Source organism: Microbacterium sp. RURRCA19A, from assembly GCF_900156455.1.
In the GTDB taxonomy this organism is placed as follows: Bacteria; Actinomycetota; Actinomycetes; order Actinomycetales; family Microbacteriaceae; genus Microbacterium.
The window spans coordinates 57,672-173,014 of sequence record NZ_FTNQ01000005.1; the positions used below are offsets into that span (position 1 = coordinate 57,672).

General features: G+C 72.6%; 93 protein-coding genes (1 of these 93 only partly in view). 45 read left to right on the forward strand and 48 right to left on the reverse strand.

Annotated features, from left to right (window positions below; translation table 11 throughout):
• The 4 genes in view from BW982_RS15715 to BW982_RS15730 are tightly spaced (at most 30 nt apart) and all read left to right on the forward strand, a layout consistent with a single transcriptional unit that may run on beyond the window.
• Positions 1-711: the 3' portion of a carbohydrate ABC transporter permease gene (locus BW982_RS15715; RefSeq protein ID WP_254845625.1), read on the forward strand. The gene continues 261 nt to the left of window position 1, outside the view; the window shows 711 of its 972 coding nt (coding positions 262-972); its start codon lies beyond the left edge, outside the window; its stop codon occupies positions 709-711.
• Positions 708-1,532 carry a carbohydrate ABC transporter permease gene (locus BW982_RS15720; protein WP_076494915.1) on the forward strand — a complete coding sequence of 275 codons (825 nt, stop codon included), beginning with the start codon at positions 708-710 and terminating at the stop codon, positions 1,530-1,532. Before BW982_RS15715 ends, BW982_RS15720 begins: the two co-directional genes overlap by 4 nt.
• A gap of 30 nt (positions 1,533-1,562) precedes the next feature.
• The gene (locus BW982_RS15725) at positions 1,563-2,519 is read left to right on the forward strand and encodes a glycoside hydrolase family protein (protein WP_076494917.1); all 957 of its coding nucleotides are present in this window, start codon (positions 1,563-1,565) and stop codon (positions 2,517-2,519) included.
• Complete coding sequence (locus BW982_RS15730) at positions 2,516-3,676, forward strand: serine hydrolase domain-containing protein (RefSeq protein WP_076494919.1); 1,161 nt, start codon at positions 2,516-2,518, stop codon at positions 3,674-3,676. The genes BW982_RS15725 and BW982_RS15730 overlap by 4 nt, the downstream gene beginning before the upstream one ends.
• Before the next feature lie 129 nt (positions 3,677-3,805).
• Here BW982_RS15730 and BW982_RS15735 read toward each other — a convergent pair whose 3' ends face one another.
• The 4 genes from BW982_RS15735 to BW982_RS15750 are packed head-to-tail and all read right to left on the reverse strand — an operon-like array spanning position 3,806 to position 7,759.
• The gene (locus BW982_RS15735; RefSeq protein WP_076494921.1) at positions 3,806-4,612 is read right to left on the reverse strand and encodes a glycosyltransferase family 2 protein; all 807 of its coding nucleotides are present in this window, start codon (positions 4,610-4,612) and stop codon (positions 3,806-3,808) included.
• Positions 4,609-5,610 (reverse strand): glycosyltransferase, encoded by a 1,002-nt coding sequence (locus BW982_RS15740; protein WP_083696754.1) that lies wholly within the window; start codon positions 5,608-5,610, stop codon positions 4,609-4,611. The genes BW982_RS15735 and BW982_RS15740 overlap by 4 nt, the downstream gene beginning before the upstream one ends.
• Positions 5,604-6,740 (reverse strand): glycosyltransferase, encoded by a 1,137-nt coding sequence (locus BW982_RS15745; RefSeq protein WP_076494922.1) that lies wholly within the window; start codon positions 6,738-6,740, stop codon positions 5,604-5,606. The genes BW982_RS15740 and BW982_RS15745 overlap by 7 nt, the downstream gene beginning before the upstream one ends.
• Positions 6,737-7,759 (reverse strand): glycosyltransferase, encoded by a 1,023-nt coding sequence (locus BW982_RS15750; RefSeq protein ID WP_175611128.1) that lies wholly within the window; start codon positions 7,757-7,759, stop codon positions 6,737-6,739. The genes BW982_RS15745 and BW982_RS15750 overlap by 4 nt, the downstream gene beginning before the upstream one ends.
• 180 nt (positions 7,760-7,939) lie before the next feature.
• Here BW982_RS15750 and BW982_RS15755 point away from each other — a divergent pair, with 180 nt between their 5' ends.
• The 3 genes from BW982_RS15755 (at position 7,940) to BW982_RS15765 (ending at position 13,125) form a co-directional block, all read left to right on the forward strand.
• On the forward strand, positions 7,940-8,878 hold the full coding sequence (locus BW982_RS15755) for a WcbI family polysaccharide biosynthesis putative acetyltransferase (protein ID WP_076494923.1): 939 nt from the start codon (positions 7,940-7,942) through the stop codon (positions 8,876-8,878).
• On the forward strand, positions 8,875-11,292 hold the full coding sequence (locus BW982_RS18545) for a glycosyltransferase (RefSeq protein ID WP_254845626.1): 2,418 nt from the start codon (positions 8,875-8,877) through the stop codon (positions 11,290-11,292). The genes BW982_RS15755 and BW982_RS18545 overlap by 4 nt, the downstream gene beginning before the upstream one ends.
• Before the next feature lie 192 nt (positions 11,293-11,484).
• On the forward strand, positions 11,485-13,125 hold the full coding sequence (locus tag BW982_RS15765; RefSeq protein ID WP_076494924.1) for an ABC-F family ATP-binding cassette domain-containing protein: 1,641 nt from the start codon (positions 11,485-11,487) through the stop codon (positions 13,123-13,125).
• A 209-nt stretch (positions 13,126-13,334) separates the two neighbouring features.
• Here the strand turns inward: BW982_RS15765 and BW982_RS15770 are convergent, their stop codons facing one another.
• From BW982_RS15770 to BW982_RS15785, 4 genes are all read right to left on the reverse strand, one after another.
• Positions 13,335-13,679 (reverse strand): LysR family transcriptional regulator, encoded by a 345-nt coding sequence (locus BW982_RS15770; RefSeq protein WP_076494926.1) that lies wholly within the window; start codon positions 13,677-13,679, stop codon positions 13,335-13,337.
• Positions 13,680-13,893: 214 nt separating this feature from the next.
• Positions 13,894-15,438: a GMC family oxidoreductase gene (locus BW982_RS15775; protein ID WP_076494927.1), complete on the reverse strand. Its 1,545-nt coding sequence runs from the start codon at positions 15,436-15,438 to the stop codon at positions 13,894-13,896.
• Complete coding sequence (locus BW982_RS15780) at positions 15,435-16,814, reverse strand: alpha/beta fold hydrolase (RefSeq protein ID WP_076494929.1); 1,380 nt, start codon at positions 16,812-16,814, stop codon at positions 15,435-15,437. The genes BW982_RS15775 and BW982_RS15780 overlap by 4 nt, the downstream gene beginning before the upstream one ends.
• Positions 16,815-17,042: 228 nt before the next feature.
• Positions 17,043-17,945 carry an SDR family oxidoreductase gene (locus BW982_RS15785; protein ID WP_076494931.1) on the reverse strand — a complete coding sequence of 301 codons (903 nt, stop codon included), beginning with the start codon at positions 17,943-17,945 and terminating at the stop codon, positions 17,043-17,045.
• Between the two features lie 143 nt (positions 17,946-18,088).
• On the opposite strand from BW982_RS15785, the gene BW982_RS15790 reads away from it, so the two are divergent.
• Positions 18,089-19,165, forward strand: a complete 1,077-nt coding sequence (locus tag BW982_RS15790; protein ID WP_175611129.1) for a glycosyltransferase family 4 protein — start codon at positions 18,089-18,091, stop codon at positions 19,163-19,165.
• An 18-nt stretch (positions 19,166-19,183) separates the two neighbouring features.
• Here BW982_RS15790 and BW982_RS15795 read toward each other — a convergent pair whose 3' ends face one another.
• Positions 19,184-20,257 carry a glycosyltransferase family 4 protein gene (locus tag BW982_RS15795; protein ID WP_076494934.1) on the reverse strand — a complete coding sequence of 358 codons (1,074 nt, stop codon included), beginning with the start codon at positions 20,255-20,257 and terminating at the stop codon, positions 19,184-19,186.
• A 235-nt stretch (positions 20,258-20,492) separates the two neighbouring features.
• On the opposite strand from BW982_RS15795, the gene BW982_RS15800 reads away from it, so the two are divergent.
• A complete protein-coding gene (locus BW982_RS15800) occupies positions 20,493-21,635 on the forward strand; it encodes a glycosyltransferase family 4 protein (RefSeq protein ID WP_076494936.1) in 1,143 nt (380 codons plus the stop codon).
• On the opposite strand, the gene BW982_RS15805 is transcribed toward BW982_RS15800, so the two are convergent.
• Positions 21,557-22,669, reverse strand: coding sequence for a glycosyltransferase family 2 protein (locus BW982_RS15805; protein ID WP_076494937.1), 1,113 nt, complete (start codon positions 22,667-22,669; stop codon positions 21,557-21,559). The two genes, BW982_RS15800 and BW982_RS15805, sit on opposite strands and share 79 nt — an antisense overlap.
• Before the next feature lie 260 nt (positions 22,670-22,929).
• On the opposite strand from BW982_RS15805, the gene BW982_RS15810 reads away from it, so the two are divergent.
• Positions 22,930-24,144, forward strand: a complete 1,215-nt coding sequence (locus BW982_RS15810) for a hypothetical protein (RefSeq protein ID WP_076494939.1) — start codon at positions 22,930-22,932, stop codon at positions 24,142-24,144.
• On the opposite strand, the gene BW982_RS15815 is transcribed toward BW982_RS15810, so the two are convergent.
• The 4 genes from BW982_RS15815 to BW982_RS15830 all read right to left on the reverse strand — a co-directional run bounded on the left by BW982_RS15815 (position 24,096) and on the right by BW982_RS15830 (position 29,239).
• Positions 24,096-25,424: an O-antigen ligase family protein gene (locus BW982_RS15815; protein ID WP_076494940.1), complete on the reverse strand. Its 1,329-nt coding sequence runs from the start codon at positions 25,422-25,424 to the stop codon at positions 24,096-24,098. The two genes, BW982_RS15810 and BW982_RS15815, sit on opposite strands and share 49 nt — an antisense overlap.
• Positions 25,421-26,620: a nucleotidyltransferase family protein gene (locus tag BW982_RS15820; RefSeq protein ID WP_076494942.1), complete on the reverse strand. Its 1,200-nt coding sequence runs from the start codon at positions 26,618-26,620 to the stop codon at positions 25,421-25,423. Before BW982_RS15820 ends, BW982_RS15815 begins: the two co-directional genes overlap by 4 nt.
• A 163-nt stretch (positions 26,621-26,783) precedes the next feature.
• A complete protein-coding gene (locus tag BW982_RS15825; RefSeq protein ID WP_076494943.1) occupies positions 26,784-28,037 on the reverse strand; it encodes a D-arabinono-1,4-lactone oxidase in 1,254 nt (417 codons plus the stop codon).
• Positions 28,038-28,081: 44 nt separating this feature from the next.
• A complete protein-coding gene (locus BW982_RS15830) occupies positions 28,082-29,239 on the reverse strand; it encodes an ROK family transcriptional regulator (protein WP_076494944.1) in 1,158 nt (385 codons plus the stop codon).
• A 183-nt stretch (positions 29,240-29,422) separates the two neighbouring features.
• On the opposite strand from BW982_RS15830, the gene BW982_RS15835 reads away from it, so the two are divergent.
• The 8 genes from BW982_RS15835 to BW982_RS15870 all read left to right on the forward strand — a co-directional run bounded on the left by BW982_RS15835 (position 29,423) and on the right by BW982_RS15870 (position 39,312).
• Positions 29,423-29,908, forward strand: coding sequence for a glutathione peroxidase (locus BW982_RS15835; RefSeq protein ID WP_076494946.1), 486 nt, complete (start codon positions 29,423-29,425; stop codon positions 29,906-29,908).
• Between the two features lie 134 nt (positions 29,909-30,042).
• Positions 30,043-30,939 (forward strand): esterase/lipase family protein, encoded by an 897-nt coding sequence (locus tag BW982_RS15840; protein WP_076494947.1) that lies wholly within the window; start codon positions 30,043-30,045, stop codon positions 30,937-30,939.
• Positions 30,940-31,040: 101 nt separating this feature from the next.
• A complete protein-coding gene (xylA, locus tag BW982_RS15845) occupies positions 31,041-32,228 on the forward strand; it encodes a xylose isomerase (RefSeq protein ID WP_076494949.1) in 1,188 nt (395 codons plus the stop codon).
• 147 nt (positions 32,229-32,375) lie between these two features.
• Positions 32,376-33,767: a xylulokinase gene (gene xylB, locus BW982_RS15850; RefSeq protein WP_076494951.1), complete on the forward strand. Its 1,392-nt coding sequence runs from the start codon at positions 32,376-32,378 to the stop codon at positions 33,765-33,767.
• A gap of 325 nt (positions 33,768-34,092) precedes the next feature.
• On the forward strand, positions 34,093-34,929 hold the full coding sequence (locus tag BW982_RS15855; RefSeq protein WP_076494953.1) for a class II fructose-bisphosphate aldolase: 837 nt from the start codon (positions 34,093-34,095) through the stop codon (positions 34,927-34,929).
• 6 nt (positions 34,930-34,935) lie between these two features.
• Positions 34,936-36,378 (forward strand): FGGY-family carbohydrate kinase, encoded by a 1,443-nt coding sequence (locus BW982_RS15860; protein ID WP_076494955.1) that lies wholly within the window; start codon positions 34,936-34,938, stop codon positions 36,376-36,378.
• A gap of 49 nt (positions 36,379-36,427) precedes the next feature.
• Positions 36,428-37,900: an FGGY family carbohydrate kinase gene (locus BW982_RS15865; protein ID WP_076494957.1), complete on the forward strand. Its 1,473-nt coding sequence runs from the start codon at positions 36,428-36,430 to the stop codon at positions 37,898-37,900.
• A gap of 68 nt (positions 37,901-37,968) precedes the next feature.
• Positions 37,969-39,312, forward strand: a complete 1,344-nt coding sequence (locus tag BW982_RS15870; protein ID WP_175611130.1) for an FGGY-family carbohydrate kinase — start codon at positions 37,969-37,971, stop codon at positions 39,310-39,312.
• A 6-nt stretch (positions 39,313-39,318) separates the two neighbouring features.
• On the opposite strand, the gene BW982_RS17965 is transcribed toward BW982_RS15870, so the two are convergent.
• On the reverse strand, positions 39,319-40,065 hold the full coding sequence (locus BW982_RS17965) for a GntR family transcriptional regulator (RefSeq protein WP_076495093.1): 747 nt from the start codon (positions 40,063-40,065) through the stop codon (positions 39,319-39,321).
• Between the two features lie 238 nt (positions 40,066-40,303).
• On the opposite strand from BW982_RS17965, the gene BW982_RS15880 reads away from it, so the two are divergent.
• From BW982_RS15880 to araA, 8 genes are all read left to right on the forward strand, one after another.
• On the forward strand, positions 40,304-41,380 hold the full coding sequence (locus BW982_RS15880) for a sugar ABC transporter substrate-binding protein (protein WP_076494961.1): 1,077 nt from the start codon (positions 40,304-40,306) through the stop codon (positions 41,378-41,380).
• 38 nt (positions 41,381-41,418) lie between these two features.
• Entirely contained in the window at positions 41,419-42,924 is a 1,506-nt protein-coding gene (locus tag BW982_RS15885) for a sugar ABC transporter ATP-binding protein (protein ID WP_076494963.1), read from the forward strand.
• Positions 42,925-42,929: 5 nt separating this feature from the next.
• Positions 42,930-43,943 carry an ABC transporter permease gene (locus tag BW982_RS15890; RefSeq protein ID WP_217693693.1) on the forward strand — a complete coding sequence of 338 codons (1,014 nt, stop codon included), beginning with the start codon at positions 42,930-42,932 and terminating at the stop codon, positions 43,941-43,943.
• Positions 43,944-43,971: 28 nt separating this feature from the next.
• Positions 43,972-44,538 carry an SIS domain-containing protein gene (locus BW982_RS15895; RefSeq protein WP_076494967.1) on the forward strand — a complete coding sequence of 189 codons (567 nt, stop codon included), beginning with the start codon at positions 43,972-43,974 and terminating at the stop codon, positions 44,536-44,538.
• 210 nt (positions 44,539-44,748) lie between these two features.
• Positions 44,749-45,717 carry a LacI family DNA-binding transcriptional regulator gene (locus tag BW982_RS15900; RefSeq protein ID WP_076494969.1) on the forward strand — a complete coding sequence of 323 codons (969 nt, stop codon included), beginning with the start codon at positions 44,749-44,751 and terminating at the stop codon, positions 45,715-45,717.
• 221 nt (positions 45,718-45,938) lie between these two features.
• Positions 45,939-46,655 (forward strand): L-ribulose-5-phosphate 4-epimerase, encoded by a 717-nt coding sequence (locus BW982_RS15905; RefSeq protein ID WP_076494971.1) that lies wholly within the window; start codon positions 45,939-45,941, stop codon positions 46,653-46,655.
• Entirely contained in the window at positions 46,652-48,223 is a 1,572-nt protein-coding gene (locus BW982_RS15910) for a xylulokinase (RefSeq protein ID WP_076494973.1), read from the forward strand. The genes BW982_RS15905 and BW982_RS15910 overlap by 4 nt, the downstream gene beginning before the upstream one ends.
• Positions 48,224-48,243: 20 nt before the next feature.
• The gene (gene araA, locus BW982_RS15915) at positions 48,244-49,755 is read left to right on the forward strand and encodes an L-arabinose isomerase (protein ID WP_076494975.1); all 1,512 of its coding nucleotides are present in this window, start codon (positions 48,244-48,246) and stop codon (positions 49,753-49,755) included.
• An 892-nt stretch (positions 49,756-50,647) separates the two neighbouring features.
• On the opposite strand, the gene BW982_RS15920 is transcribed toward araA, so the two are convergent.
• From BW982_RS15920 to BW982_RS15940, 5 genes are all read right to left on the reverse strand, one after another.
• Positions 50,648-52,123, reverse strand: coding sequence for a deoxyguanosinetriphosphate triphosphohydrolase family protein (locus tag BW982_RS15920; RefSeq protein ID WP_076494977.1), 1,476 nt, complete (start codon positions 52,121-52,123; stop codon positions 50,648-50,650).
• 177 nt (positions 52,124-52,300) lie between these two features.
• Positions 52,301-54,601, reverse strand: coding sequence for a beta-xylosidase/alpha-l-arabinosidase (locus tag BW982_RS15925; RefSeq protein WP_076494979.1), 2,301 nt, complete (start codon positions 54,599-54,601; stop codon positions 52,301-52,303).
• 5 nt (positions 54,602-54,606) lie between these two features.
• Positions 54,607-55,488, reverse strand: coding sequence for a carbohydrate ABC transporter permease (locus BW982_RS15930; RefSeq protein WP_076494981.1), 882 nt, complete (start codon positions 55,486-55,488; stop codon positions 54,607-54,609).
• Positions 55,485-56,507, reverse strand: a complete 1,023-nt coding sequence (locus BW982_RS15935; RefSeq protein WP_076494983.1) for a carbohydrate ABC transporter permease — start codon at positions 56,505-56,507, stop codon at positions 55,485-55,487. The genes BW982_RS15930 and BW982_RS15935 overlap by 4 nt, the downstream gene beginning before the upstream one ends.
• Before the next feature lie 11 nt (positions 56,508-56,518).
• Positions 56,519-57,805, reverse strand: a complete 1,287-nt coding sequence (locus BW982_RS15940) for an extracellular solute-binding protein (RefSeq protein WP_076494985.1) — start codon at positions 57,803-57,805, stop codon at positions 56,519-56,521.
• A 172-nt stretch (positions 57,806-57,977) separates the two neighbouring features.
• Here BW982_RS15940 and BW982_RS15945 point away from each other — a divergent pair, with 172 nt between their 5' ends.
• The 4 genes from BW982_RS15945 to mmuM all read left to right on the forward strand — a co-directional run bounded on the left by BW982_RS15945 (position 57,978) and on the right by mmuM (position 61,987).
• Positions 57,978-58,979: a LacI family DNA-binding transcriptional regulator gene (locus BW982_RS15945; RefSeq protein ID WP_076494987.1), complete on the forward strand. Its 1,002-nt coding sequence runs from the start codon at positions 57,978-57,980 to the stop codon at positions 58,977-58,979.
• A 480-nt stretch (positions 58,980-59,459) separates the two neighbouring features.
• Positions 59,460-60,572: a glycerate kinase gene (locus tag BW982_RS15950; RefSeq protein ID WP_076494989.1), complete on the forward strand. Its 1,113-nt coding sequence runs from the start codon at positions 59,460-59,462 to the stop codon at positions 60,570-60,572.
• A 66-nt stretch (positions 60,573-60,638) separates the two neighbouring features.
• Positions 60,639-61,148 carry a MarR family winged helix-turn-helix transcriptional regulator gene (locus BW982_RS15955; RefSeq protein ID WP_076494991.1) on the forward strand — a complete coding sequence of 170 codons (510 nt, stop codon included), beginning with the start codon at positions 60,639-60,641 and terminating at the stop codon, positions 61,146-61,148.
• Positions 61,145-61,987, forward strand: coding sequence for a homocysteine S-methyltransferase (gene mmuM / locus BW982_RS15960; RefSeq protein WP_076494993.1), 843 nt, complete (start codon positions 61,145-61,147; stop codon positions 61,985-61,987). The genes BW982_RS15955 and mmuM overlap by 4 nt, the downstream gene beginning before the upstream one ends.
• Positions 61,988-62,007: 20 nt before the next feature.
• On the opposite strand, the gene BW982_RS15965 is transcribed toward mmuM, so the two are convergent.
• A complete protein-coding gene (locus BW982_RS15965) occupies positions 62,008-62,931 on the reverse strand; it encodes a hypothetical protein (protein ID WP_076494995.1) in 924 nt (307 codons plus the stop codon).
• Positions 62,932-62,996: 65 nt separating this feature from the next.
• On the reverse strand, positions 62,997-63,470 hold the full coding sequence (locus BW982_RS15970; RefSeq protein WP_076494997.1) for an Lrp/AsnC family transcriptional regulator: 474 nt from the start codon (positions 63,468-63,470) through the stop codon (positions 62,997-62,999).
• Positions 63,471-63,622: 152 nt separating this feature from the next.
• On the opposite strand from BW982_RS15970, the gene ald reads away from it, so the two are divergent.
• On the forward strand, positions 63,623-64,708 hold the full coding sequence (ald, locus tag BW982_RS15975; protein ID WP_076494999.1) for an alanine dehydrogenase: 1,086 nt from the start codon (positions 63,623-63,625) through the stop codon (positions 64,706-64,708).
• A gap of 160 nt (positions 64,709-64,868) precedes the next feature.
• Here ald and BW982_RS15980 read toward each other — a convergent pair whose 3' ends face one another.
• Both BW982_RS15980 and BW982_RS15985 read right to left on the reverse strand, forming a co-directional pair.
• A complete protein-coding gene (locus tag BW982_RS15980; protein WP_076495001.1) occupies positions 64,869-65,552 on the reverse strand; it encodes a response regulator in 684 nt (227 codons plus the stop codon).
• On the reverse strand, positions 65,549-67,153 hold the full coding sequence (locus BW982_RS15985; RefSeq protein WP_076495003.1) for a sensor histidine kinase: 1,605 nt from the start codon (positions 67,151-67,153) through the stop codon (positions 65,549-65,551). Before BW982_RS15985 ends, BW982_RS15980 begins: the two co-directional genes overlap by 4 nt.
• A 143-nt stretch (positions 67,154-67,296) precedes the next feature.
• On the opposite strand from BW982_RS15985, the gene BW982_RS15990 reads away from it, so the two are divergent.
• Both BW982_RS15990 and BW982_RS15995 read left to right on the forward strand, forming a co-directional pair.
• Positions 67,297-68,724 (forward strand): cation:dicarboxylate symporter family transporter, encoded by a 1,428-nt coding sequence (locus tag BW982_RS15990; RefSeq protein WP_076495004.1) that lies wholly within the window; start codon positions 67,297-67,299, stop codon positions 68,722-68,724.
• Positions 68,721-69,551, forward strand: coding sequence for an aldolase/citrate lyase family protein (locus tag BW982_RS15995; protein WP_083696760.1), 831 nt, complete (start codon positions 68,721-68,723; stop codon positions 69,549-69,551). The genes BW982_RS15990 and BW982_RS15995 overlap by 4 nt, the downstream gene beginning before the upstream one ends.
• 102 nt (positions 69,552-69,653) lie before the next feature.
• Here BW982_RS15995 and BW982_RS16000 read toward each other — a convergent pair whose 3' ends face one another.
• The 11 genes from BW982_RS16000 to BW982_RS16050 all read right to left on the reverse strand — a co-directional run bounded on the left by BW982_RS16000 (position 69,654) and on the right by BW982_RS16050 (position 79,544).
• The gene (locus tag BW982_RS16000) at positions 69,654-70,202 is read right to left on the reverse strand and encodes a DnaJ family domain-containing protein (protein ID WP_076495006.1); all 549 of its coding nucleotides are present in this window, start codon (positions 70,200-70,202) and stop codon (positions 69,654-69,656) included.
• Between the two features lie 194 nt (positions 70,203-70,396).
• A complete protein-coding gene (locus BW982_RS16005) occupies positions 70,397-71,305 on the reverse strand; it encodes an oxygenase MpaB family protein (protein ID WP_076495007.1) in 909 nt (302 codons plus the stop codon).
• Positions 71,306-71,345: 40 nt separating this feature from the next.
• A complete protein-coding gene (locus BW982_RS16010) occupies positions 71,346-71,867 on the reverse strand; it encodes a hypothetical protein (RefSeq protein WP_083696761.1) in 522 nt (173 codons plus the stop codon).
• A 2-nt stretch (positions 71,868-71,869) separates the two neighbouring features.
• Positions 71,870-72,277, reverse strand: a complete 408-nt coding sequence (locus tag BW982_RS16015; protein ID WP_076495009.1) for a DUF4383 domain-containing protein — start codon at positions 72,275-72,277, stop codon at positions 71,870-71,872.
• Between the two features lie 120 nt (positions 72,278-72,397).
• A complete protein-coding gene (locus BW982_RS16020) occupies positions 72,398-74,128 on the reverse strand; it encodes a D-apionate lactonase family protein (protein WP_076495010.1) in 1,731 nt (576 codons plus the stop codon).
• Position 74,129: 1 nt separating this feature from the next.
• Positions 74,130-74,885 (reverse strand): SDR family NAD(P)-dependent oxidoreductase, encoded by a 756-nt coding sequence (locus tag BW982_RS16025; protein ID WP_076495012.1) that lies wholly within the window; start codon positions 74,883-74,885, stop codon positions 74,130-74,132.
• Positions 74,886-74,895: 10 nt separating this feature from the next.
• Positions 74,896-75,765 (reverse strand): phosphogluconate dehydrogenase C-terminal domain-containing protein, encoded by an 870-nt coding sequence (locus tag BW982_RS16030; protein WP_076495013.1) that lies wholly within the window; start codon positions 75,763-75,765, stop codon positions 74,896-74,898.
• Positions 75,762-76,556 carry a sugar phosphate isomerase/epimerase family protein gene (locus tag BW982_RS16035; protein WP_076495015.1) on the reverse strand — a complete coding sequence of 265 codons (795 nt, stop codon included), beginning with the start codon at positions 76,554-76,556 and terminating at the stop codon, positions 75,762-75,764. The genes BW982_RS16030 and BW982_RS16035 overlap by 4 nt, the downstream gene beginning before the upstream one ends.
• Positions 76,553-77,320: a triose-phosphate isomerase family protein gene (locus BW982_RS16040; RefSeq protein ID WP_076495016.1), complete on the reverse strand. Its 768-nt coding sequence runs from the start codon at positions 77,318-77,320 to the stop codon at positions 76,553-76,555. Before BW982_RS16040 ends, BW982_RS16035 begins: the two co-directional genes overlap by 4 nt.
• Positions 77,317-77,790 (reverse strand): ribose-5-phosphate isomerase, encoded by a 474-nt coding sequence (locus tag BW982_RS16045; protein ID WP_076495018.1) that lies wholly within the window; start codon positions 77,788-77,790, stop codon positions 77,317-77,319. Before BW982_RS16045 ends, BW982_RS16040 begins: the two co-directional genes overlap by 4 nt.
• Complete coding sequence (locus tag BW982_RS16050) at positions 77,787-79,544, reverse strand: dihydroxyacetone kinase family protein (protein ID WP_076495019.1); 1,758 nt, start codon at positions 79,542-79,544, stop codon at positions 77,787-77,789. Before BW982_RS16050 ends, BW982_RS16045 begins: the two co-directional genes overlap by 4 nt.
• Before the next feature lie 98 nt (positions 79,545-79,642).
• Here BW982_RS16050 and BW982_RS16055 point away from each other — a divergent pair, with 98 nt between their 5' ends.
• Positions 79,643-80,371, forward strand: a complete 729-nt coding sequence (locus tag BW982_RS16055) for a FadR/GntR family transcriptional regulator (protein ID WP_076495021.1) — start codon at positions 79,643-79,645, stop codon at positions 80,369-80,371.
• A 184-nt stretch (positions 80,372-80,555) separates the two neighbouring features.
• On the opposite strand, the gene BW982_RS16060 is transcribed toward BW982_RS16055, so the two are convergent.
• The 9 genes from BW982_RS16060 to BW982_RS16100 all read right to left on the reverse strand — a co-directional run bounded on the left by BW982_RS16060 (position 80,556) and on the right by BW982_RS16100 (position 95,484).
• A complete protein-coding gene (locus tag BW982_RS16060; RefSeq protein ID WP_076495022.1) occupies positions 80,556-82,340 on the reverse strand; it encodes a DUF5605 domain-containing protein in 1,785 nt (594 codons plus the stop codon).
• Between the two features lie 19 nt (positions 82,341-82,359).
• Entirely contained in the window at positions 82,360-85,170 is a 2,811-nt protein-coding gene (locus BW982_RS16065) for a family 78 glycoside hydrolase catalytic domain (protein ID WP_254845627.1), read from the reverse strand.
• 2 nt (positions 85,171-85,172) lie between these two features.
• Entirely contained in the window at positions 85,173-86,687 is a 1,515-nt protein-coding gene (locus tag BW982_RS16070; protein WP_076495025.1) for a glycoside hydrolase family 43 protein, read from the reverse strand.
• Entirely contained in the window at positions 86,684-87,808 is a 1,125-nt protein-coding gene (locus BW982_RS16075; protein WP_254845628.1) for a serine hydrolase domain-containing protein, read from the reverse strand. The genes BW982_RS16070 and BW982_RS16075 overlap by 4 nt, the downstream gene beginning before the upstream one ends.
• Positions 87,805-90,087, reverse strand: a complete 2,283-nt coding sequence (locus BW982_RS16080; RefSeq protein ID WP_254845635.1) for a glycoside hydrolase family 3 protein — start codon at positions 90,085-90,087, stop codon at positions 87,805-87,807. The genes BW982_RS16075 and BW982_RS16080 overlap by 4 nt, the downstream gene beginning before the upstream one ends.
• Positions 90,088-90,265: 178 nt before the next feature.
• Positions 90,266-91,102 carry an ATP-binding cassette domain-containing protein gene (locus BW982_RS16085; RefSeq protein WP_076495030.1) on the reverse strand — a complete coding sequence of 279 codons (837 nt, stop codon included), beginning with the start codon at positions 91,100-91,102 and terminating at the stop codon, positions 90,266-90,268.
• Positions 91,099-92,961: a dipeptide/oligopeptide/nickel ABC transporter permease/ATP-binding protein gene (locus BW982_RS16090; RefSeq protein WP_076495032.1), complete on the reverse strand. Its 1,863-nt coding sequence runs from the start codon at positions 92,959-92,961 to the stop codon at positions 91,099-91,101. Before BW982_RS16090 ends, BW982_RS16085 begins: the two co-directional genes overlap by 4 nt.
• Positions 92,958-93,899: an ABC transporter permease gene (locus BW982_RS16095; RefSeq protein WP_076495034.1), complete on the reverse strand. Its 942-nt coding sequence runs from the start codon at positions 93,897-93,899 to the stop codon at positions 92,958-92,960. Before BW982_RS16095 ends, BW982_RS16090 begins: the two co-directional genes overlap by 4 nt.
• A gap of 61 nt (positions 93,900-93,960) precedes the next feature.
• Complete coding sequence (locus BW982_RS16100) at positions 93,961-95,484, reverse strand: ABC transporter substrate-binding protein (RefSeq protein ID WP_076495036.1); 1,524 nt, start codon at positions 95,482-95,484, stop codon at positions 93,961-93,963.
• A 187-nt stretch (positions 95,485-95,671) separates the two neighbouring features.
• On the opposite strand from BW982_RS16100, the gene BW982_RS16105 reads away from it, so the two are divergent.
• The 5 genes from BW982_RS16105 to BW982_RS16125 all read left to right on the forward strand — a co-directional run bounded on the left by BW982_RS16105 (position 95,672) and on the right by BW982_RS16125 (position 101,129).
• The gene (locus BW982_RS16105) at positions 95,672-96,337 is read left to right on the forward strand and encodes a TetR/AcrR family transcriptional regulator (RefSeq protein WP_076495038.1); all 666 of its coding nucleotides are present in this window, start codon (positions 95,672-95,674) and stop codon (positions 96,335-96,337) included.
• Positions 96,334-98,763 carry a glycoside hydrolase family 2 TIM barrel-domain containing protein gene (locus tag BW982_RS16110; RefSeq protein WP_076495040.1) on the forward strand — a complete coding sequence of 810 codons (2,430 nt, stop codon included), beginning with the start codon at positions 96,334-96,336 and terminating at the stop codon, positions 98,761-98,763. The genes BW982_RS16105 and BW982_RS16110 overlap by 4 nt, the downstream gene beginning before the upstream one ends.
• A 141-nt stretch (positions 98,764-98,904) precedes the next feature.
• Positions 98,905-99,333: a YdeI/OmpD-associated family protein gene (locus BW982_RS16115; protein ID WP_076495042.1), complete on the forward strand. Its 429-nt coding sequence runs from the start codon at positions 98,905-98,907 to the stop codon at positions 99,331-99,333.
• A 47-nt stretch (positions 99,334-99,380) separates the two neighbouring features.
• Positions 99,381-99,995 carry an asparagine synthase gene (locus BW982_RS16120; protein WP_076495044.1) on the forward strand — a complete coding sequence of 205 codons (615 nt, stop codon included), beginning with the start codon at positions 99,381-99,383 and terminating at the stop codon, positions 99,993-99,995.
• 9 nt (positions 99,996-100,004) lie between these two features.
• Complete coding sequence (locus tag BW982_RS16125) at positions 100,005-101,129, forward strand: NAD(P)-binding domain-containing protein (protein ID WP_076495046.1); 1,125 nt, start codon at positions 100,005-100,007, stop codon at positions 101,127-101,129.
• Between the two features lie 24 nt (positions 101,130-101,153).
• Here the strand turns inward: BW982_RS16125 and BW982_RS16130 are convergent, their stop codons facing one another.
• The 3 genes from BW982_RS16130 to BW982_RS16140 all read right to left on the reverse strand — a co-directional run bounded on the left by BW982_RS16130 (position 101,154) and on the right by BW982_RS16140 (position 103,739).
• Positions 101,154-101,765: a DUF1349 domain-containing protein gene (locus tag BW982_RS16130; RefSeq protein ID WP_076495048.1), complete on the reverse strand. Its 612-nt coding sequence runs from the start codon at positions 101,763-101,765 to the stop codon at positions 101,154-101,156.
• A gap of 61 nt (positions 101,766-101,826) precedes the next feature.
• Entirely contained in the window at positions 101,827-102,741 is a 915-nt protein-coding gene (locus BW982_RS16135) for an alpha/beta hydrolase (protein WP_076495050.1), read from the reverse strand.
• Positions 102,738-103,739 carry a LacI family DNA-binding transcriptional regulator gene (locus tag BW982_RS16140; protein WP_076495052.1) on the reverse strand — a complete coding sequence of 334 codons (1,002 nt, stop codon included), beginning with the start codon at positions 103,737-103,739 and terminating at the stop codon, positions 102,738-102,740. The genes BW982_RS16135 and BW982_RS16140 overlap by 4 nt, the downstream gene beginning before the upstream one ends.
• A 152-nt stretch (positions 103,740-103,891) precedes the next feature.
• Here BW982_RS16140 and BW982_RS16145 point away from each other — a divergent pair, with 152 nt between their 5' ends.
• The 6 genes from BW982_RS16145 to BW982_RS16175 all read left to right on the forward strand — a co-directional run bounded on the left by BW982_RS16145 (position 103,892) and on the right by BW982_RS16175 (position 112,648).
• Positions 103,892-105,259: an ABC transporter substrate-binding protein gene (locus BW982_RS16145; RefSeq protein ID WP_139327509.1), complete on the forward strand. Its 1,368-nt coding sequence runs from the start codon at positions 103,892-103,894 to the stop codon at positions 105,257-105,259.
• Positions 105,256-106,203, forward strand: coding sequence for a carbohydrate ABC transporter permease (locus tag BW982_RS16150; RefSeq protein ID WP_076495055.1), 948 nt, complete (start codon positions 105,256-105,258; stop codon positions 106,201-106,203). Before BW982_RS16145 ends, BW982_RS16150 begins: the two co-directional genes overlap by 4 nt.
• The gene (locus tag BW982_RS16155) at positions 106,196-107,155 is read left to right on the forward strand and encodes a carbohydrate ABC transporter permease (protein WP_083696762.1); all 960 of its coding nucleotides are present in this window, start codon (positions 106,196-106,198) and stop codon (positions 107,153-107,155) included. The genes BW982_RS16150 and BW982_RS16155 overlap by 8 nt, the downstream gene beginning before the upstream one ends.
• Positions 107,156-107,202: 47 nt before the next feature.
• Complete coding sequence (locus BW982_RS16160; protein WP_076495057.1) at positions 107,203-108,276, forward strand: LacI family DNA-binding transcriptional regulator; 1,074 nt, start codon at positions 107,203-107,205, stop codon at positions 108,274-108,276.
• Between the two features lie 152 nt (positions 108,277-108,428).
• Complete coding sequence (locus tag BW982_RS16170) at positions 108,429-111,656, forward strand: glycoside hydrolase family 3 C-terminal domain-containing protein (protein ID WP_083696763.1); 3,228 nt, start codon at positions 108,429-108,431, stop codon at positions 111,654-111,656.
• Positions 111,653-112,648 (forward strand): hydroxyacid dehydrogenase, encoded by a 996-nt coding sequence (locus BW982_RS16175; RefSeq protein WP_076495058.1) that lies wholly within the window; start codon positions 111,653-111,655, stop codon positions 112,646-112,648. The genes BW982_RS16170 and BW982_RS16175 overlap by 4 nt, the downstream gene beginning before the upstream one ends.
• A gap of 217 nt (positions 112,649-112,865) precedes the next feature.
• On the opposite strand, the gene BW982_RS16180 is transcribed toward BW982_RS16175, so the two are convergent.
• Positions 112,866-115,307 carry a hypothetical protein gene (locus tag BW982_RS16180; RefSeq protein WP_139327510.1) on the reverse strand — a complete coding sequence of 814 codons (2,442 nt, stop codon included), beginning with the start codon at positions 115,305-115,307 and terminating at the stop codon, positions 112,866-112,868.
• Positions 115,308-115,343 lie beyond the last annotated feature (36 nt).

Below are 115,343 nucleotides of genomic sequence, written 5' to 3' on the forward strand. Positions count from 1 at the left end.
ACCGTCTTCACCGACCCCGACCTGCTCGGCGCGATCCGCAACGCCTTCGTGCTCATCGCGTTCTTCACGATCATCCCGGTGGGTCTCGGGCTGGTCCTCGCGACCCTGATCCGTGGCATCCGGTACAAGGCCTTCGCGGCCACCGCGCAGACGGTGCTGTTCCTGCCCCAGATCATCCCGCTCGCCGCCGCCGGTATCGCCTGGTCGTGGATGTACGCGCAGACCGGTGCCGTGAACCAGATCCTCGGCTGGATCGGCCTCGGCTGGATCACCCGTCCGTGGCTCGCCGACTACGGCACCGCCCTGCCGGCGGTGGGGCTCATCGGATCGTGGGTGCTGACGGGGCTGTGCACCGTGCTGCTGCTCACCGGGCTCGGCAAGATCGACGTCTCGTTGTACGAGGCCATCCGGCTCGACGGCGCCGGCTGGTGGCGCGAGTTCTTCACCATCACCCTGCCGGGGCTCCGGCAGGAGATCGCGGTGCTCGTGACGGTCACCGTCATCGCCGCCCTGTCGAGCTTCGACATCATCTACACCTCGACGCAGGGCGGACCCGGTCGCGCGACCCTCGTGCCCGGCCTCTCGATCTACCGCATCGGCTTCACCCAGAGCGACGTGGGCCTGGCCTCCGCCTTCGGCATCGTGCTCATGGTGCTGGTGCTCGTCGTCGTCCTCCCCATCCAACGCCTCTCGAGAGCGAGTGACTCGTGATCGCCAGCCGCACCGAGCGCGTGCTCGGAACCGTCCTCCTCGCCGTCGCGGCGCTCGTGACACTGCTGCCCCTGATCAGCATGTTCTCGGCCGCCCTCCAGCCCGCCGACCGCAACCCGACGGGCCTGACCTGGCCGACCGACCCGCAATGGGGCAACTTCGCCACGGCGTTCGAGACCGGACACGTGTGGCAGCTCATGGGCTCGAGCCTGGTGATCGTGCTGGGCGTGGTGCCGGTGAGCCTGGTCGCGGCGACCCTCGCCGGGTTCGCGCTCGGATCGTTGCAGGTCCGGTTCGGCCGCGGGGTGCTCGTGTTCTTCGTGCTCGGCCTCACGATCCCGTTCGAGGCCCTGATCATCCCGCTGTACTACCAGGCGCAGTCGATGGGCACCGTGAACACCCCGTGGGCGGTGATCTTCCCCCTCATCGGTCTCTACATGCCGTTCGGCGTCTTCTGGATGCGCGCGCACTTCATCAACGTCCCGCGCGAGCTCTCCGAGGCCGCGCGGGTGGACGGGGCATCGCTGTGGCGCGAATTCCGCAGCATCCAACTGCCGCTCGCGGCGCCGGCGCTCTCCGCGCTCGCGATCCTGCTGTTCATCTGGACGTGGAACCAGTTCCTGCTCCCGGTCGTCCTCATCGCCGACCCGCTGCAGCGCACGGTCGCGGGGGCGCTGACCTTCTTCCAGGGCCAGTACTCGCTCAGCATCCCCCTGCTGAACGCCGGTGCCCTCATCATCATCACGCCGGCCGTCCTGCTCTTCCTCGTCTTCCAGCGCCAGTTCATCCGTGCGCTGGTCCAGGGCGCGGTCAAGGGCTGACCGCTCGACCTCTTCTTCGAAACGGACATCATGACGTTCACGCTGCCCGACCACTGGGTCTGGGACTTCTGGCTCGCCCGCGACGGCGACACCCACCACATGCTCTTCCTGCAGGCACCGACGAGTCTCGGCGACCCCGACCTGCGTCACCGCAACGCCACGGTCGGGCACGCGACCTCGAGCGATCTGCGCTCGTGGACCGTGCACGGCACGGTGCTCGAGCCCGCCGGGGGAGAGGCTCCGGATGCCACGGCCACCTGGACGGGCAGCATCGTGGAGGCCGCGTCCGGCTGGCGGATGTTCTACACCGGGTCGCGGTTCCTCGAGCCGGGGCGGATCACCAACGTCGAGACCGTCCTCGCCGCCGTCTCGACCGACCTCGCCGAGTGGGCGAAGGACACCGCCGTCGTGGTGGCCGCCGACCCCCGCTGGTACGAGACGCTCGCGGCCGGCACGTGGCACGAGGAGGCGTGGCGCGACCCCTGGGTCTTCGCCGATCCCGACGGCGACGGGTGGCACATGCTCGTCACCGCGCGCGCCGTCGACGGTCCGGGCCGCGATCGCGGTGTCATCGGCCACGCGTGGTCGCCGGACCTCGTGCGGTGGGAGGTGCGCCCGCCGCGCAGCGCCCCGGGTGCGGGGTTCGCGCACCTCGAGGTTCCGCAGGTCGTGCAGGTCGAGGGGCGGTGGGCGCTGGTGTTCTCCTGCGACTCCGCGCACCTCGCCGGGCGCCGGGCGGGCGAGCGCGGAGGCATCTGGGCCGTGGCCCTCGACGACCCGCGCGGCCCGTACGACGTCGGCCGGGCGACCCTCGTGGCGCCCGAGAACCTGTACAGCGGGCGTATCGCGGAGGACGCCGACGGCCGTCCGGTGCTGCTGGCCTTCGAGAACGTGGCCGCCGACGGGGCGTTCGTCGGCACCCTCTCCGACCCGCTGCCGGTGCGGTGGGACGGCGACCGCCTCGTGGTGACGGAGGTCGTCCGATGACCGCGGTGCAGGGCTTCGCGGCATCCGGATTCGCCCCCGTCGCCGACGCCTTCCGCGCGGCGTTCGACAGCCACCCCGGCATGGGCGGTGCGCTCTCAGTCCGCGTCGACGGACGCGAGGTCGTGGACCTGTGGGGTGGCGTCGCAGACTCCCGCGACGGTCGCCCGTGGGAGCGGGACACCCCGACTGTGGTGTTCTCGTGCACCAAGGGGCTCATGTCGATCCTCGCGGCACGGCTCGTGGCATCCGGCTCACTCGACTACGACCGCCCGCTGGCGGACCTGTGGCCGGAGTTCGGCGTGCACGGCAAGGATGCGGTGACCGTCGGCGACGCCCTCGCGCACCGGGCAGGCGTCTCCGCCCCCCGCGTCGACGTCAGCCGCGCGCAGCTGCTCGACTTCGACGCGGTGTCCGCGCTCATCGCGGCACAGAAGCCCCTGTGGGTCCCCGGGGAGGGCTGGGCCTATCACGCGCTCACGCACGGCTGGATCTCGGGCGAGATCGTGCGGCGCGCGGGTGGAGTCGGCGTCTCCGCGGCCTTCGGCGAGATGGCCGCGGCGGTGGGCGGCGGAGCCTGGCTCGGGATGCCGCCCGAGATCGCGGCATCCGTCGCCCATCTCGAGGTGGGACCGACCCTCGCTGCGGGTGTCGCCGCTCAGGCCGCCGCGCGCGACCCGCACGGCGTCGACTGGCTCGACCGGGCCATGACGCTCGGCGGTGCGCTGCCGCCCACCCTCGTGACCGAGGACGACGGGTTCAACGCCGACGACGTCCGCGCCGCGGTGATCCCGGGGGCCGGTGCGATCAGCACGGCCCGCGCCCTCGCGGCGATGTGGTCGGCCACCGTGGCCGCGACCGAGGGCGTGCGGCTGCTCGACGACGCGGCGGTCCGGGAGGCGGGGCGGGTCCGGACGCAGGGCGCCCCGGTGTTCGACGCCCCGGCGCCGTGGCCGCGGTGGGGAGCCGGGATGCAGCTGGACTCCGAGGCCCGCCGCTACCTCGGTCCGAGCAGCGTCGGCCACGACGGCGCCGGAGGTCAGGTGGCCTTCGCCGACCTCGACGCCCGCGTGGGCTTCGCGTTCGTGACGAACCGCATGGAGTCCGAGGACCCCCGCGCGACCCGCATGATCGAGGCGCTCCGGGAGGCGCTGGGCTGAGCCGACGGCCAGTGGCGTTCAGTGTCCTAGACCCGCGGATGCCACGCGCCGCCGTCCGCGTGTCTTGGACACCCGAGCCCGGGTCTGCGCGCGGAACGTCGCGCTCGCCGGGCGGCGCGTGCGCGCTCGCTAGACCCGCACCCACGCGTCGCCGCGGCGCTCGATCGCGCCGGCGGCGGCGAAGGCCTCCAGCCAGCCGCCCATCGGCCAGACGCCCCACCGGCGGTGGAACGCGGCGCCGTTGCGGAGGATGTCGTCCAGGTGCCGCCACGGCGGCGACTCGACCGGATGCCACTGGTGATAGGCATCCGCCCCGCCCGTCCACACCAGCGGGATGCCGAGCGCCCTCGCCGCCCACGCGAGGTCGGTGTCCTCGGCGCCGTACCCTTCATACGCGTCGTGGAATCCACCCAGGTGCTCCCATGTCGCCGGTGTGACGGCGAACGACAACGACCAGAACAGGTCGTACTCGTCCGGCTCGGCGACGCGCGTCTCGCCGGCGGGCAGCGCCGGCCGTGCCCGGTGCGGGCGCTTCAGGTGCGGCAGGTCGGCCACGGCGGGACGCTGCACGCTCGCGAGATACGTCACGGGCCCGGCGAGCAGCGCGTCGGGGTGCGCCGCGGCGGCGTCGGCGTACCGCGCGAACACTTCCGGGCCCGGCAGACAGTCCACGTCGAGGAACACGAGAAGTTCCGCACCCTCCGCGATCGCGGCCGCGGCCGCGGCGTTGCGGCCCGCGCCCACGCGGAGTCCGTGCGGCCCGGGCGGCACGTGCAGCGTGCGGACGTCGGCATCCCGGATGCCATCGGGCACCGCCGCGTCGAGGAAGACCTCCACCCGCGCGATGTCCGGCGCGACCTCGGCGAGCACCGCGCGCTGGCGTTCCAGGTGTGCGCGGCGGGCGGCGGAGGCGACGGTGAGGACCGCGGTCCTCACGGCAGCATCGCTTCGACGGCCTCGGCGGCGCGCTCGGCGGCACCGGCCACCTGCCACCGCGACCAGTCGGGAGTGTCCGTCGCGGCGGCCTCGACCAGCGCCGCGATCCCCTCCGCGTCGACGTCCTCGGGGGCGACCCGGGCCAGGCCCCAGCGGTGCAGCGCGCACGCGGTGTGCCGCTGCTCCTCGAAGGGGCGGTCCTGCGCGACGACCACCGCGCGCGCGTCGGCGGCGGCGAGGTCGGCGACGCTGTTCTGTCCGGCGGCGCTCACGACGACGGTGTGCGAGGTCAGCAACGGCCAGGGGTCGTCGATGCGCGACGACGCGTCGTGACCGATCGCGCGCGTGCGCCAGCCCGCGGCCGACAGTCGGGCCTCGGCGTCGCGGCGCACGTCGTCGGCGAGGACGCGGCCGAGGAACAGCACCGACCGCTCGGCATCCTCCTTCTCGGGGAGACGCCCGTCGTACCGGGAGATCCCGCCGGTCCACACCACCCGATCGGTCCGGGTCGCGAGTGCGCCGGCGGGCACGGCGCCGTGCGCCCACGGGGCGAGGATGCGGTCGGCCAGGTCGTACGCGAGGGCGTGTGCGGCGTCGGTGCGTTCCCCGGGCTGCGTGACCGCGAGCGTGCGCAGACCCAGCAGCCGCGCGAACGCCACGACCTCGGCGCTGACGTCGACGACGATCGCCCGGAGGTCGGCGGCATGCCCGGCGAGGAGGGCGAGGCGCGCACGATGCCCGGGATGGTCGTGCGGTGCCCAGTGCAGGGCGCCGCGGACGGTCGGATCGGCGGCGCGGGGGTCGAACACCGTGCCGTCGTCGTACTCGATCGCGTCGGCGTCGTCGGGGAGGACCGTCCATTCGACGCCGTCGTCGAGTCCCGCCGGGCGCGGCAACGACGAGAACGCACGCACCGTCTCGCGCAGGTGCGGCTGCACGGCGAGGAAACGGGCGACGTGCCCATATCCGTGGTGATGGACGTACCAGCCGATCACCACGACACCGCCGGGACCTGACGTTCCGTCGCCGGCTGCGCGGTGTGCATGAGCACCCGCTCGATGTCGCGGTACCGGCGGCTCAGGGCGTGTTCGCGCACTGCCGCGCGACGCGTCCACACGCGGGTCAGCGGCTCGCGTCGCCCCTGCAGCGCGAGGTCGCGCGCGGCGTGGGCGAGGGCGGTGACATCGCCCGCCATGACCGCCGCCGTCCCCGGCATCCCGGCGAGGACCTCGGAGACCCCGCCGATGTCGAACGCCGCGACCGGGGTGCCGGTCGCGAGGGCCTCGGCGATGACGAGACCGAACGGTTCCTCCCACATGGGGGTGACGAGCGCGACGGCCGAGGTGCCGACGAGGCGGCACAGGTCGGGCTGGTGCAGCGCGCCCACGTAGCGGGCGTTCCCGCCGAGGCGGGGCGCCACCTCCTGGTGGAAGTAGTCGACGTCGCCGATGCGTCCCGCGACCACGATCTCGGCGTCCACGGCCCGGGCGGCCTCGATGGCGAGGTGCGGTGCCTTCTCGGGGACGATGCGCCCCGACCACACCCACCGTGCACCGCCGGGGCCGCGCGTCCATCGGTCGGTGTCGATGCCGTTGGGGAACACGAACGCGTCGACGCCCTCGGACGACCACGCGCGCGCCGTGGCCTGGCTCACCGCGACGAAACGGTGCGCGCTGCCGCGGGCGTACGCGGCGGCGCGGAGCATCGGTTCGAGCGGCGGCGTGTGCAGGGTCGTCACGACGGGGATGCCGGCATCCCGGCTCCATCGGATCGGGGCGGGGTGGAGGCTGTGGTTGTCGATGACGTCGAAGCGGTGCCGCTCGTCGCGGAGACGCTCGAGCAGTGTCGCGTGCGCGGCTTCGGTCGCCGCGGCGTAGCCCTCGGGGTAGCCGGTATCGGAGGCGTCCTCCACACGCGACCACGTCGGCGCGGGCAGAGCGAACTCGGGGGAGTCGTCGAGGAAGTCGGAGCCCTCCGCGGCGCACAGCGTGACCTCGTGGCCGCGGTCCCGCAACCACCGGACCCGGTCCCACACGGTCGCCTCGAGACCCCCCGCGTGCGGCTGGCGGAGAGGGTAGCGCGACGGCGCCACGACCAGCACCCGCAACGGCTTCGGCGCGCGGGTCATGCCGCGTCCTCCGTCCGCATCGACCGGCGGTAGAGCGCCACATGGGCTCGACGGACCCGCTCGCGTTCGTCCACCCGCTCGATCCGGCGACGCGCGACCTCGGCCCCCCGGGCGTCGGACCCGGCGATCGACCATCCGGAGGCCGTGGCATCCACGATCGCCCGCTCCAGCGACACCGGATCGCCCACGCGGAACGCGTGGAAGTCGGCGGGATGCTGCGCGGCGACATGGCCCACACGCGTGCCGATGACGGGGACGGCGAGGTCGTAGCAGAGCTCCGCCCACCCCGAGTGGGTGCCGTGCGAGTAGGGGAGCACGCAGGCGTCGAGGTCGGCGAGCCACCCGGCGAGGGCGTCGTCGTCGAGCCGCGCCGACCTCTCCACCCGCACGCCCTCCGTCCCGTCGGCGAGGGCGACGATGGATGCCGCGGCCTCGATGTCGCGCACGTTCTCGTTCAGCCGCACCACCGCCTCGACGTCGGTGCCGCGGGCGCGCAGGTCGGCGACCGCGCGGACGAGGGTCGCCGTCGTCCCCACGCCGTCGATGTTGGGGCGGAGGTCGCGCAGGTGCACGCCGACGCGGGTCGCCGCGTGGGCGCGTCCGACGGGCAGGACCGCGCCGTCGACGAGTGTCGGATGCGGGATGACGTCGGGGGAGCGCCCGTAGTCGCGCTCGACCTCGGCCGCGGTCGGCGCGGTGAGCGTGATCACCTCGTCGGCTCCCGCGATGAGGACGGCCAGCGCCGCGCGGTGCGCGGCCTGGTCGGTCAGCTGCGGGTTCTCCAGGTCGTGCACGGTGTAGACCAGGCGGAGTCGCAGGCGGCGGACCGCATCCACCGTCGCCGAGAGTTCCGCAGCAGAGTACGACTCGCTGCCGAAGTGCACGTGGACGACGTCGATCTCGTCGGCGTGGGCGTCGAGCCACTCCGGCAGCAGCACCTGCGGCGGCCACCACTGCCCCGGTGCCGCGCCCGGGGGCGGCGGGTCGGCGCGGAGGTCGACGGCGCGCTCGTCGGTCACGGCGCGGGTGTAGGGGTGCCCGGCGGGCACGGCGGCGACCCGGATCCGGCGAGGGGGTGCGGCGTCGATCGGGGGTCCTCCTGGGCTACGACGGTCGTGGCGCGTATCGCATCGACAGGCCGGTCGCAAGGCAACGGGACCGTTGCGAGGGCGACGGCACCGACGGCGTACGTTCACATCATGCGTGGCAGTGAGAGCGGCTCCGAGAGCCTTGCGGACGAGGATGCGGCGGTGATAGCGCGGCGCCGCCACTACGCCGCGTTCTTCGGCGATGAGCCGGCGCCGGAGGGGTACGGCGTCGTGGTCGGCAACTGCCAGGCCGAGTCGATCCGACTCGTCGTCTCGAACGACACCCACCCCGGGGTGCGGGTGCCCGCCGTGCACGAGATGGATGCCGCCGACGCGGAACGCCTGCACCGGCTACTGGCGGGCGCGTCGTTCCTCGTCGTGCAGCCCATCCGCGACGACTATCGCGGGCTGCCGCTCGGCACCGCGCAGGTGCGCGCGGCGCTGCCCGCCGGGGCCCGCACGGTCACGGTCCCCTCGCTCCGCTTCGGCGGCCTGCACCCGTTCCAGGCCGCTATCCGGGTCCCCGGCGTCGACGAGGACCCGCCGCTCGTGGCGTACCACGACGTCCGGGTGCTCGCCGAGGCCGCCGGGCTGCCGGTGGCGCGCGCCCTCTCGCCGGCCGCGGTGCGCGCGGTGGCCGAGGACTCCCTCGCGGAGCTGCGTCGCCGCGAGGACCTGGGCGTGGACGTCGTGGCATCCGATCTCTACACCCCGGTGGTGGCCGACCTCGCCCGCACGGTCAACCACCCCGGCAACGCCGTGTTCCTGCCGATGGGCGAGCGGATCGTCGCAGCCCTCGGCGCGCCCGGTACGGCGGTCGACCCCGGGCGCCCGATCCTCGCCGGCGTGCAGGCGCCGCTCGAACCGTGGGTCGTCGAGGCGTGGGACCTGGATGCCGAGCCCCGCCGCGACTGGATCGTCGCGGGTGAGCGGCTCGACGCGGACACCGTCGCCGAGGCGCACCGTCGCTGGTACGTCGAGCACCCCGCCTTCGTCAGCGCGGCCGTCGAACGCCTCGCCCCGCTCCTGCGCCGGTGGCGCACCGCATGAGCATCCGCCCCGTTCTGCTCGCACCCTCGGGCCCGCACGGCGTCGCCGCCTACGCGCGGGCGCTGGCGGAGGAGGTCCGGACCCTGGACGCGCGGATCCGCGTGACGGACGATCCGGATGCCACCGATCCCGGCACCCCGATGCACGTCCACGTCACGGAGCGCCTGTGGGGGCCCTCGCCCGAGGAGGCGACCGAACGGCTCACGGTTCTGGCCCGGCGGCATCCGCTCACCGTCACCCTCCACGACGTGCCGCAGGCCTCGGACGGAGAACGCAACCGTCCGCGCCGCCGCGCCTTCTACGCCGCCGTGACGCGCGCCGCGCACGCCGTCGCGGTCAACAGTGCGCACGAGCGCGCGCTGCTCGCCGAGGAGGGCGTGTGGGACGGGGACGTCGAGGTCCTCCCGCTGCCGGTGCCGGCCGCCCCCGTGGGGTCGCGGCCGCGGCCCGACGGCACCGTCGGCGTCCTGGGCTACTTCTATCCCGGCAAGGGGCACGACGAGGCGCTCGCCGCCGCCGTGGCCGCCGGCGTCGACCGGCTCACGATCCTCGGACGGGCGTCCGACGGGCATGCCGCCGACCTCGACGCGTTCGTCCGCCGCGCCGCCGCCACGGGCGTCGCCGTGGAGGTGACCGGCTGGCTCGACGACGCCGAGATGGCCGCCCGCGCCCGCGCGGTGTCGGTCCCCGTGATCGCGCACCAGCACGTGTCGGCGTCCGCGTCGCTGACGTCGTGGATCGGCTGGGGGCGTCGGCCCGTCGCCGTCCGCAACCGCTACGTCGACGAGATGGCCGCGCTCCGGCCCGGCACCCTGCTCCCCGTCGAGCTGCCCGCGCTTTCGGCGCTCGTGCGCGCGGCGGCGGAGGATCCGGATGCCACCTGGCACGGCATCCATCCCGTCCCCGTCGGTCCCGCCGATGTCGCCCGCGCCTACCTGGCGTGGTGGGCGCGCGTGCCCGCGCCCGGCGCCGCTGAGCCCGGCGCCGCGGAGCCCGGCGCCGCCGCGCCCGCGCCCGCCGCCGCGCCCGCGCCCGCCGCCGCGCCCGCGCTCGAGTGTCCAAGACACGCCGATGCGCCCCACCCCGATACGGCGTGTCCTGGACACTCGACGCCGCAGGACGCTGCCTGGGTCGTCGGGAACCGCTGGGACCTCGTCGCGGGGCGCGAGCCCGAACCGCCGCGGGTGAGCGTGATCGTCACGCATTACGACCAGCCCGCGGAACTCGCCCGCACGCTCGCGGCCCTCGCCCGCCAGGACCACCTGGCCGATCGCCTCGAGATCGTCGTCGCCGACGACGGTTCGCCGGAGACCCCCGTCGTGCCCGACGGCGTGCGGCTCGTGCGCCAGGACGATCGCGGTTTCCGGGTGTCGGCCGCCCGCAACCTCGGCGTGGCGGCGAGCACGGGCGACGTCCTGTGCTTCCTGGATGCCGACACGACCCCCGAACCCGGATACGTCCGCGCCCTCACGCGCCTGCCCGCGCTGCTGCCCGAGGCCGTGACGGTGGGACGGCGCCGGCACGCCGATCTGACCGGGCTCGGACCCGACGTGCCGGTCGCCGAGGCCGGACCGGAGCGGGAACTGCCCGAACCCGCGTGGTTGCGCGAGGAGTACGCGCGCACCGAGAACCTGCTGCGGGCCGACGACCGTGCGTACCGGTTCGTGATCGGGGCGGTGTCGGCCTGCTCGCGGCGGCTCTTCGAGGAGCTCGGCGGCTTCGACGAGTCGTTCACCGCGTACGGCGGCGAGGACTGGGAGTGGGCGCACAGGGCCTGGCAGGCCGGCGCCGTCCTGGCCCACGTTCCCGAGGCCGTGGCCTGGCACGACGGGCCGGACTGGTCCGGTCGCGACGTGGACCGCGTCCGCGAGGGCAACCGGCAGACGCTGCGGCTGGCATCCGACATCCCGGTCGCCGGTTCGTCCGGGCGCGGACTGCTCCCCGCGATGCCCGACCTCGTCGTGCACCTCGCCGGTGAACATTCCGAGGCCGCGGTGTTCGTGTGCGTGGATGCCGTGCTCGCTGCGTTCCCGCGGGCGACGGTGGTTCTCGACGCGCCGCCGCCGGCCGCGGCGTTCGACGCCGACCCTCGCGTGCGCTCGGGTGCGGTGCCGGATGCGCGGGTGATCTGGCGCCTCGACCGACCGGTGCTCCTCGACGGCGTGGACACGTTCGCCGAGCGACTCGCCGCCCTCGGCCAGACCGAGGAGGGGCGGCTCCGGGTGCGCGCCGCCGACGGCACGGCCGTCGGCACCGCCGTCGCGCGCCGCGCCCGCCGTCGCGCCGACCGGTGGGGCGCGGAGGTCGGCTTCACGACGGGCGAGATCGTGGCATCCGGTCTCCACGTCCTCCGCGACGAGCCGCATCTCGAAGCCTGGGTCGGCGGGTGGGGAGGCCTCGACCGCTTCGTGTGAGGTCCCGCCGCGCGACTGTCATGCGCGATAAACGGCATCCACGACGAGACACGTCGCGTCGTGCCGTGTCTCGCCGCCGATGCCGTTTCTCGGCGAACAGCGCGCAGCGGCCCGATGCGGGGGGACCCGCGGCGGCCCGACGCCCCCGAGCGCGGGCACCGCGCGGCGCCGCGGCCCTGGGAGAATCGGGGGATGACCGCCACGCTCGTCGCCCAGGGACTCGCCGGAGGCTACGGTCACCGCACGCTCTTCGAGGGAGTCGACCTGACCGTCGCGCCGGGCGACGTGATCGGCGTCGTCGGGGCGAACGGCGCCGGGAAGTCGACGCTGCTGCGGCTGCTCGCCGGCGTCGACGAGCCGCTGTCCGGCACGATCGCCCTGGCCCCCGCCGACGCGTTCGTGGGGTGGCTGCCGCAGGAGCATGAGCGCGTCCCCGGCGAGACCGTGGCGCAGTACCTCGCGCGTCGCACCGGCTGCGCCGACGCGACGAGGGAAATGGATGCCACAGCCGCCGCCCTCGGCGACCCCGAAGCCGTGGGAGCCGACGACGCCTACGCCACGGCCCTCGAGCGCTGGCTCGCCAGCGGCGCGGCCGACCTCGACGAGCGGATGCCGGTCGTGCTCGCCGACCTCGGGCTCGCGGTGGGCGCCGACGCGCTGATGACCGGGCTGTCCGGCGGGCAGGCGGCGCGCGTGGGACTCGCGGCCCTGCTGCTGTCGCGCTTCGACATCGCGCTGCTCGACGAACCCACGAACGACCTCGACCTGGACGGGCTCGAGCGGCTGGAGGCTTTCGTGACCGGGCTCCGGGGCGGTGTCGTGTTGGTGAGTCACGACCGGGAGTTCCTCGCCCGGTCGGTCACCCGGGTGCTCGAACTCGATCTCACGCAGAACTCCCATCGGGTGTTCGGTGGCGGCTACGACGCGTACCTCGAGGAGCGGGCGACGCTGCGTCGGCAGGCGCGCGAGAAGTACGAGGAGTTCGCCGAGACCAAGGCCGATCTCGTCTCGCGCATGCGGACGCAGCGCGAATGGTCGAGCCAGGGCGTGCGCAACGCGATGAAGAAGTCGCCCGACAACGACAAGATCCGCCGCAAGGCCTCGATGGAGTCCAGCGAGAAGCAGGCCCAGAAGGTGCGGCAGATGGAGAGTCGCATCGCGCGTCTCGACGATGTCGAGGAGCCGCGCAAGGAGTGGAAGCTCGAGTTCACGATCGGCGCCGCCCCGCGGTCGAGCTCCGTCGTCTCGACGCTGTCCGGCGCCGTGTTCCGGCAGGGCGACTTCACGCTCGGACCGGTGTCGCTGCAGGTGAACGGGGGCGAGCGCATCGGCATCACCGGGCCGAACGGTGCCGGCAAGACGACGTTGCTGCGTGGCATCCTGGGCCGTCAGGCTCCCGACGAGGGAACCGCGTCGCTCGGGACCAGCGTCGCGATCGGCGAGATCGACCAGGCGCGCTCACTGCTGGTGGGGGAGCGCCCGCTCGCCGAGACGTTCGAGGGGCTCGTACCCGAGATGACCTCGGCCGACGTCCGGACGCTGCTGGCGAAGTTCGGTCTCAAAGCCGACCACGTCACGCGTCCCGTCGACGGGCTGTCCCCGGGGGAGCGCACGCGCGCCGGGCTCGCGCTGCTGCAGGCGCGGGGGGTGAACGTGCTCGTCCTCGACGAGCCGACGAACCACCTCGACCTGCCCGCGATCGAGCAGCTCGAGCAGGCGCTGGAGTCGTACACCGGCACCCTGCTGCTGGTCACCCACGACCGCCGGATGCTGGATGCCGTTCAGACCGACCGCCAGTGGCGGGTCGAGGCCGGCCGCGTGACCGAGCTGTAGCGCCGATCGTGGCGTCCGCTACCGCGTCGCTGTGCCCGGCCCGGGCGACCGGCGTGTCACCGCCTCCCCGATAAACGGCATCCGCGGCCAGAAACGCTTCGTCGTCCCGTGTCTGGTCGTGGATGCCGTTTATCGCTGGGGTGGTCACGGCGCGGACGGGGCGCGGCGCGGCCGCGGGCGCGAGGCGGGACCAGGCTGAGGTGGACTGGTCAGCGCCCCTGGCGCTTCTTGTAGGGCTTCGGCTGGCCCTTGACGATCGGGGCGCGGCCCTTGCCTTTGGATGCCTTGGCCTTCCCGCCCTGAGCTTTCGGCGTCGCGGTCATCTGCGGGGGCGCGTCGGCGATCCGCGCGCGCGCCTCCTCGACGAGCAGAACTCCGGCGGGTGTCAGTGTCGTCGGCGGGGTCCGGGACACGAGCGGTTGCCCGACCTCCTCTTCGAGCTTGTCGACCGTGGTGTACAGCGACGCGAGCGGGATGCCGAGCTTCTCGGCCGCGCGCGGGAAGTGCAGCTCCTCGGCGAGGGCGGCGAACCGGACGAGATGCGCGAGCTTCATGGCATCCATTCTCCCGTGCCGCGCCGGGTTCCCGTCTCCGAGAGCGGCGCGGGAGCGTATGGCCAGATCACGCGACCTGGACGAGATCACGCCTTGTGGAGCGCCAGGACGGGTGATCTCGCCCAGATCACGTGAAGTGGCGCGCCCAAGACGGGACGGAGCGCCACCGCTCGGGACGGAACCCCGGCCGGACGGTACCCCGGCCGGGCGGGACTCACGCCGCCAGGAACCGGTCCGCCGTGCGCAGGGACAACGCCATGATCGTCAGGGCCGGGTTGGCGGCCAGGGCGCTCGGGAAGACGCTGTTGTCGCAGATCCACAGGTTGGGGATCTCGTGCGAGCGGCCGTCACCGTCGACCACTCCGTCGGACGGGTCGCTCGACATCCGCGCCGTGCCGATCGTGTGCGCCGACCGCGCGAGCACGAGGGTCTCCCGTGCCCCCGCGGCCTCCATCACCCGCAGCAGGAACGCCGTCGCGTGGCGATCGAGCGCCTTCTCGTTCGCCCCGGCCGTGAACGTCACCCGGGCCCGGGGGATGCCGAACTCGTCGGTCTCGTCGCTCAGCTCGAGGCGGTTGCCGTCGGACGGCAGGCAATCGCCGTTGATGCCGATGCCCGCCATGTGCTGCGCCTGATCCAGCCGCTGCATCAACTCCGAGCCCCAGAGACCGCCCCCGCGGGTGAGGGTCGTAGCAAAGGTCAGCGGCATCACGCCGAGGCTCTGCACGAGGTACCCGCCCGCGAAGTCGGCGTCGTCGGGGCGCATCATGTCCTCGGTGATGAGCGACGAGGGGTACCCGCGATGCCCGCGCACCGGTTCGTCGAACCGCCCCCACACCTGCGTCGCCCCGTGCGCCAGGAAGTTGCGGCCCACCTGCCCGGACCCGTTCGCGACGCCGGTGTGCAGCAGCAGGCGCGGGGTCTCCACGCCGCCCGCGGCGAGCACGAGCGACCGGCAGCGCTGGCGCACGTCGACGCCGTCCTGCCGGTAGACGACGGCCGCGACGTGCCCGCGCGCGTCGAGCTCGATGTCGTGCACCAGGGCGCCGGTGCGGATCTCGGCCCCGGCGGCCACCGCGGCCGGGAGGTAGGTGTTGGCGGTGGTGGCCTTGGCATCCACCCGGCATCCCTGGTGGCAGGCGCCGCAGTTGATGCACGCGCGGCGTTCGCCGTGATGGTCCTGCAGCCGCGCCCGGGTGAGCACCGCGGCCGGAGCGTCGGAATACCGGATGCCGAGCGCCTCGCACCCGCGCGCGACGAGGGTCGCGGGTGCATTGCGCGCGGCCGGACCGTAGGCGTACGCGCGCGAGGGGTCCCACGGATACGGGGTCGGCCCCGAGACGCCGATGTCGCCCTCCACGCGGGCGACGTACGAGAGCAGCTCGGCGGGATCGAGCGGCCAGTCGCGGCCTTCGCCCGTCTCGGTGCGCAGCCGGAGGTCGCGGGCGTCGGGCCGGGGTGTGAACGCGCCCCAGTGCAGCGTCGAGCCGCCCACCCCGCGGCCGCTGTTGTTGGGACCGAAGGCGGTGGGGTCCTCACCGCCGCTCAGGCGCTCGGACATCCAGTTGATCTCGACGGCCTCGGTCTCGTCGGGCGTGAGGTCGTCCAGGGAGAAGTTCCGGCCGGCCTCGAGCGCCACGACGGACAGCCCGCGCCGCGCGAGCTCGGCCGTCAGCGGCGCGCCGCCGGCGCCCGTCCCGACCACGACGACGTCGATGATGTCGTCGGTCCCGTGCGTGCGCATGCCGTCGAGGTTCATGCGGCGTCTCCCGTCGCGATCGTGCCGCCGACGGCGGCGGGCTCCCAGTCCTCGCGGCGCCCGAGCGTCAGCTCGACGTAGCCGCGGATCGGCGCGCGCCCGCCGGTCGCGAAGCCGTCGAAGCCGGTGCGCGCCATGCTCGCGGGGTGTGCGAGCCACTGCCGCACGAGGTCGACGCGGGCGTCCTCGAGCCAGGCGGCGAGCATCTCGGCATCCAGGGGTCCGCCCTCCGGGCCACGGCCCTCGATCGCGGACGCGAGCACTGCCTCGCGCTCGACCGGATCGGTCGGCCACCCCACCGCGAGCGTGTCCAGCCCCGCGCGGTACGCCTCGGGATCCGGCGGCAGCCCGTCGCGGCGCCACCCGTCGCCCTCGCCCCGCGCGAGCTGCGCGTCGACGCGCGCGGCGATGTCGATCGCGGGGCCGTCCTGGGGCACGACGAGATCGGCGATCTCGCGCAGCAGCGTGAGCTGCGCGAGGTCGAGCACGCGCGGCGCGTACCCGCGGTCGTCGGGCACCGCCCGGCGGTTCAGGATGCCGCGCACCCGGTCGTCCACGCGGTCGCCGGCGATGAGCCGCGCCCACTCCTCGGGCACGACGGGGCCGGCGAGCACCTCGTCGGCGACGAACGCGGCGATGGCCTCCGCCGCTTCGGCCGGGCGCTCGAGCGGGATCATGTGCCCGGTGCCGGCGAGGGTGTGGATCCGCGCGCGGGGGTACACGTCGACCAGGAGTCCGGGCTGGGCGGCGGCGCCGAGGTCGGCGTCGTCGTCGCCTGCGAGCACCAGCACCGGCAGGTCGAGCGTGCCGACCTCGTCGCGCGCGTCGACGCGGCTGCCGGTGTCGAGCCACGCGCGCCACGCCGACGGCGAGGTGCGGCGCAGGTCCGCCAGCGCGAGGCTCTGCGCGCCGGGGTCGAGCGGCCGCGCGGTGTTCTGGTCGACGAAGGTCTCGGCATCCTGTTCCGAGATCGCTCCGTCGTCGACCCACGACAGCATCAGCGCGCGCCGCTCCTCGTCCATCGGTTCGGGGCGCGGCGGTGACGGCGCGAGCAGCACCATTCCAGCGAGTCCGGTCAACGGCGCCGAGCCGCTCAGCACCCGGGATGCCACGAGCGCCGCGATCTTGCCGCCCATGCTGTGACCCCCCAGGATCCAGCGGCCCCGAGCCTTCTCGTTCAGGATGCCGACGACGTGCGCGACCGTGGCCTCGAGCGACGTGTCCGACGCGGCGGTCTCGGAGCCGAAGCCCGGCAGGTCGATGCCCTCCACGTCCACGCGGCCCGCGAGCGCGTCGCCGAGCCGTTGGAACGATCCGGCGCTGGCCCCGAGGGCGTGCAGCAGGTACAGGGTGGGGCGATCGTTCGGGCTCGGCATGTCCTCACGCTTTCGCACCCCGGCACCCCGGACGGGCCGCTTGCGCGCCGACACGTTTTAGGCAAGCGCCGGGCAGCGTCGGGGCCCGGGCAGGTGCGCGGGGCTGGTTGCCCGGCATGCGTCAGGTGGGTGGCCCCGGGGCCACATACGACGCCCCGGGGCCACCCACAACGCCCCGACCCGTGTGACGCCGTGCGCGAGAAGGGGGCCGGATGCCACGCGCCGGCGCTACGGCGTGACCATGCCGCCGTTGACGTTCAGCGTCTCGCCCGAGACGTAGCTGGCCTCGGCCGAGGCGAGGAAGACGAACGCGGGGGCGATCTCGGCGGGCTGCCCGGCGCGTCGGTAAGTGCTCTCGTCGTCGAAGTGCTCCATCTGCTCGTCGGACACGCCCTGGCTCACCTGCAGCGCCGACCACGTCGGTCCCGGCGCGACGACGTTGACCCGGATGCCACGGGATGCCAGCTGTTGGGCGAGCCCCTTCGACAGGTTGTTGATGGCGGCCTTCGTGGCGGCGTAGTCGAGCCGGTCGGGGGCGGGCACGTACGCCTCGAGCGAGGCGGTGTTGATGATCGCCGCGCCCGCGGGCAGGTGCGGGAGTGCGGCCTTGGTGATCCAGAAGGGCGCGAAGACGTTCGTGCGGAACGTCTGCTCGAACTGCTCGTCCGAGAGGTCGTCGACCTTCTCGACCATCACCTGCTTGCCGGCGTTGTTCACGAGGATGTCCAGCCCGCCGAGGCTCTCGGTCGCCCGGGCGACGATCTCCCGGCACGCGGCCGGATCGGTGATGTCGAGCGCGATCGAGACGCCGGTGCGACCGGTATCCCGGATCTGCTCCAGCACGTGGTCGGCGTCGCGCTGCTCGTCGGGCAGGTGCACGATCGCGACGTCGGCGCCCTCGCGCGCGAAAGCGATGGCGACGGCCCCGCCGATCCCGGAGTCGCCGCCCGTGATGAGGGCTTTGCGTCCGACGAGGCGGCCGAGTCCGCGGTACGTCTTCTCGCCCAGGTCGGGCACCGGTGTCATGTCGGCCTGCACGCCGGGCTCCGGCTGGTGCTGCAGCGGCGGCTCGACGCGGGCGTAGCGGGTGACGGGGTTGTCGAAGGTGAGCTGGTCGCGATCGGTGGTCATGCGCCGACGCTACGCAGGGCCGCGCCCGGACGAGAGCGGGTTGACGGCGCCGCGGCGTCCCGTCCCTCCGCCGGGGAATCACCCGCGGAGGTCGTGCCGGAAGCGGACGAGGGGTGCTCGCCGTCCACGCCTACCGTGGCCGCGTGTCCCACTCCGACGTCTCGCCGACGGCCCCGCGCGCGGTGCTCCATCTCGTCGATCGCACGACGGGAGGGGTCCCGGTCGCGGTGCGCAGCTACATCGCGAACTCCCCGCCGGGATTCCGTCACTTCGTCGCGTCGCCGCACGGCCGTGACGGTGCGGCCGCCGTGTGGGCGGAGGGAACCGCCCCGACCGCCGCGGAGCACCTGGACTGGGACGTCTCGCATCCCTTCGGGGCGATCGCCGGCATCCGCGCCCTCGTCTCCCGGCTCGCCCCCGACGTCGTGCACGCCCACTCGAGCTTCCCCGGCGCCTACGCCCGGATGGCCCGGGCACGCGGGCCGCGGTTGGTCTACACGCCGCACTGCTTCGCGTTCGAGCGCCGTGATGTCGGGCGCACCGCGCGGTCGGTCTATCGCGGGGTCGAGCGTGCGCTCCGCGGACGCGCCGACCTGCTCGCCGCGGCCGGTCCGGGTGAGGCCGTCGCCGCCGCGGACCTGGGATACCCGTCGTCGCGGATCAGGGTGATCCCCAACGTGCCCTCGGTGCGTCGTGAGCGGGGCGTCCCCGCTGCTCCCGCAACCCCCGCGACGCTGACGGTCGGGATGCTGGGGCGCTGGGCCCCGCAGAAGGATCCCGAGCTGTTCGTGAGCGCCGTGCGCCGGTTGCGCGCGGACCTTCCCGGGGTACGCGTCCGGGCCCGGTGGATCGGAGACGGGGCGGACGCCGCCCCGGTTGACATCGAGGTCACGGGCTGGCAGCCGCCCGAGTCCGTCGCCGTGCAGCTCGCCGGTCTCGACGTGTACCTGCACTCGGCCGCGTGGGAGGCGGCCGTGGCGATCGCGATCCTGGATGCCGTGGAGTGCGGTGTTCCGGTGCTGGTGCGTCCGCTCGCGGCGATGCCCGGCCTCCCGCTCGCGGTCCGATGGGAGGAGGGGCTGCGGACGCTGACCGATGCGGTGCGCGCGGGGACCTTCGCCGCCTGGCGCGACGACAACCGGGCGCGCTGGGGACAGTACCTCGGAGCGGCGTTCACCCCCGCGGCGCAACGCGCCGCGCTGCGGTCCGTCTGGGGGTGAGCGGGGCCGCTGCGGCGGTCACGGATGCCGGAGCGATCGCCGCACGTCCCCGATGACGGCCTCCACCCGGTCGACGGCGGTCTCCCACGAGAAGCGCGCCTCGTTCTCGCGGCCGGCGCGCGACAGGCGCTCGCGCAGCCCCGGGTCGGCGTCGAGCCGTTCGATGCCCCGTCGGATGTCGGCCACGTCGGTCGGATCGACCCAGAGGGCGCTGTCGCCGAGCACCTCGGGGAGCGAGGCCGCCCGCGCCGCGAGCACGGGCGTGCCCATCCGCTGCGCCTCCAGAGGAGGGATGCCGAAACCCTCGTACAGCGAAGGGAAGGCGAAGGCCGCGGCACCCCGGTAGAGCGCCATGAGCCGGGCGTCGTCGACGCGACCGAGGAACTCGACGCGGTCGCGCCCGCGTGCGCCGCCGGACTGGAACGCCCGCGCCTGGTCGCCGACGATCAGCAGTCGACGGACCGTGGATGTCCGGGCCTCCTCGAACGCCGCCATCAGCGCGTCGAAGTTCTTGTGACGGTTCGGAGACGACACCGCCAGCAGGTAGGGGTCGCCCGCGTCGTACTTCGGGCCTTCCGGACGGAAGTCGGGGCCGACGGCGGCGTGGACCACCGTGATCTTCTCGGCGGGCAGCCCGAAGTGCGCGTGCAGTTCGTCGGCGGAGAAGGCGCTGACGGTGAGCACCCTCTCGCTGCGTCGCAGCAGTCCGGGGATGAGCGCACGGTAGAGGAGCCGGAACGACCGGGCGAAGCTCTCGGGATGACGCACGTAGATGATGTCGAGATGCGAGGCGATCTGGGGGCGGTAGAGCGCCGGTCCCGTGTTCGCGAGCCCGAGCAGCAGGGGTGATCCGGAGGCGCGGAGGAATCGGGGGAGCGACCACTGCTCCCACGCGTGGCCCCGCAGCCGCCCCACGCGCAGGACCGGTGCACCGAGGTCGGGGTCGATCAGATCTTCGGGGGGCGCCGCCACGATCACCGGCATCCGTGTCGCAAGTCCGCGCGTGATCTCCCGCGCCCAGCGCTGCACCCCGGTGGGCGTGTGGGTGAGGAAACGGCCGTTGATGACGACGGGGGCTGTGGGGGAGGGCATGCGAGCCTTTCGTGCGGGCCGGTGCCGCGTCGGGGGACGGGGCCGAGACGATGGTGGGTCACGCGGACACGTCGTTCGTCCGCCGACGGCGGGGCGCGCAGCGGGTGAGTCTTCGGGTGAAGGTGGGGAGGACGTCCCCGCGCGGAGGGGCGCGCGACCGTTCGCCCCCTCCGCCCGCGGCGACACCATGGCGGAGACGCCTCGTCGACCGTCGACGAGCCCGGGGGAGGCGGCCATGGCCCACATCGTTCTCGACGCGCGCGGGTACTTCACCACGACGGGGCGCTACATCCGGAAGCTGGTCGAGGGGCTCGCCGGCCTCGAGGACGACCACCGCTACACCCTCGTGCTTCCCGCCGATCGCCTGGCGGAGTGGTCGCCGCCGTCCGAGCGCTTCCGGGCCGTGGGCTCGTCCGCGCCGTTCTTCTCCCTCGCGGAGCAGGTGGGCCTCGCCCGACAGATCCGGGAGCTCCGACCCGACCTCGTCCACTTCTGCATGCCGCAGCAGCCCGTGCTCCTGGGGCTCCCGAGGGTCACGACGTTCCACGACATGACGCTTCTGAAGATCCGCAACGCGAAGAAGTCGCGCCTGGTGTCGTGGTCCCGACGCCTCATCGGTCGAGCCGCGTTCATCGTCGCCGCGCACGCGGGCCGGGCGAACATCGTCGTCAGCCGGTTCAGCGCCGACGATCTCCGTCGTCTCACCGGAGCGTCCCGTCGGAGCATCGTGCTGACCTACGAGGCGGCCGACGCGATCGACGAGGCCGCCGAAGCGGTTGCCGTCCCCTTCGAGCGGTTCGTGCTGTTCGTGGGGAACCAGGTCCCGTACAAGAATCTCGAGCGCCTCTTCGATGCGGTCCAGGACCTCGCATCGACCCGCCCCGGACTCGGTCTCGTGGTCGCGGGACGCATCGACGACGACGGCCGCCGGATTCTGCAGGGCCGCCCCGACATCACGCGGGACGCGCATTTCACCGGCTACGTCTCGGACGGGGCACTGCGCTGGTTGTACGAGAACGCCGCCGTGTTCGCCTTCCCCTCGTTCTTCGAGGGCTTCGGTCTCCCGGGCCTGGAAGCGATGCGTCACGGCTGCCCCGTCGCCAGCAGTTCCGCGACCTGCCTCCCGGAGATCTACCGCGACGCGGCGGTCTACTTCGCCCCGGACGACCGCGACGGCATGTCCTCGGCACTCCGCCGGGTGGTCGATGACCCCGAGGTCGCGGCCGACCTCGTACGCCGGGGACATCGGCGCGTCGACGACTTCTCCTGGGAGCGGATGGCCCGTGAGACGCGAGCGGTCTACGACCGCGCGCTGCGGTCGCGGGATGCGGCGACGGCGGGATCTCCGGTCGTCGGTCGTCCGCCCGGCAACGGATAGCTCTCGCCGAGACGACCGCGCAGTCCCGCGAGGGACGCCGCGCAGACGGCCGCGGCCGCGTGCGGCCGGCCGGCCAGCAGCCCCGCCGCGAGCAGCAGCCCGAGGCGCACCACGAGGTTGACCCCCAGCCGGGCCTGCGCCGCGACGGATCCGCGCGCCTGCTGCGCGCTCAGGTACGCGGCGTTGCGGTTCTGGTACCGCACCCGCCACAGGTCATCGCGGGAGGTGCGCAGGACGCGGGGGAGGCGCAGTCGCCGGCGCGGGGGCTCGGAGCTCGCCCGCCAGTCGACGGTGTCGTGGATCTCGACGTCGAGGCACAGCAGGATCCCGCAGCCGTTCGCTCGCAGCCGCGCCGAGAACGCGTTGTCGTCGGAGTAGAGCACGAGCTCGGTCGGTGGAAGGAGACCCAGGGCCGCGATCGCGGCGGGGAGGTACAGGCCGCCCCACATGGCGTTCGGGAGCGGGGCGACGCGGACGCCGCCCCCGCGCGTCTCGATCACGCGGCGCGGATCGGCGGTCCGCCGACGCCGTGCGAAGACGTCGGTGCTGAGGAAGGCTCCGGGGCGGAGTTCGGAGAACAGGTCGTCGGGTGACGCCCCGTCCCGCAGCAGGCGGTAGACGGGGTTGACGGCCCGGAAGCAGGCGAGCGCCGTGGGGGCGTCACCGTGAGACTCCAGCGCGGCGGTGGTCGCCTCGAGGGCGTCCAGCGCCCCGGGCGGGAGGGGGTTGTCGTCGTCGAGGAGCAGCACCGCCGTTGCCCGCCGATACGCGGCGGTGAGACCGACCGCGAACGCGGGGGCGGAGCCTCGGTTCCGGCCGAGGTCGATCACCGTGATCCGGTCGGGATGCCGCGCAGCGGCGGCATCCAGGCGAGCCGCGGAGTCTCGCGCGGTTCCGTTGCTCACGACGATCAGGTCCGCTCGCGGTTCGGTGAGCACCGAGTCGATGGTCAGGGCGAGCCCCGCGTCCCACCGGTCGGCGTAGGTCACGGTGACGACGGTGAGGCGGGGGAGAGCGTCGGTTTCGGCATCCACTCGCCCGTTCTACGGCGGCCCCGCGCGGGTGCGGCGTCTTCGCGCTCGCGCGACCGCGGTCGTGAGACGACCGGTGCGTCGCGGCTCGGCGCGGTCCCTCCCCGGACGCCCCTCGTGCGGCCCGGCCGCCCGTTCACCCGTGGAATCACCTGCGTAATGCAGGGATGTCGCCTCGCTGATGCGGAGCTCGTGCGGCCGCCGACCGACGGAACGCCCGGACAGGATCGCACGGTGATCCCCGGCCCGCACGATGCATCCGCATGAAGGTCCTCCTCGCTCGTCTCCTGGGTTTCGGCTCGCTCCCCCTCCTCGCCTCGCTCGCGCCCCTGCTCCTGCTGGGCGTCGTCTCCCGTGCCTCGACGCTGGATCAGTGGGCGGCGCTGAACATCGGTCAGGCGATCGGGTCCTTCGCCACGGCGGCGACGATGTTCGGCTGGCAGGTCGTCGGCCCGCCCGCCGTGGCCCTCACCCCGAGCGAGCACGGTCGCCGGACGACCTACGCGTCGTCGTGGTGGCTGCGGCTCGGCGTGTTCGGCGTGGTCACGCCGGCCGCGGTGGCGCTCTCGGTGGTGACGTCCCCGGGCGGCACCGGAGGGCTCGCCGCACTCATGTGCGTCGCGGCCGCGATGTCGGGGCTGTCCATGACGTGGTACGCCATCGGCGTGGGGAGAGCGCGCCTCATCACCGGCTTCGAGGTGTTCCCGCGGATGCTGTCCCTCGCCGTCGGTGCCGGCCTGGTCGCGGTCACGCGGGAGCCGTCGTGGTACCCGGCCGCCATCGTGGGGGGCATCGTGGTGGCGCTGACCGTCTTCCATCGGCGGTACTTCTCGTGGTCGATCCCGCCCTGGCCGGGTGCGACGGCGCTCCGCGCGGCGGTGCGGACGAGCGCCCCCGGCGCCGGTGTCCTGATGCTCGCCGGTGTCCGATCGGCGGCCCCGGTGCCGGCGGCGACGCTCGTCGGTGCGACCGGTTCGGTGGCCTTCCTCGCCTCGGCCGACCGCCTGTACCGCTACTCGCTCTTCAGCGTCTCGGCGCTCGGTGACGCCCTGCAGAACTGGGTGCTGGAGCGGGGCGGTCGCGGCCGTCGACAGCGTGTCGCGCTCGTGCTGCACGGCGCTCTCGGTGTGGGCGGCGCGCTCGGGCTCGCGGTGCTCGGCCCCTGGACGACCGGCGTGCTCTGGGGTGCGCACGTGGCATCCCCTCCCGACTTCTTCCGCGGATACGCCGTCGCCTTCTTCTTCGTCTCGGTGGGCACCCCGCTGGTGCGCAACATCCTCGTCCCCCGCGCGCGCACGGGATGGGTGCTCCTCTCGGATGCCGCCGGCCTGGTCTGCGGCGCCGGCGCCGCGTTCCCCCTCGTCGCGGGCCTCGGCGCCCCGGGTATCCCCTGGGCGCTGGCGGTCGTCGAGGGGGTGAGCGTGGTCGGTTACGTCTCCGCGGTCATCGTCGCGCGCCGCGCGCCCGACCCGCGGTGACCCGCGCCGTCGACCCCCTCGAGACCGGCGCCGCGACGCGACACCGTGCCGAACGCGCGGGGGACCAGGGCGCAGAAGGCCAGCAGGACGAGGACGATCTGCCACTGCTGCTCGTCGAAGGAGAAACCCATCACCGCGATGAACGTGGCCCCGCCGATCGCCAACGCGCCGCCGAACAGGGAGCGCGCGAGCACCGCGCAGAACAGGACGAGGGCGACGAGCCCGGAGAGCGCGAACAGGGAGACGTAGGCGTTGTCGAAGTAGAGGAGGTTGCTCGCCCCCCGCACGATCCCCGCACGGAAGAGTTCGGCACTCCCGCCCGCGCCCGAGCCGAACACGACCGCGGCCTCTCCGCGCGCCCACAACGCGTCCCACGAGCCGACCACGAGTGAGCGGTGGATGTAGGACACGGACGACTCGAACCGACCGTCCAATGCGAGGAGCGTCGGCAGGTCGACCAAGAGCGCGATGATCCCGAAGATCCCCGCCGCGGCGATCATGGCCAGCAGTCGTCGCCACCGCAGGTTGGCGAGCCCGTACGCGACGAGGGCGGCGAGCACGGCGACGACGGCGCTCCGGGTGCCCGACAGGGCCAGGGCGACCGCTGCGACGACCACCCCGCCCGCGTACCGCGGGCGTCGGGTCTGCGCCGTGGCGTGCAACAGGACGAGCGCGGCGACGCTCGCGAACACCGCGAATGGGATCGGGTGCCCGAAGGTGCTCTGGGAACGGCCGGTCAGCGCGGGGAGGAGGACGTTGGCCCGGTCGTCGATCTTCTCGAGCGACTCGACCCGCAGCGGCCAGATCGCATCGACGGTGCCGGTCTGCTCGAGAGCGGCGTACGCGGTGTGCGCGAGGATGAGCCACAGGAACGTGTCGGCCACGGTGCGAAGGTCTTCCGCCCGCAGGAGCGGGACGACGAAGGCCAGAGCCATCGCTGAGGCGAGCATCCCCACCTGCAGCAGGGTGGCCGCGGGAGAGAACTGGCCGAGGATGCGCAGGATCAGCCAGACGCCGAACGCGGCGAACAGCACGGCACCCCAGAGCGGAGGCCCCGGGTTCGCCGCCTCGCGCCGCCCCCACGCGAAGAGACTCAGCAGGATGATCGTGGCGAGCGCCGCCATCGCCATCGTCTGATCACGCACCGACCCGACCGGGATCAGGGTGGAGATCACGATGATCGCGGAGACCGCACGCGCCGGCGCCGACGCGGCCGGGGCCCGCAGAACGCCCCAGACGCTGACCACGCAGCCCACGATGAGCACGAGAGGCCCGATCATCGGGGCGTCCTCTCGGTGAGCGGCGTCGGGGACGCGGGCAACCGATCGCGACGCCCGCGTCCCCACTCGCGGAGGCCGCGCAGGAGCCGACGCAGGCGCGCGCGGCCCGGATCGTCGGTGGGGTCGCCGGCGCGCCGGGCCGACGCGAGGGCGACCTCGTCGTCGGGCCACAATAGGCGGAGGATCACGCGGGGGCGGTCGGAGATCGGCAGGCTCCGCAGCGCCGCCAGATACGCGTGCGCCGTGTCCGGGCGTCCGCGCCACTGCCAGTCCCGCGGGACGAGGATCGCGGATCCGGCCGTGGATTCGGCACCGAACGCCTCGGTCAGCTCGTCCCGCAGCGCGGAGACCGCCCCGAGCTCGCGGGCGCGGTCGAGGGAGCCGTCGGCCGCGGTGAGCATGCGCACGGCCGCCGCCGTCGCCTCCGCGGGACGCCCGCGGCCCCCGATCGCCGGCCGGACGGCGTTCACCGCGGCGAGGACCGCGTGCACGTCGGCGGTCGGGATCCGGACGAGGGTCCCCGCGTACTCCGTGGTCACGCACGAGGCGGAGACGGCCTCGAACGCGGAGGCATCGTCGAGCGTGAGACCCGGGACGCGGCGGTGGACGTCGATCTCGCATCCCCAGGACGTGGGACTCATCGTCGTGCTGTGGGGAACCGGCGTTCCGGACCACGGATCGGGGGATCGGCGCCAGCCCCACTCGGCGAGGGCCTCGGCCAGCTCCCCCGTGCGGGCGGGGTCGCACCAGACGTCGACGTCCGCGGAGTGTTCGCGTTCGCGAAGCCCTTGGCTGCGCAGCGCCGGCCCCTTGATGAAGACGGTGCGGATGCCGAGTCCGGCGGCCACGTTCATCGTCACCGCGTAGACGAGCTCGTGCAGGGGCGACGACAGGACGGGGCGGCTCAGGCGACGCATCCGCGCGGGGTGGTCCGCCCCGAACGCGACGATGCCCAGCGTGCGCCACTGCGCCAGCACGTCGAGGTCGGCGTCGTCGAACGCGGCGGCCGGGAGCGGGCCCTCCTCGACCAGTCGCCGCCAGAGGTGCGCGCCGTGCGAGACGAGGCAGAGCGCGGGCCCGGGCTGTGCCGGGACGAGGAGGATCTCGGCCTCGGCGGCGAAACCCGGTTCCCCGGCGATGTCGAGGGCGCCGAAGGCGGTCGGCATCCAGCCCTCGAGGAGGGGGGACGAAGGCATGGGCTCTCCTGGGGGCGCGGTGGGGCGACCTCACAGTGTCGCTCCCGCGCCTCCTGGCAGGGCGGCCGTGCCCGCGTGGTTCCGGCGGAAGCCGGAGCCGAGATCACCCGGTGCGTCCGCGCCGGAGCGCTCCCGGTCACCCGCGGCGCGCCGCACGCCTGACCTACGCCCCGAGCGTGCGCTCCAGGAACGCATTCCAGAAGACCCCGCGCGGATCGGCCTCGCGTGCCGCCGCGACGAAGTCGGCGGCGTGGGGGAGGGTCGCGCGGATCGTCCCGCCGGGCATCGTGAACGCCTTGCCCCAGTGTGGTCGGGGCTCGAACGGGGCGAGGGCTGCCTCGATCGTCGGCAGCACCGCCGCGACCCCGGCGTTGTCGTTGCGCCAGGTGAAGTGGATCGCGAGGACGTCGCGCTGGAACGCGGGGCTCAGCCACAGATCGTCGGCGGCGACCGTCCGCAGCTCCGTCACGAGCAGCACGGGATCGATCGTGGATGCCACGGCGCGCACCGCCGCGAGAGCCTCGGTCGCGGCATCCAGGGGGACGAAGTACTCGGACTGGATCTCGTCGCCGTCGCTGGGGAGGGCCTCGGCGCGGAAGTGCGGGAGGCGCGTGTGCCACGGCCCGGGCGTCCCGCGCTCCGTGGTGTTGCCGACCGTGCGGATGCGTCCGAGATGCAGGTCGGCGCCGATCGGACGGCCGCCCAGGGCGGTCACGTAGCCGGGTTCGGGATCGGCATCCGTCGTCTTGACCCAGACGAGGTCGTGTGCGGGATCGCCCCAGGTCGTGAAGACGCTGACGCTGTAGGCGCCGGCGAACAGGCGCCGCGGATCGGCGACGATGTCGTCCCACGCGACGCCCGTGTAGGCCTCGGCGGTCACGGTGTAGGTGGGGACGGTGTGCAGCTCCACGGCCGTGACGACACCGAACGCGCCCAGACCGAGCGCGGCCGCCGGGAACCACGCGTGGTCGCGGTCGACGCGGTGCGTGCGGCCGTCGGCATCCATGATCTCCAGCGCGGTCACGGCGCTGGAGAGGTTGCCGTTGCGGATCCCGGAGCCGTGGGTGCCGGTCGCGGCGGCGCCGGCGACCGAGATGTGGGGGAGCGACCCGAGGTTGTGGAGCGCACGCCCCTGGCCCTCGAGGACGGGAGCGAGCTGCGCGAACGTGACCAGCCCCTCGACACGGACGCGGTCGCCGTCGACCTCGATCCGCGCGGGCAGGTCCTCGAGCGAGATCAGCGCCCCGTCGGTGTCGCCGACGTCGTTGAACGTGTGCCGGGTGGCCTGCACACGCAGCGACTCCGCCCCCGCGATCGAGGCCGCGAGCCCGTCGAGGTCGGCGGGGAGCAGCGTCTCGGCCGCGCGGTAGCGGTGGTTCCCCGACCAGTTCGTGCCGGAGGAGCGGGTGTGCGTCATGCGGTCCATCCTGCCGCGCGGGAACCCCGCTCGGGCTCCCGGACTCAGGGCGTGGGGAAGAGCTCCGCCTCGAAGACCGCCTCGGCGGCCCCCACGAGCAGGCGGTTCTGGCCCAGTTCGGCGACGCGCAGGCGGAGGTCCTCGGCGCAGGCCGGCATGGTCTGGCTGCGTACGGCGGTGTCGAGGCCGTCCAGATCGAGTGCCGCGAGGGTCGCGAGGAACCCGCCCAGCACGATCACCGCGGGATTGAGGACGTTTGCGGCGTTCGCGAGCGCCGTGGCGAGGATGCGTCGCTGGCGTGCCGTTTCGGCGTGCGCCTCCGGATCGTCGGTGGATGCCAGGGCCTCGGCGAGCACGGAGTCGTCGACGGCGTCGAGCCGCAGGGCCGCCAGCAGCCGCGCGCGGCTCACCTCGTCCTCGAGCACGCCGTCGAGGGCGCGGCGGTCGGCGGCATCCACGATCCCGGGCCGGTTCTGTCCGAACTCCCCGGCATACCCCCCGGCGCCGCCGAGCGGCGTCCCCCCGACGATGACCGCGCCGCCGATGCCGCTCGCACCGCCGTTGAGGTAGACGACGTCGTGCGCGCCGCGGGCTGCGCCGAAGAGGTACTCGGCCAACGCGCCGAGGGCGGCGTCGTTGCCCACGCGGGCCGGCAGCCCCGTCGCGTCCGTGACGAGGGCCCCGATCGCGGCATCCGTCCACTCCAGGTGCGGGGCGGTGCGGACGAGGCCGTCGGCGGCGCGGACGGGGCCGGGCACGGCGACGCCCACGCCCACGGGGCGCAGGCCGCGCAGGAGGCCGCGACGCCAGGCGCCCACGCGCTCGCCGACGATCTCGGCGGTGCGTTCGGGTGTGAGCAGCGCGGTCTGGGGGAGGCGCTCGCGGGCGACGACGGCGCCGTCGAGGGCGAAGGCGCCGATGTCGAGAGCGTCGACCTCGGGGTTCACGCCGATCGCGACGACCCGCGGATCCGGGGCGACCGTCGGCGAGGGGCGGCCGACGCGGCCCACCGGATCGGGGGCGCGCTCGACGACGAGGCCGTCGCCCACGAGCTCGCCCACGAGATCGGCGATCGTCGAGCGATTGAGGCCGGTCGCCTCGGTCAGCGCGGCGCGCGAGCGCGGTCCCTCGCGGTGCACGGTGCGCAGCACGAGCGCGAGGTTCGCGCGGCGCATGCCGTCGCCCCTGCTCGCGGTGACCATCCGACCACTGTGCCATGACGGCGGGGTCGTCGCTGTCGGCGGCGGGTGCGTCATCCTGGCGCCGTGATCCACGCGATAAACGCGATCCGCGGCGGGAAACGGCGGGAGAGGGCGTTTATCGCCGCAGATGCCGTTTATCGGCAATCGGAGCCCACGCATAACACCCGGTGCCAGGATCGGAGCATGGACCTCTCCGGCATCCCGATCACCACCATCCGCGGCGAGCAGACCACCTTCGGCGCCCTCACCGACGGCAAGGCCGCACTCGTCGTCAACGTCGCCTCGCGCTGCGGGCTCGCGCCGCAGTACGAAGCGCTCGAGGCGCTGCACAAGAAGTACGCCGACCGCGGCTTCACGGTCATCGGCTTCCCCAGCAACCAGTTCCTGCAGGAGCTCAGCGACGAGGAGAAGATCGCGGAGTACTGCTCGGCGACGTGGGGCGTCACCTTCCCGATGTCCGAGAAGGTCAAGGTCAACGGCCGCCACGCCCACCCCCTCTACCAGGAGCTCACCCAGACTCCGGATGCCGAGGGCAAGAAGGGCCGCATCTCGTGGAACTTCGAGAAGTTCGTCGTGTTCCCCGACGGTCGCGTCGTGCGCTTCAGCCCCCGCACGCTGCCCGACGCCCCCGAGGTCGTCTCCGCGATCGAAGAGGCGCTGCCGAACTGACGCGCGCGCCCGGCGGGCGTCCGTCGGTCGAGTTCCGGTGTCCAAGACACGCGGACCGCGCGCGATGGCATCCGCGTGTCTTGGACACTCAACGGGCGGCACGGGCGAGAGTGGCGGATCGATAATCTGAGCGCATGATCGATGCCGTGGTCCTCGTCTCCGGCGGTGCCGCCGTCACCCCCTACACCGACCCGCAGCACGCCGCGGCGACCGGGCTCGCGGCGGGCAACACGATGACCGCCCTCCGCGCGCATCTGCTCGACCGTGGCATCCGCGTCTTCACGGCCCCGGCCCGCATCGGCGCCGGAGAGGTGCGGGAGGATGCCGGCTGGCAGGGCTTCTCCGACGTCCCGGTGGTGCTGCCCGCGAAGGTCACGATCAACGCCGTCGGACGCGTCGACGACGCCGGTGTCGCGCTCGCCGGATTCCTGCGGCACCTCGCCGCCGAGGAGGGCGTCGCCGCCGTCGCGCTCGTCGGCCACTCGATGGGCGGGCTGTTCTCGCGCGCCGCGATCCGCGAGCTCGGTGCCGACGGCCCGCGCGTGGAGCGGCTCGTCACGCTCGGCACGCCCTGGGACGGCTCGGTGCTGGGCGACTTCCTCGACGACGAGATCACCGAGGCCGATGCGCACGGCGACCCGGCGACGTCGAAGATCTTCGCCGAGGCGCGTCCGTACGCGGATGCCAACTCCCAGGGCGCCGCGGCCGAGGTGTCGCGGCGATTCCTGCGGAACTGGAACGACGCCCAGGCGGGGGTTCTGGACGGCATCCCGGTGACCGCGGTCGGCGCCGGCTACTTCGCCGCGGCGACCGAGCCGGTGCAGCTGTGGCCGCACGACGGCCTCGTGTCGATGATCAGCGGACGCGCCGACGAGGTGCCCGCCGCGGTCCTGCCCGCGGTCGAGCGGCACTCGTTCCCCGACCACGTGCACAGCATCTTCTTCGCCGACGCGTTCGGTCTTCCGTGGGAACGCGCGCTGACGTGGGACCCCGCGGTGTTCGCCGTCGTGGACGGAGCGCTCGGGGTCTGACACGGGGCTGGACGCCGCGGCATCCGGGGTATATGTTGTGAGAACCAACAAAACCCCGTGCGGCGGCGATCCACCGTGCGCATCCATGCGAAGGAGCAGGAATGCCCACCCCCACCCGTGACGACAAGTTCTCGTTCGGCCTCTGGACCGTCGGCTACAACGGCACCGACCCGTTCGGCGGCCCGACCCGGAAGCCGCTCGACGTCGTCCACGTCGTCGAGAAGCTCGCCGAGCTCGGTGCCTACGGCCTGACCTTCCACGACGACGACCTGTTCGCCTTCGGCTCGACCGACGCCGAGCGTCAGACCCAGATCGACCGTCTGAAGGGCGCGATGGATGCCACGGGCATCATCACCCCGATGGTCACCACCAACCTCTTCTCGGCCCCGGTCTTCAAGGACGGCGGCTTCACCTCCAACGACCGCCAGGTGCGTCGTTTCGCCCTCCGCAAGGTGCTGCGCAACCTCGACCTCGCCGCCGAGCTCGGCGCGAAGACGTTCGTCATGTGGGGCGGCCGCGAGGGCGCCGAATACGACTCCGCGAAGGACATTCGCCAGGCGCTCGAGCGCTACCGCGAGGCCGTCAACCTCCTCGGCGACTACGTCACCGACAAGGGCTACGACATCCGCTTCGCCATCGAGCCGAAGCCCAACGAGCCCCGCGGCGACATCCTCCTGCCGACCCTCGGTCACGCGATCGCGTTCATCGACTCGCTCGAGCGCCCCGAGCTCGTGGGCCTGAACCCCGAGGTCGGCCACGAGCAGATGGCGGGTCTGAACTTCGCCGCCGGCATCGCCCAGGCGCTGTACCACGGCAAGCTGTTCCACATCGACCTCAACGGGCAGCGCGGCATCAAGTACGACCAGGACCTCGTGTTCGGCCACGGCGACCTGCACAACGCCTTCGCGCTCGTCGACCTGCTGGAGAACGGCGGCCCCGGCGGCGTGCCCGCGTACGACGGCCCCCGTCACTTCGACTACAAGCCCTCGCGCACCGAGGACGAGTCGGGCGTCTGGGACTCGGTCTCGGCCAACATGAACACCTACCTGCTGCTGAAGGAGCGCGCCGCGGCCTTCCGCGCCGACCCCGAGGTGCAGGAGGCCCTCGAGGCCGCGAAGGTGCTCGAGCTCGCGCAGCCGACGCTGAACGAGGGCGAATCGTACGACGACCTCCTCGCCGACCGCTCGGCGTACGAGGACTTCGACACCGACGTCTACCTCGGCGGCAAGGGCTTCGGCTTCGTCCGTCTGCAGCAGCTCGCCACCGAGCACCTGCTCGGCGCGCGCTGAACCCGAGAGGGGCCTGGATGCCGAGGCATCCAGGCCCCTCGTTCCGTCGAGTGTCCAAGACACGCCGCATCGCCCCCGCGTGAGACGGCGTGTCTTGGACACTGAACGGGATGCCGCACCGCTGCGGCGCGAAGAGAAGGAGTGGGCATGGCGCTCGTCATGGGAGTCGACTCGTCGACGCAGTCGTGCAAGGTCGTCGTCGTGGACGCCGAGACCGGGTGGGTGGTCCGCGAGGGACGCGCGTCGCACCCGGCGGGGACGTCGGTCGACCCCGAGGCGTGGTGGAGCGCGCTCCAGGATGCCATCGCCCAGGCGGGCGGCCTCGACGACGTCGCGGCGGTCTCGATCGCCGGCCAGCAGCACGGCATGGTCGTGCTCGATTCCGAGGGGCGCGTCATCCGTGACGCGCTGCTGTGGAACGACACCCGCTCCGCGCAGGCGGCGAGCGACCTCATCGCCGAGGTCGGCGCGGAGGCGTACGCCGAACGCACCGGCGTCGTGCCCGTCGCATCCTTCACCGCGACGAAGCTCCGGTGGCTGCGGGATGCCGAACCCGACAACGCCGCGCGCGTCGCTGCCGTGGCACTGCCGCACGACTGGCTCACGTGGCGCCTGCGGGGCTTCGGTCCCGGAAACGCCGACTTCGCGGAGCTGACCACCGACCGCTCGGACGCCTCGGGCACCGCCTACTGGGGCGTCGACGGCTACGACCGCGAGCTGCTGGAGCGCGCGCTCGGGCACGACGCGGTGCTGCCGCGCGTGCTCGAGCCGTGGGAGAGCGCCGGGGCGCTGGCCGGTGGGGCACTGGTCGGTCCGGGGGCCGGCGACAACGCCGGTGCGGCGCTGGGCCTCGGTGCGGGAGTCGGTGACGTCGTGGTGTCGCTCGGAACCTCGGGCACGGTGTTCGCCGTCACCGACGATGTCGTGCGCGACACCTCCGGCGCCGTCGCCGGGTTCGCGGATGCCACCGGCCGGTTCCTGCCGCTCGTCGCCACGCTCAACGCGGCCCGCGTGCTCGACGCGTTCGCCGGGCTCCTCGGCGTCTCGCACGACGAGCTCGGCGCGCTGGCGCTGCAGGCCGAGCCGGGCGCCGACGGCGTCGTGCTCGTGCCCTGGTTCGAGGGCGAACGGACCCCGAACCTGCCCCACGCGAAGGCGTCGCTGACGGGCCTGACCCTGGCATCCACGAACCGACCGACCCTCGCCCGCGCGGCGATCGAGGGCATGCTGAGCGGTCTGGCCGTGGGGCTCGAGGCCATCCAGGCGCAGGGCGTCGAGGTGCGCCGCGTGCTGCTCATCGGCGGTGCCGCGGCGAACGAGGCCGTCGCGCGGATCGCCGCGCAGGTGTTCGACGCCGAGATCGTGGTCCCCGCCGCGGGGGAGTACGTGGCGCTCGGTGCCGCCCGCCAGGCCGCGGGCGTGCTCGCCGGGGGCCCCGTCGACTGGACGGTGGCCACGGCCCGCACCGTCGAACCCGATTTCCGTCCGGCCATCCGCTCCCGCTACGACGAGGTCGCCGCGCTCCGCGCGCGGGAGTGACGCCGCACACGCCGGCCTCCTGACGCCGAGACTGCACCCGCCTGACGAATCCACTGCACGCTGCAGTGGAGATGTCGGTCGGATGCCGTCTCGGCGTCTTTCGTGCGCCCGCGGCGCAGCGTGTGCGGTGCAGTGCGAGCGGTGCACTGCGTGCGGGGGCGGATCGCCCGCCGCGCGGGAGGCCACCGCGGGTTGTACGTACAGACTGGACGATATGGACGTTACGTATTACGCTGACACCGAGGCGGGCACGGCTCGCTCACGGAAGGCCGCGGGGAGCCCCATCGGCTGAGCGCCTTCCTTCGCCGTCAACGGAAGGAAGCCGATGGCACTGGTCAGCGGTCACGAGGTCGTCCGAGAGTGCACCGCCCGCGGGCTGGTCGCCGGAGCGTTCAACACCACGAACATCGAGACGACGATGGGCATCGTCGACGCCATCGAGCGAGTAGGCGTGCCGACCTTCATCCAGGTCGCACCGACCAACGTGAAACTGTCCGGCTACGAGTACATCTACGACACCGTCGCCCGACGCCTCGCCGACTGCTCCGTGCCGGTGGCGCTGCACCTCGACCACGGCAAGTCGCTGGACGCCGTCGAAGCGGCGCTCGCGGCCGACTTCACGTCCATCATGATCGACGCCTCCGAGGAGCCGTTCGCCGAGAACGTCGCGATCTCCGCCCGCGCCCGCGAGATGTGCGGAGTGGACGTCGCCCTCGAAGCCGAGCTCGGCAGCATCGGCGGCAAGGAGGACGACGTCGCCCCCGAGTTCGCGAGCACGACGAACCCCGCCCAGGTGGCCGAGTTCGTCGCGGCGGTCCGGTGCGACATGCTCGCCGTCTCGGTCGGCAACGTGCACGGGTACGCGCCGAACGCGCGCATCGACTTCGACCTCCTGTCCCGCGTGCGCGAGCAGAGCCCCGTGCCGCTCGTGGTCCACGGCGGCTCCGGCCTCCCCGCCGAGCAGCTCGGCCGGCTCGCCGAGTTCGGCGTCGTCAAGGTCAACGTCGCCAGCGACCTCCGCAACGCCATGATCCGGTCGTTCGGCGAGGCCTACGCGGCCAACCCGAACGAGAACTCGCTCATCCGCGTCTCGCTCGACGCGGTCGCCGCGATCACCGACGTGGTCGAGCGCCGCATCCGCATGCTCAACCCCTCGGTCTGATCCCCCATGACCCCCACGATCACGGTCGACATCGGCACGACGAGCATCAAGCTCTGCCTGTTCGACGCCGAGGGCGGCCTCCAGGCCGCCGACCGCTGCGTCACGCCCACCCGGCGCGACGCGTGGGGCGAGGTGTACGACACGGTCGCGGTGATGGATGCCGTGCGCGGTTTCGTCGACGCGCTGACACCCGACGCGCGGCGCGGTGTGCAGTGCATCTCGATCGCCGGCGTGGGGGAGTCGGGCGGGCTCGTGGACCCCGACCTGTCGCTCGTCTCGCCGATGATCCTGTGGCACGACCACCGCGGCGCGGATCTGCTCGCCGGGCTGTCGGATGCCGATCGCGCCCGGATCTATGCAGTGACCGGGCTGCCGGTCAACGCCAACTACGCGCTGTCGAAGGTGGCCTGGGCGCTTGCGAACGCCGAGCGCCCGACGGCCACCGCGCAGTGGCTCAACGTCTCGGAGTACCTCGCCGCGCTCCTCACCGGGCGGCGGTGGGCCGAACCCTCGCTGGCGAGCCGCACGATGGCCCTGGATCTCGTCGGTCGGCGCTGGTCGCGGGAGGTGTGCGGACTGTTCGGGGTGGACCCGAGCGTGTTCCCGCCGCTGCGTACCGCCGCCGACGGCGTCGCGATGGACCCGGCGACCGCGCGCGCGTGGGGACTCGACGAGGTCACGGTCCACGTCGCCGGACACGACCACATGGTCGGGGGTGCCGGTGCCGACCTGCGGCCCGGCGAGATGCTCGATTCCACCGGGACGACCGAGGGCGTCCTCGCGCTGCTCCGCACGCCGCGCCTGGATGCCGGGACCGCGGCGACGAAGGTCGCCGGCGGGCTGGCCTGCGACGGCGAGGGGTTCACCCTGTTCGCGTCGATCCCCACGGGCGGTTCCGCCTTCGCGACCCTGCGCACGCTCCTCGATCGCGACTCGGAGGAGCTGGCCGCGCTCGTCGCCCGCGCGCACCGCGACTGGATCACGGGCGTCGTCGACCTCGATCGGCTCCCCCTGGTGCTGCCCCAGTTCCGCGGCAGCCCTCCGCCGCGCAAGGACGCCACCGCGCGCGGAGCGATCGCGGGCGTGCAGACCGACACGACCGCCGTCGAGCTCGTGCTCGCGTGCTTCCTCGGCATGGTCCGCCAGTTCGCCGAGGTGTGGGAGCTGTTCGACCTCGACCTCGAACGGGTCAAGGTCATCGGGCCGGCGAGCGCGAATCCGCTGTGGTTGCAGCTCAAGGCCGATTACCTCGGCGTCCCGTTGAGCGTCGCGGGCTTCCCCGAGGTCGTCTCGCGGGGAGCGCAGGCCCTGGCGCACGGCATCCGTCTTCCCTGGAGCGCCTCGGAGCCGCGCGACGTCCCGCCTGACGCGGGGCGCGCCGCCGCCCTCGTCTCCTGGCGCGCGCGGACCGCGGCCCGATGGGCCCATCTGAGCGAGATGCCCGCATGACCCGCGGTGTGGCGCGGCGCTCCCGCCCCTCCGAACGAAAGGCGTGGCAATGAGGCTCGTCGCCGGAATCGACTCGTCCACCCAGAGCTGCAAGGTCACCGTGCGCGACCTCGACACCGGGCGATCCGTGCGGGAGGGGTCGGCTCCGCACCCCTCGCAGACGATCGTCGACCCCGAGGTCTGGTGGGACGCGCTGCTGGCGGCCGTCCGCGCGGCCGGGGGGCTCGACGACGTCCTCGCGGTCTCCGTGAGCGGTCAGCAGCACACGCCGATCTTCCTCGACGCGCAGGGCGTGCCCACCGCACCCTCACCGCTGTGGAACGACCTCGGTTCGCACCCGCACATGGTGGCGCTGAACACCGAGCTGGGCCGCGACACGTGGATCCGGCGCACCGGTCTGCCGCTGTCGCTGTCGGACACGGTGGTGAAGGCCCGCTGGCTGCGGGACGAGCAGCCGGATGCCGCCGCCCGCACCGCCGCGATCGCGGTCGTGCACGATTGGCTGACCTGGCGCCTGCCGGGGCACGGCCCCGGGACGGGCGACGTCGAGGCGCTCGTCACCGACCGGTCCGAGGCCTCGGGCACCGGGTACTGGTCGCCGGAGACCGGCGAGTACCAGCGCGATCTCGTGGTCCACGCGCTCGGGCACGACGTCGTGCTGCCGGCGGTGCTCGGACCGCGCGCGACCGCGGGTCGGACGGGGCCGGGGCTCCCCGGCATCCCGGAGGGGATCCCGATCGGCGTCGGCAGCGGAGACAACGCCGCCGCCGCCCTCGCCCTGGGGCTCGAGGAGGGGGATGCCGTGCTCAGCCTCGGCACCTCCGGAGTGGTCTACGCGCGCACCGCGCTCCCGGTCCACGACTACGCGGGCTACGTCTGCAACTACGCGGATGCGACCGGCGTCCACCTCCCGATCGTGGCGACCCTCAACGCGGCGCGGAACCTGCAGGTCGGTGCCGAGATCCTCGGCTGCACGCACGACGAACTGGCCGACCTCGCGCTGTCGGCCGAGCCGGGGGCGGGCGGTCTGACGCTGCTGCCGTACTTCGAGGGGGAGCGCACCCCCGACCTCCCGCACGCGCGCGGCGCCGTGCTCGGCGCGACGCTCACGAACTTCACGCGTCCCAACCTCGCGCGCGCGATCGTCGAGGGGACGGTGGCGAGCCAGGTCGCGATGCTCGACGCGCTCGAGGGCTGCGGTGTGCGGGCGCGACGTCTGCTGGTGATCGGCGGTGCGGCGAAGAATCCCGCCGTCCAGCGGGTGCTCGCGGAACTCGTGAGCCTGCCGATCCTCGTGCCCACGCCCGACGAGTACGTCGCGAAGGGGGCGGCGATGCAGGCGGCCGTCGCCCTCACCGGGGCGTTCCCCGCGTGGGCCGTGCGCACCGAGGACGTTCCGCCGGCGCCGCCGGCACCGCAGATCCGGCGCCAGCACCACGACGCGCAGGTCGCGCTGGGATACGTCGTGCCCGCCCCCGTCGAGGTCGCGGCATCGTCGTCGGGCGTCTCGGCGCCGGTCTGAATCCTCCTTCGCTAGGGTCGGAGAGAGGGCCGACGCGGCTCCTCGGTCGAGCACGGAAGGGTCCGACGGTGTCCGTTCGTTCGCGAGTGCCGGTGGCGGTGGGCATCGACGTGGGCAGCACCAACACCAAGGTCGTCGCCCTTGCCCGGGAGGGTGCGGTCGTCGCCCGAGCCAGTCGCCCGACCCGGCGCGCCGGGGGAGACCTCGCGATCGACGCCGTCGATCTGGTCGCCGCGATCGAGGACATGGTCGTCGAGGTGTGCGCGGGCGGGCGCGAGCTGCACGCGTTGTGCGTGGCGGGCATCGGCGAGGACGGCGTGCTCGTCGATGCGGAGCTCACGCCCGTCACCCCCGCACTGCCGTGGTTCGACCCGCGCCGTCAGGACGAGTTCCGACGGATCCGTCCCGATCTCCACGGCGACGACACCTTCGACGTCGACACCGATCCGGTGAGGTCGCTGGTCGGCTGGCGGTGGGCGCGCGCGCAGCCGGGCGCGGATCGTGCGGCGGCCTGGATCGCGCTCACCGACCTCCCGTCGGTGCTGTGGACCGGCCGTCCCTTCCTCAGCGACACCCTCGCCCCGCGGACCGCGGCATGGCGCAGCCGCGACCGCGCCTGGGACATGGATCGCGTGGACCTGGCCCTCGGCGATGCGGCGCTGCTGCCGCCGGTGGTGCCCACGGGCGGGATCGTCGGCGAGGTCTCGTCCCCGTCGCTGCGCGCAGCGGGGATCGTGGCTCCGGATGCCGTGGCCGTCGCCGGCGGTCACGATCACCCGATCGGCGGCTGGGGGGTCGACCTCATGGTTCCCGGGGCGATCCTGGACTCGATGGGGACCGCCGAGGTGGTCGTGGCGCAGTCGCCCACCGAGCGCAGGCGCGGGGCCGACCACGTCGACGTCGCCCCCGGCATCCGCTCCTCGGGCAGCACCCTGCTGCGCGTGGAGGAACTCGCGCGCAACGTCCAATGGGCTTCGCGCGACCCCGACGTCGCACGCGGCATCCGGCATCTGCTCATCGGGCGCGTGGCGCCGTCGCCGCTGTGGGACTCGGGATGGTTCCTCCCGGGAGAGCGCGGCGGAGGCGAGCCCGCCTATGCGCCCGACGCGCCGAGCGACCCGCGTGCGCGCGCGTCCGCGGTCCTGGGCGCGCTCGCGGTCGCGGGGCGCGAGGCGATCGACGCCGTCGCGCGCGACCTGGGCGGGTGGCGCGAGGTGCGCGTCGCGGGCGGATGGGTGCGCTCGCCCGGGTGGATCGCGATCAAGTCGGCCGTGAACGGCGCTCCCGCGGTGCCGGTGCTCGAGCCCGAGGTCACGGCCGTCGGGGCGGCCCTGCTCGCCGCGACGGCGCGCGGGTGGCATCCGGATCCGATCGACGCCCTCGGCGGGTTCGCGACCGGGATGCTGGGCTGACCCCGCTCAGCTGGCGGCGACGCTCACCTCGAGCGGAATGACGTCGGTGAGCACCCAGGTCTCGTAGTAGTCGAAGCGCGTGCCGTCCGCGGCCCACGACAGGGACCGGACGCGCAGCACGGGGTGGTCGGCGCCGACGCGCAGGTGCTCCGCCACCTCGGGCGGGGCGGGCAGGGCGTGGATCACGCGCTGCGCGCCGCTGGTGATGAAGCCGGCCGACCGCAGGTGGCCGTTCAGCGAGGCCGAGCCGTCGAGGACACCCGGGTCGGATTCGATGGAGCGGCCGACCTCTCGCGGGAACCAGTTCGTGCTGAACATCGCCACGGTGCCGTCGAGCGATCTGACCCGGTCGAGCGCGAACACCTGCTCGCCCGCGCCGGTGCGCAACGCCTCGGCGACGTGGGGCTCGGGGGTGACATAGCCGGTGCCGACCACGGCGGTCGAGATGCCGGTGCGCCCGTGCCGGAGCTGCGACTCCAAAAATCCCTCCTGGACGGTCCACCCCGCGGTCTGGCCCGGCACGCTCGCGAAGACGCCGCGCCGCGGGATGCGGTGCGCGTAGCCCTCGTTCTCGAGCTTCGTGAGGGTCTGTCGGACGGTGGCCCGCGACAGTCCGAATTCGCGGCACAGCTCGAGTTCGCTGGGAAGGCGTTCCTCCTCGGCGATGTCGCCCTGGGAGATGCGCTCTCGCAGGATTTCGAAGAGCTGCTCGTAGTACGGCACGGGGGAGACCCGTTCGATCGTGTGCGCCACGTGATTCTCCTCGTCGTCGTGCGCATCGTCGCGCGTTCCGTCGTACGTTTGGTTCCGACTGTACAGACGGTGCGGATACCCGAACCGTATCGTCACGTTTCGGGTCGCCGCGGCAGAGTTTTCGATTCGCGCTGTACATTCTGTACGTACAACACGTACGATACGTGCAGGGCTTCGGTCCTGCATCCCGAAACGCCACCGGCCCCAGAGGCTTCTGCACTTCAGAGAGGAAGTACGCATGCGAACTTCACCCATCACCGGACTCGCGCTCCTCGGCGCGGGCGCCCTGCTCCTCGCCGGCTGCTCCGGCGCGGCCTCGACCGACTCCGGCGCCGGAGGCGGCGACCTGAGCCCGGCCGACACCCCGCTGAGCTACTCGCAGCCGCACACCGACCCCTTCCAGAACGCCGAGAACGTCGGCTCGATGGAGCGCTTCGCCGAGCTCGGCTACGCCACGATCCCGGCCACCAACGCCGACCGTGACGCCGCACAGCAGATCACCGACATCCAGACGCTGATCAACAAGGGCGCCAAGGGCCTGGTCATCTCCGTCGGCGACGCCGACGCCATCGTCCCGGCCATCGAGTACGCCAACGACTCCAGCGTCCCGATCGTCGCCATCGACGAGGCGCCCGCCTCGGGCAAGATCGCCATGATCGTCCGCGCCGACAACGTCCAGATGGGCGAGCTCGCGTGCGAGGAGATGGGCAAGCGCGTCGCCGCCGACGCCGTCGTCGTCACCCTCGACGGCGACCCGGTCACCTCCAACGGCCGCGACCGCACGAACGGCTTCAACGACTGCATGAAGGCGAAGTACCCCGGCGTCAAGCTCGTGAACGTCGCCACCGAGTGGGACCCCGCCAAGGCGGCATCCGGGATCGAGACCGCGCTGAACCAGTACGGCAACGTCGCGGGCATCTACAACCAGAGCGACGCGACCTTCTTCCCGACGATCCTCGACACGCTGAAGTCGGCCGGCAAGCTCGTCGCCGCCGGACAGCCCGGCCACATCGTGCAGGTCTCCGTCGACGCCAGCCCCATGGCGATGACCGCGATCCGGGACGGATGGCTGGATGCCGCCGTCGCACAGCCGATGACCGACTACATCGACTACGGCGTCGACTACCTCACCCGGGCGATCAAGGGCGAGACGTTCACGGCCGGCCCCACCGACCACGGCAGCACCATCGAGGAGCGCAACGGCAACCTCGTCGACCTGCTGCCCACGCCCGTCGTGACCAAGGACAACGTGGAAGACCCGAACCTGTGGGGCAACAAGCAGTTCGCCCTCGACGCGTTCGGCGCGACCAAGTAATCCGGCCACACCACGACACCCCTCGAGACGGAGACGTCATGACCACACCTACGACCACCGTGCCCGCCATCCAGATCGACGGCGTCAGCAAGACCTACGGTGCGACGAAGGCCCTGCAGGACGTCTCCGTCTCGATCCTCCCCGGACAGGTGCACGGACTGATCGGCCGCAACGGCGCCGGCAAGTCCACGCTCCTGCGCATGATCACGGGACTCGAGACCCCGGACACCGGCACGGTGAGCTTCTTCGGCGAAGCCGCGCCCCCGGCATCCGACCCCAAGGCCTGGCAGCAGCGCGTCGCCTGCGTGTACCAGCGGCCCTCGGTGTTCGCGAACCTCACCATCGCCGAGAACCTCTTCGCCGGCCGGCTGCCCACCACCGGGGCGCGCGTGTCGTGGAAGCGGATGCAGTCCGAGGCCGAGCGGATCCTCGACGAGTGGAACATCCGCCTCGACCCGAAGATGCTGCTCTCGGACGCTCCCATCGAGGAGCGGCAGATGCTCACCATCGCCAAGGCGCTGGAGGCCGGGACGCGCATCGTGCTCCTCGACGAGCCGACCGTCCAGCTCGAGGGCGCCGCCATCCGGCGGCTGTTCGACAAGGTGCAGGACCTGCAGCAGCAGGGCGTGACGTTCGTGTTCGTGTCGCACTTCCTCCGCGAGGTCACGGCCATCTGCGACTCCGCGACGGTGCTGCGCGACGGCAAGCTGCTGTGGTCGCGGACCGGCGATGACATCCGCTCCGACGACCTCGTCGAAGCCCTGCTCGCCGGTCAGGAGCAGCGCCGGCACCGCGCCGAGAGCATCGCGGCGGCCACGGATGCCGCACCCGCGCTGCAGCTGCGGTCGGCGAGCGAGAAGGAGGGGGCGTTCACCGACATCACCCTCTCGGTCGCCCCGGGCGAGCTCGTCGCCATCGGCGGTGTCGGCGGTTCGGGGAAGTACTCGGTCGGCGAGGCGATCGCGGGGCTCCGCGGACTCGCGTCGGGCGAGGTCGTCGTCGCGGGGTCTCCGATCCGCACTGGCGACGTCAAGGCCAGCCAGCGCGCCGGCATCGGGTTCGTCCCCGCCGACCGTCACCGCGACGGCTACGTGCCCCAGCTCAGCGTCGCCGAGAACATGACCATGGGCATCATGGACCAGCTCGCCCCGGCGGGCGTGTTCTCGCCGCGGAAGCAGACCGCCCTGTCGCGCGAGCTCATCTCCGACGTCGCCCTGGTGCCGCCGGATCCCTCCCTCGCGGTGTCCGGGCTCAGCGGCGGCAACCAGCAGAAGGTCGTGCTCGCCCGCGCCCTCGCCCGCAAGCCCCGAGTGCTGGTGCTCATCTCGCCCACGGCCGGAGTCGACATCGCCGCCAAGGACGCGATCTACGGGCTCATGCTGCGCGCCCTCGCCGACGGAGTGGCCGTCATCCTCATCTCCGACGACGTCGAGGAGCTGCTGGTCAGCTCCCGCGTCCTCATCATGCGCGAGGGCCGGATCTCGGCCGAGCTCGCCGACCCCACCGAAGAAGACATCGTTCGAGCCATCGAAGGCCTGGAGTGAACACCGTGCGAACCACCGTCGTCCGAACCCCCGCCCCCGCGACCAACCCCGTGATGCGCACGGTCGTGAAGAACGTCCGCGAGCTGAGCGTCCTGCCGGGCCTCATCATCGTCGCCATCGTCGGTGCGGTGGTCAGCCCCGCGTTCCTGTCGGCGGCCAACCTCACCCTGATCCTGCGGCAGTCGGCCGAGCTCGGCATCGTCGTGATCGGTCTGACCTTCATCCTCATCACCGGCAAGCTCGACATCTCGCTCGAATCCACCGTGGGCCTGGCCCCGATGGTCGCCGCGTGGCTCATGGTTCCGGCCGTGACGGGCGGGCTCGGGTCGGAGATCGGCCCCGGCTTCGCGATCCTCGTGACCCTCGCGATCGGCGTGGTCATCGGGTTGATCAACGGGTTCCTGGTGGTGAAGGTCAAACTCGATCCGTTCATCGTGACGCTCGCGATGCTGATCCTGCTGCGCGGCATCACGCTCGGCGTCAGCCAGGGCAAGACGCTCGCGGGTCTGCCCGAGGCGTTCCGCTACGTCGGCTCGGCCCGGTGGGCCGGCATCCCCGCCGCGATCTGGATCACCGGCATCCTGTTCCTCGTCGCCGCGCTCGTGCTGCGCTACACCGCCTGGGGCCGCGCGCTCTACGCCATCGGCGGCAACGCCGACGCGGCGCGGGCCGCCGGCATCCGAGTGGATGCCGTGCTCATCACCGCCTTCGTCGTGGCCAGCGCCCTCGCCGCCTTCGCCGGCATGATGCTCGCCGGGCGCCTCGCCTCGGTCACCAGCGGCATGGGCGACAACCTCATCTTCAGCGCCCTGGCCGCGGCCGTCATCGGCGGCGTGCAGCTCAACGGCGGACAGGGGCGCATCGTCGGAGCGCTCATGGGCGTGCTGCTGCTCGGTACCCTGACCAACGTGCTGACGCTCGCGGGCGTCCCCACCTTCTGGATCAACGCCGTGTACGGCGCGGTCATCCTCCTCGCGCTGCTGGTCGGCCGCTGGGGTGGCCGGACGAGCACGCGCTGACCCGGTAGACGAAAGAAAGGACCCGCTCATGTCGGAATTCCAGGAGATCAGCTCGACCGTCGTCGCGGAACTCGGGGAGGTGTTCCGCCGTGTCCCCGAGGAGAACATCGAGGCCGCGCTCGACGCGCTCGAGAAGCACCCGCGCATCTTCGTGCTGGGCATCGGCCGCGAGGGCCTCGGGTCGAAGGCGTTCGCGATGCGGCTGACCCACTTCGGTAAGACCGTGCACTGGGGCTGGGACGACACCACGCCGGCGGTCACCGCGGACGACCTGTTCATCATGCCCTCGGGGCCGGCGAACATCCCGCACCTGCACTACATCGCCGAGCAGGTCAAGAAGACCGGCGCGACGTTGCTCGTGGCCACGGCCGTCCCCGACGGCCCGACCGCGCAGCTCGCCGACATCGTGCTGACCGTGCCCGCCCACACCTACGGTGCCGAAGACCCCAGCGGTCTGGTGCCCACCATCCAAGCGATGGGGAGCCTCTTCGAGCAGTCGCTCTGGATCTTCTGGGACGTGCTGTACCTCATGCTCGTCCGTCGCACCGGCGCGAAGTTCGAGGACCTCGTCGCCCGCCACCGCAACTTCGAGTAAGCGATCCCGGATGCCCCGGTTCCGTTCCCCCACGGAGCCGGGGCATCCGGTCTTGGGGCGCGGGTCCACTGGAGACCACGAGACTGCATCCGCCTGACGAATCCACTGCACGCTGCAGTGGAGATGTCGGTCGGATGCAGTCTCGGCGTTTTCGGCGCGGGGGAACGGCGGGAGCGGCGGAGCGGCCGCGCGCCGCTACTGTGAAGGACCATGAGTGACACGGGCGGCCCGAGGCGCGCGGGGGTGCGCGACGTCGCCGCCCGTGCGGGGGTGTCCGCGCAGACGGTGTCGCGCGTGCTCAACGACTTCCCCGGCATCCGGGACTCCACCCGCCAGCGCGTGCTCGACGCGGTCGCCGCCCTCGACTACCGGGTGAACAACGCCGCCCGCGCCCTCGGCACCAGTCGCACGCGGACGGTCGGCGTGGTCGCGTCGGACGCCTCGCTGCACGGACCCTCGGCGGGCATCGCCGCGCTCGAGCGCGCTGCCAGGGCGCGGGGTCGCTGGATCACGACCGCGTACACCGCGTCCGACGACCCCGCCGCCGTGCACGCGGCGGTGGAGCACCTGCTCGATCAGGGTGTCGACGGGATCGTGCTGGTCGCGGCCCACACCCAGACGCCCCTCAGCGGCTACGACGTGCCCCTCGTGCCGCTGTACGGTGCGTCGGGCGAGCGGCAGCGGTCCGCGGCTGCGCTGATCGTGACGCATCTCGCCGACCTCGGGCATCGCCGCATCGTCGAGGTCGCCGGCCCCGTCGACTGGCGCGAGGCCCTGTCGCGCACCGCCGGCGTCGCCGATGTCGTGAATGGCCGGGGGCTCGAGCGCGTCGGCCGCGTCGAGGGGGACTGGAGTGCCGCCTCCGGAGCGGCGGTCGCGGATCTCGTCGCCGCCTCGGTCCGCGCGGGAGCCACCGCCGTCGCCGTCGCCAACGACCAGATGGCGCTCGGCCTCGTGGCCGGACTCGCCGCGCGCGGCATCCGAGCTCCCGCCGATGTCTCGGTCACCGGTTTCGACGACAATCCGGATGCCGCCTTCTACACGCCCGCGCTCACCACGGTGCGCCTCGATGTTGAGGGCGAGGCCGCCGAAGCCGTCGCGACGGTGCTGGGCGAAGAGCCGACGCGTCCCGCGGAGCCGATCCTCGTCGTTCGGGAATCGACCGCCCCGCCGCGCTGACGCGGGGAGGGGGCTGTGCCCCGTGCGAAACTCCGGAGATTCGGCACCATTCGCCCGCGTGTCCTGCGGAAAACCGCGCACCGGCCTGCCCGCCCGCTCGAAATCTCCGGAGTCCGGCACGCGCACGGCGGGGGCAGTGGCATCCGCCTCTCGCCAACGCGCGATGTTACCGGTAACATGACCAGCGAACCCGCCACCGACAGAGTCGAAGGAGACCCCGCGTGACCGATGCCGCCACGTTCGCGCCCGAGGTGCAGGAGGCGATCGATGCCGTCCGCGCCGACGTCGCGAAGCTGCACGCCGAGCTCGTGCGCTACAACCTCATCGTCTGGACCGGCGGCAACGTCTCCGGTCGCGTGCCCGGGGCCGACCTGTTCGTGATCAAGCCCTCGGGCGTCTCGTACGACGACCTGACGCCTGCGAACATGATCCTCTGCGACCTCGACGGCAACGCGATCCCGGGCACCCCCGGCTCCGAGCGCAGCCCGTCGAGCGACACCGCCGCGCACGCGTACGTGTACCGCAACATGCCCGAGGTCGGCGGTGTCGTGCACACGCACTCCACCTACGGCGTCGCGTGGGCGGCCCGCGGCGAGGAGATCCCCTGCGTCATCACGGCCATGGCCGACGAGTTCGGCGGCCCCATCCCGGTCGGTCCGTTCGCGATCATCGGCGACGACTCGATCGGCCGCGGCATCGTCGAGACCCTGCGCGGACACCGCTCGCGCGGCGTCATCATGCAGAACCACGGGCCGTTCACGATCGGCACGAACGCGAAGGATGCCGTCAAGGCCGCCGTCATGCTCGAGGACGTCGCCCGCACCGTGCACATCGCCCGTGAGGCCGGCCCCCTCATCCCGATCCCGCAGGACAAGATCGACGCCCTCTACAACCGCTACCAGAACGTCTACGGACAGAGCACGGACGACCGCCGATGAACGCCCACATCACCGAAGGCCGGGCCAGCCTCGGCATCGAACTCGGCTCCACCCGCATCAAGGCGTGCCTCATCGGCCCCGACGCCGAGGTTCTGGCGACCGGCTCCCACGAGTGGGAGAACGTCTACGCCGACAAGCTCTGGACCTACTCCCTGGATGCCGTGTGGTCGGGCCTGCGCGCCGCGTACGCCGACCTGGTCGCCGACGTGCAGCAGAAGCACGGCGTCACGCCCGCGCGGTACGCCGCGATCGGCGTGTCCGCGATGATGCACGGCTATCTCGCGTTCGACGCGGACGGCGAACTGCTCACCCCCTTCCGCACGTGGCGCAACACGAACACGGGTGTCGCCGCCGCGGAGCTGACCGAGCTGTTCGGCGTGAACATTCCGCTGCGCTGGTCGATCGCGCACCTGCACCAGGCGGTGGTGGATGCCGAGCCCCACGTGCCCGAGATCCGCTTCCTGACGACCCTCGCGGGGTACGTCCACCGTCAGCTGACCGGTGAGAAGGTGCTCGGCGTCGGCGACGCGTCGGGCGTGTTCCCCATCGATTCGGCGACGCGCGACTACGACGCCGCGTTGGTCGACCTCTACGACAGCCTCGCCGCCGGGCGCGTTCCCCCGCTCGCCGACCTGCTGCCGCGCGTCCTCGTCGCCGGGGACGACGCGGGGAGCCTCACCCCCGCGGGCGCGGCGCTGCTCGACCCGAGTGGCACGCTGCAACCCGGCATCCCCTTCGCCCCGCCCGAGGGCGACGCCGGAACCGGCATGGTCGCCACGGGTGCGGTCGCGCCCCGCACGGGCAATGTCAGCGCCGGCACGAGCATCTTCGCGATGGTCGTGCTCGAGCGCCCCCTCGGCGAGGTGCACCACGAGATCGACCTCGTGACGACGCCCTCGGGCGACGCCGTGGCGATGGTCCACTGCAACAACGGCGCGAGCGAGCTGGCGGCGTGGGCGAACATGTTCACCGCGTTCTCCGCCGCGGCCGGCGTGACGCAGACTCCGGATGCCACCTACGCGGCGCTCTTCGCCGCGGCGCTGGAAGGAGAGGCCGACGCCGGCGGACTGCTCGCCTACAACCACCTCGCCGGGGAGCCGATCGCGGGACTCGACGAGGGCCGCCCGCTCGTCGTCCGCACGCCCGACAGCCGCCTGACGCTGCCGAACTTCATGCGCGCGCAGCTGTACGGCGTCTTCGGAACGCTCGCGCTCGGCATGGACGTCCTCCACCGTGAGGGCGTCGGCCTCGACAAGATGTACGCCCACGGCGGCATGTTCCGCACCGCGGGCGTCGCGCAGCGCTTCCTCGCGGCGGCGCTCGACGCGCCCGTTGCCGTTGCCGCGACGGCGTCCGAGGGCGGCGCGTGGGGCATGGCGGTGCTCGCGGCGTACGTCGCCGACGGTGCCGGTCGCGACCTCGACACCTACCTCGGTGAGGTCGTGTTCGCCGACGCGGCGCTCGTCACCGCCGACCCCGTCCACGCGGACGTCGTCGGATTCTCGGCCTATCTCGACCGTTACCGCGCAGGCCTCGCCGTCGAGGCCGCTGCCGTGGCATCCCTCTGATCACTCGAAAAGGAACAGTCATGACCCGCACGAAGCTCAAGAACGACCTCGACGGCTACGAGGTCTGGTTCGTCACCGGCAGCCAGAACCTCTACGGCGAGGAGACCCTGAAGCAGGTCGCCGAGCAGTCGCAGGCCGTCGTCGAGGGCCTGGCCGGCCTCCCGGTGAAGGTCGTCTGGAAGCCCGTGCTGAAGGACTCCGACAGCATCCGCCGCATGGCCCTCGAGGTCAACGGTCGCGACGACGTCATCGGCGTCATCGCGTGGATGCACACCTTCAGCCCCGCGAAGATGTGGATCTCGGGTCTCGACGCGCTGCAGAAGCCCCTGCTGCACCTGCACACGCAGGCGAACGTCGAGCTGCCGTGGAACGACATCGACTTCGACTTCATGAACCTCAACCAGGCCGCCCACGGCGACCGCGAGTTCGGGTACATCCAGACGCGTCTGGGCGTCGCGCGCAAGACGGTCGTCGGCCACGTGTCGAACCCGGCCGTGCGTCAGCAGATCGAGGACTGGGAGCGCGCCGCCGCCGGCTGGACCGCCGCCCGCACGCTCAAGCTCGCGCGCTTCGGCGACAACATGCGTTTCGTCGCCGTCACCGAGGGCGACAAGACCGAGGCCGAGCTGCGCTTCGGCGTGCAGGTCAACACGTGGGGCGTCAACGAGCTCGTCGAGGCCGTCGAGAAGGCCACGGATGCCGACATCGACGCGCTCGTGCAGGAGTACGTCGACAGCTACGACGTCGTGGAGGAGCTGCTCCCCGGCGGCGCGCGCCACCAGTCGCTGCGCGACGGCGCCGCGATCGAGCTGGGTCTGCGCTCCTTCCTGGAGGAGGGCGGCTTCGGCGCCTTCACCACGTCGTTCGAAGACCTGGGCGCGCTGAAGCAGCTGCCGGGTCTCGCGGTCCAGCGCCTCATGGCCGAGGGCTACGGCTTCGGCGCCGAGGGCGACTGGAAGACCGCGATCCTCGTGCGCGTCGCGAACGTCATGGGCGCGGGCCTCCCGGGCGGCGCGTCGCTCATGGAGGACTACACGTACGACCTCGTCCCCGGCAACGAGCGCATCCTCGGGGCGCACATGCTCGAGGTCTCGCCGTCGCTCACGACCAAGAAGCCGCGCCTGGAGATCCACGAGCTGGGCATCGGCGGCAAGGAGGACCCGGTGCGCCTGGTCTTCACCGCCGACCCGGGCCCCGCGCTCGTCGTCGCGATGAGCGACATGCGCGACCGCTTCCGCCTCGTCGCCAACGTCGTCGAGAACGTCGACGCGCCGGACCTGCCGAAGCTCCCCGTCGGCCGCGCCGTGTGGAAGCCGGCCCCCGACTTCGCGACCTCGGCCGGATGCTGGCTCGCCGCCGGCGCCGCGCACCACACCGTCATGACGACGGCCGTGGGCATCGAGGTGTTCCGCGACTTCGCCGAGATCGCCAAGACCGAGCTCGTCGTCATCGACGAGGACACCACGGTCCGCGGTTTCCAGAGCGAGCTGCGCTGGAACCAGGCGTACTACCGCCTGGCCCAGGGCCTGTAAGACCCCGCTGCCCCGGGCGCCCCTCGCGGCCCCGGGGCGGTGCGGCACGTACGCGTCCCGTTCGGGGCGCGTCCCGTGCACCGGGGCGGATATCGTGCGCCCCACTGCACGAACCGTGCCCCGGATCCGCGTCGGTGGTGGGACGCCCGCGGATCCGGGGCATTCGTGCGTCCCGGGGGGGGGTGTCCCGCTTCTCGCGGGGCGTGTCCCACTTTTGGCGGTGTGTGTCCCGAAATGTGCGGCCTTCGCGCCCTGCGGGCAGCAAGAAGTGGGACATGGATGCCGTGGGCCCGGTGGCCCTGGGGCCTCGTCCCGCTTCTGGTGGGGCATGTCCCGAAATGTGCGGCCTGAGGCTGCCGCAGACAGCAATAGGTGGGACATGGATGCCGTGGCATCGGGGCTCCGCGGCATCCGGAAGCTCGGCGGCATCAGCGTCGCCGTGGCATCCGCGGCCTCGTCCCACTTGTAGTAGGTGCGCGTCCCGAGATGTGCGGCCTGAGGCTGCAGCAGACAGCAATAAGTGGGACATGGATGCCGTGGCATCGGGGCTCCGCGGCATCCGGAAGCTCGGCGGCATCAGCGTCTCCGTGGCATCCGCGGCCTCGTCCCACTTGTAGTAGGTGCGCGTCCCGAAATGTGCGGCCTGAGGCTGCCGCAGACAGCAATAAGTGGGACATGGATGCCGTGGCATCGGCCGGCCGGCGCCTCTGGCATTTGGTTTGGGGTGCGATTCTTGGTGTGGGGCGTGAATTCTGTGCCCCGAACGAAAGGATGCGCCCCAAACTCGGCACGGACGCGCCCCAACTCCGCAACGATGCGCCCCAACTCGGCACGGACGCGCCCCAACTCCGCAAGGACGCGCCCCAAACCCTGCAAGGACGCGGGCGAGGCGCTAGAGCCGCTGCCCGAGCGACCACAGGCGGTCGGCGCGGCCGGAGATCGCCTCCGACAGCGTGAACGCCTGGGCGTCGGTGAGGGAGGCCACGTAGTCCACGATTCCCCGGGAGCGCGCGAGCGTCTCGGCCTCGGCATCCGTCGGTCGACGTTCGGCGGGGAGGGCGGCGTACTGCTCGCGGGCGAGGGCGATGAGTTCGCGGAGCCTTCGCGGGGTGCGTGCGCGGTCCCGGTCGTCGTCCAGCCACTCGCCGAGGGCGCGCACCGACCGCGCGAGGATGCGGCTCATCCCGCGCTGCTGGATCGCGAGGTCGGGGCGGCTCAGGACGAAGCGCTTGTGCACGAACTTCAGTACCTCGACGTGATGCCAGGCCTCGGGCGACAGCGCGACCGGCCCCGACCGGGGGGTGTCTAGCGGACGCAGCCGCGCGGACTCCTGGAACCGGCGGATCCACCGGTCGGTGAAGGACGCCAGGCGTCGCTCGGCCGTCAGCGACCCGTCGAACGGGCGGGCGAGCAGCTCGGTGACCAGCTCGGCATCCACGTCGCTCACCGCGGCGAGGAACGCCTCGTCGTCGGCGACCCACGGGTCGTCGCGACGCATCTTGCGGCGCAGGCGTTCCAGCGCGGCCCCGGGCACGAGCTCGGCGCGCACCTCCGCGTCGTCGCGCGAACGCCACTCGATCACGTCGTCGAGCCACCCGCGGAACTCCGCCGCGATCGGGGCGTGGTCGAGGATCCCGGCGCGGTAGAAGTCGTCGACGTCGTGTACCGAATAGGCGATGTCGTCGGCGAGGTCCATGACGGCGCCCTCGATCGTCTGCCGGAGGGGCTCGGCATCCATTCCCCGCCGCGCGTGGTCGAGGTCGTCGGCGTCGATGTCGTACACCGAGTACTTGTGTACGCGGTACGCGCCGTCGGGGGCGCGACGGATGCCACGGGGCGGGCCGATCCGCTCGATCTCGGCCGCGGAGACCGACGGCGACCACGGATACTTCGCCGATGCGGCACGCACCGCGGCGGTGAGGTTGAGCCCACGGGGCGCGTTCTCGACGACGTCGAGGGCGGTGAGGATGCGGTACGTCTGGGCGTTGCCCTCGAAGCCGTCGGGGAGACCCAGCTCGGTGCGGGCGAGGCGGTCCAGCGTCGTCTCACCCAGGTGCCCGAACGGCGGGTGGCCCAGGTCGTGGGCGTACGCCGCGGCCTCGACGACCGTGGGGTTGCACACGGCGGTGCCGGCGCGGGTGTTCAGCTGCAGCGCGACGACGCGCGCGATCGCGCTGACCTTGAGCGAATGCGTGAGCCGGTTGTGCACGGGCGCGCCCGAGATCGAGGGCGACACGACCTGCGTCACGGCCGACAGGCGCGAGAAGTACGGCGAGAACTGGATCCGCTCCAGGTCGATCGACCACGGGTCGCCGCCGGTGTCGTCGCGATCCGGGTACACGCGCGAGGAGGCCGTGGGGAGCGTCATCCGTCCACGGTATCCGGCGCGGACCGGCGTCGGTGGCGGCCGCCGTTGCACGTTCCGGACCGCGAGACTGCATCCGCCCGACAAACCCACTGCAGCGTGCAGTGGAGATGTCGGGCGGATGCAGTCTCGACGCGGGCGGGCCGGCGGTGGCAGGCGGCCGGACACCCCGCCCGGGCGTCAGCCCCGGCGCAGCTCCACGGCGACCACCCGCGCGTCGTCCGGACGCAGCTCGTACGTCGGTCCCGTCAGCCGCAGCGTCCCGGCCTCGTCGACCTCGGCGCACGTCGGGCCGACGCGCAGCTCCACCTCGCCGGGCTCGACGACGCGACGGAGCGTCCGGTCGCTGTAGGCCAGACGGGATGCCGGGACCTGGAACCGCACCTCGGCGGTCTCGCCGGGCTCCAGCTCCACGCGGGCATAGGCCACGAGCTGCGCGACGGGGCGCGTCACGCTCGCGACCGCGCGGTGGGCATAGAGCTGCACGACGTCGGCTCCGCGGACGGGCCCCGTGTTCGTCACGCGCACCGAGGCCGCGAACGCGTCCCCGGCCCGCACCTCGGCATCCACCGTCAGCCCCTCCCGCCGGAACGTCGTGTACGACAGGCCGAAGCCGAACGGGCGGACGGGCGTCGGGTCGGCGCTGGTGATGTCGGTGGCGCCGCCGAGGATCGGGTGCAGGTGCGAGTACGGCTGCGCCCCGGCGGACCGGGGGAGCGAGACGGGCAGCCGCCCGGAGGGCGTGGCATCCCCGGCCAGGAGCGCGGCGAGCGCGGGCCCGCCCTCTTCGCCCGGGAAGAACGCCTGCACGACGGCCGCCGGGCCGGAGGCCTCGTCCAACGCCCAGCCGATCGCGTAGGGGCGTCCGGTGAGCAGTACCATCACGACCGGCGTTCCCGTCGCGACGACCTCCTCCACGAGCCGGCGCTGAAGCCCCGGCAGTTCGAGGGAGTCCGCGTCGTTGCCTTCGCCGACGGTGCCGCGGCCGAACAGCCCCGCGCGGTCGCCGACGACCACGACGGCCACGTCCGCGGACCGCGCGAGGTCGACCGCGGCGGGGATGCCGGTGGCATCCGTGCCCTCGACCGTCACGCCGTCGGCGTGCACGACATCGCCGAACCGTGCCGCCAGCGACGCGCGGACCGTCGGGATGTCGAAGCCCATCGTGAACTCGGGGTGGTGCGCGAGCACGTGGTTCGCGAACGAGTAGCAGCCCATGAGTGCCTCGGCGCTGTCGCCGTTCGGCCCGATGACCGCGATGCGTCCGGGGGCCGCGGGCAGTGGCAGCACGCCGTCGTTGCGCAGCAGCACGGCGCTCTCGAGCGCGAGCCGGTACGCCAGGGCGCGGTGCTCGGCGTCGTCGAGGTCGACATCGCGCGGGGGCGCGGAGAAGTCGGCATCCAGGAGTCCCAGGTCCTCCTTCTCGGCCAGCACCCGGGCGACCGCCCGGTCGATGAGGCCCTCGGCGAGATCCCCGGATGCCACCCGCGCGGCCAGGTGCGGGAAGGCGTCGGCGCCGGGGAGCTCCACGTCGATACCGGCCTCGAGGGCGATCTGCGCGGCTTCGCCGGGCGAGCCCGCGATGCCGTGCATCGAGCGGAGGAAGTCCACCGCGAAGTAGTCCGACACGACCGTGCCGTCGAAACCCCAGCGACGCCGCAGCAGGTCGGTGAGCAGCTCGCCCGAGGCGGCCACGGGCACGCCGTCGATCTCGGTGTAGGAGTTCATGACGGAGCGCACCCCGCCATCGCGGACGGCCATCTCGAAGGGGGGCAGGAAGACGTCCTGCAGCTCGCGCGGTCCCGCGTGGACGGGGGCGTGATTGCGCCCGGCCTGCGAACCCGAGTACCCGACGAAGTGCTTGAGCGTCGCGTGGACTCCGGCGGACTGCAGGCCCCGGACGTACGCGGTGCCGATCGTGCCCACGACGTACGGGTCCTCGGCGATGCATTCGTCGACCCGCCCCCACCGCGGGTCGCGCACGACATCGAGCACGGGGGCGAGGCCCTGGTGCACGCCGACCTCGCGCATCGAGCGTCCGATGGCGGATGCCACGAGCTCGACGGTCTCCGGGTCGAACGACGCGCCCCACGCGAGCGGGGTCGGGAAGGTCGCCGCCTTCCAGGCCGCGAAGCCGGTGAGGCACTCCTCGTGCACGAGGGCCGGGATCCCCAGACGCGTCTCCGTCTGCAGGCGCCGCTGCTCGCCCCACAGCCAGGCGGCGCGCTCGACAGGGTCGACCGGCCGGGTGCCGTAGACGCGCGTGAGGTGTCCGAGGCCGTGGACCGTGGCATCCGCGTATCCGGTCGAGGTGACCTTCTCGCCGGAGCGGGGCGCGACGACCTCGTCGCCCTGGTCGACCCAGTACCCGACGAGCTGCGCGAGCTTCTCGTCGAGGGTCATGTCGGCGACGAGCGCCTGCACGCGGGCCGAGACGCCGGGAGCGAGGGCGGCGCCGACGTCGGTTCTGTGGATGGTCATGCGGGTCAGCCCTTCACGGCGCCGGTGAGGCCGCCGACGATCCGTCGCTCGAACAGGCTGAAGAACACCAGAGCGGGGATCATCGACAGCGAGGTGAACGCGAGCACGCGCGCGGTGTCGACGGAGTACTGCGACGCGAACGCCTGCGTCCCGAGGGGCAGCGTGTAGGTCGCTTCGTTGTTGAGGATGAACAGCGGGAGCATGTACGAGTTCCAGCTGTTGACGAAGGCCAGGATGCCGACGGTCACGACCGCGGGGACGGCGAGCGGCAGCACCATGCGCCAGAAGAACCCGAGGCGTCCCAGCCCGTCGATCGACGCGGCCTCCTGCAGTTCGCGGGGGATCGCCGAGAGGAACGGCGACAGGATGATCACCGTGATCGGCAGCGCGAACGCGATCTGGGGGACGATGACGCCCGCGAGGGAGTTCATGAGCCCGAGGTTGCGCACGAGGATGTAGAGCGGCGTGATCGCGACGGTCATGGGGAACATCAGGCCCGCGGTGAACAGTGCGTAGACCGCGCCGCGTCCGCGGAAGCTGTACCGCGAGAGCGCGTAGGCGGCCATGAGTCCGAGCGCCACGACGAACAGGGTGGTCGCGATCGCCGCGATCGTGGAGTTGGCGACCTGGCCCCAGAAGGTTCCGCTCCCGAGCACCTCCGTGTAGTTCTCCCAGTTCCACCGCGTGGGGAAGCCGGCCGGGTCGACGGTGATCTCGGAGTTCGAGCGGAAGCCGCCGAGGATGATGTAGATCACCGGTCCGAGCATGAGCGCGATCAGCACGAGGGCGATGAATCCGACCACGACGGACGAGAAGCGGCTGCTCCCGGCCGGTCGGCGCGGAGTCTTCGCCGCGCGCGGCGCGACGAGGGTGGCGGTGGCGGTCATTTGATGCCTCCCGTGAGGGCGCCGGCGGTGTCGCGGCGGAGCACGAAGCGCTGGTACATCAGCGCGACGGCGAGCGAGATCAGGAACATCACCACGGCCACGGCACTGCCGTAGCCGAAGCTGCCGGCGTTGCGGCCGTTGGCGACCATGTACGTGGCCATCGTCGAGGTGCCGGCGGTGGAGGCGACGTACTGGCCCCAGATGATCCACACGAGGTCGAACAGCTGGAGCGATCCGATGATCGACAGGAACGCCCAGATGCGGATCGTGGGCCCCATGAGCGGCAGCACGATGTGGCGCTGGATCTGCCAGTACGACGCGCCGTCGATGGCGGCCGCCTCGGACAGCTCCTCCGGGATGCCTTGGAGCCCGGCGAGGAAGAGGATCACGGCGAAACCGATGTACTTCCACGTGATGATGATGAGCAGCGTCCAGATCGCCAGCGCCGGGTCGGAGATCCAGTCGGCGCGAAGGGCACCGAGTCCGAGCTTCTCCAACGCCCCGTTGAGCGCGCCGCCGGACTGCAGCATGAGCCCCCAGCCGAGGCCGACCACGACCTCGGAGATGACGTAGGGCACGAAGATCAGGACGCGGATGAGCGACTGGAACCGCATCTTGCGGTTCAGCAGCAGCGCGAGGCCCAGAGCCAGCGGGCCCTGCAGGACGAGGGAGCCGACGACGATGAAGGCGTTGTGCCCGAGGGCCTCGTGGAAGGCCGGGTCGGTGAGGATCGTGACGTAGTTGCGAATGCCGACGAACTCCGTCGGCGTTCCGAAGCCCGACCAGCTGTAGAAGCCGTAGAAGGCGGCCAGAGCCACCGGCAGGATGACGAACGAGACGAACACCACCAGCGCGGGGCCGAGCAGGATCGCGAGCTCGCCGCGGATCTTCCAGTTCTCGCGGCGTCGCCGCACGGGCGACCGCCCGGCCGAGGAGGAGCGGGGAGCTCCGTCCTCGACCGAGCGGCGACCGGCGGCGTCGGCCGACGCGGGGGCGACGGGGGGACGCACGGTGGTCATGTCGGTTTCCCTCAGGAGCGGGCGGCGGCGGCGTTGACGGCGTCGACGATGCCCTGCGGCGTGCCCTTGCCGGCGAACATGTCGACGACGGCGACGTTGAGCGCGTTACCGACGTTCTGGCCGTAGAGCGTGTCGAGCCAGACCGAGACGTACGGCGCCTTCGAGTAGGCCTCGAGCACCGACTGCAGCGCGGGGGTGGTCACGGCATCCACCGCTTCGGAGGAGGCGGGGAGCGTCTGGAAGGCCGTGGCGTAGGCCTCCTGGTTCTCCTTGTTGACGAGGAAGTTCAGGAAGTCGGTGCACTGCGCGGGGGCGTTGACCCAGCACGAGTACCCGTCGACGCCGCCCATCATGGCGCCGGGCTCGCCGTCACCGCCGGGGACCTCGGGGAAGGGGAACCAGCCGAGGTCGGCGAGCGGCTGCTGGTCGGGGGTGAGCGAAGCGATCACGCCCGGGTCCCAGGCGCCCATGAGCTCCATCGCGGCCTGGTGGTTGGCCAGGAGCCCGGCCGACGACCCGGCGCCCTGCTGCGCGGCGGTGGTGAGGAAGCCCTCGTTGAAGGGCTGCGTCTTCAGGAACGACTCCAGCTCCTCGCCCGCCTTCAACCAGCACGGGTCGTCGAAGCTGCGGCTCGCGGCGGCGGAGTCGAGGACGTCCTTGGAGCAGGCGCGGAGGGCGAAGTTGTAGTACCAGTGCGCGGCCGGCCAGGCGTCCTTCGCGCCGACGGCGATCGGGGCGACGCCCGTGGCCTTGATCTTGGCGTTGGCGGCCTCGAGCTCGTCGATCGTCTTCGGGGCCGATGTCACTCCGGCCGCGGTGAGGAGGTCCTGCGACGTGAAGATGCCCGACGGCAGCACGGCCACCGGCATCCCGTAGTTCTTCCCGTCGATCTCGAACGCCGACAGCGACGAGCCGAGGGCGGTCTGGGCATCCGGGGAGATCTTGTCGGTGAGGTCCATGACCTGACCCGCCTTGACGATGTCGGCGAGCTTGCCGCCGCCGCGCGCCATGAACAGGTCGGGGGCGTCGCCGGAGTTCAGCGCCGTCTGGAGCTTGCCGTCCATCTCCTCGTTCTGCACGGCCTGGATCTCGATCGTCACGCCCGGGTTGGCCGCCTCGAAGGCTGCGGCGGTGTCCTCCCAGTACTTCTTGCCGTCTCCGGTGGTGGAGTTGTGCCACAGGGTGAGGGTGACGCTGCCGTCGGCGTTCTGTCCGCCTCCGCCGGCGGCGCAGCCGCCGAGGGCGAGGGTGCCGGCGAGAGCGATCGCCGAGGCGGCGAGCAGCTTCCTGGTCTTCATGTGATTCCCGTTTCTCTTCATCGAGGTGCGTCCCGTGCGGGATGCTCCGGTTGTCGGCAGCGGTGCCGGTCGTCCACGTCCGGGTGTGCGGCCCGGGTGGCAGCAGTGTCACCTCCGCGCGCCGGGTCGTCAAACGTTTTCGAAAATGATTTCCACGCTAGGGTCGGATGCCATGACCCGGCGTGTCACCATCCACGACGTCGCCGCGGCGGCCGGTGTCTCGGTCGCCACGGTGTCCAAGGCCGTGAACGGTCGCTACGGCGTCTCGCCGGAGACGGTCGGGCGCGTCCTGGACGCGGTGCGCGCGCTCGGATACGAATCGAGCCTCGTCGCCAGCAGCATGCGATCCCGCCGGACGGGCGTCATCGGCGTACTCGTGGCCGACATCGAACCGTTCTCGGCCGAGATCCTGAAGGGTGTCGGGGGAGCGCTCTCCGACACCGGGTACGACCTGCTGGCGTACACCGGCGCCAAGCGGGACGGCGAGGGGTGGGAGCGCCGCTCGCTCAGTCGCCTCAGCGGCACGCTCATCGACGCAGCCATCCTCGTCACCCCGACGATCGTGAACGTCGCGGCCGAGGTGCCGATCGTCGCGATCGACCCGCACACCGGCCGCGCCGACCTCCCCACGGTCGAGTCCGACAGCTTCACCGGTGCGCAGCAGGCCGTTCACCACCTCGTGCAGCTCGGCCACCGTCGCATCGGCTTCATCGCGGGGCGTCCCGATCTGCGGTCGGCGGTCGCCCGGGCCTCGGGGTACCGCGAGGCGTTGTCGGCCGCCGGCATCCCGTTCGATCCGGCCCTCGTTGGGCAGGGGCATTACGAACAGGACGTCGCGCGCGAGGCCGCGCAGGCGATGCTGGCGCTCCCCGATCCGCCGACCGCGGTGTTCGCGGCGAACGACCTGTCGGCGCTGTCGATCGTCCGGGTCGCGACGGAGCGCGGGCTGCGCGTGCCCGACGACCTGTCCGTCGTCGGGTTCGACGACGTGCCCGAAGCCGCGCGCGCGCAGCCGCCTCTGACGACCGTGCGGCAGCCGATGAAGCTCCTCGGGGCGGAGGCCGTGCGGATCGTGCTCGCGCTCCTCGCCGGCGAGGAGCTGCCTGAGACGCACCTGCAGCTCGCGACCCGCCTCGTCGCCCGCGGCACGACGGCCCCGCCGCCCGCGCGCTGAGCGCCGCGAGCGGCCCGTGCAGCGCGCGTGCTGAGCGCGGCGCGTGCGTCGTGCAGCGTGTGCCCGTGCATGCGCGCGCGCTGAGCGCGGCGAGTGTGTCCTGCGGCGTGTGCCGGTGCGTGCGCGTTGAGTGTCCCAGACACGCGGATGGTCTCCGCGCGCATCCGCGTGTCTTGGACAGCGAACTGGCGGTAGGCCCCCGCCCCGTTCCCGTCAGCCGTGAGTGTCGAAGACACGCCGTTGGCCGCCCAGCGGATACGGCGTGTCTTGGACGCTCGGCGGGGCTGGACGCACAGGGACGGACGTACAGGGACGGACGCACGGGGGCAGGAGGTCGGGGCGAACGCGGAGTGGGGTGCCCGGACGCGGCAGCTTCCCTCGAGACTGCAGTGGCCTGACATCCCCATTGCAGCGTGCAGTGGAGATGTCGGGGGGATGCAGTCTCGCGGTCGAGGCGCCACCCCGCGGTAGGGTCGGCGCGTGACGCGCGTGCTCTTCGCCCCGGACGGGTTCAAGGGATCGATCTCGGCCGTGGCAGCAGCGGAAGCGCTGGCCGCGGGGTGGCGCGCGGCGCGTCCCGGCGACGCGATCGTCGAGCTCCCGATGGCCGACGGGGGCGAGGGCACGCTGGACGCCTTCCTCGTCGCCGTCCCGGGCGCGCGCCGGATGCCGGTCACCGTCACCGGTCCGCACGGCCGCGCGGTCGCGGCATCCTGGGTCCTTCTTCCGCCGACCGACGATGCGCCGCAGGGGACCGGTGTGGTCGAGCTCGCGTCGACCTCGGGCATCGAGCTGCTCGACGGCGCGCTGCGCCCCCTCGACGCCGACACGCGCGGGTTCGGCCAGGCGATCGCCGCGGCGCTCGACCACGGCGTCTCGCGCCTCGTGCTCGCGATCGGGTCGAGCGCGTCGACCGACGCCGGGTTCGGGATGCTCGCGTCCCTCGGGGCGCGGATCACGGATGCCGACGATCTCGACGTCGTGCCCGGGTTGCGCGGTGTGCGCACCGCCGCGCGGATCGACCGCGGCGGTGTGCGTTCGCTGCCCGCGGGCGGTGCCCTCGTGCTGACGGACGTGCGGAGCCCGCTGACCGGTCCCACCGGTGCCGCCGCGGTCTTCGGTCCGCAGAAGGGCCTCGGCCCCGCCGACGTCGCCGACGCGGATGCCGCCCTCGCGCGCGCCGCGGCCATGCTGGACACCGACGCCGCCCATCCCGGCGCGGGAGCGGCCGGAGGCACGGGCGCCGCGCTGCGGGCGTGGGGCGCCGAACTCGTGCCCGGCGCCGAGCGCATCGCCGACCTCGTCGGCCTTGGCGCGGCCGTGGCCGCCGCCGATGTCGTCGTGACGGGTGAGGGATCGTTCGACGCCTCCTCCGGCGCGGGGAAGGCCCCGGCGCGGGTGGCGGCGCTCGCGCAGGTCGAAGGGCGGTGCGTGGGTCTCGTCGCGGGGCGGATCGCGCCGGAGGCCGACACCTCGGGGTTCGGCGCGGCGGTCGCGCTCGTCGCGCTCGCCGGCTCCGCCGAGGCGGCGCTGGCCGACCCTGCGCGCTGGCTCGCCGCCGCCGGCGAGGAGCTCGCCCGCCGCCTGGGCTGAACGCGCGAGGGTGCGACCCGCCGCCGTGCGCGCCGCATCCCCTCCCGGCTCCGGTACCGTCGAGGTGTGTCCACTGTCTCCAGCAACAAGGACGATGAGGTCGATCTCCTCATCGATGCCTGGTCGCAGTTGCTCCCCGAGGTCGATCTGACCCCGCTCGACGTCATGTCGCGGCTGCGCCGCGCGGCGTTCCACCTGTCGAAGCTGCGCGCCCGGGCGTTCGCCAGCGCCGACATCGCGGTGTGGGAGTTCGACGTCCTCGCCGTCCTCCGGCGTGCGGGCACCGAGCTCAGCGCCACGCGACTGATCTCGGCCACCATGATCGGCAGCGCGGCGATGACCAACCGCCTCGACAAGCTCGCCGACCGCGGGCTCGTCAACCGGCGCCCCAACCCGTCGGACGGTCGAGCGATCCTCGTCGCCATCACGCCCGAGGGCGTCGAACGCGTGGATGCCGCGATGACCGAACTCGTGCGCCTGGAGGCCGAGGCCCTCCGCGACGTGAGCCGCGCCGATCAGGCTCTCCTCGCCCGGGCGCTCCGTGTCCTCGCCGCCGGCGAGACCCACGAGGCGTGATCGATCTCACCACCGGGCCGCTGGTCTTGGACGGCGGCCTCGGCACGCTGCTGGAGAGCCGCGGCAACGACGTGGCGTCGCCGTTGTGGTCGGCCCGCGTGTTGCGCGACGACCCCGACGAGGTGCGTGCCGCTCACGCGGAGTTCACCGCGGCCGGGGCGGACGTGCTGATCACGGCCTCGTACCAGGTCGGTTTCGGAGGAGAGATCCCGGATGCCGAGGTCGAGCGGCTCCTCCGCCGTTCGGTGGCCCTGGCGCGGGACGCGGGCGACGGCCTGGTCGCGGCATCCATCGGTCCCGTGGGCGCGCTCCGCGCCGACGGCAGCGAGTACACCGGCGACTACGGCCTGGATGTGGCGCAGCTGCGCGCGCTCCATCGTCGACGACTCGCGCTCCTCGCCGACGCAGGGGCCGATCTGCTCGCCGTCGAGACCGTCCCGTCGCCGCTCGAGGTCGAGGCGCTCGCGCTCGAGCTCGCCGACCTGGGCGTCCCGGCGTTCGTGAGTCTGTCGGCGGACAGCACGGGCTTCGCCGCGCCGGGGGCGCTCGCCGCCGCGCTGCGGACCGTGGCATCCGTGCCGGGGGTCGTCGCCGTCGGGGTGAACTGCTGCGCTCCGGGCAGCGTCGGGCCCGCGCTCGCCGAAGCGCCCGCCGTCCCGCTCGTCGCCTACCCGAACACGGGGGAGCGGTGGGATGCCACGACCCGCACCTGGCACGGTGGAGCCGCCCCGCTCGCCGTGGACGCGCCGGGTTGGGTGGCCGCGGGCGCCCGCCTCGTCGGCGGGTGCTGCCGCTCGACCCCGGCGGACATCGCCGCGATCGCCGCCGCCGTGCGCTGAACCGCGCGGCCGTTCCGGGGTCAGCGGCTGTTCGTCCGCCCGCGCCGACCCTCGCCTTCCATCAGGAGGGCGATCTCCTCGGGACTCCATCCGAAGCCGTCGTGCATCTGTGCGCCCAGCGTCGACAACGCCGAGGGGAGCGCCGTCGCCACGCCGTGGCGGACATCGACCGCACGGTCGTCGAGCGCGTGCGCGGCCGTACGCAACTCGGTCACCAGTGAGCGCAGACGGTCGGCGCCGAAGGCGCTGGCGGCGAGCGGGGCATCGCCGATCACCACGACGGAGTGCTCGCGGGGACCGTCGTCGGACACCTGGCGGAATGAGTGCAGGGCCAGGACGATACCGAGACCGCAGACCAGGACGGTGGCGATGGCGACGGCGGAACCGATGTCCAGCGAACGGAACGCCGCTCCCACCGGTGTCATCCATCCCGTCGTCGCACCCACGAGGGCACGAGCGGCGGAATACACGGCGTAAAGGCCCATCGCGGAGGCGATCAGCAGCGCGGGCCGCCTCGGTGCGACGGGGGAACGGGCCGCGGCGAGGGCGCACGCGCTGCACACCACGGCCAGGACGGCGGCCTTGACCACCAGCGACACGTCCTCGCTGGTCGACGCCGTGGCCGCGCCGACCGCGACCGCGATCGCGGCCACGAGTCCGAGGATCGCCCGTCGACGGTGAGTGGACAGTCCCGCGAGCGCGACCGCCATCGTGCCGGCGGCGAGCACCATCGTCGCGTCCCCGACGACCAGGGCCAGTCGCGCTCCGTCGTACCGGTGGACCACGTACATCACCGTCGATCCGATCGAGAAGATCCCGGCCATGACGGCGTACTGCACGAATGTGGTGAACGGCAGCGGCGCGGAGGCCCGCGGCAGAGCGATGCCGACCACGCCGAAGGCGACGCCGACGCACATCACGGCGAGGCCGATCGTCAGCAGCATGACTCCCCCTCGCCGATGCGGTGGTCTGCGGTTGCCCACACCCTATCGGCGGATGGCGTGACCGCTCAGTCGAAGTCAGCCGCCAACGCGTTCCGGTGGTATTCGAAGATGATGCTCGTGCGCGTGGATGCCACACTGTGCCGCGCGGAGAGCTGATCGACGACGAAGCGCCGCACCGCGGACGAGTCCGCGACGGCGATGTGGACGAGGAAGTCGTCGGCCCCGCCGAGGAAGAACAGTTGGATGACGTCGGGATGCCGGCGGACCTCCTGCGCGAAGGCGCGAATGCTCTCCTGCCGCTGTCCGGGCCGCAGGGTCACGCCGACGATCGCCTGCAGCCCGCGGCCGAGGCGGCTCTGATCGACGGCGGCGTGGAAGCCGGTGAGGAGTCCGCGGTCGACGAGTCCGCGCACCCGGGTGTGGGCGGTGGATGCCGCGACCCCGAGCGCATCGGCGAGGGCGGCGTTCGTCATCCGGGCGTCGGCGGAGAGCAGTTCGATGATGCGGGCGTCGAGCGGGTGGAGGTCGTCGTCGGACATCGGAGATCCTTCGGTTCAGAGATCGGCTGCACCGACTCTTCTCCGACGATACCGGGGCACGTGGCATCCAAGCCGAAGAATATGCGGGTTTACGCCACGGAAACACGAATTCCTGCGATCCTTCCTGCCACGACCACTCAGAGGAGAGACCGATGCGCGTCGCCGTGCCCACCGAGATCAAGAACAACGAGAACCGCGTCGCCATGACCCCGGCGGGCGTCGACGCTCTCGTGCACCGAGGCCATGAGGTCCTGGTCCAGGCCGGGGCCGGTGAGGGCAGCGGATTCTCGGACGACCAGTACCGACTGGCGGGAGCCGAGATCGTCGCGACCGCCGACGAGACCTGGGCGCGCGCGGAACTCCTCGTCAAGGTGAAGGAGCCGATCGCCCCCGAGTACGGGCATCTGCGGGCCGACCTCACCCTCTTCACCTACCTGCATCTCGCGGCCGACCGACCCCTCACCGACGCCCTCATGGCGGCGGGCACGACGGCGGTCGCCTACGAGACGGTGCAGACCGCGGACCGCGCCCTGCCGCTCCTCGCGCCGATGAGCGAGGTGGCCGGACGCCTCTCGATCATCGAGGGTGCGCACCACCTGCTGCGCGCGTCGGGCGGTCGCGGACTGCTTCCCGGAGGCGTGCCGGGCACGCCGAAGGCCAAGGTCGTCGTGATCGGCGGCGGTGTCGCCGGAGAACACGCCGCGGCGAACGCGCTCGGCCTCGGCGCGAACGTCACCGTCATCGACATCTCGCTGCCGAAACTCCGTCAGCTTGAGGAGCGCTTCGGCGGCGCGATCCAGACGCGCGCGTCGACCCGGCTCGAGGTCGCGGAGCAGTTGGCGGACGCCGACCTCGTCATCGGGTCGGTGCTGATCCCCGGAGCCGCCGCCCCCAAGCTCGTCACCGACGACATGGTCGCCGCGATGAAGCCCGGCTCTGTGCTCGTCGACATCGCCATCGACCAGGGCGGCTGCTTCGAGGGGTCGCGCCCGACCACCCACGACGCGCCGACGTTCCGCGTCCACGACTCGCTGTACTACTGCGTCGCGAACATGCCGGGCGCGGTGCCGCACACCTCGACGCGCGCGCTGTCCAACGCCACGCTGCCGTACATCACCCGCATCGCCGACGCCGGCTGGGAGGCCGCGGCATCCGCTGATCCGGCCCTCGCGAAGGGCCTCAACGTGCGCGCGGGCGTCGTGGTGAACGAGGGCGTGCGCGCGGCCTTCGACCTCTGACGCGGCGTCCGGGTCGGGGTTCCGGGGTCCGGGTCCTGGCCGCCAGTTCACGTGATCTGGTCGACATCACACGGCGTGGCGTGCTGTGACGCGTACGCTCGGCCACTTCACGTGAACTGGTGGCGCCCGCGGGGCCCGGGCGTGCCGAAGCGGGTCCGCGTCAGCCCCGCACCCAGGCGTACGTGATCTCGGGACGGCCGGGGCCGCCGTAGCGCGGCTCGCGGCGCACGCGACCGACGTCGGCGAGGTGCTCCAGGTATCGGCGGGCGGTCACCCGCGACATGCCCTCGCGCTCGCCGACCTCGGTCGACGACACGGGGGTGGATGCCGTGCGCACCCGGTCCGCGACGGCCTGCAGCGTCTCATCGCTCAGGCCCTTCGGCAGCGCCGGGGCCGCGACGGTCCGGAGCGACCCGAGCAGCGCGTCCACCTCCGACTGCGTGGCCTCCCCGGCCGCGCGGTCCAGCCCTTCGACGTACGCGCGGTACGCCTCGAGGCGTTCGCGGAAGGCCGCGAACGTGAACGGCTTGATGAGGTACTGCACGACCCCGGTCGACACGGCGGCGCGGACCGTCGCGGCATCCCGGACCGCCGTCACGGCGATGATGTCGACGCCGGCTCCCATCGCGCGCACGCGTCGGGCCACGTCCAGGCCGCCGCCGTCGGGCATGGTCATGTCCAGCAGCACGAGGTCGATCGGCCGGGCGGGATCCGCGATCGCGGTGAGCGCCGCGCGCGCCCCCGCCGCCTGCCCGACGACCACGAAACCCGGGACGCGTCCGACGTACGCGGCGTGCAGCTCGAGGGCGAGGGCATCGTCGTCGACCACGAGCACGCGGATCACGCGGTCACCGCCTCGACCGGAGCGGGCAGCACGACCCGCACCGTCGTCGGTGCGTCGGAGACGTGCAGCGTCCCGCCGTGGGCCGACACGATGTCGCGCACGAGGGCGAGGCCCACGCCGCGGCCGCCCGGAGTCGCGGCGGGCTTGGTCGACGCGCCGAACGCGAACGGGTCGGCGAGCGCCGGGTCGAACCCGGGCCCGCTGTCGCTGACCACGATCGCGACGTCGGGTCCCCGGCGCGTGAGGGCCACGCGCACCCAGCGCGGATCGGGGCCGGCGGTGGCGGCATCCATCGCATTGTCCACGAGGTTGCCGACCACCGTCACCGCCTCGGCGGCGGCCAGCGGCAGCGCCGGCGTGGGTTCGTCGACGTCGAGATCGAGGGTCACGCCGTGCTCCGCGGCCTCGTCGAGCTTGCCGAGCAGCAGCGCGACCACGACCGCGCCGTCGTTGCCGGAGACGATGCGGTCGGCGAGATCCTGGCGTCCCTCGGTGGATGCCGCGATCAACCGCCGTGCGTCGTCGATGCGCCCGAGCTCGAGCAGCGCCAGCAGCGCGTGCAGCCGGTTGCCGTGCTCGTGCGTCTGCGAGCGCAGGGTGTCGCTGAGGGTCCGGACGCCCTCGAGCTCGCCGAGCAGCGCCTGCAGCTCGGACCGGTCACGGAGCGTCATGACCCGCCCCCGCTCCGGCGCCCGCCGCCCGTTCAGGTCGCGGGCCTCCTCCTGATTCACCAGGAGGACGCGCTCCCCGGTGACGACGGTCTCCTCCACCATCCGGCGGCCCGTGGCGATGGCGTCGGCGAGCGCGGCATCCATGTCCGTCTCCCGCGGGTCCAGGCTCACCTGTCCCTCGGTCGCCGGCGGGAGCCCGAGGAGGTCGGCGGCTTCGTCGTTGTAGAGCACGATCCGACCGTCGCCGTCGGTCACGACGAGGCCCTCGCGCAGCGAGTGCAGCACGGTCTCGTAGCTCTCGACGAGCCGGGCCAGTTCGCGCGGGGTGTAGGAACCGGTGACCCGGCGGGCGCTGCGCCGGACGTACAGGGCACCCAGGATGCCGATGCCCACGATGCCGGCCGCGGCGACGACGATCAGCGGGACACGCGCGGCGAGATCCGCCTGCACGGCGCCGAGGGTCACGCCCACCGAGACGAGCCCCACGATCTCGCCGTCATCGGCGCCGGCGTCGCGGATCGGCGTGATCGTGCGCACGGACGGTCCGAGCGTCCCGTCGTACACCTCGGTGTACGTCTGTCCCGCCAGCGCCTCCTCGCGCGAGCCGAGGTACTGCTGCCCGATCTCCGAGCGATTGCGGTGGGTCAGCCGGATGCCGTCGGGCGTCATGATCGTGACGAACGACAGGTCGGCGTCGGAGAGGATCGCCTCGACCATCGGCTGCAGCGTGTCGGAGTCCTGGGCGCGGACGAGCGCGGCGACGTCGGGTTCGTGCGCCAGCGTCTCGGCCACGGATCGGGTGACCTGCTCCGCCTGGCGCTGCCCCGAGTCCGACAACTGCACCGACATGAGCGCCGCGAGCACGCCCGCGACCAGCACGACGACGCCGAGCGACACCATCGCCAGTCGTCCGCCCACGCTCAATCGCATGCCGTGCCCTCTCCGGTCCGTTCCGGTCTGCCGTGAACAATACGACCACAAATCGCCCCGGGCGCCGCGCTCGACCAAAGTCGGGGCATCGCCGGCGGCCCCGCCGGACTCAACGAAGACGTTAGGAACAGGGGAAGTCGCAGATGTCTCTCTCACTCCGCACCACGCGCGACGGTCGTCCGCGCAAGAAGATCGACCGCAACCACTGGCTCTACATCGCCGTCATCGTCGCCGTCGTCGCCGGCATCGTCGTCGGCCTCGTCGCGCCGCAGTTCGCCACAGGCCTCGAGCCGGTCGGCAAGGGCTTCGTCAGCCTCATCAAGATGATGATCGCCCCGGTCATCTTCTGCACGATCGTCGTGGGCATCGGATCGATCGCCAAGGCCTCCACGGTCGGCAAGATCGGCGGCCTGGCGCTGCTCTACTTCCTCGTGATGTCGACCTTCGCGCTGGGCATCGGTCTGCTGGTGGGCAACATCATCCACCCCGGCGAGGGCCTGAACATCGCCAGCGCACAGTACGACGCCGTGCCCGAGGCGACCACCACGCAGGACTTCATCCTGGGCATCATTCCGACGACGTTCTTCTCCGCGTTCACCGGCGGCAGCATCCTCCAGGTGCTGTTCATCGCCCTCCTGGTCGGCTTCGCGCTCCAGGGCATGGGCGAGCGCGGGGCGCGCATGGTCGATGGCATCCGCAACTTCCAGGTGCTGGTCTTCCGCATCCTCGGCATGATCCTGTGGCTCGCTCCCATCGGTGCGTTCGGTGCCATCGCCGCAGTCGTCGGAAAGACCGGATTCGGGGCCGTGATCAGCCTCGGCATCCTCATGGGCTCGTTCTACCTGACCTGCTTCCTCTTCATCGCGGTCGTCCTCGGCGTGCTGCTGTTCGCCGTCACGCGGGTCAACATCTTCTCGCTGATGAAGTACCTCGGCCGCGAGTACCTGCTCATCGTCGGCACCTCGTCGTCCGAGGCCGCGCTGCCCCGCCTCATCGCCAAGATGGAGCACCTCGGCGTCTCGAAGCCGGTCGTCGGCATCACCGTTCCGACCGGGTACTCGTTCAACCTGGACGGCACGGCGATCTACCTCACGATGGCGTCGCTGTTCATCGCCACCGCGATGGGCGCCCCCATGTCGATCCCGGAGCAGATCGGCCTGCTGATCTTCATGATCATCGCGTCCAAGGGTGCGGCCGGTGTCACCGGTGCGGGCCTCGCGACCCTCGCCGGCGGCCTGTCCGCCTACCGCCCCGACCTCGTCAACGGCGTGGGCGTCATCGTCGGCATCGACCGGTTCATGTCCGAGGCCCGCGCGGTCACGAACTTCACCGGCAACGCGGTGGCGACCCTGCTCATCGGAGCGTGGACGAAGCAGTACGACCGCGAGCGCGTCGGAGAGGTCCTCGCGGGCCGCATCCCCTTCGACGAGACGCTCCTCACCGGCCACGACCACTCGGCGGCGCCGACGGATGCCGCACCGGTCACCGCCCCGGCGACGGTCGACACGCAGGCGCTCAACGCCTTCCGCGCCCAGGCGGAGGCGGAGACGGCGGCCCGGAGCCGTTCGTGAGCCTGACGCAGCACTCGGCGGGGGCGGCTTCGGCCGCCCCCGCCCCCGCGCGCGTGGACCTCGCCCGCACCTGGCTGCTGCGCTCGCCGCTGGCGGCCGGTGGCGACACCGCGGCCGACGTGCTCGTGCTCGACCTCGAGGACGGGCTGCCCGCCGCGCGCAAGGCCGAGGGTCGCGAGCGCGCCCGCCGCGCCGCCGAGAACGCGCCGGTGTGGCTGCGGATCAGCGCCGCGGGCACACCGGAGGGCGAAGCCGACCTGGCCCTGTGCCGTGAGCTCGACGACCGCCTGGCCGGGATCGTGCTGGCGATGTGCGCCGGACCCGCCGATGTCGCCCACGTCGCGGCATCCCGTCGGGTCGGCGTGCCGATCGTGGCGATGATCGAGTCGGCTGCGGCGCTGCTCGTGGCCCCGGCGATCGCGGCGCACCCGGCGACCCGGCGCCTGGCCTTCGGCACCGGCGACTTCCGCCGCGACACCGGCATGGCGGACGACCGCGTCGCGCTGTCGTGGCCCCGGGCGCAATTGGCCGTGGCGTCGGCGGCCGCCCGGATCGCGGGGCCGATCGACGGTCCGTGCGGTCCGGTCGAGCAGGCCCGGGATGCCGCCGAGCACGCCGCCGCGGTGGGCTTCACCGGCACCCTGGTGTTGAGGGAGGCCGCCGTCCCCGGTGCGCACGCCGGTTTCACGCCGAGCACCGCCGAGGTCGAGGCCGCCCGGGCGGTGCTCACGGAGGTTCCCGACGGTCCCGTCGACGGCTCGTACGCCCCCGCCCTGGCGCGCGCCCGCGCGCTGGTGGCCCGCGCCGAGGCCCTGTCGCGGCTCTGACGCGTGGCGCGGTGCCGACGGATCACGTGACCTGGCCGAGATCACCCGGTATGGCGCGCAGCGACGGGTACCCTCGGCGAGATCACGTGATCTGGCTGCGGCTCAGCGCCCGAACCAGCGGCGGCGACGCGGCGGGGGCGCCACGGCGGCAGCCGCCTCGCGCGCGCGGCGACGAGATGCCCACGCCGCGACCTCGGCATCCACGTCCACCGTCGGCGTCACCACCGGCGGACCGCCGAGCAACTGCCGACGAGCCTCGACGACGCGGCGGTTGAAGTCCTCGAGCGCCTCCCGGACGTCGCCCTCGCGCGACAGGGCGTCCAGCCGATCGGCGAGCTCGGCGTGCTCGACCCGCAGCGTCAGCGCGGGCGGCCCCAGCCCCGAAAGCTTCTCGGTCGCGATCTTGCGGCGGATCCACCAGTCGGGGTCGTGGCTGCCGCCGAGGTCGGGGAGCGGCTTGCCGGCACCGGGGAGGTCGTCGAACTCCCCGCGGCGGATCGCCTGCTGGATCGCCGTCTCGACGTACGCGGCGCGCTCGGCGGCGGTCGATCCGCGCGCGGGAGCTTCTGCGGATTCGGGTTCCAGGCCGGCATCCCGTAGCCGCCGGTCCAGGCGGTAGCGCTCCGCCGCCTGCCTCGGGTCGTCGCTCATGCCGCCTCCGCCGTGTGCTCGGGTCCTTCCAGGCTACGACGGCATCGGGCGGGCGGCGCCGCAGCCGAGGGAGGGATGCCGGGGCGTCCGGCCGCGTCCCCACCCCGGTTGGGTGTCCCAGACACGCGGATGCCACGCACGCGCGTCCGCGTGTCCTGGACACTCAACGTGAGGGCACGCGCCCCCGGCCCGGGCTACAGACCCAGGCGCCGCAGCCGCAGCCGCGCCATGTCCTGTGCGCGCGGGCCGGAGCCGAGCGCGCGCTCGGTGATCCGCAGGATCAGCCGGGTCGTCGTCTTCACCGGCAGCCACGAACGTCGGACACCCAGCAGCTTCCGCAGCCGCGGTGGGAAGGTCGCCACGGCCGCGGCGAACAGCACGCGGTACGCGACGCCCATGAGGCCCGTGAACGGGGGCTTGCGCAGGAACCGCACGACGTCGTCGACCCGCTCGTCGCGCCGCAGTTCGCCACGGTCGAGGAACCCCTCGAGTTCGGCGCGGAGGGCGGCCTCGGTCCGCGGCGGGTCGGGGATGCGCATGAGCCGCCCTGCGGTCGCCCAGTCGGCGACGTACGCGTCGGGCCCGCCGGGAATGGTGCCGCCGTACGCCTGATGGCTCCGCAGGAACGCGTCCGTGAAGGCGATGTGCACCCAGCGGACGAGGTCGTGATCCTCGGCGGTGTAGCGCCGCTCGCCCCCGTCGCCGGCGACGTACGCCCCCTGCACGCGCTGGTGGAAGCGGCCGACGCGGGCGGTCTCGGCATCCGCCTGGCTCTTCGACCCGTAGGTGAGCGTGATGACCCAGCGCACGGTCCCCGTGAGACGCCCGATGGGGTCTTCCCGGTACCGCGACCAGTCGTGCACGCCCGCGAGGGCTCCGGGGTGCAGCGCCTGGAGGAGGAGAGCCCGGATGCCGGCGACGAGGGTGCCCATTCCGGCATGAACCGTCCACGCGGGACCGTTCTCGACGAAGTAGCCCGCGTCGTCGCCCTCGGCGATCGCCCGCACGTAGGGGGCCATGCCGGTCGGGTCGCCCGCCAGGGCGGTGAGGAGCTTCGCGCGCAACCGGGCGACGGGAGCCGGAACCGGGGGTGAGGACGTCACCGTTCCAGCGTGCCATCCCACGGGAGGCGGGAGGGCCGGATCAGTGACCCTCGTGGGTGATGACGGGGACGCTGCCGTCGTCGCGGATCAACACGGCGTCCTGGGTCGCTCCCAGCGCGGGGGTGACGACGACGGCGATGATCGACGCGGCGAGCAGCAGACCCCAGACGCTCATCGGTTCCGCGGTGCGCGGTGCGGTGTCGGCGCGGCGCACGCGCCCGGCGACCGCGGCACCCACGACGATGAGGAGCAGCGCCGCCGCGGCGATCGCGATGACGCTGGTGTGAGCGGGGAGCACGAACATCAGGGCCGCCGCCAGCAGGATGCCGGCGAGGGCTCCGATGAGCGTCGCCCGCGGGGCGATGAGCCGGCCGAGCGCGAGGACGGCGCCGCCCCAGACGAGCGCGCCGACCCCGAGGACGACCAGACCCGCTCCGAGGCCGCGCGAGGCGGCCCCGGAGCTCGGTCCCACGATCGCGCCCGCACCGAGGGCGGCGAGGATGAGCCCGGCCCCCCATGCGGACACGGAGGGCCACGACCGGACGAAGGTCGCGGCGTTCACGGTCAGACCGCCGCGGTGCGCGGGATGTTGCGCTCGGTGCCGAGACCGACGCCCAGGAGCACGACGGCGCTGGCGAGGTGCAGGAAGTGGTCGGGCACGTTGAGGGCCAGGATGTTCGCCGGACCCGTGAGGAAGAAGCCCACGATGCCGAGGAGCAGGTAGACCGCGCCGACCGTGGTGTTGACGCCCTTGGCGGCGCGCGCGTTGGCGAGGCCCGCGACGAGGAGCGCCGCACCGATCAGGAGGTGCGCGATGTTGTGCAGCGGGTTGACCTCGAAGATGCCCAGCAGCAGGCCACCCTCGTTGCTGATGAACCCGACGCCGCCGGTGACGGCGAAGCCGAGCAGACCGACGAGCAGGTAGACGGCGCCGAAGACAGTCGCGACGATGCGGTTCGGTGACGAGCTCATGATGAACCTCCCAGAGTTCTAGCAGCGACCACTCGGCCGCCTTCCCCACATCTTCGGAGACACTGAGAAGTTGGATTGCCCCCTTGGCGGCGACGCCTTCCATGCAGTAAGCGACGGAGGTCAGTCCCGATCGATCCGCGTCCACGCGTACGGCTCGAGGTGGGCTGTGATCGTCCCCCGAGGCGCACGGACCTCGACGACGCGCGACGTGCGGTCGAGGTTGGCGATCAGGAGGACCGTGCCTCCGGCGGTGGCCGCGCCGAGCGCCCACACGCGCCCGTCCGGGCTGTCACCGACCAGGGTGGGCTCGCCGGAGATCTCCGCGAGGGCGCGGACCGCGTCGGAGACCGGGCGCGCGCCGCCGTCGGAGCGCAGGATGCCGCGCGGCCCCCACTCCTCGAAGTACGACAGCGACCGCACGCCCGGGATGCTGAGCGCCGCGGCGCTCGCGACGGTCCAGGCGGCGAGCCCCACGGCATCCTGGCGCGGGTCGGCCGCGGGGAGCAGGGCGGGGCCGTAGCCGTCGCGGAGGTCGCCGTGCCGGGGCCGCGGCTCGGCGGTCGTCGCGACCGCGTTCACGTGCGGGCGCAGCCCGATCGGGCCGATGTCGACGGGGATCCCGTCGGCCAGCCGCACAGCCTGCTCTGCCACGAGTCGCTGCATCGGCACGGATTCGACGAGCTGCGCGGTGCTGAGGTCGTGGAAGAGAGGCGTGAGGGTGAAGCCGATGCCGTCGAGGCCGCCGGGCAGCCGGTGGTGTTCCCGGTTCAGCTCGGTGAAGTGGGTGCGGACGCCCCCGGCCGCCGCGAGGTCGAGGCCCGCCATATCCAGCGCCGTGCGGAGGGCGGCGACGGTGTCGGCGTCGGACACGTGCCGTGCGGGACCGCGGGCGCGGAACGCGGTGACGCGCCGCACGGGCACCCCGACGAGGGCCCGGACCCCGCGCGCGAGGGCGGCGGGCGCGTCCTCGTCGACCACGAAGCGCACGTCGAGGGGGAGTCCGGCACGCTGCGCCCGATCCAGCGCCGCGCGCCAGGCCGGGGAGGCGAGGTCGAGCTCGACCAGGACCGTGTCGCCGGGTGGCGGCTCGAGCGCGTCCGGTCGGAGGGCGTCGGGAGCGGTGCTCGCGGCGACGCCGATCGAGGGGAGGCGTCCCCGGGCGTGGAGCGAGAGGACGTCGAGGCCGCGAGTCGGCGCGGGCGGGGCGCCCGCCGTCCTCTCGAGGGTCAGTGACTGGACGACCCGGTCTCCGGCGGAGAGGCGATAGGGGAACGGCAGAGCGAGCGGGCGGCTGTACGTCTTGAAGGAGGCGTCCGTCCAGTTGCGCTGATCCTCCATCTCGAACGTGTCGCCGGAGAGCCCCAGCCGCATCGGCCCGGCATCCGAGGTCCACCCCAGCGACACGATGTCGGTCGCCGGCTGGTGCGGGCTGATGTCGGCGGGGAAGCGGGTGAGCTCCTCCGTGCCGTCGGGGTGGCCCACGGCGAGCGTGCGGCCGCTCAGCTGCGGCGGGTGGAGTACGACCAGGCCCGTCCGGTTCGTCTCGAACGCCGTGGTGCAGACCAGGTCCGCGACGACCTCGAGGCGATCCCCGTCCGCGCGCACCGTGATGGCGCCCCCGAGGCCGCCGCCCTCCGTCGCGCTGACCTCGAGTCGGAGGCCTTCGTCCTCCGCGCGCACCGCGTCCACGCGCAGGGGCAGGGTGTTCCACTCGCGGTCGCGCACGACGAGACGGACGCTGCGCAGCACCGGGCGACCGTCGAGGGAGATGTCGGCGAGCTCGTCGCCGCCCCGCCGCACCAGCGCCCACCCGCCGCTCGACCACGCGGTCTCGTCGTCACCCCAGGCCATGTCAGAGAGTGGTCATGCCGCCGTCGACCACGAACGTCGCACCGGTGGCGAAGGCACCCTCGTCGCTCGCGAGGTACACCATGATCCCGGTGACGTCGTCGGGGGTCCCGGCGCGACCGACGGGGATGCGCCCGACGATGGCGGCGCGGGCCTCGGGGTCGTCGGTGATCGCGGCCACGAGAGGCGTCTCGGTGTACGCGGGCTGGACGGTGTTCACGCGGATGCCGTCGGCGGCATATGCCGCGGCGACCGTGCGGGCCAGGCCGTGCACGCCCGCCTTGGACGCGCTGTACGCGGTGAAGTCCTTCCCTTCGCCGTTCACCGCCGTCGGGCTGCCGGTGAGGATGAGGGAGCCGCCGCCGCGCGGCAGCATCGCACGCACCGCGTACTTGACGGTCAGGAAGGCACCGGTGAGGTTGATGTCGATGGTGCGGCGCCACACGTCGAGGTCGAGGTCGGCGGCCGGGGCGTCGCGCCCGAACAGCTGCACGCCCGCGTTCGCGACGACCACGTCGGGATCCCACCCGGCGTCGTGCACCTCGGCGAAGCCGGCGGCCACGGACCGCTCGTCCGAGATGTCCATCGCCGACGCCCGCGCCGCACGGCCGAGGCTCGTGGCCGCGGCGCGGGCGCCCTCGGCATCCACGTCCGCGACCACCACGCGGGCGCCCTCGGCGACGAAGCGGGCGGCCACGGCGAAGCCGATGCCCTTCGCGGCGCCGGTGACGAGCGCGGTCTTCCCGGTGAGTCTGCTCATGGTCGTCTCCTCAGCGTGCGATCCGGTCGAGGTGGAGCATCCGGGCGAGGTTCTCGTCGAGCTCGTCGTCGCGGAAGATCTTCTTCCAGTCTTCCTTGATGATGCTCTCGCGGCCGTAGTCCATCGCGATGAGGCACGCGTCGCTGAACGGGTTGTCGCCGCGCAGGCCGTTCGCGAGCGCCACCTGGGTGTGGCCGTACAGGATGCTGCGGGCCGCCGCTTCCGGCACGCCCATGGTGTGGATCGCCTCGTCCAGCGCTTCGTTCAGGAGCGCGCCGATCATGCAGGCGACGGTTTCCACGAGCGTCGGTTCGAGCTGCGCGAGCTGTTTGACGGTGACCCAGTGCACGTCGACGACCGGGGCGTAGATCGCGCGCACCGTGGTCTCCACGATGGCCTTCTTGCCGGGGTCGTCGGACTCGATCGCGGCGATCGCGTCCTGCGGGGCGGCGATGCCGCCGAAGGTGTCCGCCCACTCCTCCTTCGTCGTGCGCTCGAGGAACACCGACGGGTGGCACGGGTGCGCGACGGCCTGAACCACGTCTTCGCGCGTGGCGAGGAGTCCGGCGTACGCGGCGGCGGGGTCGAGGGTCAGCACGATCGCTCCCGACTTCAGCTGCGGAACGAGCTCGGCGGTGACCGCGCCGAGGGCGAGGTCGGGGACGGCGAGCACGACGATGTCGGCTTCGGTCACGGCGGCGGCGAGGTCGGTGAGCTCGCGGCCCGCGGCGAGCGTGCGCTCGCGGCCCGCGGGGGAGTTCTCGACGTAGGAGACGGCGTGGTCGGTGGCGCTCAGGTTGTTCGAGACGCGCATGCCCATCTTGCCGCCCGCGCCGACCACGGCGATGGCGAGGCGGGCGGTGGGGGTGTCGGTGGTCACGGGATGCTCCTCAGGTAGTCGACGGCGGTGCGGGTCCATTCCCGCTCGAGGTTCAGGGTGGTGGGGGCGTCCCCCTGCCAGGGCAACCAGTGCTCGACGATCTCGTCGATGCCGCGCTCGGCGGGGTCGATCGTGTCGCGCAGGGCCCGATAGTCCAGCAGGCCGGTGCCCAGGGGCGCCCCGGTCAGTTCGAAGCCCACCCACCCGTCTCGGCGGCGGAAGGCGAAGTCCTTCGCGTGCACGCCGACCACGAGGTCGCGGCACTCGTCGACGCACACGGCGGGGTGTTCCAGTCGGGCGACGACGTTGGCGGGGTCGAGGCAGATGCCCAGGTTCTCGCTCCCCACGCGCTCGACGAGTTCGATGAGATCGTGCGTGGGCACCTGTTCGTACGTCTCGAGCGCGAGCGTCACGCCGCGGCTCTCGTAGGCCCCGATGATCGAGCGCAGCCAGGTCTCGGCCTGATCGAGGGGAGGGATGCCATCCGGCCCGCCGATCATCGAGCGCACGAGCCGCGCCTCGAAGACGTCCGCCAGCGCGAGGAACCGCTCCAGCCGATCGGGGGTGAGCCCCTTGGTTCCGAGCTGGATGCGCAGACCGAGGTCGCGGGCGGCGGCGGCCGCGTCGCGGAGGTCGCCGTCGCCCAGGTGCTCGAGCGGTGCGTAGTCGCAGATCTGGAACAGTTCGACTCCGAGCGCGCGCGTCGCCTCGAAGGCCCCGCGCAGACTCAGCGGTTCGGCCGCGCGGTCCGAATGCTGCCAGAAGAACGCGTAGGTTCCGAGGCCGATCACGCGCCGACCGCCGACCGGGCCGCCGCTTCCTCGACCACCGAGAGCAGCTGCGTCGGATCGTGCGCGAAGCGACCGAGGAAAACGCCGTCGACCGCGGTGCCCAACTCCGTGAGGAGACCCGGCCCGGCGGCGCCGCCGTAGACCACCGCGCTGCCGGCGCGGTCGGGGTCGGACTCGAGAGCGCGCCGGAGAGCAGCGGTGACCGCGGCGACGTGCGCGCCCGAGGCGGCGCTCTCCGCCCCGATCGCCCACACGGGTTCGTACGCGACGAGTACGGCACCCGCCGGGGCGTCGGCGAGGCTCGCGTTCAGCTGCGCGGTGACGGTCGCCGCGGCGGCGGCGGGACCCTCCTGCACCGGTTCGCCCACGCAGAGCAGCGGGGTGAGCCCCGCGGTCAGAGCCGCGGCGGACTTCGCCGCCGTGTCGGCATCCGTCTCGCCGAACAGGCGACGCCGTTCCGCGTGCCCCGTCTCGACGACTCGTACCCCGATCTCGGCCAGCTCGGCCGCGGCGACCTCTCCCGTGTACGGCCCCGGCGGATGGGCGGAGACGTCCTGCGCCCCCACCTGGACCGCGGTTCCGGTGAAGGTCTCCAGCGCCGCCGGGATCTGCAGGTAGGTCGGGAGCACCACCACCCGCACCGCACCGGTGGTGACGGCCGGATGCGTCCCGACCAGCGCGGCCACCTCGCTCATCCACTCGCGCGCCCGCGCGTGGCCGAAGTAGGCCTTCAGGCTCACGGCGACGATGGTCGTGTCGGTCATGCGCGCGGTCCCGTGGCCTCGTACTCGCTCAGGATCCGCACCTTGTCGGCGCTGGCCGATCCGTCGTCGAAACGGTAGGTGAGCCATTCCCGTACGAGCCGGCGCGCGAGCTCGATCCCCACGACGCGCTGGCCCATCGTGAGCACCTGCGCGTTGTTGGAGAGCACCCCGCGCTCGACCGAGAACGAGTCGTGCGCGGTCACGGCCCGGATGCCGGGGACCTTGTTCGCCGCGATCGCGACGCCGAGACCCGTGCCGCAGATGAGCAGCGCCCGATCCGCCTCGCCGCGGGCGACCCGCTCGGCGGCCTCGATCGCGACGGTCGGGTACGGCGTGTGGCCGTCGGCATCCACGCCCACGTCCGTGACCAGGGCGACGCCGTCGTTCGAGAGGAGGTCGCGCAGCAGGACCTCCTTGTAGTCGAAGCCGGCGTCGTCGGAGCCGATGACGATACGGAGCGGAGTGGTCATGACGGGAGTCCTTCCAGGGTGGGCGCGGCGGCGGCGAGAGCGTCGCCGACCGTCCGGGCGATGTGCGCGAGCGAGACCGCGCCGGGGTCGGGGGTGCCGACGGAGTGGTCGCCGTGGGTGCGTGCGCGGCCCTTCCGTGCCCGCAGGGCGGCGGTGGCCGCCGCGGCGCGCTCGGCCGCATCGGCCGCGTCGCGCCACGCGACGGACAGGGACGAGCCGGATGCCACGGCGTCGCCAAGCGTCGTGGCGAAGGGGACCAGGGCGTCCACGAGCGTCTTGTCGCCGACGGCCGCGCCGCCGTGCGCGTCGACGGACCGGACCGCTCCGTCGACGCCCGCGGCGACCCGCTCGGCCGTGGGGGCTCCGGTGTCGCCGAGCGCGTCGGCGACCGCCGCGAGCATGACGCCCCACAGCGCGCCGGACGTTCCGCCCGCGCGATCCGCCCACGCGTCGGCGGCCCGACGGAGGGTCGTTCCGGCCCCGGCTCCCCGCGCGACGGCGTCCTCGGCCGCGGCGCGGGCGGCGCGGGCTCCGCGCTGCATGCCGATCCCGTGGTCGCCGTCGCCGGCGACGGCATCCAGGCGGCCCCATTCGTCGGCGTGCGCGTCGACGGTCTCGGCCACCGCCGCGAGCAGTCCGCCCACTCGGCGGGCGGCGCCTCGGGAGTCGTCGTCGGCGTCCGGGACCGTCTCGACCGTCGACTCCACGACGGAGGAGGCGGGGGCGTGCGGTGCCGGGGCGACGGATCCCCGTCGGTACGCGGGGGTGTCGACGGGGTGCTCCCACAGCTGGGCGAGCTCGTCGTCGAGCCAGAAGAGCGTGAGCGAGACCCCGGCCATGTCGAACGAGGTGCAGTACTCGCCGACGTGGGGGTCGACGATCTCCGCCCCCGCCGCGCCCAGCAGCTCGGCCACGCGGCGGTACACGACGAACAGTTCCTCGTACTTCACCGAGCCGAGGCCGTTGAGGATGGGCACCACCCGGTTCCCGCGGACCGCCTCGACGCCGTCGGGCAGCTCGGCCGGGTCGGTGAGCGCCCCGACGAGCAGTTCCGCGAGCGCGTCGGCGGTGGGGACGTCGGTCTCGTCGATCCCGGGTTCGCCGTGGATGCCGAGTCCCACCGCCATGCGTCCCTCCGCGACGTGGAAGAGCGGGGCTTCGGCGCCGGGGAGCGTGCAGCCGCCGAATGCGACGCCGAAGGACCGCGTCCGCTCGTTCGCGCGCGCGGCGGTCTCGGCCACCGCGTCCAGGTCGTAGCCGTTCTCCGCGGCGGCGGCCGCGGCGCGGAACACGGCCAGGTCGCCGGCGATCCCCCGACGGCGGTCCCGCTCGGAGGTCGGGGCGGAGGAGATGTCGTCGGTGACCGTGACGGTGCGCACCGCGATGCCCTCGTCCCGCAGGCGGGACTGGGCCGCGTCGAAGTTGAGGACGTCGCCGGCGTAGTTGCCGTAGCAGAGGAACACGCCGCCGCCGGTGTCGGCGGTGCGCGCGGCCGCGTACACCTGCTGGGTCGAGGGAGAGGCGAAGAGGTTCCCCATGGCCGCCGCGTGGGCGAGACCCGGACCGACCAGGCCGCCGAATGCGGGGTAGTGGCCCGAGCCGCCGCCGACGACGACGGCGACTTCGCCGGCGGGGGATGCCGTCGCCCGCGCCACGCCGCCGGGGATGCGGCGGACGTACCGGCCGTTGGCCGCGACGAACCCGTCGATCATCTCGTCGGCGAAGACCGCGGGGTCGTTCCAGAGTCGGGTCATCGGTGACCTCCGGTCGGGGTGGGCGCGTGCTCCGTCCATATTGGCCAACCGGTTGACCAATTGCAAGCGCAACTTCACCGGAGCGCTAGGTTGAAGGCGTGCCCGCCTACCCCGCCGACCGCAGCCACGAGATCGCGGCCGCACTCGAGGCCCTCCCCGCGGGGTCGCCGGTCAGCGAGGTGGCGCGCCGCCTGCTCGACCTCTTCACCACGGGCTCGATCGCCCCGGGCACGCGCCTGCCCGCCGAGCGTGCGCTGTCCACGACGCTCGGCGTCGGGCGCTCGGCGGTCCGCGAGGCGCTCGCGGCCCTCGAGATCCTCGGCATCGTCGACGTCCGGCCCGGATCGGGCACCTACCTGCGCGGCACCGCGAGCGCGCTGCTCCCGCAGACGCTCCGGTGGGGACTCCTCCTCGGCGACACCGACACCGCGGAACTCCTGGATCTGCGTGCCGGGCTCGAGATCTACGTCGCCCGTCTGGCCGCCGACCGCGCCGACGATCCCGCGCGGGAGCGCATCGCCGCGACGCTGGCCGAGATGACCCGCTCGCGCGACGATCTGCGCGCGTTCGCGCGCGCCGACCGCGCCTTCCACGATGCCCTCGGGCACGCCGCCGGCAACGCCCTCCTCGTCGATCAGCTCAACGTCGTCCGCTCGCTGCTGCAGGTCTACGCCGATCGTGCCGTCCACAGCGCCGACGACGCGAACCGGGCCATCGCCGAGCACGACGCCGTGCATCGCGCGATCCGGGCGCACGACGCCGACGCCGCGGCCTCCGCGATGGCTGTGCACATGGCGACGGCGTCGGCGCGTCTCGTCGGCGAGTGAGGGTCGCCTTCAGAAGGCGCCCCCACGTCATTTGCCCCACATTGTCGCCTCGCGACGGTGGCGGCGACCATCTGCGGCAAACGAGCGCTCCCGGCGGTGCGTGGTTTGCCCCACATTGTCGCCTCGCGACGGTGGCGGCGACCATCTGCGGCAAACGAGCGTGAGGGGCGAGGGAGGGCGCCTCTCAGACCCGCGTCACCCGCAGCGCCATGTACTGCCGCCCCGGGAGGTCCACGCGCACGGTGCCGGTGTGCGTTCCGGCGACACGCTCGACCGTCATGTTCCACGTGTCGACCACGTCGACCGTCCAATCCCCGTCGCCGAGCAGCACGGTGCGGAAGCGGGGGCGGTTGAATCCGAAGTACGCCACGCGCACCGTGGCATCCGGGGACTGCGCCCACGGCACGTCCCAGTCGGATGCCGCGGGCTCGAGCACGCCGTCGGGGACCTCGGCGAGGAACCGCTCGAGGAAGCCGATCCGCGCGGGGGACGAGCCGTGCAGGACACCGCCCTTGGCCCACCACAGCACCTCGTCGTCGGAGCCGGCCGCCGCCGGCATGACCGCCTCGCCGACCGGGGTCGGCAGGTACGTCTCGCCGTGTCCCACGTAGCCGCCGCGGACGGCGCCCTCCCAGAAGCGACGCGTCATCTCCTCGCCGGTGACGTTGCCCCAGCCCTGGTCGATGTCGCCCTCGTAGGCGCATTCGTCGATGACGACGGGCTTCCCCCAGCGTTCGCGCCACTCGTCGGTGTTCTCGGCGGTGCGGTACACGTCCACGCGCTGCACGGACGCGTGCGTGATCCAGGGTCGGGAGTAGTCGTAGAACGGGCGGCAGTTGTGGATCGAGATCAGGTGGCCGACCGGATCCTCCTCGCCGACGATCGCGGCGATGCGCTCCCAGTCGTCCTCGTCCTTGCCCCAGACGAGGTCGTACTCGTTCGCGAGAGACCACCACACGTTCGAGAACGCCCCCAGTCGCCGCACGACGTACCGGACGTACCGGTCGTCGACCGCGGGTCCGAGGTCCGCGAACCCCCACCGGTCGTAGGCGTGGAACAGGATCAGGTCGGCTTCGACGCCGATCTCGCCGAGCTGGGCGATGCGGCGTTCGAGCCGGCGGAAATGCGCCGGGTCGAAGCGTTCCAGGTCGAAGCCGTCGGCCAGCGAACCGGGGAAGACGAAGTCGTCGGGCTCGTTCGCGTTGAAGAGGTACGACTTCGGGAACAGGCACATGCGGAGCTTGCGGAACGCGCCCTCGGCGAGGGTCGCCAGCGTCTGCTCCTGCAGCGCCTCGGGCTGATGCGTCCACGCGTAGGCGGTCGTCCCCAGCGGTCGGTGCCGGGTGCCGTCGGCGTGCCGGAAGTGGAAGCCGTCGACGCGCACCGGACCGTGTGACCCGGATGCCGCGGACCCGACCTCCGCGGTTCCGGTGAGGCCGTCGAGCGACGGGGTGGTGGCATCCGTCTCGAACGACCAGGTGCCTTCGGCATCCGCGAGGGCCCGGAACACCCATTCGCCGTCTCCGTCGTAGAAGCCGCCGACGCGCGCCGTCGAACCGTCGGGACGACGGAAGGTCGCGTGCGCGTCGACGTCGACGAAGGGGTTCCCGTGGGAGGGGCCGTCGACGCGGACCTCGATCACCCCCCAGCGGGCGGTCGGGGCGGTCGGCCGCACGCGTGCCGACGCGCGCGGCACGTCCGACCCTTCGTACGTCGGATCGGGCGCGATCGCCGGGGCGTACGGCGGACGTTCGTCGCCGTCGCCGATCTCGGCGAGAGCCTCCCAGAACCGCGCGCGGTGGTCGGGGTCCTCGAGGCTGGGCACGATCGCGACGAGCTGCCCGAGGCGGCCGCCGCGGAACTGCGTCGCCATCGGCGAGGCGGCCACACCGGGCAGGAAGCGTTCCAGCACGGCGCGGGCGCCGGGGTGGTCGATGGCGTCGCCGAAGGTCGAGCGGCGGTCGAACATGGGGGTCTCCGGTTTGAGATCAGACGGCGCCGGTGGCCGCGCGGACGGCGCGGTCCACGCGGTCCAGGACGTCGGGCGGGGTGAACATCAGGGCACTCGCGAGCGGACGGCCCGCGGCCCACACGGTGTCGTCGCGGACGGCGACGACACGCTCGGGTGCGACCTCGGCGAGCGTGTCGAGGAGCGCGGTGTAGGCGCGCGGGTCGTCGAGGACGGCGGCCAGCGACGCCTCGAGCCCGGGGAGCGGGGGAGCGGTCGATGCGGCCGGCACCGTCACCGTCCACTCGTGCGTCCCCGACCCCACGGTCGCCGGGACGACCGTGCCCTCCACCGGGATGCCGGGCAGATCGACCTCGGCGGTCGTGTTCGGGGGCACCACGGCGGTGATGCGGACGTGCTGCCCGTCGCGCCGCCACTGGACCGACGCCGTGCCGTACGGCGTCTCGTGCCGCGCCGAGGCGTGGTCGAGTGACGCGAGCGGGCGCGGGGCGATCCGCAGGCGACGGTAGCCCGGAGCCACGGGGGCGAGCCCGGCGACGGTGCGGTGCAGCCAGTCGGCCACGGCACCGAGGGCGTAGTGGTTGAACGAGGTCATCTCGCCGGGGTTCACCGACCCGTCCGGCAGCAGGCTGTCCCAGCGCTCCCAGACGGTGGTGGCGCCCATGGTGACGGGGTAGAGCCAGGACGGGCACTCGGTCTGCAGCAGCAGTCGTTCGGCCGCGGCGAGGTGACCGCCGTCGCTCAGCGCGTCGGCGACGAGGGGCGTGCCGACGAAGCCGGTGCCGATGCGGTACCCGCCCTCGCGGACGAGCGCGGCCAGGCGGTCGGCCAGAGCCGCCCGGGTGGGGGCGTCCCGCACGAGGTCGAAACGGAGCGCGAGCGCGTAGGCGGTCGGGGCGTCGCTCATCATGCGACCGGCGGGCGTGACGTACTCCGAGACGAACGCGCGACGGCTGCGCTCGGCGAGGTCCCGGTAGAGATCGGCGTCCGCGTCATGGCCCAGGAGCGCGGCGGCTTCGGCGACGAGTCGCAGCGACCGCGCGAAGCACGCGGTGGCGACGATGTCGGCATCCACCTTCGCCTGTCCGGGCTTGTCCGGCGGCGCGGAAGGGTCGAGCCAGTCGCCCAGCTGCATCCGGCCGGCCCACAGCCCGCCGTCGCCGGCGTCGCGGCGCACGGTCTCGACCCAGGCGCGCATGCTCGGGTACTGCGCGGCCAGCACCGCGCGATCGCCGAAGCGCTCGTGCAGCACCGACGGGACGACGGTGGCCGCGTCGCCCCAGGCCGCGACCGGCCCGCCGCCGGCGAACGACGGCAGCGCCGCCGGGATCACGAGGGGGACGACACCGTCGTGGCGCTCCTGTTCGAGGGCGAGGTCGCGCAGCCACGAGGTGAGGAAGCCGGCGCTGTCGTACAGGAAGCTCGCGGTCGGCGCGAACACCTGCAGGTCGCCCGTCCATCCGAGGCGCTCGTCGCGCTGCGGGCAGTCCGTCGGGATCGACAGGAAGTTGCCGCGCATGCCCCACACGACGTTCTCGTGCAGCCGGTCCAGCAGCCCGTGCGACGACGAGAACCACCCGGTACGGACGAGATCGCTGTGCAGCACGACCGCCTCGACGTCGGCGTCGGCGATGTCGACGCCCTCGACCTGCGCGTAGCGGAAGCCGTAGAACGTGAAGCGGCTCTCGAGCACGTCGTCGCCGCCGGAGAGGACGAAGGATGCCTCCGCGCGGGCGTTGCGGAGGGGGCGCAGGGCCAGTTCGCCGGCGTCGAGCACCTCGGCGTGCCGCACGGTCACGCGCGTGCCGGCGGCGCCGCGGACCCGAAGGCGCAGGCGGCCGACGAGGTTCTGCCCGAAGTCGAGGACCGTGCCGCCGGAGGGCGTCTGCCGGCGCGCGGCGACCGGCGCCGACTGGATGCGACGGACGGGCGGCGCGACCCGCGCTTCGGGCGTGGGAATCGTTTCGTACCCCGGACGGGCGACGGCGCCGACGCGGGCGGGCGCCCAGGTCGCGCCGTCGGACACGGTCTGTCCCGCACGGCGTAGGTCCTGCTCCTCGCCGGCGTAGATCCCGCTCGCGCGCACCGGGCCGTCGGCGGACGCCTCCCAGCCCGGGCCGGTCGCGGCGAGCGTCTCGACGAGACCGTCCTCGTACGTCACCCGCAGCTGCGCGAGGAACGAGGGCTGGTCGCCGTAGACGCGGTCGGTGAACGTGAAGAAGCCGTACTTCTCGGTGTACCACGCTCCCGCGAGCGTCGCCCCGAGGACGTTGTCGCCGACGGTGAGGAGCGCCGTCACATCGACCGTCTCGTGCACGAGACGGTCGCGGTAGGAGGTCCAGCCCGGCGAGAGCACGTCGTCGCTGACCGGCGTTCCGTTGATCTCGGGCTCGGCCGCGCCGAGCGCGGTCCAGAACAGCAGTGCGTGGTGCACCGGTCGCTCCAGCCGGAAGGAGGTCCGCACGAGGGCGGGCTGGGCCGCGGTCGCGGCGTCGGCGAGGCCGACGGGGGCGGCGACCCACTCGTCGGCGCCGAGGAAGCCCGCGGCGACGCGCAGCGGCACGCTCCACGGGCTCGTCGTGCCGGCGGTGTCGGTCACGCGGACGCGCACCTCCCGCTCCTCGCCGGGGGCGAGCGGGCGGAACGGCCAGTCCACGAGCACCGAGGCGTCGCCCTCGAGGGCGATCGTGTCGGTGCCGTCGGTCAGCTCGGCGCTGCGCTGACGCCAGTCCGGCGTCGCGGTCCGCACGCGCCACGACAGGCGCGGGTGCGCCGTCGCGACGAACGGGGTGTCCTCGCGCAGATCGGCGCGGAGGGCGACCTCGGCCACGCTCACTCGTCGTTCCCCTCGGACGTCCAGTTCGCGGCATCCACTCGGCCTTCGCGGGCGTACACGCCCACGACCCGGCCCGTGAAGGATTCCGCCGTCTCCGATGACAGGAACCGCCCGTCGACCTCCGCGAGATCGATGCGTCGCCCCTCGACGGTCGCGGCGAGGTGGAAGACGTCGCTCGTGCGGGCGAACCCCCGGTCGGTGTCGGGACGGCGCGACTCGATGTGGAGCGTGATCCGATCAGCGTCCAGCGGCACCGGCCACTCCCGGACGAGACCGGCGACGTTCGCGCGCGCCACGACGCGTCCTGCTCCCGCCTCGACCTCGACGTGGAAGTCCTCGTCGTAGCGCACGGCCAGCCCGCCGACGCCGGCGGTGCAGTCCAGCTCGATCGAGGTCGACTGCGTCAGGTGCTCCTGGCGCCGCCCGACGAACACGGGGCGCGGGTCGTCGAGGGTGGCACCGTCGGCCCGCAGCACGAGCCAGCCCGGCCGCGCGGTCAGGTCGGCGATCTCGGCGGGGAGCCTCCGCGGGGTGATCCATTCGCCGTCCAGCGGCACGTCGGGGGAGAACGTGACGTCCACCCGCGTGCCGGGGCGCGGGGCGAGCGCGACCGGCTCCATCGTGGGCCAGCCGTCCTCGTGCCAGTGCACGCGGGTGACGAACGTCTCGCGGCCCAGGGCCGAGAACGCGCGCGTCATGCTGCGCGGGCGGACGCCCAGCAGCACGCACAGCCACTCGCCGTCCGGGCCGATCACCAGGTCGCCGTGCCCGGTGTTCTGCACCGGGCGGATCGTCGAGCGGGCCGAGACCACGGGATTCGCGGGGCCTGTCTCGAAGGGACCCTCGGGGCGATCCGCGCGGGCGATCGAGACGCCGTGTCCGCGCTCGGTGCCCCCCTCGGCGATGAGCAGATACCAGCGGCCGTCGATCTCGTAGAGATGCGGCGCCTCGGGGAACTGCCCGCCGGTGCCCGACCAGAGCGACCGCGGCTCCTCGAGGGCACGATGCGTGTCGAGGTCGACGCGCGCCTGCAGGATGCCGAGGTGCCGACCGGCGTCCTCGCCGCCGAGGATCAGACCCGAGTAGGTCACGATCGCGGTGCCGTCGGCATCCCACGCGATGTCGGGGTCGATGCCGTCGAGCGAGGCGTGGCCCTCGGAGTCGGTGATGAGGTCGCCGTCGCTCCACGGCCCGGCGGGGTCGGTCGCGGTGAAGTGCAGCATGCCCCGGCCCGTGGCATCCGTCACGACGAGATGGAACACCCCGTCGCGATGCCGGAGGGTCGGCGCCCACGCGCCGCCCGCGGTGCGGACGTCCTCGACGCCGAGCTGCCCGGGACGCGTCGCGACGTGGCCGATGAGCTCCCACGTGACGAAGTCCGTCGACCGGTGGATCGGGATGCCGGGGAGGTACTCGAACGTCGAGGTCGCCAAGTACCAGGCGTCGCCGACGCGCACCGCCGAGGGGTCGGGGTGGAAGCCGGGGATCAGGGGGTTGGGGTACGTGGTCATGCGGAGGTCTCCAGGGTCTGGCCGATCTCGGCCGCGAGGGCGATGGCGCGGGGATCGCCGCCGCCGGGCCACGGGCCGCGCACGATCGTCCACGCGAAGGCGACGCCGGTGTCGGGGTCGACGCAGGCGAAGCAGCCCGCCGCGCCGTCGTGGCCGAAGGCCCTCGGTCCGCCGAACGGCATGGCCGCCGAGGGCTTCTGGAAGACGATCGCGTGCGCGCGGTCCTGCTGGCCGAGCACCTCGTCGAACCCGCGGACCTGCTGCTGGCCGATGGCCGCGACGGTCTCGGTGGACAGGAACGGCGCGCGCCCGTCGACGCCCGTGACGGCGGCGGCGAGCAGCCGCGCGATGCCGCGGGCGCTGCCGGTGGCCGAGGTCGCCGGGTGCCCGTAGCCCCAGCTGCGGCGGTCGTTCGCCATGTCGACGCTCGAGCGTCCGGGGCCGAACACGAGCGCGCCCAGGGGTGTCGTCCGCCGCTCGCCGGGGCCCGTGGCGGGCGGGACCATCGGGAGGACGTCCACGCGGCGGGCCTCCTCTTCGGCGGGGAGGCCGAGGAAGAAGTCGATGCCGTGGGGAGCCCGGATCTCCTCCTCGTAGAAGGAGTGCAGGCTCCGGCCGGTCACGCGCTGCACGAGTTCGGCGCCGAGGGTGCCGATCGTCGTCGCGTGGTAGCCGAACGCGCTCCCCGGATGCCAGAACGGGACGCTCGCGGCCAGGCTCGCGGCGGCGGCGGTCTGGTCGAGCATGTCGAGGAAGTCCAGCGCCGGTGTGGCCTGGGGGAGTCCGGCCTGGTGCGACAGCAGCTGGCGCACCGTGACCGCCGCCTTGCCGGCCGCGGCGAACTCCGGCCAGTATTCCGCGACGGGGGCGTCGAGATCGAGCAGACCCCGCTCGACGAGCAGGCCTGCGGTGATCCCGATCGTGTTCTTCGACACCGAATAGGGCACCAGGACGCTGTCCTCGTCGAGGTGCGGCCCGCCCCACACGTCCAGCACCGGGGTGCCGTGGTGGAACGCCGCGGCCTGGAACGACAGATCGGGATCCGCGGCCAGGGCCGCCGCCAGACGGTCGCCGGCGGCGGCGAGTCGCGGGTCGACGTGACCCTGCAGGGGGGCCGTCACTCGCCCGCCTCCCACTCCACGGTCAGCGGCGTCTCCACGACGGAGGCTCCGACGCGCAGCGTGAAGGCACCGGCCTCGACCTCCCAGCCGCCGTTCCAGTGGGCGAGCCGACGGGCCGGGACACCGACACGGATCGTGGCGGTCTCGCCCGCCGCCGCGCGGACGACGCCGAAGCCCACGAGCCAGCGCACGGGACGGTCGACCTCCGAGTCGGCGCGCTCCGCGTACACCTGCACGACCTGGCCGCCTGCGCGTGCGCCCGTGTTGGTCAGGGTCACCACGACATCATCGCCGTCGCGCACGACCCCGTCCCACGACCACGTCGTGTAGCCGAGGCCGTGACCGAAGGGGAACGCGGGGCGCGTGTCCGAACGCAGCCACGCGCGATAGCCGATGTGGATGCCCTCGCTGTAGCGCAGGACGCCCTGGTCGGGCGTGACGTCCCGGACCGGGACGTCCGCGAGCGCCGCGGGCCAGGTGGTGGGGAGTCGTCCGCCGGGTTCGGCGGCGCCGGTGAGGACGTCCGCGAGCGCGGTGCCGAACTCCTGACCGCCGAAGTAGCCCTGCACGATCGCGGCGGCGTCGTCGGCCCACGGCAGCACGACCGGCGAACCCGCGTTGATGATCACGATCGTGCGGGGGTTGGCGGCGACGACGGCGCGGACGAGATCGTCCTGACGTCCGGGCAGATCGAGGTTCTCGCGGTCGTAGCCCTCGGACTCGACCTTGGAGTTGGTGCCGACCACGACGACCGCGACATCGGCGGCCGCGGCGGCCGCGGCCGCGCGGGCGATGAGCTCATCGGCATCCGTGTTCTCCGGCGCGATGCCGAGCGTGACGCTCATCGCCCCCGGGATGCCGCCCTCGTCGCTGCGGTCGAACTCGGCGCGGATCGCGATCTCGCGTCCTGCCTCGACGGTCACCGCCGCGGTCAGCGACGGGGGGTTGAGGAATGCCGCGCCGAGGTCCGACCCCTCGACCACCGGCGCATCGTCGAGCAGGAGCTCGCCGTCGACGAAGAGACGTCCGGGGTACGCGCCCGCGAATCCGAGTTGGATGGTGCCCGTCACGTCGGGGGTGTAGACGGTCTCGAGCACGAGGGTGCGCGTCTGCGCGATGGGGGCGTCGCCCCCGAACCACACCAGCGCCGTCGCGCGACGGTCCTCGGTGAAGAGCTCCTGTCCGGCGTCGCCGAGGAAAGTCACGCGCATGCCGAGGCGTCCGGTGGCGGGGTTGCGCAGCTGCGCGAGGGGGATCTCAGCCACGCCCTCCTGCACGACGGCGCCCAGCTGGTAGGCGACGCGGTCGGATCCGTAGGCGCGGCGCAGTCCTTCCAGCGGCGAGACGATCCGCTCGGGCACGACCGTCGCGCTGCCACCGCCCTGCGTGCGGGCGTCCCGCGCGTTCTGGCCGATCACCGCGAGCGACGTGATCGACGCGGGCGCGAGGGGCAGGATGCCGTCGTTGGCGAGCAGGACCGTGCCGGCGACCCCCGACTCGCGCGCGAAGGCCGTGGCATCCAGAGGGGCGGGCTCGATCGCGGGGCCGTCGCCGAGGGCCCCGACGCGTTCGGCGAGCAGCAGCATGCGCAGCACCTTGCGGTCGAGGTCGGCCTCGGGGACCCGTCCGTCGCGGACGGCGTCGGCGAGGTCGGCCCACGCCGGGGCCGGGCCGGGCATCGCCAGGTCCTGCGAGGCGGTGGCGGCATCCAGCGAACGCACCGCGGTCCAGTCGCTCATCACGACGCCGTCGAAGCCCCACTCGGAGTTCAGCGGCGTCTCGAGGAGGTCGTTCTCGGTCATCGTCACACCGTCGACCGAGTTGTAGGAGCTCATGATCGACCAGGCGCCCGCCTCCACGGCGCGCTCGAACGGCGCGAGGTAGAGCTCGCGCAGGGTGCGCTCGTCCATCTGCACGTCGACGGTGAAGCGATCGGTCTCGGAGTCGTTCGCGACGTAGTGCTTGGGGGTCGCGGCGACACCGTTGTCCTGCAGACCGCGCACGTACGCGGCGCCGAGCTCGGCGGACAGCTCCGGGTCTTCGCTCAGGCATTCGAAGTGCCGGCCGCCCAGCGGTGAACGGTGCAGGTTGATGGTCGGTCCGAGCACCACGTCCACGCCCTTGCGCCGGGCCTCGGCGGCCGCCGCCGCGCCGTAGCGGTACGCCAGCTCGACGTCCCAGGAAGCGGCGAGGGCCGATCCCGACGGCATGTTCAGCGAGGGCTCGCGCTCGTCCCACCGCGGTCCGCGGACACCGGCCGGACCGTCGGACAGCGTCATGGCGCGCAGCCCGATCTCGGGCAGCGGAACGGTCGTCCAGAAATCGGCGCCCTGCACGAGGGCCGCCTTCTGCTCGAGGGTGAGCTTCTCCAGCAGGGGGACGAGGTGGGCGGTCGCGGGCGCGTCGACAGAAGGCAGGGTCACGATGATCTTTCCGGGTACGAGGAGGACGAGACGGTCAGGATGCCGAAGAGGCCAGGAGCGCGCGACGGGCGGCGCGACGCTCCTCCTGCCGGTCGGGGTCGGGGACGGGCGCGGCCATGAAGAGGCGCTGCGTGTAGGGGTGCTCGGGACGCGAGGTCACGCGCTCGGCGGGACCGGTCTCGACGATCTCGCCCTTGTACATCACGGCCACACGGTGACTGATGTGACGCACGACCGCGAGGTCGTGTGTGACGAAGAGGTAGGCGACCCCGGTGCGGTTCTGGATCTCGATGAACAGGTCCAGCACACGCGCCTGCGTCGACAGGTCGAGCGCCGACACCGGCTCGTCGCACACGATGAGCTTCGGCTGCAGGGCGAGCGCGCGCGCGATCGCGATGCGCTGACGCTGACCGCCGGAGAACTCCCGGGGGAGGCGGCTGCGCGCATCGGAGGGGAGCCCCACCTGATCGAGCAGATCGCGCACGCGGGACCGGGCCTCGGATCCCGCGACGCCCGACGCCGTCAGCGGCTCGGCGAGGATCTGCTCGATCGTCATCGAGGGGTTGAGCGACGAGTAGGGGTCCTGGAAGACGACCTGGATCTCCGAGCTCAGCGCCCGGCGCTGGGCGCGGCCGAGGTGCGAGATGTCGCGTCCGCCATAGGTGACGGTGCCACCGCTGACCGGCGCGAGACCCAGGACCGCACGGCCCAGCGTCGTCTTGCCCGAGCCGGACTCGCCGACCAGGCCCATCGTCTCGCCGGGCAGGATGTCCAGCGACACCCCCTTCAGGGCGCGGAAGGGCTGGGCGCGGAAACCCTTGCCCGGGTACTCGACGACGAGGTCGTCGACCGTGAGCAGCGGAGCGGTCATGCCCGCACCCCTTCCTCGGCGCCCAGCGGCGGCCGTGCCGGACCCTCGTCGAGGATCGCGTCCAGCAGCGCCCGCGTGTACGGGTGCTGCGCTTCGGTGAAGATCGCCCGGACCGGGCCCTGCTCGACGAACACGCCGTTCTGCATGACCGTCACGCGGTCGCAGAGGTCGGCGACGACGCCGAAGTTGTGCGTCACGAGCAGCATCGCCATGTGCCGCTCCTTCTGGAGGTCGCGCAGCAGCTCGAGGACCTCGGCCTGCACCGTGACGTCGAGGGCGGTGGTCGGCTCGTCGGCGATGATGAGCTCGGGATCGGTCGAGACGGCACCGGCGATCAGCACGCGCTGGGCCATGCCGCCGGAGACCTCGAACGGGTACGCGTCGAACGTGCGGGCCGGGTCGGGGATGCCGACGCGGGCGAGCAGCTCGAGGGCGCGCTCGCGCGCCTGCTTCTTCGACAGCCCGAGGTTCTTGCGCAGCGGCTCGACGAGCTGGCTGCCGATCGTGAAGGCCGGGTCCAGGTTGCTCATCGGCTCCTGGGGGATGTAGGCGATGCGCTTGCCGCGCACGCCCCCGTAGACCTTCTCGTCGGCGTCGGCCAGCTCGGTGCCGTCGAAGAGGATCGACCCGGCCGTGACCGAGCCGCCGCGGGGGAGGAGACCGAGGACGGCGAACGCCGTCTGCGACTTGCCCGAACCGGACTCGCCGATCAGACCGTGCACCTCTCCCTTGCGGACGTCGAGCGAGACGCCGTGGACGACCTCGATGTGGGAGCCGTCGGCCTGGTCGTACCCGACGTGGAGGTCGCGGACGCGCAGGAGCGTGTCGGTCGCCTTGCTGCGGGTGTCGTCGGCGTGCACGATCACGTCGCTGTCCACGATCGGGAGCTCGTCCGGGTCGAGCACGTCGCCGCCGGTCAGCGAGACCGAGGTGGTGACGGCGGCGATCGAGCCGGTGCGGCTCGACACCGCGCGACGGCGGCGGCGGCGCACGGTGACGGTGCGTTCGAGCTCGTCGCGGAGGACGTTGGCCAGCAGCGTCAGGGCGATGCACGTGAGGGCGATCGCGAGCGAGGGCCAGATCAGGCCGGCGGGGTTCTTGTAGATGTTCTTGAACGCGTCGGTGAGCATCGAGCCCCAAGTGGGGACGTTGGAATCGCCGAGACCGAGGAACTCCAGCCCGGACTGGATCGCGATCGCGATGCCCGAGACGATCGCGGCCTGGATGATGATGGGCGCGCGGACGACCGACAGCACGTGCCGGCCGATGATGCGCGTGTCGCTGAGGCCCGACACCCGGGCCGCGTCGACGTAGAGCTCGCCGCGGACGGCGGTCACCGAGGCGAAGACCAGGCGGAAGAAGCCGGGCGAGAGCAGGATGCCGAAGATCACCATCGACAGCCACACGGAGGGTCCGAGCACGGCGCGCGCCGCGAGCAGCACGACGATGCCCGGGAGGGCCATGGTCAGCTCCGTGACCCACGTGGCCACGGTGTTGAACCAGCCCTGGTAGTACCCGGCGATGAGGCCGCTGATCACGCCGATCAGGACGGCGACGACGACCGCGACGAGGGCGGCGGCGATGCTCGTCTGCGTGGCGGCGAGGAGGCGGGACAGGACGTCGCGGCCGCTGCCGTCGGTGCCGAGCAGGTGCGCGGGGCTGGGCCCGGACAGGATGCTGCGGATGTCGGCGAAGTTCGGGTCCTGCGGCGCCACGAGCGGACCGATGAAGGTCAGCACCGCGACGATCGCCAGGAAGATCAGCGAGACGAGCCCGACCGGGCGGCGCACCAGCCGACGGAACAGGGCGACCCGTACGGGGGCGACGGGGACGGCGGGAGGGACGGCGATGGCGGTCATGCGAGTCGCACCTTCGGGTTGAGGGCCGCCTGGGCCAGGTCGATCAGGAGGTTGACGACGACCACGATGATCGCGAAGGCGATCACGAGGCCCATGACGACGGGGATGTCGCCGAGGGTCGTCGCCCGGACGCTCAGCTGACCCATGCCGGGGATGGCGAAGATCTGCTCGACGATGACGGCGCCGCCGAGGAGCCCGACGAACTGCACGGCGAGCACCGCGAGGGCGGGACCGCCGGCGTTGCGGAGCACGTGCTTGTAGACGACGGAGCGCTCGCTCAGGCCGCGCGAGCGGAGCGTGCGGACGTAGTCGCGGGAGGTGGCGTCGAGGACCGAGCCGCGCACCTGCTGCGCCACGGTCGCGATCGCGCCGATCGACAGCGCGGTGATGGGGAGGATCACGGACGAGAGCCAGCCGCTCACGGACGTCGTGATCGGCGTGAAGCCCGTCGCCTTGAACCAGCCGAGGTTGACGGCGAACACGAGGACGAGGACCAGGGCGATGAGGAAGCCCGGGACGGCGAAGCCGACGAGCGAGAGGAACTGCACCGTGGCATCCACCGCGCCTCCGCGGCGGGCGGCGAGGACGCCGAGCAGCACGGAGAGGACGGCCGACACGAGCGTGGCGCCGATGACGATCGACAGCGTCACCCCGAGGCGCCCGGAGACGCTCGTCGAGACGAGCTCGCCGTTGAACCAGCTCCGACCGAGGTTCCCGGTCAGGGCGGAGGTCACCCAGTCGGTGTACTGCGTGAGCAGCGGCCGGTCCAGCCCCAGCTCCGCGGTCTTCTTGGCGACGGTCTCGGCGGTGGCGGTCTCGCCCAGGATGCGGCGGGCGATGTCGCCGCCCGCGGCGTAGAGCAGGGTGAAGGCCAGCAGCGAGATGACGGCGACGAGGACGACGCCGGACAGCAGCCGGCGCACGATGAATGCGAACATATGTGGTCCCTCGGGGCGGACCGGGCCCACCCGACGTGTGCGGGTGGGCCCGGTCGGCGGGTCAGTTCTTCGGCGAGAAGTCGAAGATCGACGGGTAGGCGTTGGTCGGCCAGAACTCGAGGTTCGTGTTCGGGTCGGTGGCGAAGGTGCCCTGGACGCGGAAGAACGGGGCGAACCAGGCCTGGTCGACGATGTACTTGTTGAGCTCCTTGAGGGCGGAGTCGGACTCGGCCTGCGAGCCGGTCTGGATCGTCGAGATGAGCGCGTCGACCTTCGGGTCCTCGGACTTGAAGGGGTTGAAGGTCGCGTTCGGCGCGATCATGAAGTTGATCAGCTGCCAGTCCGGGTTCTGCTCGAGGGCCATCCAGGTCGCGGGGTACTTCGGCGCGAGCATGTCCGCGATGAAGTTGGCCGAGCCGGGATCGGTGTAGTTCACCGTGATGCCGATGTCGGACAGCTGCTGGGCGACCAGGTCGAACGTCTGCTGGAACGCCGGGGTGGTCGGCATGTTCAGCGTGAAGCCGTTGGGGTAGCCGGCCTCGGCGAGGAGCTTCTTCGCAGCGGCGGGGTCGTAGGCGTAGGTGGAGTCCAGCGACTCGTCGTAGGCGACGGAGGTCGCGGGGAACACCTGCTCGGTGACGGTGCCGTAGCCGGTCTGCAGCGACTGCAGGAGGGCTTCGCGGTCGAACGCCATGTTGATCGCCTGGCGCACCTTGACGTCCGCCAGCTCGGGCGCCATCGTGCCGGCGCGGTCGAGCAGGAGGAGGCCCTGGAAGTCGAGCTCGTTGGACTCGATCGTCCAGCCGGCGCCCTCGACCTCGGTGATGGTGTTGTTGTCGGCGATCTTCGCGCCGTTGAGCTCACCGGCCTTGATCGCGTTGATCGTCGCGGTGACGTCGTCGAAGACGTTGATGGTGAGCTTGTCGTACTTGACCGCGTCCTTGTTCCAGTAGTCGGGGTTGGCCGTGTAGTTGTACGTCGTCCCGGTCACCGAGGAGGCGGTGTCGAGGATGTAGGGGCCCGAGCCGATGGGGTTCGTCGACACGTCGGGGTTGTCGAACGACGACGGCGCCTCGACGAGACCGGGGGCGATGGAGAGCAGGTTGATGAGCGAGGGGTCGGGCGCCGACTGGGTGATGGTCACCGTCGTGGCATCCGGGGCGGCGAAGGTCTTGCCGGCGAGCGTCGCGGCCTGCGGCGAGGTGCCGTCGCGGAAGCGCTCGAGGCTCTTGACCACGGCGTCCGCGTCGAGCTTGGTGCCGTCGGAGAACGTCACGTCGTCACGGAGCGTCAGGGTCAGGACGGTGTTGTCGGCGTTGTACTCCCACTGGGTGGCGAGCCACGGTTCGATCTCGCCCTGCGCGTTCTTCTGCAGGATCGTGTCGAAGACGGCCTGGAAGAACGGGCTGCGGTTGCCGTACTCCGCTCCCGCGCCGATGTCGTAGCTCGTCGGTGCGGCGATCGCGCCCAGCGTCAGCTGTGCACCTTCTCCGCCGGTACCGCTGCCGGTGTTGTCACCGGCGCATCCGGTCAGCGTCAGCGCTGCCGCGACGGCGAGGGCTGCTGTGGCCTTCCATCGGAACATCCTTGTCCTCTTCTCTCTGGTGCAGGGCTCGGGTGAGTGGCCCTGCGGCGAGAAACTAACACCAAATCCGAGTGGCCGCTAGATTTTTGCAGCAAAAAACTAGCGACCACTAGAAATTCGTTGTAGAACGGTTCGTGAGAGGGCTCCCACCCGGCGATCGGTTCGGTGCGGGCGTTACGGTGATGCAATGACGGAGACGACGCAGGCTCCCCGCCGACAGCGGGGCGAGTATGCGAAATCCGAGGCGACCCGGCAGGCGATCCTGGATGCCGCGCTGGAGGTCTTCGCCGAAGCCGGGTACCGGTCGGGGTCGCTGCGTGAGATCGCGCAGCGCGTCGGCATGAGCGAAGCGGGGCTGCTCCACCACTTCCCGCGCAAGAGCGCGCTGCTGCAGGCGGTGCTCGACCACCGCGACGAGCTCGCCCGCTCGATCGTGGACTTCACCAAGGACGACGGCGTCGAGACCCTGCGCAACCTGGTCGACCTCGCGCGGCACAACGCCTCCGTCCCGGGAGTCGTCGAGCTCTACTGCACGGTCTCGGCCGAGGCGACCGCGCCCGACCACCCGGCCCACGATTACTTCCGCCGCCGCTACGAACAGGTGCGGGAGAGCACACGCGAAGCCTTCGAACGCATCGAGGCGGCGGGACGGCTCGCCCCCGGACTCCACCCCGGTCGCGCGGCGGTCGCCACGATCGCCCTGATGGACGGCCTGCAGGTGCAGTGGCTCCTCGATCCGGCATCGACCGACATGGCCGACGCGCTCGCCGAATACTTCCGGGGCCTGGTGCGCGGGTTCGATCTGACCGCGCTGGAGGACCTGCTCGACACGGTGGCCGAGGACGCCCCGTGATCCGCACGCCCCTGCTCCACGGCTGGACCGTGGGGCCGAAGCTCGGCGCGTTCGAACAGCGCGACGCGGCCACCGCCTACGTCCCCGTCACCCTCCCGCACGATGCGCTGCGCGACCTCGCCCGCGATCCCGGCAGCCCGCAGGGGGTGACCTCCGGCTACTACCCGGGCGGTGTGTTCGAGTACGTCCGTGAGCTCGACGTCCCCGACGACTGGCGCGAGAAGACGGTGCTGTTGGAGTTCGAGGGCGTCTACCGCGACGCCGTCGTGTTCGTCAACGGCGACCGCGCCGCGCACGAGGCCAGCGGGTACGCCGCCTTCACCGTCCGCCTCGACGCGTACCTCCGCTTCGGCCGGGTGAACCGCATCACCGTCGAGGCCCGCGTCCACAAAGACTCTCGCTGGTACACGGGAGCCGGCATCCACCGTCCCGTGCACCTCGTCGTCGCCGAGCCCGTCCACCTCGCCCTGGATGCCACGCGCATCACCACGCCCGACGTCGACGACGAGCGCGCGATCGTCGCGGTCTCGTCGGTGGTCGAGAACGAGACCCGCCACACGCGGACGGTGCGCGTCCGGTGGGAGGCGACCGCACCCGACGGCACGGTCGTCGCGACCGGCGACTCGCCCGTTTCGGTGCTCCCGGGCGAACGCGCGACGGCGCGGCAGCGCCTCTCCGTGCGCGCCCCGCGACGCTGGGGCATCGACGATCCGCAGCTGTACGGCCTGCGGACGACGCTCGTCGAGGAGGACCGAGCGGTGCCGCTCGACGAGGAGACGGTGGTGTTCGGCATCCGGACGCTCCGGCTCGACCCCGTGCACGGTCTGCGGATCAACGGCGAGAGCGTGACGCTCCGCGGCGCCTGCGTGCACCACGACAACGGACCTCTCGGAGCGGTGACGATCCCCGCGGCCGAGGACCGGCGGATCCGGCTGCTGAAGGAGGCCGGGTTCACCGCGATCCGCAGCTCCCACAATCCCGCGAGCCGCGCGATGCTCGAGGCCTGCGACCGCCACGGGATGGTCGTGATGGACGAGCTCGGCGACGTCTGGACCCGGGCGAAGACCGGATTCGACCACTCCGTCGGCTTCGCCGATCGCTGGCGCCGCGACGTCGAGGCGATGGTGGCGAAGGATGCCAACCACCCCAGCGTCGTGCTGTACTCCATCGGCAACGAGATCCTGGAGCTCGCGAGCGCGCACGGTGCCGTGTGGAGCCGACGTCTCGCCGAAGCCGTCCGCGAACTCGACGACACCCGCTTCGTGACCAACGGCATCAACGGCATCATCGCGAACCTGGACCGGATGGCCGAGGCGAGGGCCGAGGCCGAGGCGACCGACCCGAACACGCTGATGGCCACGATGGGCGAGCAGATGGCCCTGCTGAATGCGTCGTCGCTCGTGACCGACTCGATCGAGGAGTCCGCGGCGGTCCTCGACGTCGTCGGCTTCAACTACGCCGACTCGCGCTACGCGTTGGATGCCGAGCTGTTCCCGAACCGCGTGATCGTCGGGTCCGAGACGTTCCCGGAGCGGATCGGGGCGCTGTGGCCGCTCGTGTCGAGCCAGCCCCACGTGATCGGCGACTTCACGTGGACCGGGTGGGACTACCTCGGCGAGGCCGGGATCGGGCGCGTCGACTACACCGACGAACCGGGGTACGTCGCCACCGGCACCGCGGGACCCTACCCCTACCTGGCGGCCGAGTCCGGCGACCTCGACGTCACCGGGCACCGCCGCACCGTCTCCTATTTCCGCGAGATCGTCTACGGCCTGCGCGACGAACCGTTCATCGCGGTCCACCCGCCGCGTCACCACGGCCGGCCGACCGCGGTCACGCCGTGGTCGTGGGACGACACCGTCGCGTCGTGGACCTGGGGTGTCGCGCCCGGATCGCCCGCGCGCGTCGACGTGTACGCCGACGCCGACGAGGTCGAGCTGCTCCGTGACGGCGTCTCGCTCGGCGTCGCGCCGGTCGGGGAGGCGCGCGAGTTCACCGCGCGCTTCGAGACCGAGTACGTCCCCGGCGAGCTCGTCGCGGTCGCTCGATGCGACGGCGTCGAGGTCGGCCGGACGGCGCTGCGGACGGCGGCCGCCGAGGTCGCGCTCACCGCGCGGGCCGAGGCCGGCACGATCGCCGCCGATCCCGACGCGTTGGGATTCGTGCGGATCGCCCTCGAGGATGCCGCGGGCATCGTCCCGTGCGACCGTGACGTGCCCGTCACGGTGCGGGTCGACGGGCCGGCGGTGCTCGCGGGCCTCGGCACCGGTCGCGCGGCGACCGAGGAGGCGTTCTCCGCGGCATCCGTGACGCTCTTCCACGGACGGGCGCTCGCCGTCGTCCGTCCCACCGGCGCGGGGGAGATCCGCGTCCGGGTCTCGGCCGAGGGGCACGGCGACACCGAGGTCGTCGTCCGGGCGGGGTGATCCCGGATACGACAGAAGGCCCCCAAGTACTCTCCGAGGCCCTCCGCAACGGATCCGACCATACGGAGACGAACGGGACGTGTCGGGGGGATTGCCATTCCGGCGCTGTTGACCTAAGCGCGACTCTGCCACACTCACCCCATGAGGTTCGAGACGACGCTGTTCCAGATGGGCAACAACACCGGCATCGAGGTGCCGCCCGAGGTGGTCGAGGGACTGGGGGGCGGGAAACGCGCCGCGGTGACGGTCGACGTCAACGGGTACGTCTACACCAGCACGCTTGCGGTCATGGGCGGGCGTCACCTCATCCCGTTCTCGGCCGACAAGCGGAAGGCCACGAAACTCGCGGGCGGTGACCCGATCACGGTCGAGCTGACCCTCGACACCACCGAGCGCCTCGTCGAGCTCCCCGACGATCTCGCCGCCGCGCTCGACGCCGCGGGCGTCCGGGCGGCGTTCGACGCGCTGGCCCCCAGCACGCGCAAGGCGCACGCGGGCAGCGTGGGCGAGGCGAAGGCGGCCGAGACGCGGGCCCGTCGCATCCAGAAGATCGTCACCGCCCTGTCCTGACCGCCGTCGACCGACGGCGCGACCGATAGCCTGGAGCGGGAGGTCGCGTGGGCCGGACGAAGGATGCCATCGCCGAGGGGCTGTCGATCGCGACGGCCGCGGCGCGGCTCACCGTACGCAATCGCATCCTTGTCGAGACGATCGCCCGCGGGGGACACTTCGACGGTGAGGTGTTCGCGGAGTTCGCCCGCGAGACCCTGCGTGCCCTCGCCACCGAGCAGGACCAGGCCGCGGATCGCGTGACCCAGCAGCGCAAGCGCGCCTGGGGCCGCTTCTCCGACTCGTCGGGCACGCACGACTACCGCGACCGCGACACCCGCAACCTCCGCCGCCGCGCCCGTCAGTCGCACGGCGTGGCGAAGGAGCTGCGCGCGTTCGCCGGCGACGCCGAGCGCGTCGACGCCCTCGTCGCCGCGGCCCGCGCGGCCGCGTGGGGCGACGTCGAGGCGAACCTGTCGAAGCGGCTGGACGTCGAGGGCATGACGGCGGATGCCGATCCCGACTACGCCACGATGCGTCGCGCCCGCATGGATGCGCTGCGCATGGTCGATCTCGCGCGCCTGGCCTCTCAGGCGAAGAAGCGCGCGAAGGAGCAGGCCGCGGCCGCCGGTGACGAGGCGGAGGCTCCGGCGCCGAAGAAGAAGAAATCGACCTCGGCCTGACGCGAACCGATGGTGGCGATTTCCGCGGGTGAGCGACGTCGGGCGAGCGTCGTGGTGATCGGTGCGGGGCAGGCGGGGCTCTCGGCCGCCCATCACCTCGCCCGAGCCGGATTCGTGAGCGCCCTGGACCCCTCACGCGACCCCGACGCCCCCTCGTTCGTGGTGCTGGATGCCGAGTCGGCGGCGGGCGGGGCCTGGCGGCACCGCTGGGAGTCGCTGACCATGTCGACGGTCAACGGCATCTTCGATCTGCCCGGCTTCCCGAAGCCGCCGATCGATTCGACCGCGTCGAGCCGGGATGCGGTGCCCGCGTACTTCGCCGCGTACGAGGAGCACCTGCGGCCGCCGATCCTGCGTCCGGTGACCGTGACCGCGGTGCGCTCCGCGGATGCCGACCCCGACGGCGACCTGCGCGTGGAGTCGACCGCGGGGGTGTGGGAGACGCGGGCGGTGATCAACGCGACCGGCACGTGGAACAACCCGGTGCTCCCGCACTATCCCGGACAGGAGACCTTCCGCGGGCGGCAGCTGCACACGCGCGACTACGTCTCGCTCGACGAGTTCGCGGGTCTCCGCGTGGCGATCGTCGGCGGCGGCATCTCGGCGGTGCAGCAGCTGGAGGAGATCTCCCGGGTCGCGACGGTGTTCTGGTACACCCGGCGGGAGCCGGTGTTCCGGGCGGGGGAGTTCACCCCCGAGACGGCGGGCCGGGAGGTCATCGCCAAGGTCGTCGCCGACGTCGAGGCGGGGAACCCGTCCGGCAGCGTGGTCTCCTACACCGATCTCGCGTGGCTGCCCTACGCCGTCGCGGCGAGGGAGCGCGGTGCCCTCGTGCGTCGCCCGATGTTCACCGAGATCGAGGCCGACGGCGTGCGGGAGGCCGACGGCTCTTTCACCCCGGTCGACGCGATCCTCTGGGCCACGGGCTTCCGGGCCGACCTTCGGCATCTCGACCCTCTCGGGCTCCGGAACGCCCGCGGGGGCATCCGGATGACGGGGACGCAGGTCGCCGACGAGCCGCGTGTCCACCTCATCGGATTCGGTCCGTCGCAGTCCACGGTGGGGGCCAACCGGGCGGGCCGCGACGCGGTCCGCGTGCTGCGGAAGCGGCTCCTGTCCGAGCGAGCGGCCTGACGCGGCGCCGCGCGGCGCCGCGGACTACTCGCCGCTGCGGAGATCGCCGAGGGTGTGGCGCGTGAAGCGCGCGTCGCGGAACCGCACGTCGCATCCGTCGCCGGTCGGGCTCTGCGCCTCGAAACCCACCCGGAGAACCTCGCGGGAGGCGCCGAGGCTGAACGCGCGGACGAAGTGCCACACGGTGCCGTCGAGGCTGTAGTGGAAGGCGAAGACGCCGCCCACCTTCGCGACACGCAGCGCGACGCGGTCGGTGGCGATCGTGGCGCAGTTGGCATCGTCGGAGACGCCGCGCGTGACGACCGAGACGACCATCGCCGCCCCCTGGGGTGAGCGTTCGAAGCACAGCTTCGCCCAGGTGGTCTCATCGAGCCAGACCAGGAGCACGCCCGCGTCGAAGGTGGCCGCGAAGTCGACGGAGACCTCGGCCGACAGGGTCCAGTCTCCGTCGGGCGCCGCGCCGAGCAGACGCACGGCGTTGGATTGCGACTCCGCCGCCGTCGCCCCGCCGCCGCTCGGGTCGACGAAGAGATCGCTGTGGGCCCGCGCGCGGACGGTCAGATCGCCGTCGTGGACGGCCCATCCGGCGTCGTCGAGGTCGATCAGTTCGAGAGGGACACCGTCGAGTGAGAGCATGCTCGTATTCTGGCCGGTCCGCGCGCCCCGCGAGCCGGGGCGCACCGTCGGGTGCGAAGACTCACGCGACGGTGTCGCCGAGGACGTCCACGATCGCGTCGAGCGTGCGGCCGATCTCCGGGAGGGCCGCGATCGGCGGGATGTTGAGGTGTCCGTGCGGCATCCCCGCGGCGACCTCGACGCGCACCGGGACCCCCGCGTCCCCCAGCTGCACCGCGAACAGTTCGCCCGAGCCGCGCAGCTCGTCGATCTCGCTGAGGGCGAGGAGCGTGCGGGGCAGGCCGCGCGGATTCCGGCTCCCCGGGATGGCATCCACGGGAAGGTCGTCGATGCGGCCGACGTAGGCGCGCATCACGTCGATGTCACGGGCGAGTCCGAAGCGCAGGATGTCGGGCAGGTCGTCCACCCCGTCGATCTCGACGCCGGGCACGGGGAAGTGCAGGAGCGGGTACCCGAGCACCAGGGCGGCCGGCTGCGGACCGCCCCGGTCGACGAGGCGGAAGGCCGTCGCGGCGGCGAGGTTGCCGCCGGCGGAGCACCCGCCGAGACTCAGGCGTGCCGGGTGGATGCCGAACTCCTCGGCCCGTCCGTGGAGCCAGGTCCACGCGGCGTCGACGTCGTCCAGCGGAGCGGGGAACCGTGTTCCCGGGCCGGCGAGACGGTAGTCGACGCTCGCCACGACCGCGCCCGCCCGGGCGACGAGTTCGCGCGCCACGACGTCGGACTCGGCCATGTCGATGTCTCCGGCGGTGAAGCCGCCCCCGTGCACCCACAGCAGCCCCGGTGCGTCGGTCGCGGCCTCGAGCGGGCGGTACACGCGTATCCGCACGGGTCCGCGCGGCCCCGGGGCGGACTGCTCCGACACGTCGACCGGCGGGCGGACGTAGGCGGACGTCAGGTCGGTGACCGCGCGGGCGTAGTCGTCCCAGTCGAGCACGTCCCGCAGCGCGTGGGCCATGACGGCATCCAGGCTCATGAACGCGGCCCCCGCGCGACGAACTCCACGGGGAAGACCTGGCGCACGCGGGCGCGGCGGGGATCCTTCCGCTCGGCGAGCAGGATGTCGGCGCCCTGGTAGCCGATCGCCGTCAGGGGCGTCCGGATACCCGGGATGCCGAGGGCCTCGGCCACCTCCGAGTCCTGGCCGGCGATCACCAGGGCGCGTCGACCGCCGTTCGCCTCGCCGTCCTCGGCCAGTCGCCGCCAGGCTCCCGCGGCGGTGCGGTCGTCCGGCAGGATGATCGCGTCGAAGCTCATTCCGCGCTCCCCGAGGAACTCCACCGCCGCGCGTCCGGCGGCGCCGTCGTGACCCCGGGCGTCGTGCTCGACGAGCACCTCGGCCGGGTCGAACCCCGCCGCGTGGACCGCCGCGCGCGCCGCCGCGCGCCGCAGCTCGGCGCCGGACCTGTCGTGCGGTGGATGGACGAGGACGATCCGCCGCCGCCCGTCGTCGAGGGCGTGCGCGACCGCCAGGGCGACGGCGGCCTCGTCGTCGACGGCGACGGAACTCAGCTCGGACGTGGCGGGCGAACCGATCACGGTCACCGAGACCCCGCGTTCCGCCGCCTGCACGGCGACGGGTTCGGCTCCGGCGGTCAATTCGATCAGGATGCCGCGGACACCGGCCCGCTCGAGGGCGCGCACCGCGTCGTCGAGCCCCGTGGGCTCGTCGGCGGGGAAGGTGACGAGCGGTTGCGCGCCGCCCAGCGCCAGCCGGCGACGGATTCCGTCCAGGAGTGCGGCGCGGTGCGGTTCCGCGCCCGCGAGGACGACGCCGACCAGGTCCGGACCCGCCGGTGCGCGTCGCCCGCGTCCGGTCGGTCGCCACCCGAGTTCGTCGATCGCGGACCGGACGCGGCGCAGCGTCGGCGGGGCCACGATTTCAGGCTTGTTCAAGACGTTGGAAACCGTCCCGATCGATACGCCTGCGACGCGGGCTACGTCGTGCATCGACGGAAAGTCCTGGTCTGCCATCGCTCGCCCTCCTCCCTTGGTGGCTGGGATCCATTGTGGCTCGTGTGGATCTCCATGTTCATCCTTGCATGAATTGAAATATTTCAACTAGCATCGCAGCGTCGCGATCCGAAGATCCGATCCAGCACTAGAGAGAGCTCGAGGTTTCAATGATGAATCTCCGTACCCGCGTCGGTTTCGGCGCGATCGTCGTGGGCGCGCTCGCCGTGTCCGCCACGGGGTGCGCCGGCGGGCAGCAGCAGCCGGCCATCGATCCCAGCGCCAGCGTCACCATCACCGTCGGCGACCTGCCCAGCACGAAGGCGGAGGCGGCGCGCAAGGGCTTCCTCGACGCCGTCGACCAGTTCGAGAAGGCGAACCCGAACATCACGATCGAACCCAGCGAGACGCGCTGGGACAACGGGTCGTTCTCCGCCCTCGTCGCCGGCGGCACCATGCCGACGGTCATGGGAGTGCCGTTCACCAACACGCAGCAGGTGATCGCCAACGGCCAGGTCGCCGACCTCACCGACGTCGTGAACCAGCTCGGACTGCTGGACCGACTCAACCCCGACACGCTCAAGCCCGCACAGGCCGACGGCAAGACCTACGGCATCCCGACGACCGTCGACACCGTCGCCCTCATGTACAACCGCGACCTCTTCACCAAGGCCGGCCTCGACCCGGACAAGCCGCCGACCACGTGGGACGAGGTCCGCACCGCGGCCAAGGCCATCACCAAGGCCACGGGCAACCCCGGCTACCTGCAGATCACGCAGGAGGGGCAGGCGGGCTGGATCTACACCGCGTCGGTGTACTCGCGCGGCGGGTCCATCGAGAACCCGGCCGGTGACGCGGTCACGATCGACGACCCCGCATCGATCGCGGCGCTCCAGGGTCTGCGCGACATGTTCTCCACCGACAAGTCCATGGGATCGTCCGTGATCATGGACCTCAAGACGATCATGCAGGAGTTCGCCGCCGGCCGCGCCGGCATGTTCGTCGCTCCCGTGGCGTCGTACGAGTGGCTCAACAACGTGTACGACATGGATCTGTCGGTCATCGGCGCCTCGCACCTTCCGCAGGGCAGCAGCACTCCGTCGGGTACGCCCCTGGGCGGCACGGTGCAGATGACGAACCCGAAGTCGACGCCCGAGCAGCTGCTCGCCGCCGCCAAGTGGGTCGATTTCTACTACTTCGGCAAGTTCACCAGCAAGGACACGGCCGTCGCGAACGCCCAGGCCGTGATCACGGACGGCGGCATCGTCGGCCTCCCCGGACTGTCGCCCCTCAGCGCCGACGCCTACACCCAGTACCGCGAGTGGATCGCGGACGACACCAACGTCGATGCGTCGCACTTCACGAGCTACACCGACTCGCTCACGAAGATCCCGCTGATCCCCGAGCCCGCGACCCGGGCGCAGGAGGTCTACGCCGACCTGGCGTCGACCGTGCAGGCGGTGCTGACCGATCCTTCGACACCGATCGAGCCGCTCGTGAAGGATGCCGCTTCCCGCATCGAACGGATCATCTCGCAGTGACTCGAGTCCTCTCGGTACCGGTCGGGGTCCCCGCGCGCGAGGCGCGCGGGGGCCTCCTCCCGCGTGTGCAGCGCTGGGCGCGGAGCGGGGGACTGTGGTCCCTCGCCTTCGGCGCACCGCTGGTCCTCGTCTTCGCCTACTTCTCCTGGGGCCCGATCGTGCGCGGCCTCGTGCTGTCGTTCCAGAAGACGAACTTCCTCACCAGCAGCTGGGTGGGCCTGCACAACTTCGAGTACGTGCTGACCGACCCGGTGCTGCCCCGGGCGATCCTCAACACGGTGCTCTTCACCGCGATCGGGCTGCTGGTGGGCGCCCCGTTGCCGCTCGCGCTCGCCGTGGTGATGTCGGAGCTGCGCCGGTGGAAGGGTCTCTACAGCGCGCTCGCCTATCTCCCCGTCGTGATCCCCCCGGTCGTGGCCATCCTGTTGTGGAAGGTCCTGTACATGCCCGGTCCGAGCGGGTTGCTGAACTCGCTGCTCGGCACGGTGGGGCTCGGACCCCTCGCGTGGCTGGACTCCGAGCAGCTCGTCATCCCCTCCATGGTGCTCGCGGCGACCTGGGCGGGTGCCGGCACGTCGGTCATCATCTATCTCGCCGCGCTCGGCGGCGTCCGGCCCGACCTCTACGAAGCGGCCGAGCTCGACGGGGCGGGCGTGTGGAGCCGGGTGTGGCACGTGACCTTGCCGCAGATCCGCGGCGTCATCCTCGTCCTCATCCTCCTGCAGCTCATCGGAACCATGCAGGTGTTCAACGAGCCGAAGCTCCTCACCGGCGGCGGCCCGAACAACGCCTCGATCTCGATCCTGATGCTCATCTATCAATACGGCTTCGTGAACTCGAACTACGGCGCGGCGGCCGCGCTCAGCGTGATGCTCGCCGCGGTCCTGGCGATCGTCTCGATCGTCTTCCAGTTCTCGACGCGGAGGCTCAACGAGAATGACTGACACCTACACCCTGACCCAGCCGCCCGCGGCTCCGACCGCGCGGCGACGCCTCCGCCGCGACGACGACCCGGAAGAGGTCGTCCGCTCGGTCTCCTCCTGGGGCGACCGCCGACGCCCCGTCGTGCGCTGGTCGCTGCGGATCGTCCAGGCGGTCGTGCTCGTCGGCCTGATCGTCGCGGCCGTGCTTCCGCTGGTGTGGCTGGCGAAGGCATCCGTCTCCACGACCACCGAGCTCGTGACCGACCCTCTGACGCTGATCCCCTCGGTCTTCGACTGGTCGAACTACGCCGTGGTCTGGAACGACCTCGGGATCTGGCGCTACCTGCTGAACACCCTCCTCATGGCGCTCGGGAGCGCGGCCGTCACCCTGTTCGTCTGCGTGACCGGCGCCTACACGCTGTCGATCCTCCGACCGCGGTGGGGCAACGTCGTCTACTGGGCGGTGCTCGCGACGCTGTTCATCCCGGGGATCGTCTCCCTCGTGCCCCTCTATCTGACGGTGCTGGATCTGCCCGGTCTCGGGATCAGCCTCCTCAACACGATGTGGGCGGTCTGGCTGCCGGCCGGGGCGAGCGCCTTCTCGCTCGTGCTCGCCAAGCGCTTCTTCGACTCCATCCCCCGCGAGCTCATCGAGGCGGCGCGCATCGACGGTGCCGGTCCCGTGCGGGTGCTGTGGTCGCTCGTCATCCCGCTGTCGCGTCCGATCCTGTCGGTGCTGGCGCTGCTGAGCGCCGTCGCGGCGTACAAGGAGTACCTGTGGCCGCTGCTGGTGCTCCAGGACCCGGGGGTCCAGCCGATCTCGGTCGCGCTGCCGCGGATCGAGCCCGCGCTGGAGTACTCGGTGATGATGGCCGCGCTGTTCCTGTCGATGGTCGTCCCCATCGGGTTGTTCCTGCTGTTCCAGCGGCAGTTCCTGCGCTCGGTCGGCATGGCCAACGGCATCAAGGGCTGACGGAGACGGCCCTGAGCTATCTTCGGAGGTATGGAGCGCGAGATCCGATGAGTGCGCCGGACGACACGGGCGTACGACGGGCGAATCTCCGCGAGGTCGCCGCGCTGGCCGGGGTGTCGGTGTCGACGGCATCCCGCGTGCTGTCGGGTACGTACCCGATCGCCGAGGCGACCCGCGGGCGCGTGGTCGCCGCGATGCGCGAGCTCGGGTACTCCGAGGCCCGCGCCCGCCGTCGTGAGGCGACCCGGACCATCGGCGTCATCGTCCCCGACGTGCGCTCGTCGCTGGTCTCGGGGGTGCTGGGCGGCATCGACGCCGCGGCCGTCGAGCACGGGCGCATCAGCATGATCTTCCCGACCGAGGGGGACGTCGATCGCGAACGCGACATCGTCCGCCTCGTCGCCCGCCAACGCGAATTGGATGCCGTGGTCTTCGTCGGCGGTGTCTACGCTTCGGCCGATTACGCCGACCGGCTGGGCGACTACGCGACGATGCTCGAGGAGATCGACGCGCGCCTGGTGATGTGCGCGCGCCCGGGCCCGGTCCCCGCGGATCGTGCGCTCGCGGCGGGGTACGACAACACCGGCGGGGCGTTCGCGATCACGAGCCACCTCCTCTCGCGCGGACACACGCGCGTCGCCTGGGTCGGCGGCGTCGAGGAGTACTCCACGACCGAGGGCCGTATCGCGGGCATGCGCGCCGCGCTCGCGGCCCACGGACTGGACGCGGCGGCCGTCTACACCGACCCGTCGCCGCGGCGGTCGCGCCGGAGCCCCGCGCCCGATCAGGCGTACGCCCACACCGTCGCGCTGCTGCGCGAGCATCCCGACGTGACGGCGATCGTCGCCAACAGCGACTTCCACGCCCTCGACGTGGTGCGGGCGCTGACGGATGCCGGGCTGTCGGTGCCCGAGGACATGTCGGTCGTCGGCTATGACGACGACCGCGTCGCGCAGCGCCTGCATCCGCCGCTCACGACGGTGCACCTGCCGGTGTTCGACCTGGGGTGGGAGGCCGCGCGCCTCGCGGTGGAGAAGCCGCTTCCCGGCCACGCCGGTTCGGTCGTCGAGCTCGGCACGCACGTCGTCGTGCGCGATTCGGTGGCCGCCCCGCGCCGCTGACGCCCCCTCTCTCGCACGCGAGCCCCGCCGTCACGGCGGGGCTCGTTGCCGTTTCGTGGCTCGTCCGCGCTTGCGTTCGCAACTTGTTTCTGTAATGTTGCTACGCGAGAGCGGCATTGTTGCTGTCTCGCCGACTGTCGAAGGAGTCCTCGATGATGCGACGACGCGCTTTCTCCACGCTCGGGATGAGCGAGGCCTCCCTCGTCGACGTCGTCGCGACGGCCGTGGCATCCGGCTGGACCGGCGTCGAGGTCGGCTCCGCCGACGACCGTGCCGTGAACGTCCATCTCTCCGCCGCGCAGCGCGCGGACGCCCGTGCCGTCCTCGCCGAGGTCGATCGCGTGTGCCTCGCCACCTACGTGAACGTCGCCGACCCCACCGCGACGGATGCCGATGTGCGGGCGCGCCTCCGCGCGGAGGCCGACCTCGCCCGCGACCTCGGCTTCCCGGCGATCCGCGTGTTCCCCGGCGGCGCGGACGATGCCGTCCTGGTGCGCCGACTGCGCGCGGCGGCCGGTGTCGCGCGCGAGACCGGGGTGGACCTCTGGCTCGAGACCCACGACTCGCACCCGACCGGCCTCGCCGTGGCGCGGGTCCTCGACGCCGTCGACGACGAGCACGTCGGCGCGATCTGGGACATCGCGCACCCGTGGGTGGCGGGGGAGCCCGTCTCGACGACGGTCGCGCTCCTCGCGCCGTGGCTGCGGCACGTGCAGGTGAAGGACGTCGTCGGACGCGGCGACGGGCGCCCCGTGCTCCCCGGTGCGGGTGGCATCCCGCTCGACGAGATCCTGCTGCAGCTCGACTCCCGCGGATACGACGGCCATCTCAGCCTCGAGTGGGAGCGGCGATGGCATCCCGAGCTCCCGCCCCTGCGGGACGCACTCGCCGCCGCCACCGCCTGGCTCGACGCGCATCCCGTGCCGGAGCGGATGCCGGTCGTCGGCGTCGAGGGCGCGCTCGCCGCCCTGACGCTCGACGAGAAGATCACGCTCGTCACGGGTCGCGACTTCTGGTCCACCGCCGCCGTGCCGCGCATCGGCCTCCGGCCCCTCGTGCTCTCGGACGGACCGGTCGGGGTGCGCGGCCCGACGATGGACGAGCGGCAGCCGTCCGTCGTGTTCCCGTCCGCGGGTGCCCTCGCGGCGACGTGGGATCCCGCGCTCGCGCGCGACGCGGGACGCGCCGTGGCGGACGAAGCGGTGCGCCACGGCGTCGACGTCGTCCTCGGACCCACCGTCAACCTCCACCGCAGCCCGCTCGGGGGCCGGACGTTCGAGTCGTTCTCCGAGGACCCGGTGCTCTCGGGAGAGATCGCCGCCGGCTACGTCCGGGGTCTGCAGGACGGCGAGGTGGTCGCCTGCCCCAAGCACTACGTGCTCGGCGACTCCGAGACCGAGCGCATGACGGTGTCCGTGGATGCCGATGAGCGCACGCTCCACGAGCTCTACCTCGAACCCTTCCGCGTCGCCCTGGAGGCGGGGGCGGGGGCGATCATGAGCGCGTACAACGCCGTGGACGGGGTCACGATGAGCGAGAACCGTCTCCTGGACGATCCGCTCGTCAGCGCGTGGGGATTCGACGGCGTGGTCGTCTCGGACTGGTCCGCGGTGCGGTCGGTCGCCGCCGCGGCGGCGGGGCAGCACCTCGAGATGCCGGGGCCGCGCGGCGCGTGGGGCGCAGCGCTCCGCGCCGCCGTCGAGGCGGGCGACGTGCCCGAGGCGATCATCGACGAGAAGGTCCGGCGCATCCTGCGTCTCGCCGAGCGCACCGGCGCGCTCGGCGGTGGACTCCGGCCGCGGCTCTCGCTGGTCGACTCCGGCCGCCTGGCGCGCACGGTGCTGACGCGGGGTGCCGTGCTGCTGCAGAACGACGGCATCCTTCCCCTCGGCGGGACGCCCGACGCGCCGCTGCGCGTGGCCCTTCTCGGGCCAGGCGCGACGCGTCCGCGCGTGCAGGGCGGCGGGAGCTCCGAGGTGTTCCCCGTGCGCGTGTCGACACCGGCCGAGGCGCTCGCGGCGGAGCCCGGCATCCATCTCACCGTCGTCGACGGGACCGTGTCCGATCGGGTGGAGCCGTTCGAGGCCGACGAGCTGCGTGCACCCGACGGGACCGTCGGCGCCGTGCGCGCGCGGCTGTTCGACGGCGACGGCGCCGTGCTCTCGGACGAGCGGCGGGCGACCGCGCGCGTGATCTGGCTGGGCGACCTGCCCGACGCAGCACGTCGGTTGGAGATCGAGTTCGACGTCGTGCCGCCGCATTCGGGGCTCCTGCGCCTGGGGATCGACATCCCGGCCGCGGGCACTCTCTCGATCGACGGCGTACCCGTCGCCGCCGCGGACGGCGGAGCGCGCGTCGAGGGGGCGCACATCGCGCACACCGACCCGCTCGGCGCCGCGATCGACGTCGTCGCGGGGCGGGCGATCCGTGTCCGCGTCTCGGCGGACGCGCCGGAGGATCTTCCGCTGCGGATCCTCGACGTCCGCCTCGGCCGCGCATACGCGGCCGACCCCGCGTCCGCGCTCGAGACCGCCGTCGCCGCGGCGCGGGAGGCGGACGTGGCGATCGTGTGCGTCGGCACGCCCGCCGGAGGAGAGTCCGAGGGGCACGACCGCGCCGACCTGACGCTGCCGCCCGAGCAGGACGCCCTCGTCGCCGCGATCGTCGCCGCCCACCCTCGAACGATCGTCGTCGTGGCCGCGGGTGCGCCGGTCGAGACGCCGTGGCGTCACGACGCGGCGGCGGTGCTGCTGACGTGGTTCGGCGGGCAGGAGCTCGGCACCGCGCTCGCGGACGTCCTGCTCGGCCGCGAAGAACCCGGCGGACGTCTTCCCACCACGTGGCCCGCGCGCCTCGAGGACGCCCCGGTCTCGGACGTGGTGCCGCGCGACGGCATCCTGAGCTATCGGGAGGGCCTGAACATCGGGTACCGCGCGTGGGCGACCGCGGACGCGGCACCCGCCTACCCGTTCGGGCACGGACTCGGGTACACGGCGTGGGCGCTCGGTCCCGTGCGCGTGGAGGAGGGCCGTGACCGTCTCTTCCTCGTTGCGGACCTCACCAACACCGGTCGTCGCCGTGGACGGCACGTCCTCCAGGTGTACCTGTCCCGCGGCGAATCCGCCGTGCACCGACCGCCGCTGTGGCTGGCGGCGTTCGCCGCGGTCGAGGCGGACGCGGGCGTGCGCAGCACGGTGCGGATCGAGATCCCGCCGCGCGCGTTCGCGCACTGGTCTCCGGCCGCGGGCGCGTGGACGACGGAGCCCGGGGAGTTCACCGTGTCGCTCGGCTTCTCGGCCGACGACGTCCGCTGGAGCGGGCGGGTCCAGCCCGCCGTGCGCGCCTCCCTCGGCGGCATCGTGACGGGGGCCGGCGCATGACCCGGCGTCCTCGCGTCCTGCTGTCGATGTGGGAGGACGTCGTTCCCGAGGTCTTCCCGCCGCGCCTGCGGGACGCACTCCACCGCACCGTCGACCTGCTCGACGACCGGCCCCTGCACTCCCTCGACGACCCGGTCGCCGAGCACCTGCCGGAGGCCGAGCTCCTCCTCACCAGCTGGGGAGCGATCCACGTGGACGACGACCTCCTCGCCCGCGCGCCCCGGCTCCGCGGGATCTTCCACGCCGCCGGATCGGTGAAGAACGTGGTGGGCGATGCCGCGTGGCGCCGGGGACTCGATGTGACCTCGGCCGTGCGGGTCGGGGCCGCCCCGGTCATCGACTACACCGTCGCCATGGTGATGCTGAGCGCCCATCGTGCGCTGCCCCTCGCGCAGGAGTACCGGCTCGGAGGGTTCCCGCCGGTGCGCGGACGCCGCGGACGTTTCGGCCTGCGGATCGGCGTCGTGGGGGCGTCCGCGATCGGCCGCGGGGTGATCCAGCGGCTCGTCGCCGACGGCTGGGACGTCGCCGTGTACGACCCCGTCGTCGACCCCGCCGTCGTGCGGGCGATGGGCGCGCGGCAGCTCGAGCTCGACGAGCTGTGCGCCCACAGCGACATCCTCACGCTCCACGCGCCGAGCCTGCCCGGCACGCGCGGCATGATCGACGCGCGGCGTCTCGCGCTGCTGCCCGACGGCGCGACACTCATCAACACCGCGCGCGGAGCCCTCCTCGACCACGATGCCCTCCGTGCCGAGTGTCTCAGCGGACGCCTGGACGCCGTCCTCGACGTGACCGAACCCGAGCCGCTGGCGCCGGGAGACATCCTGCTGAGCCTCCCGAACGTCGTGTGCACACCGCACGCCGCGGGCGTCCAGGGGAGCGAGATCGGCGAGATGGGGGCGTTCATCCTCGATGAGGTGCAGCGCTACCGCGCCGGCCAGCCCCTCACCGGTGCGGTCGATCCGGGGCTGCTGCCGACGCTGGCCTGAGGCCGGGTCCCGCGCGGCTGCGCGGCCCGATCACGCCCCACCCCCTGCACCGATAAACGCGATCGACGGCGGGAAACGGCGCGACGTCGCGTTTCCCGCCGCGGATCGCGTTTATCGCTGAGAGGGCCGCGCGGCTCACGGCATCCGTTGCCCCTCAGAAGGAACTCCCGCCCGCGCACCCCTGTCGGGCGCGGGCGGGAGTTCCGAGTCGGTGGCGTCAGGGGCGCGGGACGAGGACCTCGTGCCGGTCGGCCGGGGTGAGCGTGACCGTGACCTTCCCGTCGCCGCCCACCGTGAGGTGACGGACCGTCCCGTCGACGGTGACGTCGATCGCCCCGGGCGTGAGCTGCCCGAGCACGAGGTCGGCCCCCGGCAGGTCGTCCGGCAGCACGCCGACGAGCGAGATGCGGATGTCGCTCGTCTCGACCTCGAGGCGGAGGTTCCGTCGACCGCCCTGGACGGCCACGCTGACTCCCGCCACGACGGCGGACGCGGCATCCACGACGGTCAGGACGCTCGGGTCGGCCGAGGAGGAGGCGCGGCGGACGACGAGCGCGCGCGCGTCCGCCTGGGCTCCCGGCGCCGAGAGGCTGCCGCGGCCGTCGGTGGTCGTCGCGACGGCCACCGTGTCGATCCGTCCCGGGCGGGTGAGGTCGGCGCTCAGCTGCCCGCTCGCCGTCGCCGACGTGAGCGTCGCGGCGTCCGCGGCGGACCGCTGCGGCACGAGAGCCGCCGCGAAGTGGGCCGCGGTGGCCGAGGGGACCGTCGACCGCCACGTCGTGCCGAGCACCGCCAGCGTGTCGGCCGCGTGCGAGTACGTCGCGCCGCTGTCGGGCGAGGACTGCAGGTACCGCGCCGTCACCGTGCTCGAGCCGATCGTCTGGGCGATGTCCGACCCGCCGGTGACGTCGGTCACGGTGCCCTTGCTGTGGAAGAGCGAGTGGATGTCCTTTGCGGTCCCGGCCGTCACGTCGTCGACGATCACGGCGGTCTGCCGGTCGAGGAACGCGATCGTCCGACGCGCCCGCGTGATCCCTGAGGTGCTCGGCGCGGCGTACAGCCCCGTGACGTCGGCCGCGATGATCGTGTCGTCGCCGAGACTGCATACCGTGGGGATCGACGCTCGATCGCGCATGTCCGTGTAGGGCTGCGTGAAGCCGGTCGCCCGTTCGCCGGCCTGACCCACATCGCTTCCGGCGACGATCGCGTTCGTCTGCTTCGTGAGGTACGCGCCGTAGGGGGCGTAGGAGCCGAAGACGGCTCCGCCGAACGACATGCTGAAGTGGCCGCCGTCGGGGTGGTCGTGGCCGACGTTGATGTAGGTGGCGTTGGGGCCGAGGCGGTCGCGCCACTGGTTCAGTCGCCGACCGCCCATGACGCCGGCCTTCACGTGCAGAGAGACGTCGGTGCTCGCCCATCCGGACCGGGATGCCACGACCCCCAGGTCGCTGTACAGGCGTGTGGTCGGCCGGTCGTCGAGGCCCGTGGCGGCGAGGGAGTCGTCGAACCACAGCAGGTTCCACGCGTTGTAGAAGAACGACGTCGCACCCGCGGACCCGGAGGTGTACAGCCGATGCAGGAAGTCCTGGACCTGCTCGTCGCCGTACTTGCCCGCGATCCGCCACAGGAACGGGTTGAAGTAGTACTGGCTGCCGTCGGTGTCGCCGTACCAGAACTGCGCGGGGTAGCCCGGCAGTGACATGTCGACCTTGAACGAGGCCATGCCCGGGAGCTCGGGCTCCGCCCACAGGTCGCCCCCGCCGATGCCGTCGAAGATGTCGACGGCGCGGACGATGTGCTCGTTGCCGTAGTTCGCGTACGTGATGCTCTCGTGCTGCGACCCGTCGGGTGAGATCCAGGTCAGGACGTGACGCAGCTGGGAGCGCGCGAACTCGAGGCGGTAGTCGTCGCTCTCGCCGGTGTCGGACGCCCCGTCGCCGTGGATCGCCGCCGCGGCCGCGGTGATGCCGTCGACTCGGAAGTGGCGGTGGTTGGGCTGCGGGTCGTTCTTCCAGTAGGCATCCGTCGCGATCGACGTGTTGCCGAACTGTTCGATCAGGCGGTCGGCCTGCAGGGCGAGCTTGTCGCGGATGGTGGCGCGCTCGGCGGGGGAGAAGAGGTCGTAGCACCAGTCGTAGGCGACGGATACGCCGATGAGGCCGGCGGCGGCGCCCATCGACCCGCCGTTCTCCCCGCCCCATTGCGGCCGTGTGGCCGGGTCGCAGACGTACAGCGTCCAGTTCCGCAGCTTCGTCGAATAGGTCGAGTTACCGGTGATGAGGTACGCCATCGCGAGCTCGGGCAGCGTCCAGTACACGGTCTGCCACTGCCCGTCGTCGCCGTTGCCGGTGATCGTCGGGAGGGCCGCGCGGCCGTTGGCGTAGCTGATCAGGCTGTTGACGAACGGTGCGTAGGCGGGCGCGGCGGCGCGTCGGGCGAGCTCGGTGAGCGACACCCGCGTGCCGAGGATCAGGCGCGGGTGGACGCCCGCCAGGGCCGGGTCGATGAGCCCGCCGGCGGCGGGGACGGTACCCAGGGCGGGCCGGTTCAGGCCGCCGCCGAGCGCGGCGCCGGCGGCGACGGCGCCGACGAGCGACCCGAGCAGCATGGAGCGCCGCGAGAAGTCACGACGGGGAAGGGGAAGGGACGGCTCTGTCACATCAAGTCCTTAGTCGCAGAAACAATAGGGATTTGT

Coding starts and splice junctions, on each gene's coding strand:
- BW982_RS15725 (WP_076494917.1), top strand. CDS start 1,563: ATGACGTTCACGCTGCCCGACCACTGGGTCTGGGACTTCTGGCTCGCC.
- BW982_RS15730 (WP_076494919.1), top strand. CDS start 2,516: ATGACCGCGGTGCAGGGCTTCGCGGCATCCGGATTCGCCCCCGTCGCC.
- BW982_RS15745 (WP_076494922.1), bottom strand. CDS start 6,740: ATGACCCGCGCGCCGAAGCCGTTGCGGGTGCTGGTCGTGGCGCCGTCG.
- BW982_RS15755 (WP_076494923.1), top strand. CDS start 7,940: ATGCGTGGCAGTGAGAGCGGCTCCGAGAGCCTTGCGGACGAGGATGCG.
- BW982_RS18545 (WP_254845626.1), top strand. CDS start 8,875: ATGAGCATCCGCCCCGTTCTGCTCGCACCCTCGGGCCCGCACGGCGTC.
- BW982_RS15765 (WP_076494924.1), top strand. CDS start 11,485: ATGACCGCCACGCTCGTCGCCCAGGGACTCGCCGGAGGCTACGGTCAC.
- BW982_RS15770 (WP_076494926.1), bottom strand. CDS start 13,679: ATGAAGCTCGCGCATCTCGTCCGGTTCGCCGCCCTCGCCGAGGAGCTG.
- BW982_RS15775 (WP_076494927.1), bottom strand. CDS start 15,438: ATGAACCTCGACGGCATGCGCACGCACGGGACCGACGACATCATCGAC.
- BW982_RS15780 (WP_076494929.1), bottom strand. CDS start 16,814: ATGCCGAGCCCGAACGATCGCCCCACCCTGTACCTGCTGCACGCCCTC.
- BW982_RS15785 (WP_076494931.1), bottom strand. CDS start 17,945: ATGACCACCGATCGCGACCAGCTCACCTTCGACAACCCCGTCACCCGC.
- BW982_RS15795 (WP_076494934.1), bottom strand. CDS start 20,257: ATGCCCTCCCCCACAGCCCCCGTCGTCATCAACGGCCGTTTCCTCACC.
- BW982_RS15800 (WP_076494936.1), top strand. CDS start 20,493: ATGGCCCACATCGTTCTCGACGCGCGCGGGTACTTCACCACGACGGGG.
- BW982_RS15810 (WP_076494939.1), top strand. CDS start 22,930: ATGAAGGTCCTCCTCGCTCGTCTCCTGGGTTTCGGCTCGCTCCCCCTC.
- BW982_RS15815 (WP_076494940.1), bottom strand. CDS start 25,424: ATGATCGGGCCTCTCGTGCTCATCGTGGGCTGCGTGGTCAGCGTCTGG.
- BW982_RS15820 (WP_076494942.1), bottom strand. CDS start 26,620: ATGCCTTCGTCCCCCCTCCTCGAGGGCTGGATGCCGACCGCCTTCGGC.
- BW982_RS15825 (WP_076494943.1), bottom strand. CDS start 28,037: ATGACGCACACCCGCTCCTCCGGCACGAACTGGTCGGGGAACCACCGC.
- BW982_RS15830 (WP_076494944.1), bottom strand. CDS start 29,239: ATGGTCACCGCGAGCAGGGGCGACGGCATGCGCCGCGCGAACCTCGCG.
- BW982_RS15835 (WP_076494946.1), top strand. CDS start 29,423: ATGGACCTCTCCGGCATCCCGATCACCACCATCCGCGGCGAGCAGACC.
- BW982_RS15840 (WP_076494947.1), top strand. CDS start 30,043: ATGATCGATGCCGTGGTCCTCGTCTCCGGCGGTGCCGCCGTCACCCCC.
- xylA (WP_076494949.1), top strand. CDS start 31,041: ATGCCCACCCCCACCCGTGACGACAAGTTCTCGTTCGGCCTCTGGACC.
- xylB (WP_076494951.1), top strand. CDS start 32,376: ATGGCGCTCGTCATGGGAGTCGACTCGTCGACGCAGTCGTGCAAGGTC.
- BW982_RS15855 (WP_076494953.1), top strand. CDS start 34,093: ATGGCACTGGTCAGCGGTCACGAGGTCGTCCGAGAGTGCACCGCCCGC.
- BW982_RS15860 (WP_076494955.1), top strand. CDS start 34,936: ATGACCCCCACGATCACGGTCGACATCGGCACGACGAGCATCAAGCTC.
- BW982_RS15865 (WP_076494957.1), top strand. CDS start 36,428: ATGAGGCTCGTCGCCGGAATCGACTCGTCCACCCAGAGCTGCAAGGTC.
- BW982_RS15880 (WP_076494961.1), top strand. CDS start 40,304: ATGCGAACTTCACCCATCACCGGACTCGCGCTCCTCGGCGCGGGCGCC.
- BW982_RS15885 (WP_076494963.1), top strand. CDS start 41,419: ATGACCACACCTACGACCACCGTGCCCGCCATCCAGATCGACGGCGTC.
- BW982_RS15895 (WP_076494967.1), top strand. CDS start 43,972: ATGTCGGAATTCCAGGAGATCAGCTCGACCGTCGTCGCGGAACTCGGG.
- BW982_RS15900 (WP_076494969.1), top strand. CDS start 44,749: ATGAGTGACACGGGCGGCCCGAGGCGCGCGGGGGTGCGCGACGTCGCC.
- BW982_RS15910 (WP_076494973.1), top strand. CDS start 46,652: ATGAACGCCCACATCACCGAAGGCCGGGCCAGCCTCGGCATCGAACTC.
- araA (WP_076494975.1), top strand. CDS start 48,244: ATGACCCGCACGAAGCTCAAGAACGACCTCGACGGCTACGAGGTCTGG.
- BW982_RS15920 (WP_076494977.1), bottom strand. CDS start 52,123: ATGACGCTCCCCACGGCCTCCTCGCGCGTGTACCCGGATCGCGACGAC.
- BW982_RS15925 (WP_076494979.1), bottom strand. CDS start 54,601: ATGACCATCCACAGAACCGACGTCGGCGCCGCCCTCGCTCCCGGCGTC.
- BW982_RS15930 (WP_076494981.1), bottom strand. CDS start 55,488: ATGACCGCCACCGCCACCCTCGTCGCGCCGCGCGCGGCGAAGACTCCG.
- BW982_RS15935 (WP_076494983.1), bottom strand. CDS start 56,507: ATGACCACCGTGCGTCCCCCCGTCGCCCCCGCGTCGGCCGACGCCGCC.
- BW982_RS15940 (WP_076494985.1), bottom strand. CDS start 57,805: ATGAAGACCAGGAAGCTGCTCGCCGCCTCGGCGATCGCTCTCGCCGGC.
- BW982_RS15945 (WP_076494987.1), top strand. CDS start 57,978: ATGACCCGGCGTGTCACCATCCACGACGTCGCCGCGGCGGCCGGTGTC.
- BW982_RS15965 (WP_076494995.1), bottom strand. CDS start 62,931: ATGCTGCTGACGATCGGCCTCGCCGTGATGTGCGTCGGCGTCGCCTTC.
- BW982_RS15970 (WP_076494997.1), bottom strand. CDS start 63,470: ATGTCCGACGACGACCTCCACCCGCTCGACGCCCGCATCATCGAACTG.
- ald (WP_076494999.1), top strand. CDS start 63,623: ATGCGCGTCGCCGTGCCCACCGAGATCAAGAACAACGAGAACCGCGTC.
- BW982_RS15985 (WP_076495003.1), bottom strand. CDS start 67,153: ATGCGATTGAGCGTGGGCGGACGACTGGCGATGGTGTCGCTCGGCGTC.
- BW982_RS15990 (WP_076495004.1), top strand. CDS start 67,297: ATGTCTCTCTCACTCCGCACCACGCGCGACGGTCGTCCGCGCAAGAAG.
- BW982_RS16000 (WP_076495006.1), bottom strand. CDS start 70,202: ATGAGCGACGACCCGAGGCAGGCGGCGGAGCGCTACCGCCTGGACCGG.
- BW982_RS16015 (WP_076495009.1), bottom strand. CDS start 72,277: ATGAGCTCGTCACCGAACCGCATCGTCGCGACTGTCTTCGGCGCCGTC.
- BW982_RS16020 (WP_076495010.1), bottom strand. CDS start 74,128: ATGGCCTGGGGTGACGACGAGACCGCGTGGTCGAGCGGCGGGTGGGCG.
- BW982_RS16025 (WP_076495012.1), bottom strand. CDS start 74,885: ATGAGCAGACTCACCGGGAAGACCGCGCTCGTCACCGGCGCCGCGAAG.
- BW982_RS16040 (WP_076495016.1), bottom strand. CDS start 77,320: ATGACCGACACGACCATCGTCGCCGTGAGCCTGAAGGCCTACTTCGGC.
- BW982_RS16045 (WP_076495018.1), bottom strand. CDS start 77,790: ATGACCACTCCGCTCCGTATCGTCATCGGCTCCGACGACGCCGGCTTC.
- BW982_RS16050 (WP_076495019.1), bottom strand. CDS start 79,544: ATGACCCGACTCTGGAACGACCCCGCGGTCTTCGCCGACGAGATGATC.
- BW982_RS16060 (WP_076495022.1), bottom strand. CDS start 82,340: ATGTTCGACCGCCGCTCGACCTTCGGCGACGCCATCGACCACCCCGGC.
- BW982_RS16070 (WP_076495025.1), bottom strand. CDS start 86,687: ATGACCACGTACCCCAACCCCCTGATCCCCGGCTTCCACCCCGACCCC.
- BW982_RS16080 (WP_254845635.1), bottom strand. CDS start 90,087: ATGACGCTGTCCGACGGTCCGGCCGGTGTCCGCGGACCGCGGTGGGAC.
- BW982_RS16085 (WP_076495030.1), bottom strand. CDS start 91,102: ATGACCGCTCCGCTGCTCACGGTCGACGACCTCGTCGTCGAGTACCCG.
- BW982_RS16090 (WP_076495032.1), bottom strand. CDS start 92,961: ATGACCGCCATCGCCGTCCCTCCCGCCGTCCCCGTCGCCCCCGTACGG.
- BW982_RS16095 (WP_076495034.1), bottom strand. CDS start 93,899: ATGTTCGCATTCATCGTGCGCCGGCTGCTGTCCGGCGTCGTCCTCGTC.
- BW982_RS16100 (WP_076495036.1), bottom strand. CDS start 95,484: ATGTTCCGATGGAAGGCCACAGCAGCCCTCGCCGTCGCGGCAGCGCTG.
- BW982_RS16105 (WP_076495038.1), top strand. CDS start 95,672: ATGACGGAGACGACGCAGGCTCCCCGCCGACAGCGGGGCGAGTATGCG.
- BW982_RS16115 (WP_076495042.1), top strand. CDS start 98,905: ATGAGGTTCGAGACGACGCTGTTCCAGATGGGCAACAACACCGGCATC.
- BW982_RS16125 (WP_076495046.1), top strand. CDS start 100,005: ATGGTGGCGATTTCCGCGGGTGAGCGACGTCGGGCGAGCGTCGTGGTG.
- BW982_RS16130 (WP_076495048.1), bottom strand. CDS start 101,765: ATGCTCTCACTCGACGGTGTCCCTCTCGAACTGATCGACCTCGACGAC.
- BW982_RS16135 (WP_076495050.1), bottom strand. CDS start 102,741: ATGAGCCTGGATGCCGTCATGGCCCACGCGCTGCGGGACGTGCTCGAC.
- BW982_RS16140 (WP_076495052.1), bottom strand. CDS start 103,739: ATGGCAGACCAGGACTTTCCGTCGATGCACGACGTAGCCCGCGTCGCA.
- BW982_RS16145 (WP_139327509.1), top strand. CDS start 103,892: ATGAATCTCCGTACCCGCGTCGGTTTCGGCGCGATCGTCGTGGGCGCG.
- BW982_RS16155 (WP_083696762.1), top strand. CDS start 106,196: ATGACTGACACCTACACCCTGACCCAGCCGCCCGCGGCTCCGACCGCG.
- BW982_RS16160 (WP_076495057.1), top strand. CDS start 107,203: ATGAGTGCGCCGGACGACACGGGCGTACGACGGGCGAATCTCCGCGAG.
- BW982_RS16170 (WP_083696763.1), top strand. CDS start 108,429: ATGATGCGACGACGCGCTTTCTCCACGCTCGGGATGAGCGAGGCCTCC.
- BW982_RS16175 (WP_076495058.1), top strand. CDS start 111,653: ATGACCCGGCGTCCTCGCGTCCTGCTGTCGATGTGGGAGGACGTCGTT.